General features: G+C 56.7%; 110 protein-coding genes, 1 pseudogene and 1 riboswitch (1 of these 112 running past the window's edge). Of the genes and pseudogenes, 42 read left to right on the top strand and 69 right to left on the bottom strand.

The window, feature by feature from the left end; genetic code table 11:
• Positions 1-1,563 carry the 3' portion of an alpha,alpha-trehalase gene (locus tag FHC52_RS06745; protein WP_126288350.1) on the top strand. It extends 123 nt beyond the left edge of the window, so the window shows 1,563 of its 1,686 coding nt (coding positions 124-1,686); its start codon lies beyond the left edge, outside the window; its stop codon occupies positions 1,561-1,563.
• 64 nt (positions 1,564-1,627) lie between these two features.
• Here the strand turns inward: FHC52_RS06745 and FHC52_RS06740 are convergent, their stop codons facing one another.
• Entirely contained in the window at positions 1,628-3,730 is a 2,103-nt protein-coding gene (locus FHC52_RS06740; protein ID WP_126288348.1) for a TonB-dependent siderophore receptor, read from the bottom strand.
• Between the two features lie 112 nt (positions 3,731-3,842).
• Entirely contained in the window at positions 3,843-4,097 is a 255-nt protein-coding gene (locus tag FHC52_RS06735) for a GlsB/YeaQ/YmgE family stress response membrane protein (RefSeq protein ID WP_008502662.1), read from the bottom strand.
• Between the two features lie 208 nt (positions 4,098-4,305).
• On the opposite strand from FHC52_RS06735, the gene FHC52_RS06730 reads away from it, so the two are divergent.
• Entirely contained in the window at positions 4,306-5,037 is a 732-nt protein-coding gene (locus tag FHC52_RS06730; protein ID WP_048029456.1) for a flagellar brake protein, read from the top strand.
• Between the two features lie 38 nt (positions 5,038-5,075).
• On the opposite strand, the gene emtA is transcribed toward FHC52_RS06730, so the two are convergent.
• Positions 5,076-5,687, bottom strand: a complete 612-nt coding sequence (emtA, locus tag FHC52_RS06725; protein ID WP_024909815.1) for a membrane-bound lytic murein transglycosylase EmtA — start codon at positions 5,685-5,687, stop codon at positions 5,076-5,078.
• Between the two features lie 106 nt (positions 5,688-5,793).
• Between emtA and ldcA the strand changes: the two genes are divergently transcribed.
• Both ldcA and FHC52_RS06715 read left to right on the top strand, forming a co-directional pair.
• Positions 5,794-6,708 carry a muramoyltetrapeptide carboxypeptidase gene (gene ldcA / locus FHC52_RS06720; RefSeq protein ID WP_126288346.1) on the top strand — a complete coding sequence of 305 codons (915 nt, stop codon included), beginning with the start codon at positions 5,794-5,796 and terminating at the stop codon, positions 6,706-6,708.
• Positions 6,709-6,805: 97 nt separating this feature from the next.
• Positions 6,806-8,539, top strand: a complete 1,734-nt coding sequence (locus tag FHC52_RS06715; protein WP_045908249.1) for a potassium/proton antiporter — start codon at positions 6,806-6,808, stop codon at positions 8,537-8,539.
• A 97-nt stretch (positions 8,540-8,636) separates the two neighbouring features.
• Here the strand turns inward: FHC52_RS06715 and dadX are convergent, their stop codons facing one another.
• Positions 8,637-9,707 (bottom strand): catabolic alanine racemase DadX, encoded by a 1,071-nt coding sequence (gene dadX, locus FHC52_RS06710; RefSeq protein ID WP_126288344.1) that lies wholly within the window; start codon positions 9,705-9,707, stop codon positions 8,637-8,639.
• A 9-nt stretch (positions 9,708-9,716) separates the two neighbouring features.
• Positions 9,717-11,015: a D-amino acid dehydrogenase gene (locus tag FHC52_RS06705; RefSeq protein ID WP_220419980.1), complete on the bottom strand. Its 1,299-nt coding sequence runs from the start codon at positions 11,013-11,015 to the stop codon at positions 9,717-9,719.
• A 321-nt stretch (positions 11,016-11,336) separates the two neighbouring features.
• On the opposite strand from FHC52_RS06705, the gene FHC52_RS06700 reads away from it, so the two are divergent.
• A complete protein-coding gene (locus FHC52_RS06700; RefSeq protein ID WP_023293929.1) occupies positions 11,337-12,869 on the top strand; it encodes a SpoVR family protein in 1,533 nt (510 codons plus the stop codon).
• A gap of 116 nt (positions 12,870-12,985) precedes the next feature.
• Here FHC52_RS06700 and fadR read toward each other — a convergent pair whose 3' ends face one another.
• Positions 12,986-13,705, bottom strand: coding sequence for a fatty acid metabolism transcriptional regulator FadR (fadR, locus tag FHC52_RS06695; protein ID WP_008500512.1), 720 nt, complete (start codon positions 13,703-13,705; stop codon positions 12,986-12,988).
• 201 nt (positions 13,706-13,906) lie between these two features.
• Between fadR and nhaB the strand changes: the two genes are divergently transcribed.
• Both nhaB and dsbB read left to right on the top strand, forming a co-directional pair.
• Positions 13,907-15,445, top strand: coding sequence for a Na(+)/H(+) antiporter NhaB (gene nhaB, locus FHC52_RS06690; protein WP_023293930.1), 1,539 nt, complete (start codon positions 13,907-13,909; stop codon positions 15,443-15,445).
• A gap of 143 nt (positions 15,446-15,588) precedes the next feature.
• Positions 15,589-16,119, top strand: a complete 531-nt coding sequence (gene dsbB / locus FHC52_RS06685) for a disulfide bond formation protein DsbB (protein ID WP_028015880.1) — start codon at positions 15,589-15,591, stop codon at positions 16,117-16,119.
• Positions 16,120-16,235: 116 nt separating this feature from the next.
• Here dsbB and FHC52_RS06680 read toward each other — a convergent pair whose 3' ends face one another.
• The 3 genes from FHC52_RS06680 to FHC52_RS06670 form a co-directional block, all read right to left on the bottom strand.
• Positions 16,236-16,676, bottom strand: a complete 441-nt coding sequence (locus tag FHC52_RS06680; protein ID WP_008500509.1) for a YcgN family cysteine cluster protein — start codon at positions 16,674-16,676, stop codon at positions 16,236-16,238.
• Between the two features lie 93 nt (positions 16,677-16,769).
• Positions 16,770-17,429, bottom strand: a complete 660-nt coding sequence (locus tag FHC52_RS06675) for a fumarylacetoacetate hydrolase family protein (protein ID WP_008500508.1) — start codon at positions 17,427-17,429, stop codon at positions 16,770-16,772.
• Positions 17,430-17,476: 47 nt separating this feature from the next.
• The gene (locus FHC52_RS06670; RefSeq protein ID WP_008500507.1) at positions 17,477-17,752 is read right to left on the bottom strand and encodes a YcgL domain-containing protein; all 276 of its coding nucleotides are present in this window, start codon (positions 17,750-17,752) and stop codon (positions 17,477-17,479) included.
• A gap of 123 nt (positions 17,753-17,875) precedes the next feature.
• Between FHC52_RS06670 and minC the strand changes: the two genes are divergently transcribed.
• From minC to minE, 3 genes are read left to right on the top strand one after another with little or no spacing between them, the layout of a single operon-like run.
• A complete protein-coding gene (minC, locus tag FHC52_RS06665; protein WP_008500506.1) occupies positions 17,876-18,583 on the top strand; it encodes a septum site-determining protein MinC in 708 nt (235 codons plus the stop codon).
• A gap of 23 nt (positions 18,584-18,606) precedes the next feature.
• Positions 18,607-19,419: a septum site-determining protein MinD gene (gene minD / locus FHC52_RS06660; protein ID WP_008500505.1), complete on the top strand. Its 813-nt coding sequence runs from the start codon at positions 18,607-18,609 to the stop codon at positions 19,417-19,419.
• Between the two features lie 3 nt (positions 19,420-19,422).
• On the top strand, positions 19,423-19,692 hold the full coding sequence (minE, locus tag FHC52_RS06655) for a cell division topological specificity factor MinE (RefSeq protein WP_008500504.1): 270 nt from the start codon (positions 19,423-19,425) through the stop codon (positions 19,690-19,692).
• A gap of 74 nt (positions 19,693-19,766) precedes the next feature.
• Here the strand turns inward: minE and rnd are convergent, their stop codons facing one another.
• From rnd to FHC52_RS06630, 5 genes are all read right to left on the bottom strand, one after another.
• Entirely contained in the window at positions 19,767-20,882 is a 1,116-nt protein-coding gene (gene rnd, locus FHC52_RS06650) for a ribonuclease D (RefSeq protein WP_126288390.1), read from the bottom strand.
• Positions 20,883-20,965: 83 nt separating this feature from the next.
• The gene (gene fadD, locus FHC52_RS06645) at positions 20,966-22,651 is read right to left on the bottom strand and encodes a long-chain-fatty-acid--CoA ligase FadD (RefSeq protein WP_014884268.1); all 1,686 of its coding nucleotides are present in this window, start codon (positions 22,649-22,651) and stop codon (positions 20,966-20,968) included.
• Between the two features lie 203 nt (positions 22,652-22,854).
• Positions 22,855-23,436, bottom strand: coding sequence for a Slp family lipoprotein (locus FHC52_RS06640; protein WP_023293933.1), 582 nt, complete (start codon positions 23,434-23,436; stop codon positions 22,855-22,857).
• Between the two features lie 37 nt (positions 23,437-23,473).
• Positions 23,474-24,169: a tRNA (adenosine(37)-N6)-threonylcarbamoyltransferase complex dimerization subunit type 1 TsaB gene (gene tsaB / locus FHC52_RS06635; protein WP_126288340.1), complete on the bottom strand. Its 696-nt coding sequence runs from the start codon at positions 24,167-24,169 to the stop codon at positions 23,474-23,476.
• Positions 24,170-24,235: 66 nt separating this feature from the next.
• Entirely contained in the window at positions 24,236-26,146 is a 1,911-nt protein-coding gene (locus tag FHC52_RS06630; protein WP_023325496.1) for an ATP-dependent DNA helicase, read from the bottom strand.
• A gap of 133 nt (positions 26,147-26,279) precedes the next feature.
• Between FHC52_RS06630 and FHC52_RS06625 the strand changes: the two genes are divergently transcribed.
• Complete coding sequence (locus tag FHC52_RS06625; protein ID WP_008500498.1) at positions 26,280-26,624, top strand: RidA family protein; 345 nt, start codon at positions 26,280-26,282, stop codon at positions 26,622-26,624.
• A gap of 6 nt (positions 26,625-26,630) precedes the next feature.
• On the opposite strand, the gene FHC52_RS06620 is transcribed toward FHC52_RS06625, so the two are convergent.
• On the bottom strand, positions 26,631-26,813 hold the full coding sequence (locus tag FHC52_RS06620) for a YoaH family protein (protein ID WP_008500497.1): 183 nt from the start codon (positions 26,811-26,813) through the stop codon (positions 26,631-26,633).
• A 61-nt stretch (positions 26,814-26,874) separates the two neighbouring features.
• On the opposite strand from FHC52_RS06620, the gene pabB reads away from it, so the two are divergent.
• The 4 genes from pabB (at position 26,875) to FHC52_RS06600 (ending at position 32,064) form a co-directional block, all read left to right on the top strand.
• Complete coding sequence (pabB, locus tag FHC52_RS06615) at positions 26,875-28,200, top strand: aminodeoxychorismate synthase component 1 (protein ID WP_126288388.1); 1,326 nt, start codon at positions 26,875-26,877, stop codon at positions 28,198-28,200.
• Positions 28,201-28,206: 6 nt separating this feature from the next.
• Positions 28,207-28,785 (top strand): CoA pyrophosphatase, encoded by a 579-nt coding sequence (locus FHC52_RS06610; protein ID WP_126288338.1) that lies wholly within the window; start codon positions 28,207-28,209, stop codon positions 28,783-28,785.
• A 185-nt stretch (positions 28,786-28,970) separates the two neighbouring features.
• Positions 28,971-30,335, top strand: coding sequence for an L-serine ammonia-lyase (sdaA, locus tag FHC52_RS06605; RefSeq protein ID WP_008500494.1), 1,365 nt, complete (start codon positions 28,971-28,973; stop codon positions 30,333-30,335).
• Positions 30,336-30,465: 130 nt separating this feature from the next.
• Positions 30,466-32,064 (top strand): cyclic diguanylate phosphodiesterase, encoded by a 1,599-nt coding sequence (locus tag FHC52_RS06600; protein ID WP_126288336.1) that lies wholly within the window; start codon positions 30,466-30,468, stop codon positions 32,062-32,064.
• A 6-nt stretch (positions 32,065-32,070) separates the two neighbouring features.
• Here FHC52_RS06600 and yoaE read toward each other — a convergent pair whose 3' ends face one another.
• Both yoaE and FHC52_RS23015 read right to left on the bottom strand, forming a co-directional pair.
• Positions 32,071-33,630 (bottom strand): CNNM family cation transport protein YoaE, encoded by a 1,560-nt coding sequence (gene yoaE, locus FHC52_RS06595; RefSeq protein WP_008500492.1) that lies wholly within the window; start codon positions 33,628-33,630, stop codon positions 32,071-32,073.
• Complete coding sequence (locus FHC52_RS23015; protein WP_374758945.1) at positions 33,618-33,776, bottom strand: protein YoaL; 159 nt, start codon at positions 33,774-33,776, stop codon at positions 33,618-33,620. The genes yoaE and FHC52_RS23015 overlap by 13 nt, the downstream gene beginning before the upstream one ends.
• 315 nt (positions 33,777-34,091) lie before the next feature.
• On the opposite strand from FHC52_RS23015, the gene manX reads away from it, so the two are divergent.
• The 5 genes from manX to mntP all read left to right on the top strand — a co-directional run bounded on the left by manX (position 34,092) and on the right by mntP (position 38,253).
• Positions 34,092-35,057 (top strand): PTS mannose transporter subunit IIAB, encoded by a 966-nt coding sequence (manX, locus tag FHC52_RS06590; RefSeq protein ID WP_008500491.1) that lies wholly within the window; start codon positions 34,092-34,094, stop codon positions 35,055-35,057.
• 46 nt (positions 35,058-35,103) lie between these two features.
• Positions 35,104-35,904: a PTS mannose transporter subunit IIC gene (gene manY / locus FHC52_RS06585; protein ID WP_008500490.1), complete on the top strand. Its 801-nt coding sequence runs from the start codon at positions 35,104-35,106 to the stop codon at positions 35,902-35,904.
• 12 nt (positions 35,905-35,916) lie between these two features.
• Positions 35,917-36,768 (top strand): PTS mannose transporter subunit IID, encoded by an 852-nt coding sequence (locus FHC52_RS06580; protein ID WP_006810994.1) that lies wholly within the window; start codon positions 35,917-35,919, stop codon positions 36,766-36,768.
• Between the two features lie 61 nt (positions 36,769-36,829).
• Positions 36,830-37,288, top strand: coding sequence for a DUF986 family protein (locus tag FHC52_RS06575; RefSeq protein ID WP_063435830.1), 459 nt, complete (start codon positions 36,830-36,832; stop codon positions 37,286-37,288).
• 198 nt (positions 37,289-37,486) lie between these two features.
• Positions 37,487-37,676: riboswitch (yybP-ykoY riboswitch) on the top strand.
• A 10-nt stretch (positions 37,677-37,686) separates the two neighbouring features.
• A complete protein-coding gene (gene mntP / locus FHC52_RS06570) occupies positions 37,687-38,253 on the top strand; it encodes a manganese efflux pump MntP (RefSeq protein ID WP_123922258.1) in 567 nt (188 codons plus the stop codon).
• Here mntP and rlmA read toward each other — a convergent pair.
• The 7 genes and pseudogenes from rlmA to mgrB all read right to left on the bottom strand — a co-directional run bounded on the left by rlmA (position 38,250) and on the right by mgrB (position 43,484).
• Positions 38,250-39,065, bottom strand: a complete 816-nt coding sequence (gene rlmA / locus FHC52_RS06565; RefSeq protein WP_220419979.1) for a 23S rRNA (guanine(745)-N(1))-methyltransferase — start codon at positions 39,063-39,065, stop codon at positions 38,250-38,252. The two genes, mntP and rlmA, sit on opposite strands and share 4 nt — an antisense overlap.
• 65 nt (positions 39,066-39,130) lie before the next feature.
• Positions 39,131-40,849 (bottom strand): peptidoglycan glycosyltransferase FtsI, encoded by a 1,719-nt coding sequence (gene ftsI / locus FHC52_RS06560; protein WP_126288331.1) that lies wholly within the window; start codon positions 40,847-40,849, stop codon positions 39,131-39,133.
• A gap of 219 nt (positions 40,850-41,068) precedes the next feature.
• Entirely contained in the window at positions 41,069-41,278 is a 210-nt protein-coding gene (gene cspE, locus FHC52_RS06555; protein WP_001062678.1) for a transcription antiterminator/RNA stability regulator CspE, read from the bottom strand.
• Between the two features lie 13 nt (positions 41,279-41,291).
• A pseudogene (locus FHC52_RS06550) lies at positions 41,292-41,436 on the bottom strand (DUF2627 domain-containing protein).
• Between the two features lie 525 nt (positions 41,437-41,961).
• Positions 41,962-42,951, bottom strand: coding sequence for an MBL fold metallo-hydrolase (locus FHC52_RS06545; RefSeq protein WP_126288329.1), 990 nt, complete (start codon positions 42,949-42,951; stop codon positions 41,962-41,964).
• Positions 42,952-42,975: 24 nt separating this feature from the next.
• Positions 42,976-43,266: a YebO family protein gene (locus FHC52_RS06540; RefSeq protein ID WP_008500484.1), complete on the bottom strand. Its 291-nt coding sequence runs from the start codon at positions 43,264-43,266 to the stop codon at positions 42,976-42,978.
• Positions 43,267-43,340: 74 nt separating this feature from the next.
• Positions 43,341-43,484, bottom strand: coding sequence for a PhoP/PhoQ regulator MgrB (gene mgrB, locus FHC52_RS06535; RefSeq protein WP_006175995.1), 144 nt, complete (start codon positions 43,482-43,484; stop codon positions 43,341-43,343).
• Between the two features lie 159 nt (positions 43,485-43,643).
• Here mgrB and FHC52_RS06530 point away from each other — a divergent pair, with 159 nt between their 5' ends.
• Positions 43,644-43,883 (top strand): YobH family protein, encoded by a 240-nt coding sequence (locus FHC52_RS06530; protein ID WP_008500483.1) that lies wholly within the window; start codon positions 43,644-43,646, stop codon positions 43,881-43,883.
• Between the two features lie 66 nt (positions 43,884-43,949).
• Here FHC52_RS06530 and kdgR read toward each other — a convergent pair whose 3' ends face one another.
• Positions 43,950-44,741 carry a DNA-binding transcriptional regulator KdgR gene (gene kdgR, locus FHC52_RS06525; RefSeq protein WP_008500482.1) on the bottom strand — a complete coding sequence of 264 codons (792 nt, stop codon included), beginning with the start codon at positions 44,739-44,741 and terminating at the stop codon, positions 43,950-43,952.
• A gap of 178 nt (positions 44,742-44,919) precedes the next feature.
• Between kdgR and FHC52_RS06520 the strand changes: the two genes are divergently transcribed.
• The gene (locus FHC52_RS06520; RefSeq protein WP_126288327.1) at positions 44,920-46,293 is read left to right on the top strand and encodes an MFS transporter; all 1,374 of its coding nucleotides are present in this window, start codon (positions 44,920-44,922) and stop codon (positions 46,291-46,293) included.
• Positions 46,294-46,343: 50 nt separating this feature from the next.
• On the opposite strand, the gene htpX is transcribed toward FHC52_RS06520, so the two are convergent.
• The 4 genes from htpX to FHC52_RS06500 all read right to left on the bottom strand — a co-directional run bounded on the left by htpX (position 46,344) and on the right by FHC52_RS06500 (position 50,767).
• Positions 46,344-47,225: a protease HtpX gene (gene htpX, locus FHC52_RS06515; RefSeq protein ID WP_014884290.1), complete on the bottom strand. Its 882-nt coding sequence runs from the start codon at positions 47,223-47,225 to the stop codon at positions 46,344-46,346.
• A gap of 193 nt (positions 47,226-47,418) precedes the next feature.
• Positions 47,419-49,467 carry a carboxy terminal-processing peptidase gene (gene prc, locus FHC52_RS06510; RefSeq protein WP_008500478.1) on the bottom strand — a complete coding sequence of 683 codons (2,049 nt, stop codon included), beginning with the start codon at positions 49,465-49,467 and terminating at the stop codon, positions 47,419-47,421.
• A gap of 19 nt (positions 49,468-49,486) precedes the next feature.
• The gene (gene proQ, locus FHC52_RS06505; protein WP_014884292.1) at positions 49,487-50,173 is read right to left on the bottom strand and encodes an RNA chaperone ProQ; all 687 of its coding nucleotides are present in this window, start codon (positions 50,171-50,173) and stop codon (positions 49,487-49,489) included.
• Positions 50,174-50,269: 96 nt separating this feature from the next.
• Positions 50,270-50,767: a GAF domain-containing protein gene (locus tag FHC52_RS06500; protein ID WP_008500476.1), complete on the bottom strand. Its 498-nt coding sequence runs from the start codon at positions 50,765-50,767 to the stop codon at positions 50,270-50,272.
• Between the two features lie 132 nt (positions 50,768-50,899).
• Here FHC52_RS06500 and yebS point away from each other — a divergent pair, with 132 nt between their 5' ends.
• From yebS to FHC52_RS06480, 4 genes are all read left to right on the top strand, one after another.
• A complete protein-coding gene (yebS, locus tag FHC52_RS06495; protein WP_021240425.1) occupies positions 50,900-52,183 on the top strand; it encodes a membrane integrity lipid transport subunit YebS in 1,284 nt (427 codons plus the stop codon).
• Positions 52,152-54,785, top strand: coding sequence for a PqiB family protein (locus FHC52_RS06490; protein WP_008500474.1), 2,634 nt, complete (start codon positions 52,152-52,154; stop codon positions 54,783-54,785). Before yebS ends, FHC52_RS06490 begins: the two co-directional genes overlap by 32 nt.
• Before the next feature lie 77 nt (positions 54,786-54,862).
• Complete coding sequence (gene rsmF, locus FHC52_RS06485; RefSeq protein WP_126288325.1) at positions 54,863-56,305, top strand: 16S rRNA (cytosine(1407)-C(5))-methyltransferase RsmF; 1,443 nt, start codon at positions 54,863-54,865, stop codon at positions 56,303-56,305.
• Between the two features lie 105 nt (positions 56,306-56,410).
• Positions 56,411-56,650: a YebV family protein gene (locus FHC52_RS06480; protein ID WP_008500472.1), complete on the top strand. Its 240-nt coding sequence runs from the start codon at positions 56,411-56,413 to the stop codon at positions 56,648-56,650.
• Between the two features lie 34 nt (positions 56,651-56,684).
• On the opposite strand, the gene pphA is transcribed toward FHC52_RS06480, so the two are convergent.
• The gene (gene pphA / locus FHC52_RS06475) at positions 56,685-57,329 is read right to left on the bottom strand and encodes a protein-serine/threonine phosphatase (RefSeq protein WP_039266603.1); all 645 of its coding nucleotides are present in this window, start codon (positions 57,327-57,329) and stop codon (positions 56,685-56,687) included.
• A 166-nt stretch (positions 57,330-57,495) separates the two neighbouring features.
• Between pphA and FHC52_RS06470 the strand changes: the two genes are divergently transcribed.
• On the top strand, positions 57,496-58,437 hold the full coding sequence (locus tag FHC52_RS06470) for a VirK/YbjX family protein (protein ID WP_021240429.1): 942 nt from the start codon (positions 57,496-57,498) through the stop codon (positions 58,435-58,437).
• Positions 58,438-58,842: 405 nt separating this feature from the next.
• Here the strand turns inward: FHC52_RS06470 and FHC52_RS06465 are convergent, their stop codons facing one another.
• From FHC52_RS06465 to yobA, 3 genes are read right to left on the bottom strand one after another with little or no spacing between them, the layout of a single operon-like run.
• Complete coding sequence (locus FHC52_RS06465; protein ID WP_008500468.1) at positions 58,843-59,181, bottom strand: YebY family protein; 339 nt, start codon at positions 59,179-59,181, stop codon at positions 58,843-58,845.
• A gap of 16 nt (positions 59,182-59,197) precedes the next feature.
• Positions 59,198-60,067, bottom strand: a complete 870-nt coding sequence (gene copD / locus FHC52_RS06460) for a copper homeostasis membrane protein CopD (protein ID WP_063435833.1) — start codon at positions 60,065-60,067, stop codon at positions 59,198-59,200.
• A gap of 1 nt (position 60,068) precedes the next feature.
• The gene (yobA, locus tag FHC52_RS06455) at positions 60,069-60,440 is read right to left on the bottom strand and encodes a CopC domain-containing protein YobA (protein ID WP_126288321.1); all 372 of its coding nucleotides are present in this window, start codon (positions 60,438-60,440) and stop codon (positions 60,069-60,071) included.
• A 137-nt stretch (positions 60,441-60,577) separates the two neighbouring features.
• Between yobA and FHC52_RS06450 the strand changes: the two genes are divergently transcribed.
• From FHC52_RS06450 to exoX, 3 genes are all read left to right on the top strand, one after another.
• Positions 60,578-60,808 carry a DNA polymerase III subunit theta gene (locus FHC52_RS06450; RefSeq protein WP_008500465.1) on the top strand — a complete coding sequence of 77 codons (231 nt, stop codon included), beginning with the start codon at positions 60,578-60,580 and terminating at the stop codon, positions 60,806-60,808.
• Positions 60,809-60,918: 110 nt separating this feature from the next.
• A complete protein-coding gene (locus FHC52_RS06445; protein WP_008500464.1) occupies positions 60,919-61,569 on the top strand; it encodes a carbon-nitrogen hydrolase family protein in 651 nt (216 codons plus the stop codon).
• A 24-nt stretch (positions 61,570-61,593) separates the two neighbouring features.
• Complete coding sequence (exoX, locus tag FHC52_RS06440; protein ID WP_008500463.1) at positions 61,594-62,256, top strand: exodeoxyribonuclease X; 663 nt, start codon at positions 61,594-61,596, stop codon at positions 62,254-62,256.
• Here exoX and ptrB read toward each other — a convergent pair.
• Both ptrB and FHC52_RS06430 read right to left on the bottom strand, forming a co-directional pair.
• Positions 62,253-64,313, bottom strand: a complete 2,061-nt coding sequence (gene ptrB, locus FHC52_RS06435) for an oligopeptidase B (protein ID WP_126288317.1) — start codon at positions 64,311-64,313, stop codon at positions 62,253-62,255. The genes exoX and ptrB overlap by 4 nt on opposite strands.
• 85 nt (positions 64,314-64,398) lie before the next feature.
• On the bottom strand, positions 64,399-65,049 hold the full coding sequence (locus tag FHC52_RS06430; RefSeq protein ID WP_021240435.1) for a tellurite resistance TerB family protein: 651 nt from the start codon (positions 65,047-65,049) through the stop codon (positions 64,399-64,401).
• A 171-nt stretch (positions 65,050-65,220) separates the two neighbouring features.
• On the opposite strand from FHC52_RS06430, the gene purT reads away from it, so the two are divergent.
• Positions 65,221-66,399, top strand: a complete 1,179-nt coding sequence (gene purT, locus FHC52_RS06425) for a formate-dependent phosphoribosylglycinamide formyltransferase (protein WP_126288315.1) — start codon at positions 65,221-65,223, stop codon at positions 66,397-66,399.
• Between the two features lie 41 nt (positions 66,400-66,440).
• Here the strand turns inward: purT and kdgA are convergent, their stop codons facing one another.
• The 3 genes from kdgA to zwf form a co-directional block, all read right to left on the bottom strand.
• Positions 66,441-67,082 carry a bifunctional 4-hydroxy-2-oxoglutarate aldolase/2-dehydro-3-deoxy-phosphogluconate aldolase gene (kdgA, locus tag FHC52_RS06420; protein ID WP_008500459.1) on the bottom strand — a complete coding sequence of 214 codons (642 nt, stop codon included), beginning with the start codon at positions 67,080-67,082 and terminating at the stop codon, positions 66,441-66,443.
• A 39-nt stretch (positions 67,083-67,121) separates the two neighbouring features.
• Positions 67,122-68,933, bottom strand: a complete 1,812-nt coding sequence (edd, locus tag FHC52_RS06415; RefSeq protein WP_023325516.1) for a phosphogluconate dehydratase — start codon at positions 68,931-68,933, stop codon at positions 67,122-67,124.
• A gap of 233 nt (positions 68,934-69,166) precedes the next feature.
• Positions 69,167-70,642: a glucose-6-phosphate dehydrogenase gene (zwf, locus tag FHC52_RS06410; RefSeq protein ID WP_008500457.1), complete on the bottom strand. Its 1,476-nt coding sequence runs from the start codon at positions 70,640-70,642 to the stop codon at positions 69,167-69,169.
• A 356-nt stretch (positions 70,643-70,998) separates the two neighbouring features.
• Here zwf and FHC52_RS06405 point away from each other — a divergent pair, with 356 nt between their 5' ends.
• Positions 70,999-71,868: a MurR/RpiR family transcriptional regulator gene (locus FHC52_RS06405; RefSeq protein ID WP_126288313.1), complete on the top strand. Its 870-nt coding sequence runs from the start codon at positions 70,999-71,001 to the stop codon at positions 71,866-71,868.
• 137 nt (positions 71,869-72,005) lie between these two features.
• Positions 72,006-73,448 (top strand): pyruvate kinase, encoded by a 1,443-nt coding sequence (pyk, locus tag FHC52_RS06400; RefSeq protein ID WP_008500455.1) that lies wholly within the window; start codon positions 72,006-72,008, stop codon positions 73,446-73,448.
• A 45-nt stretch (positions 73,449-73,493) separates the two neighbouring features.
• Here the strand turns inward: pyk and lpxM are convergent, their stop codons facing one another.
• The 3 genes from lpxM to znuA form a co-directional block, all read right to left on the bottom strand.
• Positions 73,494-74,465 carry a lauroyl-Kdo(2)-lipid IV(A) myristoyltransferase gene (gene lpxM / locus FHC52_RS06395; RefSeq protein WP_008500454.1) on the bottom strand — a complete coding sequence of 324 codons (972 nt, stop codon included), beginning with the start codon at positions 74,463-74,465 and terminating at the stop codon, positions 73,494-73,496.
• A 120-nt stretch (positions 74,466-74,585) separates the two neighbouring features.
• Complete coding sequence (mepM, locus tag FHC52_RS06390; RefSeq protein ID WP_008500453.1) at positions 74,586-75,905, bottom strand: murein DD-endopeptidase MepM; 1,320 nt, start codon at positions 75,903-75,905, stop codon at positions 74,586-74,588.
• Positions 75,906-75,920: 15 nt separating this feature from the next.
• Entirely contained in the window at positions 75,921-76,865 is a 945-nt protein-coding gene (gene znuA / locus FHC52_RS06385; protein WP_025910050.1) for a zinc ABC transporter substrate-binding protein ZnuA, read from the bottom strand.
• Between the two features lie 77 nt (positions 76,866-76,942).
• Here znuA and znuC point away from each other — a divergent pair, with 77 nt between their 5' ends.
• Together znuC and znuB are read left to right on the top strand one after the other, a co-directional pair.
• The gene (gene znuC / locus FHC52_RS06380; protein WP_128301640.1) at positions 76,943-77,698 is read left to right on the top strand and encodes a zinc ABC transporter ATP-binding protein ZnuC; all 756 of its coding nucleotides are present in this window, start codon (positions 76,943-76,945) and stop codon (positions 77,696-77,698) included.
• Entirely contained in the window at positions 77,695-78,480 is a 786-nt protein-coding gene (gene znuB, locus FHC52_RS06375; protein WP_021240439.1) for a zinc ABC transporter permease subunit ZnuB, read from the top strand. The genes znuC and znuB overlap by 4 nt, the downstream gene beginning before the upstream one ends.
• A gap of 52 nt (positions 78,481-78,532) precedes the next feature.
• Here znuB and ruvB read toward each other — a convergent pair whose 3' ends face one another.
• The 6 genes from ruvB to aspS all read right to left on the bottom strand — a co-directional run bounded on the left by ruvB (position 78,533) and on the right by aspS (position 83,788).
• Complete coding sequence (gene ruvB / locus FHC52_RS06370) at positions 78,533-79,543, bottom strand: Holliday junction branch migration DNA helicase RuvB (protein ID WP_008500449.1); 1,011 nt, start codon at positions 79,541-79,543, stop codon at positions 78,533-78,535.
• An 8-nt stretch (positions 79,544-79,551) separates the two neighbouring features.
• Entirely contained in the window at positions 79,552-80,166 is a 615-nt protein-coding gene (gene ruvA / locus FHC52_RS06365) for a Holliday junction branch migration protein RuvA (RefSeq protein ID WP_008500448.1), read from the bottom strand.
• An 80-nt stretch (positions 80,167-80,246) separates the two neighbouring features.
• Positions 80,247-80,768, bottom strand: a complete 522-nt coding sequence (ruvC, locus tag FHC52_RS06360) for a crossover junction endodeoxyribonuclease RuvC (RefSeq protein ID WP_003859749.1) — start codon at positions 80,766-80,768, stop codon at positions 80,247-80,249.
• A 34-nt stretch (positions 80,769-80,802) separates the two neighbouring features.
• Positions 80,803-81,543 carry a YebC/PmpR family DNA-binding transcriptional regulator gene (locus FHC52_RS06355; protein WP_008500447.1) on the bottom strand — a complete coding sequence of 247 codons (741 nt, stop codon included), beginning with the start codon at positions 81,541-81,543 and terminating at the stop codon, positions 80,803-80,805.
• A gap of 27 nt (positions 81,544-81,570) precedes the next feature.
• Positions 81,571-82,014 carry a dihydroneopterin triphosphate diphosphatase gene (gene nudB, locus FHC52_RS06350; protein ID WP_008500446.1) on the bottom strand — a complete coding sequence of 148 codons (444 nt, stop codon included), beginning with the start codon at positions 82,012-82,014 and terminating at the stop codon, positions 81,571-81,573.
• A 1-nt stretch (position 82,015) separates the two neighbouring features.
• A complete protein-coding gene (gene aspS, locus FHC52_RS06345) occupies positions 82,016-83,788 on the bottom strand; it encodes an aspartate--tRNA ligase (RefSeq protein ID WP_008500445.1) in 1,773 nt (590 codons plus the stop codon).
• A 263-nt stretch (positions 83,789-84,051) separates the two neighbouring features.
• Here aspS and FHC52_RS06340 point away from each other — a divergent pair, with 263 nt between their 5' ends.
• Genes FHC52_RS06340 through cmoB form a run of 5 tightly spaced genes read left to right on the top strand, consistent with a single transcriptional unit; the run spans position 84,052 to position 87,632 of the window.
• A complete protein-coding gene (locus FHC52_RS06340; RefSeq protein ID WP_126288311.1) occupies positions 84,052-84,618 on the top strand; it encodes a hydrolase in 567 nt (188 codons plus the stop codon).
• Positions 84,615-85,433 (top strand): DUF72 domain-containing protein, encoded by an 819-nt coding sequence (locus tag FHC52_RS06335; RefSeq protein ID WP_023293959.1) that lies wholly within the window; start codon positions 84,615-84,617, stop codon positions 85,431-85,433. Before FHC52_RS06340 ends, FHC52_RS06335 begins: the two co-directional genes overlap by 4 nt.
• A gap of 51 nt (positions 85,434-85,484) precedes the next feature.
• Positions 85,485-85,880, top strand: coding sequence for an MAPEG family protein (locus tag FHC52_RS06330; RefSeq protein ID WP_021240443.1), 396 nt, complete (start codon positions 85,485-85,487; stop codon positions 85,878-85,880).
• A 40-nt stretch (positions 85,881-85,920) separates the two neighbouring features.
• Complete coding sequence (cmoA, locus tag FHC52_RS06325) at positions 85,921-86,664, top strand: carboxy-S-adenosyl-L-methionine synthase CmoA (protein ID WP_023325522.1); 744 nt, start codon at positions 85,921-85,923, stop codon at positions 86,662-86,664.
• Positions 86,661-87,632 (top strand): tRNA 5-methoxyuridine(34)/uridine 5-oxyacetic acid(34) synthase CmoB, encoded by a 972-nt coding sequence (cmoB, locus tag FHC52_RS06320; protein ID WP_126288309.1) that lies wholly within the window; start codon positions 86,661-86,663, stop codon positions 87,630-87,632. The genes cmoA and cmoB overlap by 4 nt, the downstream gene beginning before the upstream one ends.
• A 175-nt stretch (positions 87,633-87,807) precedes the next feature.
• Here cmoB and cutC read toward each other — a convergent pair whose 3' ends face one another.
• Both cutC and FHC52_RS06310 read right to left on the bottom strand, forming a co-directional pair.
• Positions 87,808-88,551: a copper homeostasis protein CutC gene (cutC, locus tag FHC52_RS06315; protein WP_126288307.1), complete on the bottom strand. Its 744-nt coding sequence runs from the start codon at positions 88,549-88,551 to the stop codon at positions 87,808-87,810.
• A 69-nt stretch (positions 88,552-88,620) separates the two neighbouring features.
• Complete coding sequence (locus tag FHC52_RS06310; protein WP_126288304.1) at positions 88,621-89,190, bottom strand: VOC family protein; 570 nt, start codon at positions 89,188-89,190, stop codon at positions 88,621-88,623.
• Positions 89,191-89,429: 239 nt separating this feature from the next.
• On the opposite strand from FHC52_RS06310, the gene argS reads away from it, so the two are divergent.
• The gene (argS, locus tag FHC52_RS06305; protein ID WP_008500436.1) at positions 89,430-91,163 is read left to right on the top strand and encodes an arginine--tRNA ligase; all 1,734 of its coding nucleotides are present in this window, start codon (positions 89,430-89,432) and stop codon (positions 91,161-91,163) included.
• Positions 91,164-91,221: 58 nt separating this feature from the next.
• On the opposite strand, the gene FHC52_RS06300 is transcribed toward argS, so the two are convergent.
• The 14 genes from FHC52_RS06300 to FHC52_RS06235 all read right to left on the bottom strand — a co-directional run bounded on the left by FHC52_RS06300 (position 91,222) and on the right by FHC52_RS06235 (position 106,601).
• Entirely contained in the window at positions 91,222-91,614 is a 393-nt protein-coding gene (locus FHC52_RS06300; RefSeq protein WP_044596634.1) for a flagellar protein FlhE, read from the bottom strand.
• The gene (gene flhA, locus FHC52_RS06295; RefSeq protein WP_008500434.1) at positions 91,614-93,692 is read right to left on the bottom strand and encodes a flagellar biosynthesis protein FlhA; all 2,079 of its coding nucleotides are present in this window, start codon (positions 93,690-93,692) and stop codon (positions 91,614-91,616) included. Before flhA ends, FHC52_RS06300 begins: the two co-directional genes overlap by 1 nt.
• A complete protein-coding gene (gene flhB / locus FHC52_RS06290) occupies positions 93,685-94,833 on the bottom strand; it encodes a flagellar biosynthesis protein FlhB (RefSeq protein ID WP_021240449.1) in 1,149 nt (382 codons plus the stop codon). The genes flhA and flhB overlap by 8 nt, the downstream gene beginning before the upstream one ends.
• Before the next feature lie 148 nt (positions 94,834-94,981).
• Positions 94,982-95,626: a protein phosphatase CheZ gene (cheZ, locus tag FHC52_RS06285; protein ID WP_008500432.1), complete on the bottom strand. Its 645-nt coding sequence runs from the start codon at positions 95,624-95,626 to the stop codon at positions 94,982-94,984.
• A gap of 10 nt (positions 95,627-95,636) precedes the next feature.
• Positions 95,637-96,026: a chemotaxis response regulator CheY gene (gene cheY / locus FHC52_RS06280; protein WP_008500431.1), complete on the bottom strand. Its 390-nt coding sequence runs from the start codon at positions 96,024-96,026 to the stop codon at positions 95,637-95,639.
• Between the two features lie 17 nt (positions 96,027-96,043).
• A complete protein-coding gene (locus FHC52_RS06275; RefSeq protein WP_008500430.1) occupies positions 96,044-97,093 on the bottom strand; it encodes a chemotaxis response regulator protein-glutamate methylesterase in 1,050 nt (349 codons plus the stop codon).
• Positions 97,090-97,956 carry a protein-glutamate O-methyltransferase CheR gene (gene cheR, locus FHC52_RS06270; RefSeq protein WP_008500429.1) on the bottom strand — a complete coding sequence of 289 codons (867 nt, stop codon included), beginning with the start codon at positions 97,954-97,956 and terminating at the stop codon, positions 97,090-97,092. Before cheR ends, FHC52_RS06275 begins: the two co-directional genes overlap by 4 nt.
• Before the next feature lie 19 nt (positions 97,957-97,975).
• The gene (gene tap / locus FHC52_RS06265; protein WP_220419978.1) at positions 97,976-99,577 is read right to left on the bottom strand and encodes a methyl-accepting chemotaxis protein IV; all 1,602 of its coding nucleotides are present in this window, start codon (positions 99,575-99,577) and stop codon (positions 97,976-97,978) included.
• Positions 99,578-99,621: 44 nt separating this feature from the next.
• Positions 99,622-101,289: a methyl-accepting chemotaxis protein II gene (gene tar, locus FHC52_RS06260; protein WP_220419977.1), complete on the bottom strand. Its 1,668-nt coding sequence runs from the start codon at positions 101,287-101,289 to the stop codon at positions 99,622-99,624.
• An 84-nt stretch (positions 101,290-101,373) separates the two neighbouring features.
• Positions 101,374-102,336, bottom strand: coding sequence for a spore coat U domain-containing protein (locus FHC52_RS06255; RefSeq protein WP_220419976.1), 963 nt, complete (start codon positions 102,334-102,336; stop codon positions 101,374-101,376).
• Positions 102,333-104,717 carry a fimbria/pilus outer membrane usher protein gene (locus tag FHC52_RS06250; RefSeq protein ID WP_220419975.1) on the bottom strand — a complete coding sequence of 795 codons (2,385 nt, stop codon included), beginning with the start codon at positions 104,715-104,717 and terminating at the stop codon, positions 102,333-102,335. Before FHC52_RS06250 ends, FHC52_RS06255 begins: the two co-directional genes overlap by 4 nt.
• Positions 104,693-105,451 carry a molecular chaperone gene (locus FHC52_RS06245; RefSeq protein ID WP_220419974.1) on the bottom strand — a complete coding sequence of 253 codons (759 nt, stop codon included), beginning with the start codon at positions 105,449-105,451 and terminating at the stop codon, positions 104,693-104,695. The genes FHC52_RS06250 and FHC52_RS06245 overlap by 25 nt, the downstream gene beginning before the upstream one ends.
• 16 nt (positions 105,452-105,467) lie before the next feature.
• Entirely contained in the window at positions 105,468-106,016 is a 549-nt protein-coding gene (locus tag FHC52_RS06240; RefSeq protein WP_032635222.1) for a spore coat U domain-containing protein, read from the bottom strand.
• Positions 106,017-106,028: 12 nt separating this feature from the next.
• Positions 106,029-106,601, bottom strand: coding sequence for a spore coat protein U domain-containing protein (locus tag FHC52_RS06235; protein WP_008500422.1), 573 nt, complete (start codon positions 106,599-106,601; stop codon positions 106,029-106,031).
• A gap of 430 nt (positions 106,602-107,031) precedes the next feature.
• Here FHC52_RS06235 and FHC52_RS06230 point away from each other — a divergent pair, with 430 nt between their 5' ends.
• Entirely contained in the window at positions 107,032-108,297 is a 1,266-nt protein-coding gene (locus tag FHC52_RS06230) for a dicarboxylate/amino acid:cation symporter (RefSeq protein WP_008500421.1), read from the top strand.
• A gap of 284 nt (positions 108,298-108,581) precedes the next feature.
• On the opposite strand, the gene cheW is transcribed toward FHC52_RS06230, so the two are convergent.
• The 6 genes from cheW to flhD all read right to left on the bottom strand — a co-directional run bounded on the left by cheW (position 108,582) and on the right by flhD (position 114,014).
• On the bottom strand, positions 108,582-109,085 hold the full coding sequence (cheW, locus tag FHC52_RS06225; RefSeq protein WP_008500420.1) for a chemotaxis protein CheW: 504 nt from the start codon (positions 109,083-109,085) through the stop codon (positions 108,582-108,584).
• A 19-nt stretch (positions 109,086-109,104) separates the two neighbouring features.
• Positions 109,105-111,141, bottom strand: a complete 2,037-nt coding sequence (gene cheA, locus FHC52_RS06220; protein ID WP_008500419.1) for a chemotaxis protein CheA — start codon at positions 111,139-111,141, stop codon at positions 109,105-109,107.
• Positions 111,142-111,145: 4 nt separating this feature from the next.
• Entirely contained in the window at positions 111,146-112,075 is a 930-nt protein-coding gene (gene motB / locus FHC52_RS06215; RefSeq protein ID WP_008500418.1) for a flagellar motor protein MotB, read from the bottom strand.
• Entirely contained in the window at positions 112,072-112,959 is an 888-nt protein-coding gene (motA, locus tag FHC52_RS06210) for a flagellar motor stator protein MotA (protein WP_008500417.1), read from the bottom strand. The genes motB and motA overlap by 4 nt, the downstream gene beginning before the upstream one ends.
• A gap of 123 nt (positions 112,960-113,082) precedes the next feature.
• The gene (gene flhC / locus FHC52_RS06205; protein WP_008500416.1) at positions 113,083-113,661 is read right to left on the bottom strand and encodes a flagellar transcriptional regulator FlhC; all 579 of its coding nucleotides are present in this window, start codon (positions 113,659-113,661) and stop codon (positions 113,083-113,085) included.
• A gap of 2 nt (positions 113,662-113,663) precedes the next feature.
• On the bottom strand, positions 113,664-114,014 hold the full coding sequence (gene flhD, locus FHC52_RS06200) for a flagellar transcriptional regulator FlhD (RefSeq protein ID WP_008500415.1): 351 nt from the start codon (positions 114,012-114,014) through the stop codon (positions 113,664-113,666).
• Positions 114,015-114,272: the final 258 nt, after the last annotated feature.

Genomic DNA, 114,272 nt, shown 5'->3' with positions numbered 1-114,272 from the left:
ATTTTACTTGGCCCTCTGTTTAACGATGTGCAGAGCGCCAAACTGTTTCCCGATCAGAAAACCTTTGCGGATGCCGTCCCCAAAAGCGACCCGCTGATGATTCTGGCGGACTACCGGATGCAGCATACGCAGTCCAGCTTTGACTTACGCCACTTTGTCGAGATGAACTTTACGCTCCCTGCGGAAGGGGAAAAATATGTTCCGCCTGCTGGACAAAGTTTACGTGAGCACATTGACGATCTCTGGCCCGTACTGACGCGCACTACCGATAAAGCCAGCAACAAATGGGATTCCCTTCTGCCGTTACCGAAGCCTTACGTTGTGCCCGGCGGTCGTTTCCGCGAGGTCTACTACTGGGACAGCTATTTCACCATGCTGGGCCTGGCTGAGAGCGATCATTGGGACAAAATCAGCGACATGGTGGATAACTTTGCGTATGAGATCGACACCTTCGGCCACATTCCCAACGGCAACCGCAGCTATTACCTGAGCCGCTCCCAGCCGCCGTTTTTCTCACTGATGGTTGAACTGCTGGCGACCCATGACAGCGATGCGCTGAAGAAATATCGTCCGCAGATGGAGAAAGAGTATGCCTACTGGATGGACGGCGTCGATGCCCTGCAGCCGGGCCAGGCCAGCAAACGCGTGGTGAAACTGGATGACGGCGCGATCCTCAACCGCTACTGGGACGATCGCGACACCCCGCGCCCGGAGTCCTGGCTTGACGATGTGAATACCGCGAAAAGCAACCCTAACCGACCGGCAACCGAGATCTACCGTGATTTGCGTTCCGCCGCGGCCTCGGGATGGGACTTTAGTTCCCGCTGGATGGACGATCCGCAAAAACTCGGCACCATCCGGACCACCAGCATTGTGCCCGTGGACCTGAATGCCCTGATGTTCAAGATGGAAAAACTGCTGGCCCGGGCAAGCCAGGAAAGCGGCGATGCCGCCAGCGCAAACAAGTATGAGGCGCTGGCCACCGCGCGCCAGAAAGCCATCGAGAGCCACCTGTGGAATGACAAAGAGGGCTGGTACGCCGATTACGATCTGAAGAGTAAGAAGGTACGCAATCAGCTCACGGCTGCGGCCCTGTTCCCGCTTTACGTGAAGGCGGCGGCGCAGGATCGTGCCGATAAAGTCGCTGCGGCAACCTCTTCACGTCTGCTACAGCCGGGCGGAATAGCGACCACCACCGTCAACAGCGGTCAGCAATGGGATGCGCCAAATGGCTGGGCCCCGCTGCAATGGGTCGCGGCGGAAGGGTTGCAGAATTACGGGCAAGAGAAGGTCTCGATGGATGTGACCTGGCGCTTCCTGAAAAACGTTCAGCACACTTATGATCGGGAAAAGAAACTGGTCGAGAAGTATGATGTGTCGTCAACCGGTACGGGGGGCGGCGGCGGCGAGTATCCGCTGCAGGACGGCTTCGGCTGGAGCAACGGCGTGACGCTGAAGATGCTGGATCGGGTCTGCCCGAAAGAGAAACCGTGCGACAGCGTGCCGGAGAATCGGACTGCCGCGAATGATGAGGTGGCGCCGGTGAAGGCGACGGCGCAGTAAGTGAGTATTGCCGGGTGGCGGCTACGCCTTACCCGGCCTACTTTTTAAACTCACAGGGCTTTGCTTAGAAACTGTAACTCGCCCCTAGCTGATACGTTCTGTCGCGCCCAATCCAGCAGTTGGTCGCGTCGTAGCAGGTCAGCGTCTCTTTGTTGGTGATGTTCTGCGCGCTGGCCTTAAGCGTCAGCCCTGCCAGCGAAGGCAGGATTTCGCCCATCCGATAGGATGCCGCCAGATCGTACTGGGTGGTACCGCCCAGCTTACCCGCATCGTTAGCGGGTGAGATTTCCATCGGGCCGGTATAGCGCGCCCCCACCCCCAGCATCAACCCTTTCAGCGGCGTGTTCTCAAAGGTGTAATCCCCCCAGAGATTGAAGGCATTCTCCGGCACCTGCGTTGGACGTTTCCCTTTGTACTTATCATCTTCCGTATTGATCGCGTGGGTGTAGGCATAGTTCGCAATCAGCGTCAGGTTGTCCGTCGGGCGGCTGATGGCAGACAGCTCAGCCCCTTTGGATTCCACCTCCCCGGTCTGACGATAGTTCAGGAAGCCCGGATCGGAGGTGACGACATTTTTCTGACGGATGTTGAACACCGAGGCGGTAAAGGTGGTGGCGTAGTCGGCCAGCAGATATTTCACGCCGCCCTCCACTTGCTTGCTGGTGGTCGGTTTGACGTCTTTCGCCGCGAGCGTTCCCTTCGGCGACACTGGTGCAAAGCCTTCGGAATAGCTGATAAACGGTGACAGACCATTATCAAAAGCGTAAAGCGCGCCCAGGCGTTTGGTGACGCGATCCTGAGAGACCCAGTCCTTATCACCGTTTTGCAGATAATTGGTGGTCACGGAGCGATAATCGTCGTAGCGCAGGCTGCCCAGCAGATTTAAGCCCCCCCACTCCACCTGATCCTGCAGGTAGTAGCCGTTCTGCTGATAGCTCAGACGGTTTTTCTGGGCGGTATACAGGCCCAGCGCGCTTTCGCCGATCTGCGAATAGTCAGGGTTGCGCATATCCATGCCCGGCGTGGCCGACGCGTAACGGTAGTGGAAATGGGAGTTCAGCTTCTGATAGTCAAACCCGGCCAGCAGATGGTGTTGCCAGTCGCCCAGCGCCACGGTTTTCGTCACCTGGTTATCGATGTTGAAGCTCTGCAGATCTTCATCGGTGGTGTAGGCAAAGCGGTTGAGCTGATAGACCTCGCTTCCCATGCCCGTCGCATAGACGCTGCGCTGATGCGTATCGACGTCGAAATAGCGCGCCTTCTGGTTAAAGCCCCAGCCGCTGTCGAACGCATGTTCAAAGCTGTAGCCCAGCATCCACTGGCGCTGCTTAAATCCGTTCCACTCATCACCGGCGTAATCGCGCTTGCCCGCGTATTTCGAGCGCAGGTAGGCGAGCGGCAGCGGGTTCGACGGCGTCAGGCTCGGGGAGTTCTGCGCCAGCGCATCCAGAGTCAGGCGGGTTTTGCTGTCGGGTTGCCAGGTGACGGACGGGGCAACCAGGTAATTTTCATACCGGGTGGTGTGCGGCTGATCGTCATTTTCCGTCGCTTTCCCCAGCAAACGGTAGTTCCAGTCGCTGTTGGCAATCTGACCGGTTGAGTCGAGATAGCCCTCTTTCAGGTTGCGGTTGCCGGTGTTAAATCCGAATTCGGTTCGCGCTTCTCGCTGTGGCTTTTTACTCTGGATATTCACCAGCCCGCCCGGCGAGCCGCCGCCGTAGAGAACCGATGAGGGGCCTTTCAGGATATCAACGCTGTCAATTAACAGCGGATCGATGCGGGCTTTGGTATTGCCGGTGACGTTATAGGGCAGCTGCAGTCCGTTGTAGAACTCCTGGTCGACGGTAAAGCCACGAATTTTATATTCGCTCATGTAGGAGGTATTTCCCCGCACCTCGGTTGAGACCCCTGGCGCATAGCGCAGGATTTCATTCACGGAATTCGCATGGCGCTTATCAATCTCCGGCGCAGAGAGGGTCGTGATGACCTGCGGCGTTTTACTTTCAGCAACGGCAGATTTCGTGGCGCTGTTCGTCCAGGCCGGCAGCGCGCTGCCCTGCTCTGCGCCGGTGACGACGATAGTGGATTCTTCGGCGAATGCCGGAACATGCAGTGCGAGCGAGACGGCGCCTGCCAGGGCGCATAGCGTAAAACGTGAAGGAGTCATAATGTCGTCTTGTTGTTAGATGCGATACGGAACGACAATTATTATCATTTAGATTAACAAATCAATACGCAGGCAAAAAAACGGCCCTCCGCAGAGAGCCGTTTACGTCATGTTATGCTCGTCGCAGTAACCTGAATATGCCCAGCACCACAATGGCGCCCACGACAGCGACCAGAAAACTGTGCAGGTCAAAACCACTTATGTTGCCTCCGAAGCCAAACATCGTCGCCAGCCAGCCGCCCACAACCGCACCAACGACCCCGAGTACACAGGTCAAAATAAAGCCGCCGCCATCGTTTCCCGGCATGATCAATTTCGCGATAGCGCCAGCAATAAGACCAAAGATAATCCAGGCGATGATACCCATAGCGATGCCCTCTTGCAGGTTTAACGCATGCGCAGAAAACCTTCTGCACAGCTAACGTAAGTATAGGTCATCGCCGGAAAATCATTTTCTTCTCACCGACTTATCTTTGTCTAAACAGGCAAAAAAAACTCACCGGTTTGTATTAAGTTTCATCGCAGATTGCCGATAACGCTAAGACAGTCTGTCATCTATCAAGGAGCCATCCGGCGTGAGTCATTACAGTGAGCAGTTCCTCAAGCAAAATCCGCTGGCTGTATTAGGGGTATTACGCGACCTGCAAAAAGGTGAAGTGCCGCTGCGCATCAGCTGGTCGAATAATCAGTTCATCAGCAAGATCCTTGACGCCTCGCAGGAGCGGCTGGTGATTGATTTGGGCAGTCAGGAGTATGAAAACCGCGCGGCGCTGAAGGCGGAGAATATCGCCGTGATGGCCGAAACGCAGGGCGCCAAAGTGGAGTTTGTCCTGTCGCGACTGGAACTGAGCGAATATCAGGGGCTTCCGGCCTTTGTGACCCCCCTTCCTGGCAATCTCTGGTTTGTCCAGCGTCGCGAATATTTCCGCATCAACGCCCCGCTTCATCCCGCTTACTTCTGCAAGGCCAAAATGCCGGACAAAAAAGAGATCCGCTTCCGTCTCTTCGATCTGTCGCTTGGCGGTATGGGCGCGCTGATGGATACGCCGAAGCCTGACGGACTGGTAGAGGGCATGCGGTTCACGCAAATTGAGCTGGATATGGGGGGCTGGGGGCGCTTTTATTTCGATGCACAGCTGATTGCCATCAGCGACCGCACCGTCGTGGACAGCAAAAATGAAACCATCACCACGCCGCGTCTGAGCTTCCGTTTCCTGAATGTCGGGCCCGGCGCAGAGCGCGAGCTGCAGCGCATTATCTACTCCCTGGAGCGCGAGGCGCGGGAACGCGCAAATAAAGTTCTGTAAGGAACATCGGGCAGCGTGACCGCCGCCCGTCTGCGGCATTACATGGCATCCATCGCTTTCTGTACTTTCCAGATATAACGAGGCGCCTGTGGTGCCGGGTGATTTTTCGCCACATGCTCAAAGAATTCGTCTTTGTCCATGCCGTTAATCTCTTCTATCGCCTCTTTGCGGTCAGAGGAGAAGGTTCTCAGCAACGCGCCGGCACCATTAACGTAAGAGACCACCAGCGCGTACTGCATCACCTCCGGATCCTTAATGCCCTTCAGCACGCCGTGCTCCATGATGCTCAGATAGGCCGTGCCCATTGAAATGTTGCGTTCCGGATTCTTCAGCTCGCTAGTCGACGGCTGACCGCTCCAGCCCATATAGCGGTAAACTTCTTTCCCCGCCGTTGACGCTTTAAGCTGCATCAGCCCCACCGCGTTGGATTTGCTGACAAGCGTGGGATTACCGCCGGACTCCACCGCAATGATCGCCGTGATGAGACGCGGACTGACGCCCCAGGCTTTCCCGGCTTGTTCACTGATCGGCATCCACTGCATCGCGCGCTTCACCGGTACTTCCGGGTTCCAGGGCGGGTTTTGATAATCATGTTTTGAACTACAGCCAGCGAGCAACACAATCAAAAAAGCAAACCATCTCAATTTCACGTCATCTATCCTTATAGCCGGTCATCGCGGTGCGCCGCTCTTGAAGCAGGCGGCGTATAAGCGGCATGATATAGACAATTAGTTTCTCATTCAGCAAGGAATTGCCATGTCTCAGTTTCATCTCATCGCGCCGTCGGGCTACTGCATTAACCAGGACGCGGCGCAGCGGGGCGTTCAGCGTTTGCTGGAGTCGGGCCACCGGGTAGAAAATCAGACGATTATCCCCCGCCGCCAGCAGCGTTTTGCCGGTACCGAAGCGCAGCGGCTGAATGATATCAACAGCCTGGTCAGCCTGAAGGGTGAAAATAGCATAGTGCTGGCGGTGCGCGGCGGATATGGCGCGAGCAGGCTGCTGGAGAGCATTGACTGGCAGGGCCTGGCGCAGCGCCAGCAGCAGGATCCGCTGCTGATATGCGGCCACAGCGATTTCACCGTCATCCAGCTTGGGCTGCTGGCGCTGCATAACGTTATCACCTTCAGCGGCCCGATGCTGGCCGGTAATTTCGGCGCCCCGGAGCTGAATGCGTTCACCGTGGAACACTTCTGGCGCGCGCTGCGCAATCCCACCTACAGCGTGGAGTGGCGGGGCTTTGGACCGCACTGGGAATGTGAAGGCCAGCTCTGGGGCGGCAACCTGGCGATGCTGGTTTCGCTTATCGGCACGCCGTGGATGCCGCACATCGAGGACGGCATTCTGGTGCTGGAAGATATCAACGAACATCCGTTCCGCGTCGAGCGCATGCTGTTGCAGCTCTATCATGCCGGTATTCTTGAGCGCCAGTCCGCGATCGTGCTGGGCAGCTTCAGCGGCTCTGCCCCGAATGACTATGACGCGGGTTACTCCCTGGAAACCATGATTGAGTTCATTCGCTCGCGGCTGGATATTCCGGTGATCGCCGGTCTGGATTTCGGCCATGAGCAGCGCACCGTGACCCTGGCACTGGGGGCACACGCCTCCCTGATCCATAATGATTCCGGCTCCCGGCTGACCATCAGCGGCCATCCTGTCATAAAGGCATAAAAAAGCCGTTATACCCCCTTAATAAAACGCTGTTGCCGTCGTTAATATGTTAGGGTTTTAGTAACAGCGTTAACATTGAGGTGGGAGTAAGAGAACATTGGATGCCGCAGCGATAATCAGCCTTTTCATTCTGGGTTCGGTCCTTGTAACCAGCAGTATTTTATTAAGTTCATTTTCATCGCGTCTCGGCATACCTATTCTTGTTATTTTCCTCGCCATCGGCATGCTGGCCGGCATTGATGGCATTGGCGGTATCCCATTCGATAACTATCCTTTCGCCTACATGGTGAGTAACCTGGCGCTGGCGGTGATCCTGCTGGACGGCGGCATGCGCACCCAGGCGAGCTCCTTCCGCGTGGCCTTAGGGCCCGCGCTGTCGCTCGCGACGGTTGGCGTGTTGATAACCTCCGGCCTCACCGGAATGATGGCCGCGTGGCTTTTCCATCTCAATATCATGGAAGGTTTGCTGATTGGCGCGATTGTCGGCTCAACCGATGCGGCAGCTGTGTTTTCTCTGCTTGGTGGAAAAGGGCTCAACGAACGCGTTGGATCCACGCTTGAGATTGAATCCGGCAGTAACGACCCGATGGCGGTGTTTCTCACCATTACGCTTATCGAGATGATTCAGCAGCACGAAAGCGGGCTGAGCTGGACATTTGCGTGGCATATCCTGCAGCAATTTGGCCTGGGGATTGTCATCGGCCTGGCGGGCGGCTATCTGCTTCAGCAGACAATCAACCGCATATCGCTGCCGTTGGGGCTTTACCCTCTGCTGGCGCTGAGCGGCGGCATCCTCATTTTTGCCGTTACCACGGCGCTGGACGGCAGCGGCATTCTCGCCGTCTACCTCTGCGGGTTCCTGATGGGCAACCGCCCTATTCGCAACCGGCATGCCATTTTGCAGAACTTCGACGGTCTGGCCTGGCTGGCGCAGATCGGCATGTTCCTGGTGCTGGGGCTTCTGGTCACCCCCTCAGACCTGCTGCCCATCGCGGTTCCGGCGCTGCTGCTGTCCGCGTGGATGATCTTCTTCGCCCGTCCGCTGTCGGTATTTGCAGGCCTGCTGCCGTTTCGCGGCTTCAACCTGCGCGAGCGGATATTCATCAGTTGGGTGGGCCTGCGCGGCGCGGTGCCGATTATCCTTGCCGTCTTCCCGATGATGGCGGGTCTGGATAACGCCCGGCTGTTCTTTAACGTGGCGTTCTTCGTGGTGCTGATTTCGCTGCTGTTCCAGGGAACGTCCCTCGGGTGGGCGGCGAAAAAAGCCAAAGTGGTGGTGCCTCCCGTGGGCTGGCCGGTTTCCCGCGTGGGGCTCGACATCCATCCGGAAAACCCGTGGGAACAGTTCGTTTATCAGCTAAGCGCCGACAAATGGTGCGTGGGGGCTTCGCTGCGCGATTTGCACATGCCGGCCGAAACGCGCATTGCCGCCCTGTTCCGCGACAATGTTCTGCTGCACCCTACCGGCAGCACCCGCCTGCGCGAAGGGGATATTCTGTGCGTGATTGGCCGCGAGCGCGACCTGCCCGCGCTGGGCAAGCTGTTCAGCCAGTCGCCTCCGGTGGCGCTGGACCAGCGTTTCTTCGGCGATTTCATTCTGGAAGCCAGCGCCAGGTTTGCCGATGTGGCGCTGATTTACGGCCTGGATGAAGGTGCTGAAGACGGAGATAGCCAGCAAACGCTGGGCGAAATCATCCAGCAGCGGCTTGGCGCTGCCCCGGTCGTGGGCGATCAGGTCGAGTTTGCCGGGATGATCTGGACGGTAGCAGAGAAAGAAGATAACGCTGTGAGGAAAGTCGGTTTGAGGCCGATGGAAGAGGAAGCGGAGTAGCGGTTTTTTTGCCGGGTGGCGCTAACGCTTACCCGGCCTACACTCGAGGGTTTTGTAGGTCGGGTAAGGCGAAGCCGCCACCCGACACAAACATTTGTTACACCGTCACAACCGGCACTCTTGGTGCCAAAGCACACATCAGTTCATACCCGACCGTCCCTGCTGCGGCCGCCACGTCATCAATTTTGATTTCGTTACCCCACAGCTCAACCGGCGAACCGATACCCGCCTGCGGACATGGCGTCAGGTCGACGGCCAGCATATCCATTGATACGGTGCCTACCGTTCCCGTGCGAACCCCATCGACCCACACCGGCGTGCCGGTCGGCGCAATGCGCGGGTAGCCGTCGGCATAGCCGCCCGCCACGATACCAATCCGCTGCTCGCCCTGTGCCCGATAGCGGCTGCCGTAGCCCACCGTGTCGCCGGCCTTCAGGGTTTGCACACCAATGATTTCGCTGCGCAGGGTCATTACCGGCTTCAGGCCGCTGTTGGCGATATCCTGCCACTGGCCCGAGGGCGACGCGCCGTACAGAACGATCCCCGGACGCACCCAGTTGTAATGCGCCTCGGGATGCCACAGCGTGGCCGCAGAGTTGGACAGCGAGCGTGGGCAGTCCAGCCCTTCTGCGGCCTGCTCGATGCGGACCATGGCATCGGCGATACCGTCCGGTTTTTCCGCGTCGGCAAAGTGTGCCATCAGCGTCATTTCACCCACGTTCTTCAGGGCGCGCAGCTGCTGCCAGACCGTATGTACCCGCTCAGGCTGGAAGCCCAGGCGGTTCATGCCGCTGTTGACCTTGAGATAGATATCCAGCGGCGCGTGGAGCTTCGCATCCTGAATCGCTTTGATCTGCCAGTTGCTGTGAACGCTGGTGGTCAGCCGGTACTTATCCAGCAGCGGCAGATCGTCGGCGTGGAAGAAGCCCTCCAGCAGCAGTATGGGCCCTTTCCAGCCGCGCTCGCGCAGCAGAATGGCCTCTTCAAGATTGAGTAACGCAAAGCCATCGGTGGCGCTCAGCGCGCTCCAGATACGGTCAATGCCGTGGCCGTAGGCATTCGCTTTCACCACCGACCACACGCGTGCGCCAGGTGCTGCCCGACGAACAATCTGCAGGTTATCCTTCAGGGCCTGCAGGTTCAGCTGAGCGAGAACAGGACGGGACATGACAGCTCCTTAGTTATGCGCGCCGTGCAGGTGCTGTGGACGCGAAGGCGTAAACCCCGATTGATAGCGCGCGACACTGAGATCGTCAAACGGAATGGCCGGCGTGCGTCCGGAAATCAGGTCGCTCAGCAGCTGCCCGGAGCCGCAGGCCATCGTCCAGCCAAGCGTACCGTGTCCGGTATTGGTCCACAGGTTTTTGAACGGCGTGCGCCCGACAATCGGCGTGCCGTCCGGCGTCATCGGACGCAGGCCGGTCCAGAAGGTCGCCTGCTCGACAAAGCCACCGCGCGGGAAGAGGTCCCCCACCACCATCTCCAGCGTTTCACGACGCGGTTTCAGCAGTTCGGTGTTGAAGCCGACAATCTCCGCCATGCCGCCTACGCGGATGCGGTTATCGAAGCGGGTAATGGCGATTTTATAGGTTTCATCCAGAATGGTAGAAACCGGTGCGCCGCTCTCCTCTTTTACCGGAATGGTCAGCGAGTAGCCTTTTAGCGGGTAGACCGGAATATCGAGAATGCCCTTCAGCATCGCGGTGGAGTACGAACCAAACGCCATGACGTAGGCATCCGCTTTGATCACCTCTTCGCCACACTTCACGCCGTAAATTTTTTCCCCTTCCGACAGCAGCTTGTCGACAGAGGTGTTGTACCGGAATTTCACCCCTGCCTGCTCGCACATCTGCGCCAGACGCTGCGTAAAGAGCTGGCAGTCGCCGGTTTCGTCATTCGGCAGGCGCAGGCCGCCCGTCAGCTTATGCGCCACTTCCGCCAGCGCAGGTTCAACCTGACCAAGCTGGGTGGCTTCCAGCAGTTGATACGGTACGCCAGCATCTTCCAGCACGGCGATATCGCGGGTGGCGTTTTCATACTGTTGTTCAGTGCGGAACAGCTGGAGCGTTCCGCCCTGACGGCCTTCGTACTCAATCCCGGTTGAGGCGCGCAGCGCTTTCAGGCAGTCGCGGCTGTATTCCGCCAGGCGCACCATGCGCCCTTTGTTCTCCATGTAGTGGCGGGTGTCGCAGTTGCGCAGCATCTGCCACATCCACTTCAGCTGGAACTGCGTGCCGTCAAGGCTGATGGCCAGCGGCGCGTGGCGCTGGAACATCCATTTAATCGCTTTCAGCGGAACGCCCGGTGCTGCCCACGGTGCCGCATAGCCCGGAGAGATTTGCCCGGCGTTCGCCGCGCTGGTTTCCAGCGCGGGGCCTGACTCACGATCGATAACGGTGACGTCATGTCCCGCCTGACTTAAATACCAGGCGCTGGTTACCCCAACGACACCACTTCCCAGTATGACAACACGCATAGCCACTCCATTATGTGCAAAAGAACAATCTTCTAATTACAGATTGATAACCTAGTTGAAAATATTATTCAACATACGACTTTTTTATGGTGACTTACCTCACACATCCCCCAGCATCAGGGGATAGTGCTAATTTGGGATCTCCTGCTACGCGTTATTTTTAACCAGCATAAAATGCTGAGGGACGCCCTTTTTTTGCCGTATCAAAAACGCGAAATCGCAAAGAAAAAATTTCTGCCCCAGCACGCTTTTTAACACGTTGATCTATGCTTGAAAGGAGGCTCTCCAGACAGAGAGAGCACCCACAACGAGGGCGCGCTAATGGCTACTATTGATTCCCTGAACAAGGACAACACACGTCTGAGCGATGGACCCGACTGGACCTTCGAGCTGCTGGATGTTTACCTCGCCGAAATCGACCGGGTTGCAAAACTGTATCGCCTGGATACCTATCCCCATCAGATTGAAGTCATTACGTCCGAACAGATGATGGACGCCTACTCCAGCGTCGGGATGCCGATCAACTATCCGCACTGGTCGTTTGGTAAGAAATTTATTGAAACGGAGCGGCTGTATAAGCACGGCCAGCAGGGTCTGGCGTATGAAATCGTCATCAACTCCAATCCGTGTATCGCCTATTTAATGGAAGAGAACACCATTACCATGCAGGCGCTGGTGATGGCGCACGCCTGCTACGGGCACAACTCCTTTTTCAAGAATAACTATCTGTTCCGCAGCTGGACGGATGCCAGCTCCATCGTCGATTACCTGATCTTCGCCCGTAAATACATTACCGACTGCGAAGAGCGCTACGGCGTGGACGAAGTGGAAAAACTGCTCGACTCCTGCCACGCGCTGATGAACTACGGCGTAGACCGCTATAAACGTCCGCAGAAAATCTCCCTGCAGGAGGAGAAAGCCCGGCAGAAAAGCCGCGAAGAGTATCTCCAGAGCCAGGTGAACATGCTGTGGCGCACCCTGCCGAAGCGTGAGGAGGAAAAAACGATCGCCGAAGCGCGTCGCTATCCGTCCGAGCCGCAGGAAAACCTGCTCTATTTTATGGAGAAGAACGCCCCGCTGCTGGAGCCATGGCAGCGTGAGATCCTGCGCATCGTGCGCAAGGTCAGCCAGTATTTCTATCCGCAAAAGCAGACGCAGGTGATGAACGAAGGCTGGGCGACATTCTGGCACTACACCATTCTCAACCACCTGTATGACGAGGGGAAAGTTACCGAGCGGTTCATGATGGAGTTCCTCCACAGCCATACCAACGTGGTGTTCCAGCCGCCCTATAACAGCCCGTGGTACAGCGGGATTAACCCGTATGCGCTTGGCTTTGCCATGTTCCAGGACATCAAGCGTATCTGCCAGTCGCCGACGGAAGAAGACAAGTACTGGTTCCCGGATATCGCAGGATCTGACTGGCTGGAAACGCTGCACTTTGCGATGCGCGACTTTAAGGATGAGAGCTTCATCAGCCAGTTTATGTCGCCGAAGATCATGCGTGACTTCCGCTTCTTCACTGTGCTGGACGATGACCGCAACAACTATCTGGAGATCTCCGCAATCCACAACGAGGAGGGTTACCGTGAGATCCGCTCTCGCCTCTCTTCCCAGTACAACCTGAGCAATCTTGAACCCAACATTCAGGTGTGGAACGTGGATTTGCGCGGTGACCGCTCCCTGACGCTGCGCTATATCCCGCACAATCGCGCGCCGCTGGATAAAGGGCGTAAAGAGGTGCTGAAGCACGTGCATCGCCTGTGGGGCTTTGACGTGCAACTGGAGCAGCAGAATGAAGACGGGAGCGTCGAGCTGCTTGAACGCTGCCCGGCGCGGTTGAATACGCTTTAGTCCAGCCTTTTTTGCCCGGTGGCGCTACGCTTACCGGGCCTACAAGACCCGTAGGTCGGGTAAGGCGCAGCCGCCACCCGACGAAAAAAAACCTCTCACACGAGAGGTTTTTTATTTCAGCGGCTCTGAATCGCCAAATCACCCGGCAGCGTTTTCTGCATACGGTGCCAGATTTCACCGGAATCGTGACCGTAGCGGCGCACTGTCTCATACACCTGATCGTGCAGACCTTCGGAGCACAGCTTGCTCAGCTTATGGTAAAAGCCCAGCGCCAGGCTGCGGGCTTCGGGATTGGCAAAGTAGTGACGGCCAATGCGGGTGTAGAGTCCCTTCATACCGTTGAGGATCAGACCGTACACCGGGTTGCCGGAGGCAAACGCCAGGCCACGGAAGACGTTGTAATCGAGGGTGGCGAACGCGTCGGCGTGATCTTCCACCTCGTTGGCACTGGCCAGCACCGCAAGCGCATCTTCCGGATGCTGGCGGAAAGCCGTACGAATAAAGATCGTCGCGATGTTGGTGCGAACGGAGAGCAGATTATCAATGAGCTGCGGCACGCTTTCATGATCGAGACGCGCCAGCGTTTCAAGAATGTTCAGCCCGGAGGTTTCCCAGAAGTTGTTCACTTTTGTTGGCTTGCCGTGCTGGATCGTCAACCAGCCATCGCGCGCCAGTCGCTGAAGCACTTCACGCAGCGTGGTGCGAGTGACGCCAATCAGTTCAGAGAGTTCGCGTTCAGCCGGAAGAATGGACCCCGCAGGGAAACGATTATTCCAGATGCTTTCAATGATGTACTCTTCCGCGAAACCCGCCGGGCTCTGCGCCTTAATGACCATAGTGAGATTTCCATTACACAGCTTTAGCAAATTGGACTCATCATACCAGAGGCGTGCAGTGGCAGGTAGCGCGGCAAAGAGAGAAAAGAGGGATCGCCGTTTCATTTTTATGAAATTTACAATGCGGTCTTATCCGCGTCTGGACCGTAATTTTTGCGTATACTGATGTTTTGTCTTACTTGACGGGGAAGGACGTCTGTCGTGGAAATTTCTTTTGGGCGCGCCCTGTGGCGCAATTTTTTAGGCCAGTCTCCTGACTGGTACAAACTGATACTGCTGGTGTTCCTGGTCGTTAACCCTCTCCTCTTTTACGTGAACCCGTTCGTTGCCGGGTGGCTGCTGGTCGCGGAGTTTATCTTCACCCTGGCGATGGCGCTGAAATGTTATCCCCTGTTGCCGGGCGGATTGCTGGCGTTTGAAGCGGTAGTGATTGGGATGACCTCTGCCGAGCATGTCAAAGCAGAGCTGGCTTCAAATCTTGAAGTGCTTCTGCTGCTGATGTTCATGGTGGCGGGCATCTACTTTATGAAACAGCTGCTGCTGTTTATCTTTACGCGCCTGCTGCTCAGCATTCCGTCGAAAATGGTTCTCTCGCTGGCGTTTTGCCTTGCGGCGGCCTTCCTGTCAGCCTTCCTGGACGCGCTGACGGTCGTCGCGGTGGTGATAAGCGTCGCGGTGGGGTTTTACGGTATTTATCACCGCGTGGCCTCCTCTCGTCCGGGTGAGGATCTGCAGGATGACAGCCATGTCGATGCGCATAACCGTGAGGTACTTGAGCAGTTTCGCGCCTTCCTGCGCAGCCTGATGATGCATGCCGGCGTCGGTACCGCACTGGGGGGCGTGATGACGATGGTGGGCGAGCCGCAAAACCTGATCATTGCGAAAGCGGCGGGCTGGCACTTCGGTGATTTCTTCCTGAGAATGGCCCCGGTGAGCGTGCCGGTGCTGATCTGCGGTCTGGCGACCTGTTTGCTGGTGGAGAAGTTTCGCCTCTTTGGTTACGGGGCACAACTCCCGGAGCCGGTACGTCAGGAACTGCATAAATTCGATCTGCAGAGCCGACGCCAGCGGACGCGCCAGGAGACGCTGCGCCTGATTGCACAGGGGATCATCGGCGTCTGGCTTATCGCCGCGCTGGCGTTCCATCTTGCTGAAGTGGGGCTGATTGGTCTGTCCGTGATTATTCTCGCCACTACCTTTACCGGGGTGACGGATGAGCATGCCATCGGCAAAGCCTTCACCGAAGCGCTGCCGTTTACCGCCCTGCTGGCGGTGTTCTTTGCGGTCGTGGCGGTGATAATCGACCAGCACCTGTTCGCGCCGATTATTGCCTTTGTCTTACGGGCATCACCGGATGCTCAGCTGTCGCTGTTTTACCTGTTTAACGGCCTGCTCTCATCGATCTCAGATAACGTCTTTGTCGGGACGGTTTACATTAACGAGGCTAAGACCGCGATGGAGCAAGGCGTGATCAGCGCCGGACAGTTTGAACTGCTGGCCGTGGCGATCAACACCGGTACCAACCTGCCGTCGGTGGCGACACCCAATGGCCAGGCCGCCTTCCTGTTTCTGCTGACCTCCGCTCTTGCGCCACTCATACGTCTTTCTTATGGAAGAATGGTCTGGATGGCCCTGCCCTATACGCTGGTGCTTACGATCGTGGGATTGCTTTGCGTCAAAATTACCCTTATTCCCTGTACGCAATGGTTGATACAAGCGGGTATACTTGCGGCGCAGTAAACACTGCAACTCGGGCAGTTCGCTGCCCGTTTGCCTTTTCGCACGATAAACATCCAATTACGTTTTATTTCGCCAGGTACAGGTGGCGCGAAAAACGAATTCGTTTACACTGCGCTTTCTAAGCATGTTCCAGGGAAATGATTATGTTGAGATTTTTAAACCAGTGCTCCCGCGGTCGCGGAGCGTGGTTGTTAATGGCCCTGACCGCCTTTGCGCTGGAAATGGTCGCGCTGTGGTTCCAGCACGTAATGGGACTCAAACCTTGCGTGCTCTGTATTTACGAACGCTGCGCGCTGTTCGGCATTATGGGGGCTGGCCTGGTCGGCGCGATTGCGCCGAAGTCGCCGCTTCGCTATGCCGGGATCGCAATCTGGCTGTACAGCGCCTGGAAAGGCATTGAACTCTCCTGGCAGCACACGATGATGCAGCTGCATCCGTCACCGTTTATGACCTGCGATTTTGCCGCCCGCTTCCCGAGCTGGCTGCCGCTGGACAAATGGCTGCCGCAGGTGTTCGTTGCCTCCGGTGACTGCTCCGTTCGCCAGTGGGAATTCCTGACGCTGGAGATGCCGCAGTGGCTGGTGGGCATTTTTGCCGCCTACTTCGTCGTGGCGCTGCTGGTGTTGATCGCTCAGCCGTTCAAACCGAAGAAACGCGATTTGTTCGGACGCTAATTCGCCCGGCGGCGCTTCGCTTGCGCGGGCCTACGGTTTTGTAGGTCGGGTAAGCGCAGCGCCACCCGACACAACAGCGCACAATAAAAAACCCGCTTTGGCGGGTTTTTTTAATCTCAACGGGTCGGGTGGTTCATGATGTGATCTTCCCAGTCCCGCACCTCGGACTCTTTTACCGCAATGTGGCGCACGGAGATACGTTCGCCGTGCATCGCCGCTTTTGAACCGGTCAGCAGGGGGTGCCAGTCAGGCAGACCTTTCCCCTCCGCCAGCAGGCGATACGCGCAGGTATGCGGCAGCCATTCAAAGGTGGGCAGATTCTCACGGGTTAATTTAATGCAGTCTGGCTCGAACTCGAAGCGGCGCTCGTAGTTGCGGCACTGGCAGGTTTTGATGTTCAGCTGCTTGCAGGCCACGTTGGTGAAGTAGATTTCGTCCGTGTCTTCATCCATCAGCTTGTGCAGGCAGCACTGACCACAGCCGTCGCATAAGGATTCCCATTCCGCGTCGGTCATGTCGTCGAGAGTTTTGCTTTGCCAGAAAGGGATGTCGTTCATCAGGATGTCCACACGTCAAAAGAAAGCGCACCTTATAACGAGTCTGGCACGTCGTTGCAAGTTTTGCCGCCCTTTTCAGGCGGCAAGAGGAGGTTACAGCACGCGGGTTTTCAGCGACAGGCCGTTAAAACCAACTTCAAGTTCATCACCGCTCGCGAGCGGACCAACGCCTTCCGGCGTGCCGGTCAGGATCACATCACCCGGCTTCAGGGTAAAGAAGCGGCTCATATAGGCGATCAGCGGCACAATCTTATGGATCATGTCTGCCGTGGTGCCCTGCTGGCGGATTTCACCGTTAACCTTCAGGCTGAGCGGCGTGTCCTGCGGATTACCGGTAAATTCGCTCACCGGCACAAACGCCGAAATCGGGCAGGAATTATCAAACCCTTTGGCTTTTTCCCACGGCTGCCCCGCTTTCTTCATTTTACCCTGCACGTCGCGTAGCGTCAGATCCAGCGCCACGCCATATCCGGCGATCGCTTTTTGCACATGCTCTTCGGAGGCCTGACGCAGCGTTGCGCCGATCAGCACGGCGAGTTCCACTTCGTGGTGCACCGAGCCGAGCCCCTGCGGCAGGGCCAGCGGCTGGCGAATATCGCAAAGCGCCGTTTCAGGCTTAATGAACAGAACCGGCTCTTCTGGCGTCGCACTGCCCATCTCCTGAATATGTTTTGCATAGTTGCTGCCCACGCAAACCACTTTGCTAACGGGATAATCCAGTAATGCACCTTGCCAGTTATGATGTTGATACATGGTCGACCCCTAAACGGTTGATGTGTTGTGCTCAAAAACAGTTGAGACTATTTTTTACCGTTCGCCTCAAGATGCTGTTTTAATAAATTCTCGGGTGGCGGCGGAAGCTGTAAATAATAGCCCTGCTCGGCTAATGCCGTTTTCACTTTCTCCAGATCGGCATTCACCAGTTTCTTGCGACCATCAAGCGGCAGCAGCATCGCCATCTGCGGTCGGCCAAAGCTCTTCATTAATTCTTCAGGCACGCGTGAAAAATCGTCTTTCTTTTCGACATAAAGATAGGTCTGGTCACGGGTTGTACTTCTGTAGATCACACAAAACATGTTTTTACTCTGAATTAATGGGTGGTTGCTTGCCTCAATATACTCCTGACTATAACATGCCTGATACTCTTCGGAATATCGCAGCGAGTGGTTGCGGTTAATAGCAAATTGAGTAAGGCCAGGATGTCAAACACGCCCATCGAGCTTAAAGGCAGTAGCTTCACCTTATCAGTGGTACATTTGCATGATGCAAAACCCGAGGTTATTCGTCAGGCGTTAGAAGACAAAATCGCCCAGGCTCCCGCCTTCCTGAAGCACGCCCCTGTTGTGATCAACGTCAGCGGTCTTGAAGCGCCGGTTAACTGGAAACGTCTCCAGCAGGCCGTCTCCTCGACCGGACTGCGTATTGTCGGCATCAGCGGCTGCAAAGATACTGAACTGAAAGCGGAAATTGACCGTGCGGGGCTGCCGCTTCTGAATGAAGGCAAAGAAAAAGCCCCGCGTGCGGCACCCGTTGCCGTCGAAACGCCCCCTCCTGCGGCGCAAAACGTTACAAACATCACAAAAACGCGAATGATTGATGTGCCGGTTCGTTCCGGTCAGCGCATTTATGCACCAAACTGTGATCTGATTGTTACAAGCCACGTCAGTGCTGGCGCTGAGCTGATTGCAGATGGCAATATTCACGTTTACGGTATGATGCGTGGACGTGCGCTCGCAGGTGCAAGTGGCGATCGGGACGCGCAAATATTTTGTACTCACCTGACGGCGGAACTGGTGTCCATCGCAGGTGAATATTGGCTGAGCGACAAGATCCCAGCCGAATTTTATGGCAAAGCGGCTCGCCTGCTTCTGGCAGACGACGCGTTGACCGTTCAACCGTTGAATTGATCCCTTTTTAACAAGGAATTTCTATGGCACGCATTATTGTTGTTACTTCGGGTAAAGGAGGCGTTGGCAAGACCACCTCCAGCGCGGCCATCGCTACTGGTTTGGCCCAGAAGGGAAAGAAAACCGTCGTTATCGACTTCGATATCGGCCTGCGTAACCTCGACCTCATCATGGGATGTGAGCGTCGCGTCGTGTATGACTTTGTGAACGTCATTCAGGGCGATGCCACGCTGAACCAGGCGCTGATTAAAGACAAGCGCACCGAGAACCTCTACATTCTCCCGGCTTCTCAGACGCGTGACAAAGACGCCCTGACCCGTGAAGGGGTAGAAAAGGTGCTCGACGAGCTGAAAAAAATGGAGTTCGACTTCATCGTCTGTGACTCCCCTGCCGGTATCGAAACCGGTGCCCTGATGGCGCTCTACTTCGCTGATGAAGCGATCATCACCACCAACCCTGAAGTTTCATCCGTGCGTGACTCAGACCGCATTCTCGGGATCCTCGCCTCTAAATCCCGTCGTGCGGAAAATGGCGAAGACCCGATTAAAGAACACCTGCTGCTCACCCGCTACAACCCGGGCCGCGTAAACAAAGGTGACATGCTGAGCATGGAAGACGTGCTGGAGATCCTGCGCATTAAGCTGGTGGGCGTTATCCCGGAAGATCAGTCCGTGTTACGTGCCTCTAACCAGGGCGAGCCAGTGATCCTTGATACAATGGCAGATGCAGGTAAAGCTTACGCCGATACCGTTGACCGTCTGCTGGGAGAAGAACGTCCTTTCCGCTTCATTGAAGAAGAGAAGAAAGGTTTCCTCAAACGCCTGTTCGGAGGATAAGTTATGGCATTACTGGACTTTTTTCTCTCGCGGAAAAAGAACACCGCCAACATCGCAAAAGAACGTCTGCAAATTATCGTTGCGGAGCGTCGTCGTAGCGACGCCGAGCCTCACTACCTGCCGCAGCTGCGCAAGGACATCCTGGAAGTGATCTGTAAGTACGTGCAGATTGACCCGGAGATGGTGACAGTGCAGCTGGAACAAAAAGACGGGGATATTTCGATTCTGGAGCTGAACGTGACGCTCCCGGAAGCGGAAGAGTCACGTCCGTAGGTTTGTGATTTCGTCGCCCCGGTAAGCGCAGCGCCACCGGGGAAATATGCCGGGTTTATCACCCGGCATATTTTTTATCGCGGATAACCTTCCAGCAGCGCATTCAGGCGATCGGCCATCAATTCCCCGCGCCATCCCGCCATCATTTCCGGCAAGCCATTCTGCGGCTTCAGCTTCCAGTGCCAGTTAAGCAGCTGATTAATCTGACGGCGTGAAGCGAGCAGTTCCGCGCTCAGCTTGCTTTCCGTAGCCACCGCCTGCACCAGCGCTTTGATGTCCTTAAACGCTTTGCGATAGCCTGGCATATCCATCAGGTTCAGCAGCGGTTCCGGCAGCGCCTCTTCCGGTAACGCCTGCGCTTTTGCGACCAGCGCCAGCAGGGTTTTGCCGTGGAAACGGATTTCGCTGCCCGAAAGCCCAATGCTGTCCAGCTCGCCGAGGCTGCCCGGCATATAGCGCGCAACCGCCCAGAGATGCTCTTCGCGAACCACAAAGTTAACGGCCAGATCGCGCTCGCGCGCTTTACGCAAGCGCCAGTCTGCCAGCAGCTGCAGGCACGCCAGCTGACGCGTACGCAGCTGCCAGGCGTTGCTGATGTCGCGCCAGGCCTCTTTCGGATCCACCACTTCCTGACGACGCAGCTGGGTCATACGGCACTCGTCCAGCGCGGCGGACAGCCAGCCGGATGCCTCGGCTTCTTGCATCAGCTGTCCGGCGATCGGCAGCAGGTAAAACACGTCAGCCGCCGCATACTCCAGCTGGCGCGCGGTAAGCGGACGGGCCAGCCAGTCGGTACGGGATTCGCTTTTATCCAGCGTCAGGCCCGTATACTCCTCCACCATGGCGGCAAAGCCCCAGGAGAGCGGTCGCCCGCTGAACGCCGCAAGGATCTGCGTATCAATCAGCGGCTGAGGCATGATGCCAAAGGTGTTCAGAAAGACTTCCAGATCTTCACTGCCTGCGTGCAGGTATTTCGTGACGGCGGTATCGAGCAGCAGATCGCGCATCGGCGTCCAGTCGGTAATGCCGAGAGGGTCGATCAGCGACACGTGTTTACCGTCGTACATCTGAATCAACCCCAGTTGCGGATAGTACGTCCGGGTACGGACAAACTCGGTATCCAGGGCAATGGCAGGAAAGTCGCGCGTCACTTCGCACAGCGAAGCCAGCTCGTCGTTGGTCGTGATCATCTGGTAATTCAAATCGGATTCTCTTTTGTTTGCGCCCATAAAAAACGCCGGCTTAACCGGCGTTTGGACGATTAACGTGAAGCTCAGGCCTTATTGTCTACTTTGGCACGGGCTTCGTCACGTAATTCTCGTCGTAATATCTTCCCGACGTTGGATTTCGGCAGCTCGTCGCGGAATTCCACCAGCTTCGGCACTTTATAGCCCGTCAGCTGACGACGACAAAACGTTATCAGCGCTTCCTCGGTGAGAGAAGGATCTTTCTTGACCACAAATATCTTCACCGCTTCACCGCTGCTGCCGGAAGGCACGCCGACCGCTGCCACTTCGAGTACGCCGCTGTGCTGCATGACCACGTCTTCGATCTCATTCGGATAGACGTTGAAGCCGGAGACCAGGATCATATCTTTCTTGCGATCGACAATGCGCAGGAAGCCCTCGTCATCCATCACCGCGATGTCACCGGTATGCAGCCAGCCGTCTTTGATGATTTCGTCGGTCGCGTCGGGACGCTGCCAGTAACCCAGCATGACCTGTGGACCTTTGACACACAGCTCCCCCGGCTCACCCGGCGCGACTTCGTTATCGTTATCATCGACCAGTTTCGCTTCAGTGGAAGGAACGGGCAGTCCAATGCTTCCGCTGTGGTAGTCGATGTCATGCGGGTTAACGCTGACCAGCGGCGCGCACTCCGTCAGGCCATAGCCCTCCAGCAGATACTGGCCGGTAAGCTTCACCCACCGCTCGGCCACCGCCTGCTGAACCGGCATGCCGCCGCCCGCAGAGAGATGGAGCGTGGAGAAGTCCAGCTGCTGGAACTCTTTGTTATTAAGCAGCGCGTTAAACAGGGTATTTACCCCGGTCATAGCGGTGAACGGGTATTTTGCCAGCTCTTTCACCAGCCCCGGGATATCACGCGGGTTGGTAATCAGCACGTTTTGACCGCCGAGCTCAATAAACAGCAGGCAGTTCATGGTCAATGCGAAAATGTGGTACAGCGGCAGCGCCGTAATGACCAGCTCTTTGCCGGGATGCAGCAGCGGCCCGTAGGTTGCATTGACCTGCTCAAGGTTCGCCAGCATGTTGCGGTGGGTCAGCATTGCGCCTTTCGCCACGCCGGTGGTACCGCCGGTATACTGCAGGAACGCGAGATCTTCTGAGACCACTTCCGGCTTAACGTACTGCATACGATAGCCCGCATGCAGCGCGCGGCGGAAGGAGATAGCGTCCGGCAGATGGTATTTTGGCACCAGACGTTTGACGTATTTGACGACAAAGTTAACCAGCGTGCCTTTGGCGGTAGAGAGCTGATCCCCCATGCGCGTCAGGATGACGTGTTTCACCTGGGTTTTGTCGACCACTTTTTCCAGCGTATGGGCAAAGTTGGACACAATGACAATCGCAACCGCGCCGCTGTCGTTCAGCTGATGCTCGAGCTCGCGCGGGGTATACAGCGGGTTGACGTTGACGACGATCATCCCGGCACGCAGGATACCGAACAGCGCCACCGGGTATTGCAGCAGGTTCGGCATCATCAGCGCGACGCGATCCCCTTTTTGCAGCCCCAGCCCTTCCTGCAGATACGCCGCAAACGCCCGGCTGCGCTCCTCCAGCTTACGGAACGTCATCACCTCGCCCATATTCACAAATGCGGGCTGATCCGCGTAGCGCCTTACCGAGTGTTCAAATAATTCCACCAGGGATTGATAACGGTCAGGATTGATCTCAGCAGGAACATCTGCGGGATAACGGTTAAGCCAAACCTTCTTCAATGCATCACCTCTGAAATGAGTGTTCGTCGTCATCACAACCCCGATAATAAACAGTTTGTTAACATTATATTAACTCAGCGTACCAGTTTATTAATTGTTCAGATTTAAGGTTGCGAAGCGCGTCACTCTTTTTTTTCGTTTTATCCGTAAAAAAACAGAGACAGCGGCTGAGCCGCTGTCTCTTTTCTAACAATAACAGTAAGTTACTCAGTAACGATCGTCTGTACCTGTGCAGGTCCCGGGTTATACCAGCCCCAGCCCGGGTAGCCGTAGCGATAAGGATGCGGACCCCACATCCACGGATCGATCGGCTGAGGCGGCATGATCACCTGCTGTGCCAGCCGCCAGCGCTTATAGCCGTTGACCTGCATGGTCATAAATTTATACGGCGTGCTGCCGATTTTGCCCTGTACGGCGCCGGTAATCGGCCCGACGACGGTCACCAGCTGTCCGCGAAAATCAACCGGATCGAGGAACCCGCTGACGTCCGCATAGATGCGCCCGCGGGAGGCCTCGCCCAGCACAGGCCGAGCGCCGCTGTCCAGCGGAACGGTGGCGATCTCCAGGCGGGTTTTCCCCTGCTGGTTCTGCACGTCGATCACTTTCCCACCAAAGCGGGCTTCCTGGCCGACGTACAGCTCAGGTGCATTCATCACCCGAACCAGATCCTGCTGTGGCGTCGGGCTGCTGCCCTTAATCGCATCAGGAACGGAAACGCATCCGCTCAGTGCTATGGCAACCGCGCCTGCCATAATAAGGCGTACTACTTTAGTCTGAACCGCCATGATGCGACTCCTTTTTCTCAGTTCCTGTTACTGAGAGTCACTCGCGGCCCGGAAGTTTCTTCCACGCGACGGTGTTTCGCAAATAAACCGGTTCCGCGAGTTCAACGGCCACGGTTTTTCCTGCTGCGAGCAGTTGGCTGGCAATCGGAAGCATATCTTCCGCAGCCGGCAGAAGCATGTTGCCGTCCACCAGCGTCAACCCGGTGTCGTTCGCCATCTCAGGCCACGCTGGCCAGCCCGTACCGACGGTCGCCCACTCGCCGGACAGCTGCTTCAGCCGTTCCGTCACCGCTTCCGGCTTAAGCACGGCTTCCGTCTCTTCACCGTGCCACACGCCCTGCTCGTCGCGGGTGTATTCGGCCCAGTAGACTTCGCCCATGCGGGCATCAATCGCTGCCAGGACGCGCGTTGCCCCGGTCATACGCCATGCGCCCTGTGCCATGGTGGCGAGGGTAGAGACGCCGATCATCGGCAGTTCGGCGCCCAGCGCTAGCCCCTGCGCAATGCCAATCCCGATGCGTACGCCCGTAAAGCTGCCGGGGCCGCGGCCAAAGGCCAGCGCGTCGAGGTCGGTTAAGGAGGTGTTGCCCTGGGTTAAAATGGCTTTTACCAGGGGGAGAATGCGTTGGGTGTGTTCCCGTGGGCACTCTTCGAAATGGGCAGAAACAGCACCGTTGTTCAACAGAGCAACAGAGCAAGCCTCTGTCGCGGTATCAATAGCCAGAATTCGCATCAGTCGTCGCGCTCTCGCAAGGGTCAGTCACAAAATGGCGCGCATCTTAGCACACTCCGGGGTAAATTACTCCGCCGTTGGGTTTGCCAGGAAACGCACCGCGCGTTTTATGTCCCGCGTCCGCGGTGCGGGCGGCAGGCTTGCAAGGAAGGTTGCCCCGTAAGGACGCATCACCAGCCGGTTATCGCAGATGACCAGCACGCCGCGATCGGTGACGTCACGGATTAAGCGCCCTACCCCTTGCTTAAGCGTAATGACCGCATCCGGCAGCTGAACCTCGTCAAACGGATCGCCGCCGCGCAGGCGGCAGTCTTCCATCCGTGCCTTCAGCAGCGGATCGTCCGGGGAGGTAAACGGCAGCTTATCAATGATCACCAGCGAAAGCGTGTCGCCGCGCACGTCCACCCCTTCCCAGAAGCTGCTGGTTGCGACCAGCAGGGCGTTACCGGCGCTAACGAACTGCTGCAGCAGCTGGCCTTTGCTGGTTTCGCCCTGCAGCAGCACCGGTAGCGTCATGGTGGCGCGGAACTGCTCGGCGAGGTCGCGCATCATGGCGTGGGAGGTGCAGAGCATAAAGCAGCGGCCGTTATTGGCCTCGATCATCGGCTTCAGCATCGCTGCCAGCAGCCGGGCCGCACCCGGCTGGTTGGGAAGCGGCAGATTGCGCGGCACGCAGAGCAGCGCCTGCTTTTCGTAATCGAACGGGCTGGGCAGAAGCAGCGATTCCGCCTGCTCGATGCCGAGGCGCTCGGTGAAGTGGTGCAGGTCGTCATTCACCGACAGGGTTGCCGACGTGAAGATCCAGCTGCCCGGCTTTTGCGCCATCACCTCTTTAAATTTATCCGCCACCGTCAGCGGCGTGAGCGCCAGGGTAAAGTGGCGCGAAGTGCACTCGTACCAGTAGCTGTAACCCGGCTGGTTAATCTCTTTCAGCCGTTTGAGCCGCCCGCGATAGAGCGTGGCGCGTTCGAAGGCCGCGTCCAGCAGCGCGGAACGGCCGAGCGACAGTTTCGCCACGTCATAGCAGAGCTCAAGCGCATCATCAAGCAGCAGCAGCGCGCGCTGGATGTTTTTGTCCGCCAGCAGCTCGCGCAGGTTTCCGCGATAGCCCGGCTCGCCAAGCTGTAAACGAAAATCCTGCGCGCTCTGCGCCAGACGGTCGGCGCACTTCTGCAGCTGCTGGGTATCTTTGAGTTCGGTCCGGTACGCAATGGTGAAATCTTTCGCCAGATCCTGCAGCTGGCGGCTGGAGAGCGACTGCCCAAAATACTGGCTGGCGATGTCCGGAAGCTGGTGGGCTTCGTCGAAGATCATCACGTCCGCTTCCGGGATCAGCTCACCAAAGCCGCTGTCCTTGACGACCATATCCGCGAGGAACAGATGGTGGTTCACCACCACCACATCCGCATCCATCGCCGTTTTGCGCGCTTTCACCACGAAGCAGTCTTTATACAGCGGGCAGTCGCTGCCGAGGCAGTTGTCGTTGGTGCTGGTCACCAGCGGCCAGGCGGGAGAGTCTTCCGGCACGCTCGCGCAGGTGCTGATATCGCCCTCTTCGGTCTGGTTCGCCCAGGCGCGAAGGATAATGACGTCGCTCAGGGTTTGCACCGGCAGGTCACCGCCCGCCAGCGCCTGCTGCTCAAGGCGTTCCAGGCAGAGATAGTTGGAGCGTCCCTTCAGCAGGGCCAGACGGCCTTTATATTTCAGCGCCTTTGCCACCGTGGGCAAATCGCGGCTGTAGAGCTGGTCCTGCAGCGCTTTCGAACCGGTGGAGATAATCACCTTTTTTTTCGCCCGCAGCGCTGGCGCAAGGTAAGCATAGGTTTTACCCGTGCCGGTACCCGCTTCGACCACCAGCGGCTGAGCCTTATCGATGGCGCGTGCAACGGCGTGCGCCATCTGTCGCTGAGGCTCACGGGGTTTGAAGCCGGGGATAGCCTGCGCTAATTGACCTTCAGGGGAAAAATCGTCTGCCACGGTGCTCTCTCACTGTATTTTTGCACAGGGATTATGTCAGCCCATCCTCTCCTGTGCCACCCCAAATAGTGACGACACGAGAACAATATGGCAGTCTTGCCGCCTGACGACGAAAAATAACGAGGAAACGTTTATGACAATTGTGCGCATTGATGCCGAAGCCCGCTGGTCTGATGTGGTGATCCACAACCAGACGCTCTACTACACCGGCGTCCCGGCGAACCTTGACGCGGATGCGTTTGAGCAGACGGCCAATACCCTGGCGCAGATTGACGCGGTGCTGGAAAAACAGGGCAGCGACAAATCCCGCATTCTGGATGCGACGATTTTCCTGGCGAACAAAGATGACTTCGCGGCAATGAACAAAGCCTGGGATGCGTGGGTGGTGGCGGGTCACGCGCCTGTACGCTGCACCGTACAGGCCACGCTGATGAAGCCGGAATACAAGGTAGAGATTAAGATTATCGCGGCGGTTTAAGCCCGATTACTCTTCATCTTCATCCTCGAAACGCGCCACGATCCGCTCGCCGGTATGCGTGGCGCGCAGTTCTTCCGCCACCTGGGAAATCGCCTGTCCGCTGCTCATCCCCTGGGACATCAGTTCCTGAATTCGCTCAACCGCTTTCTGCTGCTGTTCATGGCTCAGAGAAGGTAAACCTGCAAACATCGTCAACTCCTGCTAAATTATTCGCGCTAATTATTTCACGCTGCCCGGTAGTATGCCACACATGAACATGCGCTTCCCCACTGTTATTACCCTGCCCTGGCGGACAGACGCCGCTGAATACTGGTTTGCCCGCCTGAGCCATCTTCCGTTTGCGATGCTGTTGCACTCCGGCCATGCGGACCATCCCTACAGCCGCTTTGATATTCTGGTCGCCGATCCGCTGAAGACGCTGACAACCGATGACCTGTCGCTGACGGACGATCCGCTGGTGCAGCTTCAGCAGGCCATTAACGCGCTGGGCTTATCCGCTACGCCAAACCCGGACCTTCCCTTTCAGGGAGGCGCGCTGGGCCTGTTTGGCTATGATTTGGGCCGCCGTTTTGAAACGCTGCCCGAGCGTGCGCAGGCTGATATTTCCCTGCCAGATATGGCCGTGGGGCTGTATGACTGGGCGTTAATCGTCGATCACCTGAAAAAAACGGTTTCCCTGCTGAGCCATCGTGACGTCCAGGCGCGACGGGCGTGGCTTGAGGCGCAGCAGGCTGCACCCGCAGAGACGTTCACGCTAACCTCCGGCTGGCGCTCCAACATGAGCGCTGCGGAATATGCCGAAAAATTCGCGCGCGTTCAGGCGTATCTGCAAAGCGGCGACTGCTACCAGGTTAACCTCGCTCAGCGCTTCCAGGCGACCTATCGGGGAGATGAGTGGCAGGCGTTTACCCGCCTAAATGCCAGCAACAAGGCACCGTTTAGCGCGTTTGTTCGTCTGGATCAGGGGGCGATCCTCAGCCTGTCGCCCGAGCGCTTTATCCATCTGGCGGAGGGGACCATTCAAACCCGCCCGATTAAGGGCACGCTGCCACGCCTTGCCGATCCCGACGCCGACCGTCAGCAGGCGGAAAAGCTGGCCGCCTCGCCAAAAGACCGCGCCGAAAACCTGATGATTGTCGATCTGATGCGTAACGACATTGGCCGGGTGGCCGTGCCGGGCAGCGTCCGCGTGCCGGAACTGTTTGTCGTCGAGCCTTTCCCGGCGGTGCATCATCTGGTCAGCACCATTACCGCGCAGTTGCCAGACTCGCGCACGGCCTGCGACCTGCTGCGCGCCGCGTTCCCGGGCGGCTCCATCACCGGTGCGCCGAAGGTGCGGGCAATGGAGATCATTGATGAACTGGAGCCCCACCGGCGCAATGCCTGGTGCGGCAGCATCGGCTATATCAGCCTGTGCGGCACGCTGGATACCAGCATTACCATCCGCACGCTGACCGCCTGCAACGGAAACCTTTACTGTTCGGCCGGGGGCGGGATTGTTGCCGATAGTCAGGTCGATGCGGAATATCAGGAAACCTTTGATAAAGTTAACCGTATCCTGAAACTACTGGAGTAATCACGGGTGGAAAAAGAGAATCTGACGCTGGATGACTTTTTATCGCGTTTTCAGCTACTAAGACCGCAGGTGAGCCGCGAGGCGCTGAATCAGCGTCAGGCGGCCGTGCTGATCCCGGTCGTGCGTCGCGCGAAGCCGGGCCTGCTGCTCACCCAGCGTTCCGCCCATTTACGTAAGCATGCCGGTCAGGTCGCTTTTCCGGGGGGCGCGGTAGACAGCTCCGACGCCTCGCTGATTGCCGCCGCGCTGCGCGAAGCGCAGGAAGAGGTGGCCATTCCGCCGGAGGCCGTTGAGGTCATCGGCGTGCTGCCGCCCGTCGACAGCGTTACCGGTTTCCAGGTCACGCCGGTGGTGGGCATTATCCCGCCAGGTCTGCAGTATCACGCCAGCGTCGATGAAGTCTCTGCGGTGTTTGAAATGCCGCTGGATGAAGCCCTTCGACTGAGTCGTTACCACCCGCTGGATATTCAGCGTCGTGGGCATGACCATCGGGTCTGGTTGTCCTGGTATCAGCATTATTTTGTCTGGGGCATGACGGCGGGCATCATTCGTGAACTGGCGCTGCAGATCGGCCTGAAACCTTGACTATACTTTACATTCCGCCCTCTTCTGCCAGGTTTGCGATCTGCGTCGCGCTATTAGCAAAACCCATCGTTAACCATTAGTTTAATTCATGTGAATAGTTAAGCCGAGGTCGGTGTTCCCTCTTACACTATGCGCAGTTATAACATCGTTACTGGAACCCCGGTAACCCTGTCAGGAGTGTGAAAGTGATTAGTATATTCGACATGTTCAAAGTGGGAATTGGCCCTTCGTCTTCCCATACTGTTGGCCCGATGAAGGCCGGTAAACAGTTCGTCGATGATCTGGTCGAAAAAGGATTACTGGAAAGCGTTACCCGTGTCGCCGTGGATGTTTACGGCTCGCTGTCATTAACGGGTAAAGGCCACCACACCGATATCGCCATTATTATGGGTCTGGCAGGCAATATGCCGGATACCGTTGATATTGATGCCATTCCGGCATTCATCCGCGACGTGGAAACACGCGGCCGCCTGCTGCTGGCAAACGGCCAGCAGGAAGTCGATTTCCCGCAGGATGACGGCATGCGTTTTCGCAGCGACAACCTGCCGCTGCATGAAAACGGCATGACCATTCACGCTTATAGCGGTGAAAAAGAGATCTACAGCAAAACGTACTACTCCATCGGCGGTGGTTTCATCGTGGATGAAGAGCATTTTGGCAAAGACAGCGTCGGCGACGTCAGCGTGCCGTACCCGTTCAAATCGGCGACCGAGATGCTGGGCTACTGCAAACAGACCGGTCTTTCCCTCTCCGGCATGGTGATGCAGAACGAACTGGCCCTGCACAGCAAACAAGAGATTGAAGACTATTTTGCCAACGTCTGGCAAACCATGCGCGCCTGTATCGATCGCGGGATGAACACCGAAGGCGTGCTGCCGGGTCCACTGCGCGTGCCGCGTCGTGCCTCTGCTCTGCGCCGTATGCTGGTAACCACGGACAAATTCTCCAACGACCCGATGAACGTGGTCGACTGGGTGAATATGTTTGCGCTTGCGGTTAACGAAGAGAACGCCGCCGGGGGCCGCGTCGTGACGGCGCCAACCAACGGCGCGTGCGGCATTGTTCCTGCGGTGCTGGCGTATTACGACCACTTTATTGAGCCCGTGACGCCGGACATCTATATCCGTTACTTCCTGGCGGCAGGTGCCATCGGCGCGCTGTACAAGATGAATGCCTCCATCTCCGGTGCGGAAGTGGGCTGTCAGGGTGAAGTCGGCGTGGCCTGCTCCATGGCGGCGGCGGGTCTGGCAGAGCTGTTGGGTGCAAGCCCTGAGCAGGTCTGCGTGGCGGCTGAAATCGGTATGGAACATAACCTCGGTCTGACCTGCGACCCGGTCGCGGGCCAGGTGCAGGTGCCGTGCATTGAGCGTAACGCGATTGCCTCGGTGAAAGCCATCAACGCCTCTCGTATGGCGATGCGCCGTACCAGCGAACCTCGCGTATCGCTGGATAAGGTGATTGAAACCATGTACGAAACGGGCAAAGACATGAACGCGAAATACCGCGAGACGTCCCGCGGTGGCCTGGCCATTAAGGTGCAGTGCGACTAATACTGCCTTTCGCCCATCTGCAACGGATGGGCGAATTTCTCTCTTCTTCCTCGTCTCCTTCTGCTTTCCCCACTACACTTTGACTGTTGCGTCCGGCTTTTGTGGCTGGTGGCTTACCAGGCGACCGTTCATGCAAACTGCACAAACGATCATTAAAAATTATCGCCGAAAACGCGTTATCGTCTGTGTGACGGTTGCGCTCCTCACGCTCATCCTGACGCTAGGCATTCGATTTATCTCCCAGCGCAACGTTAACCAACAGCGGATCCTCGATTTTACCAGCCATACCGTTCGCGCCCTTGATAACGTTCTGCTTTCCCTGGAAAACCACCGCAACGTGCTGCAGCCGCTGGTGGGGCAGCCCTGCCTGCAGGTGCAACTGGCGCTGCGGCAGCAGGCAGCCATTTTGCAGACGGTACGCTCCATTGCCCTGATCGAAGACGGTATCCTGTATTGTTCGAGTATTTTCGGCAGCCGCAGCGAGCCTGTGCGTGACGTCCTTCAGGAGCTCCCTGCCAGCACGGCGAAGCTGATTTTATCGACCGACCCGTGGCTGCTTAAGGGCAGCCCTGTTTTGATCCAGTGGTATCCCGTCTCTCAGGACGGTGAAGATGGCGTCGTCGAGATTATCAATATCGACCTGATCGCCAGAATGATCCTTGAGCCCCAGCGTCCGCTCATCAATGACGTGGTGCTGACAGTCGGCGATCGGTTTTTACGCTACGGTCAACGCGTCACCGACAGCCTGACGTTTGATGAGGAGAGCGCCCTTTTCCAGCAGTCTTCAACCCAAAATCCTTTCACCATTACGGTCAGCGGACCTGGCCCCGGTGAGTTAGCCTTAAAAAGCCTGCCCGCCCAGCTGCCGCTGGGGCTTATGCTCAGCCTGCTGCTGGGCTATCTCGCCTGGCTGGCGACGGCAAACCGGATGAGCTTTACGTGGGAGATCGATATGGGCATTGCGGCGCGGGAATTTGAGCTTTTCTGCCAGCCGCTGGTGAATGCCCGCACCCAGGCGTGCACTGGCGTGGAGATCCTGCTGCGCTGGAATAATCCCCGTCAGGGTTGGATCACCCCGGAGGTGTTTATCCCTCTGGCAGAAGAACATAACCAGATTGTCCCCCTGACCCGCTACGTCATCGCCGAAACGGTGCGCCAGATAGGCTACTTCCCGTCCAGCCCCGGTTTTCACATCGGCATTAACGTCGCCGCCAGCCATTTCCGCCACGCAGTATTGATACAGGATCTGAACCGTCTCTGGTTCAGCGCCTGTCCGCGCCAACAGCTGGTAATTGAACTCACGGAACGGGATGCGCTGCTGGACGCGGATTATCGCATCGTGCGCGAACTGCATCGCAAGGGCGTGAAGCTTGCTATCGACGATTTCGGCACCGGGAACAGCTCCCTCTCCTGGCTTGAAAAGCTGCACCCGGACGTCCTGAAGATTGACCAGTCTTTTACGACCGCCATCGGCACCGATGCCGTGAATTCAACGGTGACGGATATGATTATTGCGCTGGGCCAGCGGCTGAATATCGAGCTGGTGGCGGAAGGGGTTGAGACAGAGGAGCAGGCGCGCTATTTACGCCGTCACGGCGTACCTGTGCTGCAGGGATTTTTCTATGCGCGGCCGATGCCGCTGCGGGACTTTCCAGACTGGCTGGCGGGAAGTGCTCCCCCGCCAGCGCGTCATAATGGGCACATCGTGCCCTTAATGCCGCTGCGTTAAGCAGACTTACTCATCTTCATCGTGGGCAGATTGTTCTTTAACAATGCGGACCATATCAACGCGATAGTCGTTGGCTTCGACAATGGTAATGTGCAGCGGCGGCAGCTCAATCACATCGCCGACGCGCGGGATCTGCCCGTTCACGGCGATAACCAGACCGGCAACGGTCGCGATGTCTTCTTCATCGTTGACCACGTTTTCCAGCCCCAGCGTGTGCGAGAGCGCGTGCAGGTCGGTCGTACCTTTAACCAGCCAGCCTTCGCCGTCGGCAACAATTTCCGGCGTTTCGTCTTCATCCGGGAATTCACCGGCAATCGCTTCCAGCACGTCCAGCGGCGTCACCAGCCCCTGCACCACGCCAAACTCGTTGGTGACGATAACAAAGCTACCGCGCGCGCGGCGCAGCACACCGAGCAGGTTGATCGGATCCAGCGTTTCCGGCACCACAATCGCAGGCGATGCGGCAGCAACGGCTTCGACGTTAACGCCTTCTTCCAGAGCGACCAGCATCTCTTTTGCCCTGACCACGCCGATGATCTCATCCAGCTCGCCGCGACACACCGGGAACAGGCTGTGCGGTGAAGAGAGCAGCTGCTGGCGAATTTCATCCACGCTCAGGTTAGCATCGACCCAGCTGATCTCCCCGCGCGGCGTCATGATGCCGCGCAGCGAACGGGAGGCCAGAGAGAGCACGCCGTTAATCATGTAGCGTTCCTGTTCCACAAACGCCCCTTCCGGCACCGGAACCGGGTTGTGGTTTTCGGAATCAGACTGAACGTTCACCTGACGACGGCCGCCCATCAGACGCAGAATGGCATCCGCGGTACGGGCGCGCAGCGGCTGATTTGACTGCTGCTTAATAAAGTTACGACGCGCAATCTGGTTGAACAGCTCGATCAGGATCGAGAAGCCAATCGCAGCGTACAGGTAACCTTTCGGAATATGGAAGCCAAAGCCTTCCGCCACCAGGCTCAGACCAATCATCAGCAGGAAGCTCAGACACAGCACCACCACCGTCGGATGCTGGTTCACGAAACGCGTCAGCGGTTTCGACGCCAGCAGCATGACCGCCATCGCAATAACCACCGCCGCCATCATGACCGGCAGATGGTTCACCATGCCGACCGCCGTGATCACCGCATCCAGCGAGAAGACCGCATCCAGCACCACGATCTGCAGCACCACCACCCAGAAGCTGGCATACCCTTTACCGTGACCATCATCGTGCTGCCGGTTTTCCAGCCGCTCATGGAGCTCTGTCGTCGCTTTGAAGAGCAGGAATATCCCCCCGATCAGCATGATCAAATCACGGCCGGAGAAGGTGTAATCCATGACGGAGAACAACGGTTTGGTCAGCGTGACCATCCACGAGATAACGGAGAGCAGACCCAGTCGCATGACCAGCGCCAGCGAGAGACCAATCAGACGCGCTTTATCACGCTGTTTTGGCGGCAACTTATCCGCAAGGATGGCGATAAACACCAGGTTATCGATGCCGAGAACAATCTCCAGCACCACCAGCGTGAGCAATCCTACCCAGATTGACGGGTCCATTAAGAATTCCATGACAAGCTCCTGCTAAAGGAATGACGAAACGGTGCCCCACTCAACGTGGGCAAAACAGAGGCAGACAGAGTCGATACGTGGCGAGGATCGCCGGTGAAAAAGGCGCGAAATGGCCTTAAAGATGACTGACGTCGGTGACGGTCCATATAGTGGGCTGTAGCCCTATACTCCTGAACAATTAAACGGAGGCTAAACATATCAGACACAATGCATTTTTAGCAAAGATTTACGTTCCTTTGCAAAGATCTGTAACACAGTGGCTGTACCCTTAAGATAAATCTGTCGCGCGTGGCTAAATTACGGATCTTCATCACATAAATTATTTTTTCACTATCTAAAATAATTCGCGGAAGTCTTAGTTTTTGAACTCTAACCCTTATCTGAATCGATTCGGTTCGCCAATACGATTCTCAGTACGACTGCCCGGCAGGCGTATTAATGATAATAAAAGGAGGTAGCAAGTGACCATTGCTATTGTCATAGGCACACATGGTTGGGCTGCTGAGCAGCTACTCAAAACGGCAGAGATGCTGTTGGGCGAGCAGGAAAACGTCGGCTGGATCGATTTCGTTCCCGGTGAAAACGCCGAGACGCTGATTGAGAAGTACAACGCTCAACTCGCGAAGCTGGATACCAGCAAGGGCGTGCTGTTTCTCGTTGATACATGGGGCGGCAGCCCGTTCAATGCTGCCAGCCGCATTGTCGTCGATAAAGAGCACTATGAAGTTGTCGCCGGGGTCAATATCCCCATGCTGGTGGAAACCTTCATGGCGCGCGACGACAATCCGTCTTTCGACGAGCTGGTGGCCCTGGCCGTTGAAACGGGCCGTGAAGGGGTGAAAGCCCTGAAAGCACAGCCGGTGGAAAAACCTGCCCCTGCGCCCGCAGCGGCACCGAAAGCGGCAGCGCCTGCAAAACCGATGGGTCCGAATGATTACATGGTGATTGGCCTTGCGCGTATTGATGACCGCCTCATCCACGGTCAGGTTGCCACGCGCTGGACCAAAGAGACCAACGTTCAACGTATTATCGTAGTCAGCGACGAAGTGGCCGCCGACACCGTTCGTAAAACCCTTCTGACTCAGGTTGCTCCGCCTGGCGTTACCGCGCACGTCGTGGATGTCGCCAAGATGATCCGCGTTTACAACAACCCGAAATATGCGGGCGAACGCGTAATGCTCCTGTTCACTAACCCGACAGACGTTGAGCGCATTGTTGAAGGCGGCGTGAAAATCACCTCCGTTAACATTGGTGGTATGGCCTTCCGTCAGGGCAAAACGCAGGTCAACAACGCCATTTCAGTCGATGCGAAAGATATCGAGGCATTCAACAAGCTGAATGCGCGCGGTATTGAGCTGGAAGCCCGTAAGGTTTCCACGGATCAAAAACTGAAAATGATGGATTTGATCGGCAAAGTTGGGAAATAAGCCCGCGCCGGTTCTCACATAAAGTTTATGTAATAGGAGAAGTGCAATGGAGATTACCACTCTTCAGATTGTACTGGTGTTCGTCGTCGCATGTATTGCGGGTATGGAATCCGTACTTGATGAATTTCAGTTCCACCGCCCTCTGGTGGCCTGTACGCTGATTGGGGCCGTTCTGGGTGACATGAAAACCGGTATCATCATCGGTGGTACCCTGGAAATGATCGCCCTGGGCTGGATGAACATCGGTGCGGCAGTTGCGCCTGATGCCGCGCTGGCCTCTATCATTTCGACCGTTCTGGTTATTGCCGGTCACCAGAGTATTGGTGCAGGTATCGCCCTGGCGATCCCACTGGCAGCCGCAGGCCAGGTTCTGACCATCATTGTTCGTACTATCACCGTAGCCTTCCAGCACGCAGCGGATAAGGCCGCCGAAAACGGCAACCTCACGGCACTGTCGTGGATCCACGTTTCTTCCCTGTTCCTGCAGGCGATGCGTATCGCGATCCCGGCGGTTATCGTTGCGATCTCCGTCGGTACCAGTGAAGTCCAGAGCATGCTGAACGCCATTCCTGAAGTGGTCACCGGCGGTCTGAACATCGCGGGCGGCATGATCGTGGTCGTTGGTTATGCGATGGTCATCAACATGATGCGCGCAGGCTACCTGATGCCGTTCTTCTACCTCGGCTTCGTGACCGCGGCATTCACCAACTTCAACCTGGTTGCACTGGGTGTGATTGGTGCGGTAATGGCGATTCTCTACATCCAGCTCAGCCCGAAATATAACCGCGTCGCGGGTGCCCCAGCGCAGGCTGCTGGTAACAACGATCTCGATAACGAACTGGACTAACAGGTGAGCGACATGGTTGATATGACAAAAACTACCACCGAGAAAAAACTCACTCCGGGTGATATTCGTGGCGTGTTCATCCGTTCTAACCTGTTTCAGGGTTCATGGAACTTCGAACGTATGCAGGCGCTGGGTTTCTGCTTCTCCATGGTTCCGGCGATCAAACGCCTGTATCCGGAAAACAACGAAGCGCGCCGTCAGGCCATCAAGCGTCACCTGGAATTCTTTAACACCCATCCTTACGTTGCGGCCCCCGTTCTGGGCGTAACGCTGGCGATGGAAGAGCAGCGTGCGAACGGCGCAGAGATTGACGACGGTGCCATCAACGGTATCAAAGTCGGCCTGATGGGCCCGTTGGCCGGCGTCGGTGACCCGATCTTCTGGGGTACCGTGCGTCCGGTGTTCGCGGCGCTGGGTGCCGGTATCGCGATGAGCGGCAGCCTGCTTGGCCCTCTGCTGTTCTTCATCCTGTTCAACGCCGTGCGTCTGCTGACCCGTTACTACGGCGTGGCCTACGGCTACCGTAAAGGGGTGGACATCGTTAAGGACATGGGCGGTGGCTTCCTGCAGAAACTGACTGAGGGGGCGTCAATCCTCGGCCTGTTTGTCATGGGGGCACTGGTTAACAAGTGGACGCACGTGAACATCCCGCTGGTGGTATCGACCATCACCGGACAGGATGGTCAGACCCGCGTCACCACCGTGCAGACGATTCTGGACCAGCTGATGCCGGGCCTGGTCCCGCTGCTGTTGACCTTCGCCTGTATGTGGCTGCTGCGTAAGAAAGTGAACCCGCTGTGGATTATCGTTGGCTTCTTCGTCATCGGTATCGCGGGTTACGCCGTCGGCCTGCTGGGTCTGTAATGCAATAACGTTAGACGCCGGGGGCTTGCCCCCGGTTTTTTATTGGTTATCTGGAGGAAGAATGACTGTCACGGACATCGTACTGGTTTTATTTATTATTGCCCTTCTGGCTTATGCGATCTATGACGAGTTCATCATGCCGCGCCGTCACGGCGAGACGCTGCTCTCCCTTCCCCTGCTACGACGCGGGCGCGTGGATGCCTTTATCTTCGTGGGCCTCATCGCCATTCTTATTTACAATAACGTCACCAGCCATGGTGCATTATTAACCACATGGTTATTATGTGCGCTGGCATTAATGGCGATTTATCTGTTCTGGATCCGCACGCCGAAAATCATTTTTAAATCCCACGGATTCTTCTTCGCCAATGTATGGATAGAATATAACCGTATTAAAGAGATGAATTTATCCGAGGACGGCGTACTGGTGATGCAATTAGAACAACGCCGCCTGCTTATTCGGGTGAAGAATATTGATGACCTGGAAAAGATATACAAGTTACTTGTTAAAACTCAATGACTTAGCTATATAGCAATGGCTATATCCTGTGTTTATTTTGCGCAAGCAATATAGCCAAAGCTATATCCCCACCGCTAATTTGAACGCTATTTGTTAACGATATTTTCACGATTAAAGACAAATGAAAATCGTTATCAACAAACGATTTAAATAATGCCTTTTCATTGTTGTTTTATATTCTCAAAATATGTTAAGGTTGCGCCCGTCGTTGGGGAGTAGCCGATTTCCTGTTCGCAGGAAATGTACGTGTCAACATACTCGTTGAAAAACGTGGCACGTACGGATCGCTTACCGCATGTCTTATGTGCGTTGCGATCAGGCGAGACCATAGATACATCAACTGCTGTTTACTGGGGGCAGTGATGTGTCATATGGATATCCCCGGTCTGGACGCTGTTATGAATATCTCCGCTACGATCCTTCTCGCTTTTGGCATGTCCATGGACGCGTTTGCTGCTTCCATCGGAAAAGGCGCCACGCTCCACAAACCTAAATTCTCAGAAGCTCTGCGTACCGGCCTGATTTTTGGCGCTATCGAAACGCTGACCCCGCTTCTCGGCTGGGGACTTGGCATGCTCGCCAGCCAGTTCGTGCTGGAGTGGAACCACTGGATTGCCTTCGTCCTTCTGGTGTTTCTCGGTGGCCGAATGGTCATTGAAGGTTTTCGCGGCGCCGATGATGAAGACGAGGAGCCGCAGCACCGCCACGGCTTCTGGCTGCTGGTCACCACGGCCATTGCCACCAGCCTTGATGCGATGGCCGTCGGCGTCGGTCTGGCATTTTTGCAGGTCAATATTATCGCCACCGCGCTGGCTATTGGCTGTGCAACCCTGATTATGTCCACGCTGGGCATGATGGTCGGACGGTTTATCGGCCCGCTGCTGGGTAAACGCGCCGAGATCCTCGGGGGGATTGTGCTGATTGGCATTGGTGCCCAGATCCTCTGGGCACACTTCGCCGGTTAATCTTCGCGCTGCCAGATGTGGATGCTGAAGTCCGTCTGGCAGCGAAATGTTGAGTGTGCCGCTAACGTTTCCCATACCTCAGGTTTTGCCCGCCACGCGAACGGCGTCATCTGCAATAACGCGACGGCCTCTTCCCCTTTCAGCGTCATTTCGTACGCCACCGATTCCGCCTGCTTTAGGGTAAAACCGGCCAGCTGTTCAGAATGAGGGGCATGGAGACGCACTTCGTCGTAGATCAGCCCTTTCAGCTCCATCAGATGACGCGGACCTGGCGTCACGGTGACCACCCATCCGCCCGGTTTAACGACGCGCGCCAGCTCCTCCGCCTTACACGGCGCGTAGATGCGGATAACCGCGTCCATGCTGGCATCGTCAAACGGCAGCCGGTGGCTGGACGCCACGCAGAACGTCACGTTGGTATAACGTTTTGCCGCCGCGCGAATGGCCACTTTCGACACGTCCAGACCGAATGTCTGTGCGCCCTTCTCACGAGCAACCTCCGCAAACCGTGCGGTGTAGTACCCTTCCCCACAGCCGATATCGAGCATGGCGGTGGCGGAAGCCGGCAGAATGTCATTCAGCCTCTGCGCGACGGTCTCCCGCAGCGGCAGATAGTGCCCGGCATCGAGAAACGCGCGGCGCGCCCGCATCATCTCTGCACTGTCGCCAGGATCGCGCGAGCGCTTATGCTGCACCGGCAGAAGATTCACGTAGCCTTCTTTTGCCTGGTCAAACTGATGCCCCTGCGGACAGGTATAACGTTTATCTGAGTAGGTCAGGGGGGCGTGACAAAGGGGACAGCTGAAGGACATGGCTACTCCGGAGCATAATCAAAGGGCGAAGTGTACCGCTATTCGCCCCTGTTATAAACGCCCGGTTAGCGCATGACGATAAGGTGATCGGACCCCGCCGGTAATCCGTCAGGTTTGATATTCTCCAGACGCAGCACGTTACCCATAATCTCGCTGAAGACAGGCGCGGAGACGGCACCGCCGTAGTAGGCCCCGTTTTGCGGATCGTTAATCACCACCACCAGAGCAAAACGCGGATTGCTGGCAGGCGCAACGCCCGCGGTGTAGGCGACGTATTTATCGACATACTTCCCGCTATCGTCAATTTTCTTCGCCGTGCCGGTTTTCACCGCCACCCGGTAATCACGCACGGCAGCCTTAACGCCACCGCCGCCCGGCAGCGCAACGCTCTCCATCATGTGCTCCACTTCGTGCGCAATCTCTTCCGGCATGACGCGGTGCCCGATAACGGGGGGATCGATGCGGGTGATGGAGAGAGGACGCTCAAGCCCGAACCCGCCAATCGTGGCGTAGACGTGGGCCAGCTGGAGCGGCGTGACCATCAGCCCGTAGCCGAAGGCAAAGGTCGCGCGATCGAGCTGGCTCCAGTATTTACGCTGTGGCAACAGCCCCGAGCTTTCCCCTGTTAAGCCAAGCCCCGTATTGGTGCCAAAACCAAAGTTTCGATAGGTATCAATAAGGTGCTGAACGGGCATCGCCAGAGAAAGCCGGGAAACGCCGGTGTCGCTCGATTTTTGCAGGATCCCGGTCATCGTCAGCTCAGGGTAATAGCCCACGTCGCGAATGCGATGCCCGTCAAGGGTATACGGATGGGTGTCAATCACGCTGTCCGGCTGGACCAGGCCCTGCTGCAGGGCCGTCATCAGCACCAGCGGCTTGACGGTCGAACCGGGTTCGAACGTATCGCTGATCGCGCGGTTGCGGAAATCATTTATCGTCGCGCCTTCCCGATTATTGGGATTGAAATCCGGATAGCTCGCCATCGCGAGTATTTCCCCGGTTGGGATATTAATTAATACCGATGCCCCCGACTCGGCCTTGTTCCAGGCCACGGCATTGTCGAGCGCATCTTCGGTGATGGTTTGCAGCCGCTCGTCAATACTTAACTGAATGTTATGCGCCGGTGAGGGCGCGATTTCTGTCAGGTTTTCAACCACGCGCCCGTAGCGATCTTCCCTTACCTGACGCACGCCCGGCTTGCCGGTGAGTTGGGCGTTGAAGCTCTTTTCCACTCCTTCAATGCCCTGCCCGTCAATATTGGTGAAACCAATCAGGTTCGCAGCCACATGGCCAGCAGGATAAAAACGGCGGGACTCGTCGCGTAAATTGATGCCGGGCAGATTCAGTTTATCGATCCACTTTGCCTGTGCCGGATCGACCTGGCGGGCAAGGTAAATAAAACGCCCCTGCGGGTTGGCGTTGATGCGTGCCGAGAGCGTGCCGAGGGAGAGATGCAGCGCGCTGGCCAGCGCCTGCCAGCGCTCATCAAGGTTGACGCCCCCTTTTGCCAGCACCGTCTTAGGATCGGCCCAGACGGCCTGGACAGGCACGCTCACCGCCAGAGGGCGGCCCTCGCGATCCATTATCATGCCGCGCGGCGCATCAATCGCCAGCTGGCGGAGGGATCGCATATCTTCCTGCTTCACCAGATTGTCAGGCTTAATGATTTGCAGCCAGGCAACGCGACCCAGCAGAAAAGCCAGACTACAAAAAATAGCTAAACAGAGCAGCACAAAACGCGCCGGTGTGAAATTTCCGACGGTCGCTATCGATATCTTCTTCACCTGAACCCCAGGACTGTAAAACAACGCACTGATTTAACGGGAAAAGATGGGTTTAGGGTGGCAAAACAGTGCTACTAACCTCGCAGCTTTGCAACAAGTTACTAACAAGACCGTGGATGGTAATATTTTGAAAGATAAGGGACATAAAAAAGCCCCGCGACAGGCGAGGCTTTATGTCTGAGAGTGAAGTGCCGGGCACTTCAGTCAGCAGCGGTTCGATCAGATAGCAGTTACGTTAACTGCAGCTGGGCCTTTCTGGCCGTCCTGAATTTCGAACTCAACGTTCTGGCCTTCAGCCAGAGTTTTGAAGCCGTTACCCTGGATTGCAGAGAAGTGTACGAACACGTCTTTGCTGCCGTCAGCAGGAGTAATGAAACCAAAACCTTTAGACTCGTTGAACCACTTAACTTGACCTTTAATCTTTGCCATTTTGCAAAATTCCTTAGAGTGTTTTCTTAGCCCGCAGGCATTAACTGAGATAAAACTGAGACATTACTGCATGAGGCACTAATATAAGGTTCGGCAGAGAAGCGGTATTCAACGACAACGTGTTTACTCAGGACTTCTTTACTGAAAATGCCACACATAAACAGAACTGTACCTCGTTTGACCCAAAACGTGTTATCACACACTATGTTTAATATGGCAAGCCATTTTTAAACATGTCTCGATCCGCCGCACAAATTCGAACAGTGCCTGTCAGGTTTTGCACAATTATGCGCATCGCGTACAGACAGCCCTGCTGCATAACAAAGACCCAGCATTGCTTGCACAACCGCTGTAATCTAAGACTTTTTTAACATAGCTCATTCATTACGAACCGTCCAGCAACCAGGAAAAGAAATCTTTCGTCCTGATTGAGTTAGAACAATTTGTGAAAAGTTATGCTTAAATCATTGTAACGCGACCAAATTGTTTCAGAGAAAAAACACTGTTAAAAACCCGCTTCCATCTGTATTAAAATGCACCAGCGAATAAACAGCGTTATGCACCAAAATAATGAAATTTTTATGACTCTGCATCAAAAGAAGGCAAGCAAAACGTTTCGATAAAAATAAAACATTCCCAGGCGCGTTTACATCAAGAATATATGCAACAATTTATCGCTTCGTTTAGAAGGATAAATATTCACCAATTTTCAGTATCCTGAAAGAATGATTAACTGGTGCTAAATTATCGAGCACGTCAGTTAACTCCTGCACAGGTTCATCTAAAGCTTCATCTGCCAGTTCAAACACGCCCCAGTGAATGGGAAACGCCAGAGGGCAACCCAACTGCTGCCACAATGCCACCGCTGATTGCGGATCCATATGATGAACAGCCATGAACCATCGTGGGGCATAGGCACCAATCGGCAACGCGGCGGCATCTATCTGGCCCAGGCGTTCAGGAATCAACAACAGCTCAGGCGAATAGCCGGTATCACCGCTGAACCAGAAACGGTGATGCCGTCCTTCCATCACCCAGCCGCACCATAAGGAACGATTGCGGTTCCATGGCGTGCGCATGCTCCAGTGCTGTGCCGGCACGGCGGTCAGCGTCATCCCCTGCCAGGTGAAACTCTGCCACCAGTCGAGTTCGACCACGCGTTTTGCTCCCCGGCGACGAAACCAGTCGGCCAGGCCCAACGGAACGAAACAACAGACGTCGGGAAAGCGCTTGAGGATTCTGCGAATGGTTGCGTCATCAAGATGATCGTAATGATTATGGGAGATGACAACCGCATCAAGCTGATGAAGTTGCTCGACAGACAGTACGGGAGGCGTTTTGCGCTGGGGTCCCAGGAAAGGCAGCGGAGAAGCACGTCGTGAAAACACCGGATCGGTAAGAATGATATTGCCGTCCAGCTGCAGCAACACGCTCGCGTGTCCGAGCCACCACACCCCATCTTCATGAGATTGCGCCAGCTCAACGGGTTGCCACCACTGGCGGATGAAATCGTCATAACCCAGCGCGGGCGGCTTCGGTAAACCGGCCTCTTTGCGCGCTTTACGCCAACGGTCAAGGTCACCGGGTTGATGTCCGACAGGAAGGGTATTACGAAAACCGTTCGGGGTATGATGTTTCAGGGAGGGGTCATACCAGGGATTTTTCCAGACCACAGCCACCTCCCAGGACAAAAAAGATTAACGCTCAGCCACCAGGCGGATAAAGTCGTCTTCGTCTTTGTTATCTTCAGCGACCGCGTCTTTCGGCGCGTCTTTCTCTTCCGGTTCGTTAGCCTCGCAAAGACGGCGTAGCAATGCATTCTGGCGTTTTTGCTGATCGAGCAGCGCTTCCAGCAGTTCGATCTGCTCATTTGTACGCGAACTGGCCCGATTCACGAAAAACCAGATGACCAGCCCCACAAGCAGAACCACCAAAGAAATCATCAGGGATGCCATATTCAGCAACCCTGAATTCAGTAACTCACCCATTTCACCACCTCAATAAAAACGTCTATTTTACCACTGGCGTGAAGGAAGGAAATCACGTTGAGAAAAAATGTGTATTACCACGGAATAAATTTGTTGATTGCGCAAACGCCGCTAAAAAACTGTACATCCTGATCGCACATCACATTGATCGTCTGCGTCCATAACACCACGCACGCTATCAGTACGATAATCAGAATTACCCAGCGTATTTTTTTCACTCCACACTCCGTCTAAGGACCTGATGTAACGAGATTATCACGCTTATCTTAAACAAGGGCTAACTGCGCCACCATCGCGGTTTTTAAGAATGCTGCACTTGTTTCATTGCGTAAACACGTTACGCTAGCATTACGATAACAACGATAAAAGAGGTAATAATGCGATTCATCATTCGAACAATTATTGCACTGGCCCTTGTCTGGATTGGCCTTCTGTTAACGGGCTATGGTGTGCTTGTGGGGAGCACAGAAAACGCAGCCGGGTTAGGCATTCAGTGTAAATACCTAACCGCACAAGGAATGAGCACCGCCCAGTATCTGCATACTGACAGTGGGATCATTGGCTTAACCCAATGTCCTGTACTGCGTAAAACATCCGTCGTGATTGATAACGGCTAATCAGCCAGGTTCATGAGGCATAAAAAACGCCGCATCAGATGCGGCGTTTTTTCATTTCAGCAGGGATTAAAACGGGTAGTCGTGATAGCCCATCTGTTCAGAAATTTTACGTGCGGCAGTGTGCAGAATAGTCACATACTCATGCAGACGCTCTTCGGAGAAGCGTAAGGTTGGGAAAGAGATACTTAAGCCCGCAATCACCACCCCAAAGCGGTCAAATACCGGGACGCCGATACAGCGCAGCCCCTCTTCCTGCTCTTCGTTATCTTCGCCATACCCTTGCTCGCGCACGCGGTCGAGCACCGTCAGCAACGCTTCCGTACTGGTAATGGTTCGTTCCGTGCTGCGCTTGTATTCCACGCCTTCGAGGATCTGCTCCACTTCCTCGCGATCGCGCCACGCCAGCAGAACCTTACCAATCGCGGTACTGTAGAGCGGGTTGCGGCGCCCAATGCGCGAATACATGCGCAGATTGTACATGGAGTCGATTTTATGGATGTAAACAATGCTGTCTTCATCCAGCGCACCGAGATGAATGGTCTCTTTGGTCAGGCGAGAGATTTCACGCATCTGAATGTCCGCGCTGCGGATCAGGTCAACGTTTTGTAGCGCACGCGCCCCCAGTTCAAACAGCTTCAGCGTCAGAGAATATTTTTCAGACTCGCCTTCCTGCGCAACGTAACCCAGTGACTTCATGGTTTGTAAAAAGCGATAAACGGTGCTTTTTGACATCATCACGCGCTGCGACAGCTCTGTAATACCTATTTCACGCTCTTCTCCAAGCGCCTGTAAGATGCCAAACACCTTCAGCACGGAAGAAACAGAATCTGGTTGTTTATCCAAATCCGCAATAGCCATTTACCACCTCATAGCGAGTGTTTTATAAAAATCAGAACTGGTTTTTATTATAAGTTCCCGTCATGTCAGCTGCAATCAATCCGCGTTTACTTCGTTACAAATCTGCGACATATCGCGGCTGTAACAATGCTAAAATAGTTACCCTGAGAATAATTTCACGCTGAGCTTTTTACTCCTGATGGACAAGAATCTTTCCGATGGCCTGCCATTACCCCAGCGGTATGGCGCAATAGCGACCATCATTATCGGTATCTCCATGGCCGTCCTTGACGGCGCGATTGCCAACGTTGCCCTGCCAACCATCGCCAGCGACCTGCATGCCTCACCCGCCAGTTCGATTTGGATTGTTAACGCCTACCAGATTGCGATTGTGGTTTCACTGCTCTCGTTCTCTTTCCTGGGCGATATGTTCGGTTACCGCCGGGTGTATCAGTGTGGCCTGGTGGTTTTCACGTTTACCTCCCTGTTCTGCGCCCTTTCAGATTCACTGCATACCCTGACGCTAGCGCGTATTGCGCAGGGTTTTGGCGGCGCGGCGCTCATGAGCGTAAACACGGCGCTGATCCGCTTGATTTATCCCCAGCGCCATCTGGGGCGCGGGATGGGGATAAACTCGTTTATTGTGGCCGTCTCTTCTGCCGCCGGGCCAACCATTGCGGCAGCGATCCTTTCCGTCGCGTCATGGCAATGGCTGTTCGCCATTAACGTGCCGCTGGGTATCGTCGCCATCTTCTTTGCCCTGCGCTTTCTTCCCGCTAACGGCCCCAAAAGCAGCATGCCGCGCTTCGACGTGGCGAGCGCGGTGATGAATGCCCTGACCTTCGGCCTGCTGATTACGGCGCTGAGCGGCTTTGCGCAGGGACAATCGCTGATGCTTACCGGCGCTGAGCTCATCGCCCTGCTGGCGATCGGCTTCTTCTTTGTTCGCCGCCAGCTCACCCTCCCCGCGCCTTTGCTGCCCGTTGATCTGCTGCGTATTCCTCTCTTTTCACTCTCCATTTGCACGTCCGTCTGCTCGTTTTGCGCCCAGATGCTGGCTCTGGTTTCTCTGCCCTTCTTTCTGCAGAGCGTGGTAGGCCGGTCAGAAGTGGAGACCGGACTGCTGCTCACCCCCTGGCCGCTGGCGACCATGGTGATGGCCCCGCTGGCAGGTTACTTAATTGAACGCGTTCATGCCGGTTTACTCGGGGCGCTGGGGCTGGCGGTGATGGCGACAGGCCTTTTCGCACTGGCATTTCTGCCCTCGTCGCCTTCCGATCTGGACATTATCTGGCGCATGATCCTCTGCGGCGCGGGGTTTGGGCTGTTCCAGTCCCCCAATAACCACACCATTATCACCTCAGCGCCGCGACATCGCAGCGGAGGGGCCAGCGGCATGTTGGGAACCGCGCGTCTCCTTGGGCAAAGCACCGGTGCGGCGCTGGTCGCCCTGATGTTTAACCTCGCAGGCCAGAACGGCAACCATGTTGCCCTCCTCACCGCCGGTATACTTGCCACCCTCGCGGCTATCGTCAGCGGCCTGCGGGTGACCCAGCCCAGGGTTCAGGCATAAAAAAAGCCGGGCGGAGTGTTCTCCTGCCCGGCTTATTGTGTTTTGTTGCGTTACTTCAGGTATTCCCCACTGCGCAGCGCTTCAATACGTTTATCCAGCGGCGGGTGAGACATAAACAGCTCGCTCAGCGATTTGGATTTACCGTTAATGCAGAAGGCCATCATGCTGTTCGCTTCCTGCGGCTCGTAGGAGGTTTTCAGACGCTGCAGCGCGGCAATCATCTTCTCGCGACCAACAAGCTTCGCAGAACCGGCATCCGCGTGGAATTCACGGTGGCGGGAGAACCACATCGTGATGATGCTCGCCAGAATACCGAATACCAGTTCCAGCACCATCGACACGGCAAAATAGATCAGCGGGTTGCCGTTGCTCTCTTCGCCTTCGTCACGGTTGCCGCCCATGAAGCCAGCGGCAATCTGCGCCAGAATGCGGGAGATAAAGATCACGAAGGTGTTTACCACGCCCTGAATCAGGGTCATGGTCACCATGTCACCGTTTGCGATATGGCTGATTTCGTGGGCGATAACCGCTTCGGCTTCGTCACGGCTCATGTTCTGCAGCAGTCCGGTGCTAACAGCGACCAGTGACGCATCGCGGCGGGCACCCGTGGCGAACGCGTTGATGTCCGGAGCATGGTAAATGGCCACCTGCGGCATGGCGATCCCGGCCTGACGGGACTGCTGAGCCACCGTATTCATCAGCCACTGTTCCATATCGTTACGCGGCTGTTCAATAACCTCACCCCCTACCGATTTCAGTGCCATCCACTTCGACATCAGCAGGGAGATGAACGAGCCACCAAAACCAAACAGCAGCGCCATAATCAACAGACCCTGAACGCTGCTCGACTGAATTCCCGTCAGGCTTAGCACGAGCCCGAAAACCACCATCACCGCCAGGTTGGTGAGCAGGAAGAGCGCGATTCGCATCATAATTTTCTTTTTACCTCAGTTTAACAAAACGCACTATGCGATTACCCACATCGTATGGGTATTGCGGCTATTTTCAAGCATCCGGTGGGCGTAAGTCACCAGAAAGACACAACTTTACACAATTGAAAATCTGGCTGACGGAAGGATGAAGAACAAAAAGAAACAGGCACAATCTCTTGTGCCTGTTGGGAGGTTATTTTGCCGGAGCGGGCTGTACGGCAGGTTTCTCTTTTTCCTGATTCGCCAGGTCGAGCGCGATATGCACCGTCTCGTCGAGATACGGATCCGGCTCCTGGTAATCTTTTGGCAGATCGTCCAGTTTCTTGAGCAGAGGTTTACCTTCACGCTTGAAGCGATCGTTGATACGCGCCAGGCGGGTTGCATCGTCTTCGTTGTTCTCTTTTTCACGCTGAGCGTAGTTCAGAGAAACGATATTCCGCTTATCTTTCAGGGCATTGAATCGGGCAATATCCTTCAGGATGTACTGGAACTCCGGATCTTTCGCGATGCGGTCGTTATGCGCCTTCAGCAGCTCAGGGCCAAATTGCGTCATATCACCCGCTTTCACGTAGGTCGCGGCATTGATGCTGTCCCACGGCAACGCGTTATCTTCAAACTTCTCGCCGGTTTCCGTCTCCTGGGTGCCTGTCGGCATGATGATGTCCGGCGTGACACCCTTACGCTGCGTACTGCCGCCGTTTACGCGGTAGAATTTCTGAATGGTGTACTGAACCGAGCCCAGTGCAGGCCATTCCGGACGCAGCATTTGATCGTAAATCCGATTCAGAGAGCGGTACTGCTGAACGGTGCCTTTACCGAAGGTTGGCTCACCGACGATCAGCGCGCGGCCATAGTCCTGCATGGCTGCGGCAAAGATCTCAGACGCGGAAGCGCTGAAGCGGTCAACGAGAACAACCAGCGGGCCTTTGTAGTAGACCACACCGTCATTGTCCGCATCTTCGCGCACTTTACCGTTGTTATCGCGCACCTGAACCACCGGGCCAGATGGGATGAACAGGCCAGAGAGTGAAACCGCTTCCGTCAGCGCCCCGCCGCCGTTACTGCGCAGGTCGATGATGATGCTGCTGACGTTCTGCTTTTCAAGTTTCTGCAGCTGAACTTTCACATCGTCTGTCAACCCGACGTAGAAGCCAGGAATATCCAGGACACCCACCTTCTCTTTACCCACGGTTTTCACCGACATTTTCACCGCGCGATCTTCCAGACGGATACGCTCACGGGTCAGGGTAACGATACGGGTTTTGGTGCCTTTTCCGGCTGGCAGAATCTCCAGACGAACCTTGCTGCCCTTCGGACCTTTGATCAGCGCAACCACGTCATCAAGACGCCAGCCGATCACATCGACCATGTTCTGGCCGGTTTGTCCCACACCCACAATGCGATCGCCTACGCTAATGGCTTTGCTTTTGGATGCCGGACCACCCGCGACCATCGAATTGATCACCGTATAATCATCGTCCATCTGCAGCACCGCGCCGATACCTTCCAGAGACAGGCTCATTTCGGTATTAAACTGCTCGGTGTTGCGAGGTGAGAGATAGTTTGTGTGCGGATCGATTTCGTGCGCAAAGGCCGTCATGGCCAGTGAGAAAACATCCTCACTGTTGGTCTGTGCCAGGCGACGAATGGCAAATTTGTAACGACGCGTCAGCGTGTCACGGATCTCTTTTTCGTCTTTGCCGGTGAGCTTAAGGCTCAGCTCGTCGTATTTCACTTTGCCGTCCCACAGCGCATTCAGCTCGGCTTCATCTTTTGGCCAGGGCGCTTTGCTGCGGTCCAGATTGAAGGTGTCGTTGCCGGTGAAGTCCATCGGACGTTCCAGCACTTTCAGCGCGTACTGATAGCGTTCGAAGCGGCGCTTTTGCGACAGGTTGTAGAGATCGTAGAAGAGATCCAGCTTGCCTGAACGCAACTCGTCACCCACCTCGGATTTCCGCTTAGCGAACTGCTCGACATCGCTGGCGAGCAAAACGTTATGGCTGTAATCCAGCAAGTTCAGATAGCGGTCAAAGATTTTGGCCGAAAAGGCCTGATCGAGATCGAACTGACGATAGTGCGAACGGGTGAAACGTGAGGTCACGCGCTCGCTCACCGTCGCGTGCTGCGTCTCTTCCTTGAGTACCGGAATTTGATCAACACGCGTGATATCGTCCACTGCAAAGGCGTGACCTGTTATAGCAAACAGGCCCGCCAACGCGGTGAGCTTAAAAAAAGTGTTCATGCCAGGCTTGGCCTCCGTTTCAGAACAACAAGTGTTCTGCGCGTACAATCATTGACATACCAGAAGTCAGCTGTACACGAACGCCATCTTTGGTGATTTCCAGTACGGTGGCGTCCATAGCATTGTTACCCGCTTTTACCTTCAGTGCCTGACCCACGCTCAGGGCGTTGATGTCAGAAACCGGCGTATGGCGCGGCTCTTCACGAGGCGCACGCGGGGCTTTTGCTGCTGGTTTGTCTGCACGCGGTTTGCGATCGTTATTATCGTGACGACGCGGCGCAGGGCGTGGTTTACGCTCACGACGAGGCGCTTCTTCCTGGCCGTTTGCCGCGGCGGCTTCGCGTTTTTTCGCTTGCTGTTCTGCACGTTGTGCCTGAACGCGTGCTTTGGCTTCTTCCAGCTGCTTGCGCGCGTGCTCAACGTGCTGCTCGTCCAGCTCACCGCAAGGGTTGCCGTCGAGATCCACGCGGGTCGCGCCAGGTTTGATACCGTACAGGTAACGCCAGCTCGAAGTATAAAGACGTAAGGCGGAACGCAGCTGAGTTTTGCTGAGGTTCATTTCCCCTTCAACACGCGCCACCAGATCCTGAAAAATACCGACTTTCAGGGGACGAGCTTCGCCTTCCGCGCTGAAGCACTGCGGGAAACGCTCGGCCAGAAATGCGATAACTTCTTTACTGCTATTCAACTTAGGTTGATTTTCCATGAAATTTCCTGATTACAACGGACGTTGCCAACAAGCGCAGGCATGAACAGGCGTCATTATAATGACGCTATCAGTAAATGCTACGTTATCCGTTGATTATCCTGCGACGCTCGCAAAGAATTTTTGATAATCGGTTGCTGCGAGTACGTTTTCCAGATTCGCCACCAGCTCGCGCAGCCCCTGTTCGTCCTCGGTTGTAAAGCGACTGAAGACCGTACTGTCGATGTCCAGAACGCCAATAATCTGATTTTTGACCACCAGCGGCAGAACGATTTCAGAATTACTGGCAGCATCACAGGCGATGTGCCCGTCAAACGCATGAACGTCTTCCACACGCTGGACCTGATTCTCGGCCACCGCCGTGCCGCATACGCCACGCCCTACCGGAATACGCACGCAGGCCAGTTTGCCCTGGAACGGACCGAGCACCAGCGTTTCACCTTCCAGAAGGTAAAAGCCCGCCCAGTTCACGTCAGAGAGACGTTCAAACAGCAATGCGCTAGTATTTGCCAGAGTGGCTAAGAAGCTGGTCTCACCCGCCATCAATGCCTTAAAATCGCGGTTCAGATCCGCGTAGAATTCTGTTTTGTTCATTATTCAATCACTTAGTTGTCTTACAAAATTACCGCATAGCCTATTAAAATAAGCATTAAATGCGCTCATGCTCAAGATGAATCCGTTCATGAGTTATTATAACTTTCAACAATACTTATTTGTGCGCAGCTGATGGCCTTAAAAACAACCAAAATTACGCCGACGAGAAAGATAACTGTCCATACGGTAAGCGAAGCTTTGCCTCGTGCACATTATCAGCGTTGCCCCCAGTGCGATACGCTTTTTATGTTGCCGAAGATGAAATCGCACCAAAGTGCCTTCTGTCCCCGCTGTGACGCCAAAATTCGCGATGGCCGCGACTGGTCGTTGACCCGCCTCGCCGCCATGGCCGTTACCATGCTGCTGCTGATGCCCTTCGCCTGGAGTGAGCCGCTGCTAAAACTCTACCTGCTCGGCGTGCGCATTGACGCCAACGTGCTGCAGGGTATCTGGCAGATGACCCGTCAGGGCGATCCCATCACCGCCGCGATGGTGCTGTTCTGCACCGTCGGCGCCCCCCTGGTGCTGGTTGCCGCCATTGCCTATCTCTGGTTTGGCAATATTCTTGGCATGAACCTTCGCCCGGTGCTGCTGATGCTGGACAAGCTCAAAGAGTGGGTGATGCTAGATATTTATCTGGTCGGCGTGGGGGTTGCGTCAATAAAGGTGCAGGACTACGCCTTTTTGCAGCCCGGCGTCGGACTCTTTGCCTTCATCTGTCTGGTATTGCTGAGCATCCTGACGCTGATCCACCTGAACGTTGAGCAGCTCTGGGAGCGATTCTACCCTCAGCGCCCCGCCACGCGTCCCGATGAAAATCTGCGCGTCTGTCTGGGTTGCCACTATACCGGGTTACCCGACACGCGCGGACGCTGCCCGCGGTGCCACATTCCGTTGAGACTGCGGCGCAATAACAGCCTGCAAAAATGCTGGGCGGCGCTGATCGCCTCCCTGGTGTTCCTGATCCCCGCCAATATGCTGCCGATTTCCATCATTTACGTGAATGGTGGACGTCAGGAGGATACTATCCTCTCCGGGATTATCTCCCTTGCGCACAGCAATGTCGGGGTGGCGGCAATCGTCTTTATTGCCAGTATCCTGGTTCCCTTTACCAAAGTGGTGGTGATGATTACCCTGCTCATCAGCATTCACTTAAAGTGTGAACAAGGTTTACGGACCCGCATTTTGCTTCTGCGATTCGTCACCTGGATTGGCCGCTGGTCAATGTTAGATCTGTTCGTGATTTCGCTGATGATGTCGCTCATCAATCGCGATCAGTTACTTGCTTTTACAATGGGACCCGCGGCTTTTTATTTCGGCTCTGCGGTGATATTGACTATTCTTGCTGTGGAATGGCTGGATAGCCGCTTACTTTGGGATGCACATGAGTCAGGAAACCCCCGCTTCGCCGACTGAAGCGAGAATTAAAACAAAACGCCGCATTTCGCCATTCTGGTTGCTGCCCGTCATCGCCCTGATGATTGCAGGCTGGCTTATCTGGACAAGCTATGAGGATCGCGGCAGTACCGTCACCATTGATTTCCAGACCGCCGACGGCATCGTCGCCGGGCGAACCCCCGTTCGCTTCCAGGGGGTTGAAGTGGGTACGGTTCAGGATATCTCCCTTGGAAAAGGGCTGAACAAGATTCAGGTGCGGGTCAGCATTAAATCTGACATGCAGGATGCCCTGCGCAGCGAAACGCAGTTCTGGCTGGTGACGCCAAAAGCCTCGCTGGCCGGTGTTTCCGGTCTGGATGCGCTCGTCGGCGGTAACTATATCGGCATGATGCCCGGCAAAGGCGAACCGCAGGATCACTTTGTGGCTCTGGATACGCAGCCCAAATACCGCCTCAATAACGGCGATTTGATGATTCATCTCCAGGCGCCGGACCTCGGTTCCCTGAACAGCGGCTCCCTGGTCTATTTTCGTAAGATCCCGGTTGGCCGCGTGTACGACTACGCGATTAACCCGAATAAACAGGGCGTCACCATTGATGTGCTGATCGAGCGCCGCTTCACCAATCTGGTGAAAAAGGGCAGCCGCTTCTGGAACGTGTCCGGCGTGGATGCCGACCTCAGCCTGAGCGGTGCAAAAGTGAAGCTGGAGAGTCTGGCCGCACTGGTGAACGGCGCCATCGCCTTTGACTCCCCGGAAAACTCAAGCCCTGCCACGGCTGATGACACGTTCGGATTGTACGCCGATCTGGCGCACAGCCAGCGCGGCGTGATTGTTAAACTCGCCCTTCCCGATGCTAAAGGACTAAAAGCGGGTTCAACGCCGCTGATGTATCAGGGTCTGCAGGTCGGCCAGCTCACCAAAATGACGCTCAACCCGGGCGGATCGGTCACTGGCGAAATGACGGTCGATCCGAGCGTGGTCGATCTCCTGCGCGAGAAAACGCGCATCGAAATGCGCAGTCCAAAGATCTCCCTGAACGATACCAGCCTCAGCACGCTGCTGACCGGCAATACCTTTGAGCTGATCCCCGGGGAAGGTCAGCCCAGCAATAGCTTCGTGATTGCCCCGGCGGATAAAGCCCTGCTGCAAAAGCCGGGCGTCGTGACGGTTACGCTCAATGCGCCAGAAAGCTATGGCATTGAAGCCGGTCAGCCGTTGATTTTACACGGCGTGCAGGTGGGACAGGTGCTGGAGCGCAAGCTCTCCGCGGATGGGGTGCAATTCTCCGTTGCCATCGACCCGCAATACAGAGACCTGGTACATGGCGACAGTAAATTCGTGGTGAACAGTCGCGTCGACGTGAAGGTAGGTCTGGACGGCGTGGAGTTTCTCGGCGCCAGCGCCAGCGAATGGGTGAACGGCGGCATCCGTATTTTGCCGGGGGATAAAGGCCCCGTGCGCGACAGCTACCCGCTGTATGCCAACCTTGAGAAAGCGATTGAAAACAGCCTGAGCGATCTTCCTACCACCACGCTGACGTTAAGCGCCGAGACCCTGCCGGACGTTCAGGCGGGCTCCGTGGTGCTGTATCGCAAGTTTGAAGTCGGGGAAGTGATCGCCGTTCGCCCGCGTGCCGACGCCTTTGATATCGAACTGCACATCAAGCCGGAGTACCGCAAGCTGCTGACGCCGAATAGCGTCTTCTGGGCCGAAGGTGGCGCGAAAGTGCAGCTGAACGGTAACGGACTGACCGTACAGGCCTCTCCGCTGTCACGCGCGCTGCGCGGGGCGATTAGCTTCGATAACCTCAGCGGAGCGGGCGCGAACCTGCGTAAAGGCGATAAGCGAATTCTCTTCCCGTCCGAGACCGCCGCACGCGCCGTGGGCGGGCAGATTACCCTGCACGCGTTTGATGCCGGTAAGCTGGCGGAAGGCATGCCCATCCGCTACCTGGGCATTGATATCGGGCAGATCCAGAAGCTGACGCTGATCACCTCGCGTAACGAGGTGCAGGCTACCGCCGTGCTCTACCCGGAATATGTGCAGACGTTTGCGCGCGCGGGTTCGCGCTTCTCGGTGGTGACACCGCAGATCTCGGCCGCAGGCGTTGAGCATCTCGACACCATTTTGCAGCCGTACATCAACGTGGAGCCAGGCCAGGGCAATGCCCGTCGTGATTTCGAACTGCAGGAAGCCACGATCACCGACTCGCGCTACCTTGGTGGCCTGAGCATCGTGGTGGAAGTGCCGGAAGCCGGCTCGCTGAGCATCGGCACGCCGGTCCTGTTCCGCGGCATAGAGGTCGGTACGGTCACGGGCCTGACGCTCGGGACGCTCTCCGACCGCGTGATGGTGGCGCTACGCATCAGCGAACGCTACCAGCACCTGGTGCGTAATAACTCGGTGTTCTGGCTGGCATCCGGCTACTCGCTGGACTTCGGCCTGACGGGAGGCGTGGTGAAAACCGGGACCTTCAACCAGTTCATTCGCGGTGGTATTGCGTTTGCCACACCGCCGGGGACGCCGCTGGCGCCGAAAGCGCAGCCGGGTAAACATTTCCTGCTGCTCGAAAGCGAACCAAAAGAGTGGCGCGAATGGGGAACCGCCCTGCCGCGTTAATCTGCAAGGCTCCGGTGTCAACGCACCGGGGCCTTTATGTTACACTGCGCACCTGAACTTTTCCCTGTGGTGTGCCCGTGGCTCAAAACTCCGTATTTCTTCCTGAACAATTCCTGGCGCAGATGCGCGAGGCGCTTCCTTCTCACCTGTCGTTAGACGATTTTATCGCCGCCTGCCAGCGTCCGTTACGCCGCAGTATTCGCGTTAACACGCTGAAAATCAGCGTCGAGGATTTTCTGGCGCTGGTCGCGCCCTACAGCTGGCAGCTTACGCCGGTACCGTGGTGCGCTGAGGGATTTTGGATCGAGCGCGATGACGAAGACGCCGTGCCGTTGGGAAGCACCGCTGAACATCTGAGCGGCCTGTTCTATATCCAGGAAGCCAGCTCGATGCTGCCGGTGGCAGCCCTGTTCGCCGATGGCAATGCGCCCGAGCGCGTGATGGATGTGGCCGCGGCGCCCGGCTCAAAAACCACGCAGATTGCCGCCCGTATGGGTAACCGCGGCGCGATCCTCGCCAACGAGTTTTCCGCCAGCCGCGTGAAGGTATTGCATGCCAACATCAGCCGCTGCGGTATTCATAACGTTGCCCTGACGCACTTCGACGGCCGCGTGTTTGGCGCCGCCCTGCCGGAAGCCTTCGACGCCATTCTGCTGGACGCCCCCTGCTCCGGCGAAGGGGTGGTGCGTAAAGATCCCGATGCGTTAAAGAACTGGTCCGTGGAAAGCAACATTGAGATCGCCGCCACGCAGCGGGAGCTGATCGAGAGCGCATTCCATGCCCTTCGCCCAGGCGGCACGCTGGTCTATTCAACGTGCACCTTAAACCGCGATGAAAACGAAGACGTCTGCCTGTGGCTGAAAGCGCAATACCCGGATGCGGTCGAATTCCTGCCGCTTAACGATCTGTTCGCCTCGGCACAGGAGGCGATTACGCCGGAGGGTTTCCTCCACGTATTCCCGCAGATTTACGACTGCGAAGGCTTCTTTGTGGCACGTCTGCGTAAAACGCAGGCGGTTGCTCCCCTGCCCACCCCCAAATTCAAGGTCGGCAACTTCCCGTTTGCCCCCCTCAAAGGTCGCGATGCAGCACAGCTTGTCGCCGCCGCCGAAAAAATTGGCCTGGTCTGGGATGAGAGCCTGCACCTCTGGATGCGTGATAAAGAGGTATGGCTGTTCCCGGCTGAGATCGAACCGCTCATCGGAAAGGTCCGTTTTTCCCGAATCGGGATCCGCCTGGCGGAAGTGCATAATAAAGGCTATCGCTGGCAGCATGAGGCCGTCATCGCCCTTGCCGGGCATGAGAATGCCTTTGCCCTGACGCATCAGGAAGCCGAAGAGTGGTACCGTGGTCGCGATGTCTATCCTGACAGCACGCCATCAGGCGATGAAGTGATCGTGACGTATCAGGGATACCCGCTCGGGCTGGCAAAAAAAGTCGGTTCACGACTGAAAAACAGCTATCCGCGCGAGCTGGTCCGGGATGGACGACTGTTTACCGGTAACGATCGCACGGCCTGAAAAAAGCGCATTTTTTTACTGGCGATTTTGCTCTCCTTGTCTACGATCAAAAATGGGTGGCCGTACTGGTCATACCAGATTTTGACAACCGACCCGGAGAGCACTATGACGAAAACCAGCGTGCGTATTGGCGCTTTTGAGATCGACGACGCAGAACTGCGCGGCGAAGCGCAAGGCGATCGAACGTTAAGTATTCCCTGCAAATCCGACCCGGATTTGTGCATGCAGCTCGATGCATGGGATGCAGACACCAGCGTCCCGGCAATACTTGATGGCGAACATTCTGTCCTTTACCGTGAGCATTACGATAGTAAAACCGATGCCTGGGTCATGCGTCTTGCCTGACCTAAAGAGAACCCGCCCGAAGGCGGGTTATTTATTACTGCAGCTGCGCCAGCGTAAAGTAACCGTCAAATACGGCGCCCGTATCAATGTAGTGGAGATTGTCAAAATCATACCTTCTGTCGACGGGCGTATGTCCGAACCAGAAATGATCCGCACCGCTGATGCCCTGCCCTTTACCCACCATAAACCCCGTCAACCGATCGCGATCCCATAAAACGCGCTGGGCGCTCACCGGTTTTTGCCAGCGGTATTCCGCTGCCGGATAATCCGCATGGGCAATCACGTTCAGACCGTTCGCACAGGTTATCTCGATGATATGCGGTAAATCGTGACAGGCCTCGAGCAACGATAGCGCAAGCTGTTGCTGGTCCCGTTCAAGTTGCCTGAACCATATTCCGCCATTCATTGTCCAGAGTGAAAAATCGTTATTATCCAGACTGTCGAGCGCCATTTGCTCATGGTTGCCCCGGACGGCACGAAACCATTTTTCATTGATAAGCTGTAATGATTTAACGCTGTCCGGACCGCGATCGATCATATCCCCAACGGAAATAAGCAAATCCTCATACGGATTAAAATGACGGCGTTTAAGCTCATCCATAAGCCGCTGATAACAGCCATGTATATCGCTGACCACCCAGACGTGACGCCACATTCCACCTTCAATTCGCTGATACATAGCCCCTCCTGTTAACAGTATAGCCGCCACAGAAAGGGCAACAGCCGGGCGTGGTCCTCACGAAATGAAACAAACGGTAAACCAAACAGAAATAAAGATCCTCGCGCTATTAATCCCTTTTTCCTGGCTCTTTAGAATAAGGGTATAAAAAAAGAGGGGTCTTCACGTGTCTAATACGCACCTGCATAACGATGTTTTCTATCCGCATCGCACAAATATTATTTCTGAGCTGGTGAACGGCAAACGCGTGCCGGGGCCGATCTGGCGCAAGCGCGAATATCGCCTGAAGTTCCTGTTACGTTCGCTGGTGTTCTGGTCTTCTACCCATCGCATGCTGGAGGCGCTTTCTGGTCGCGACGATTTCGACAGACTTCTGGCCTCTCAAATTACATTGCCGAGCAAAACCCACCGGCAGTACCTGATGCGCGGTTTGACGGCTAACGATCGCGCCGACGCGATCGTTAGCCATTATTACTGGATTGATAGCCTGAAAGAGAGCGGCCTCGCCCTGGCACTGACCAGCCCACAGGAGAAGCCCGTTGCGCAGTTCCATGCAAAAGACGGAGTTATCTATACGGTTAATGCGTCCTCTGCGGGGAAAGCCGAGCGTGAAGGCGAAAGCACGCTTTGGCTTCGCGACAACGAGGATACGCTGCTGGCCAGCCTGACCTTTAGCGTCGCGCGCAGCAATGGGCAACAGGTCATGGTCATCGGTGGGCTTCAGGGCCCCCGCCGCAGCGTAACGCGTGACGTGATTAAACAGGCCACCCGCGCCTGCCACGGTTTGTTCCCTAAGCGCGTGTTGATGGAGGTGCTTTTCCAGCTGGCTGCACAGTCCTCCGTCCGGGCGATTTTTGCCGTCAGCGATGAGGGCCACGTATTCCGTGCGCTGCGCTATCGCCTCAGCAAAGGCCGCCATTTCCACGCCAGCTATGATGAATTTTGGGCCTCTCTGGACGGTAAAAAGCTCTCAGCCTTCTGCTGGCAGCTGCCGCTACAGATGGCGCGTAAATCGCTTGAAGAGATTGCCAGTAAAAAACGCGCTGAATACCGCCGTCGCTTTGAGCTGCTTGATGAAATTGAGGCGTCGGTTAAATCGCACTTTTAGACCCCGCACGCGCTTTCTTGAATTGCACACGAAAATTTAACAAAACAGGCAAAAAGGGCTGGACTACAGCATGCCGTAGTGTGTTATGTTTTAACCAGACGTACAGGACGTGCGCTGCAGAAGTGAGACAACGAAAGGATTAGTCTTTTACTTTCATGCAGATAAAAAGAGACCGAATACGATTCCTGTATTCGGTCCAGGGAAATGGCTCTTGGGAGAGAGCCGTGCGCTAAAAGTTGGCATTAATGCAGGCTAAGTCGCCTTGCCTTTTAAGAATAGATGACGACGCCAGGTTTTCCAGTCCACAGCTAAAGCGGTCGGAAAAAAAGCGCCAGAGCATCATAAAATGTGAAAAACCGCAGTGCTTTCGCAAGCATCTGCGGTTTTTTATTGGAAACCTGAACGTTAGCAGAGCTTGTCGGCGCGCTCGATAAACGGGGCCAGGCTCATTTTCTGTCCCGGATTCGCCGGGTCATCGATCTGAATGATGCTAATCGGCTGGCCGCTGCTCTTTCCGCTGGCCACCTGCTGCTCGGCGGTTTCATTTAACGGGTATTGCACCAGCGTGCTCGGGTTGATGGCATACAGCGCATGGCCCGGACGGCAGGTCAGCATCACCTCTTCGCGGTTGAACGCCCATTTATCCTTACCCACTTCAAAACGGCTGACGGTGATAACCTGCGGTGCGGCAAACGCGCTCCCCGTGCAGGCCAGCAATATGAGAGAAAGTACTGTCTTTTTCATATGATATTTAACCTTGTCAGAAGGGTTCCCAGGTGGCGAACAGACTGACCGTTGCCAGTACCAGCGCCCCCAGCACCACTTCTGCCTGTGTCATCCTGATAAAAATCTGTTGTGCTCGCCCGGTCTCCGGACGAAACCGTGGCACCAGAAAATACCGATTTGCCAGCGCAATTACCACCATCAACGCCACCAGCGCACATTTGAACAACAAAAACTGCACGTAGTCAGCCTGCCAGGGAATATGGACGCCCAGTATCATGAGCGCATTGATCGCTCCGCTGAGCAGCACGCCCGCGACCGCATAATGGCCCACGCGCGAGAAGCGCATCATGGTATAGATGGCGGCATTCTGCCAGCGCCCTTTCGCCAGACGCATGCAGAACAGCAGGGGCAGTAATCCGCCAAGCCAGGTAGCAGCACAGATCAGGTGAAAAGCGTGATTAAGGCGCTGCAACGCCCCCATCGGACCGTCGTTCATCGCCGCGTGCCCTACCCCCGCCAGCAGGATAAGCTGCCCCATGGCGAGCAGCAACAGCCGCGAACCTTTCAGCGGCGCGAGCCATGCTGCGGCGACCGTCATCGCAGCGAGAATCATTTGCCACAGCCAAACGCCGCCAAACTGTGTCCTCATTACGCCGGACCAGACCTGTGGGGCAAATACATCGCCCCAGCCGTTACCCATCTGCCCGCCCTGAAGCATAAACATCAGGAGTGCAGCCGCCAGGCTCACAAAAGCCGCCACTTTCTGCTGCAGCTGGAAACGTCGGCACATCAGCCGCTGGAGAGAGGAAGGCGCAAACCAGACGCTGTAAAGCGCGTTGCCAAAAATCAGCATCAGCGCCCCGAAATGGATAAAGCGCAACCCGATATAACACAGCGCCAGCATGCTATTTCACGCTAAAGTGATAGCTACCTTTGGTTTTATGACCGTCTACCGAGACGACATGCCACTCTACCTGGTACGTCCCTGGCGTCAGCGTTTGGTCCAGCGGAACGGTGAGCTGCGCCTTGTTCTTTTCGTCGTGCGTGGCGGTTCCCGTTTTGATGACCTGCTTTTGCGCATCCGTCACCACCACACCGCTAAATCCCGGTTCGATGCCTTCTGAAAAATTCAGCGTAAGTGCCTGCGGAGCGCTCACCACGCTGTCCGCTGCCGGGATCGGCTGCTTAAGGTGCGCATGCGCCAGCACGGAGGGGGTCATCATTGTAGAGGCCAGAAAAACCAGTGCGCATACCGCGCGGGAAGCGGAGAAACCCATCGCAATCATTCCTTTTTGTTATGTCTGTATGCTAAAGAATAACGCTGTATAATAAACGAGTCGAGGATCATCCTGCCTCCGCTTGTCATCATCGTGCAATCGCGGTAACGTTGCCGCCGCATAAAAAGGAGAAGGTAATGAAGATCAATCTGGCCGCCCTTCCACAGGACGAGATGGATAAAGTGAATGTCGATCTCGCTGCCGCTGGCGTCGCGTTTAAAGAGCGTTACAACATGCCTGTCGTGGCTGAAGTCGTTGAACGGGAACAGCCCGCCCATCTGCGCGACTGGTTTCGCGAAAGACTCATCGCCCACCGTCTCGCCTCGGTCAACCTCTCCCGTTTACCGTACGAACCTAAAGTTAAATAAGCTTAACGAGCCGTTACACTTCCTTACGCTGAATCTGGCAGGATAAGAAAACCCTGATAAATTTAGGTGTATTCTTAAATCCCTGCGACTCAGTGTATAAGGAAGTCACGATGTCACATTGGAATATAGCGGCGGCCCAGTATAGCGGGCAGCATCAGAGTGTCGATGACCATATCACGCACCACCTGCGCTTCATTGCCGAAGCAGCACGGCAGGGGTGCGATCTGCTGGTGTTTCCTGAACTGTCATTAACAGGCTCGGGAACGACGACGTTACCTCTCCCACCCGGCGACGCCCAGCTGGAACCGCTGCTCGACGCGGCGCATCGTTACCGGATAACCGTGATTGCCGGGCTCCCCGTGGAGCGGGATGGTCAGCGCCAGAAAGGTCTCGCGCTCTTCACCCCCGCTCGTCAACGCATCCTTCGCTACCCGCAAGGTGGCGGAGCCAGCCTGGTGCCGGGAGAGAAACAGCTCAGCATTATTGATGCGCATGCCGATTCCCCCAATCTCGATCCCAGAGCGTCGCTGTTTACCAGCTGTCAGTCAGTGGAGGATAACCGCTGGCGGCAGTCCATCAGTACCCTGCAGCGCTTCGCGCATAAATATGCCATAGCGGTGCTGATGGCGAACGCCTGCGGCGGTAGCGCGCTGTGGGATGAAAAAGGCCAGCTGATCGTTCGCGCGGATAAGGGCGAGCTGCTGTTGACCGGCACGCTCGGCGGAGAGGGTTGGCAAGGCGATATCATTCCTTTAGGCTAGGCGTTTTAAGCTCAGGAGTGTTCAATGCTGCGCGTCATCGATACCGAAACTTGCGATCTTCAGGGCGGAATTGTGGAAGTGGCCTCTGTCGACGTGGTTGATGGTAAAATCGTCAACCCAATGAGCCATCTGGTGCGTCCTGACCGCCCCATCAGCCCTCAGGCGATGGCTATCCATCGCATTACCGAATCGATGGTGGCGGACAAGCCGTGGATCGAAGAGATCATTCCCCACTATTACGGTAGCCCCTGGTACGTCGCGCATAACGCCAGTTTTGACCGCCGGGTGCTCCCTGAAATGCCCGGGGAATGGATTTGTACCATGAAGCTGGCGCGTCGCCTCTGGCCGGGCATTAAATACAGCAACATGGCGCTGTACAAGTCCCGCAAGCTCAGCGTCCGCACGCCTGAGGGGCTTCATCATCACCGGGCCCTGTATGACTGCTATATCACCGCCGCGCTACTGATTGATATCATGAATACCTCTGGCTGGACGCCGGACGATATGGCGACCATCACCGGCCGTCCCGCACTGCTGACCACGTTTACCTTTGGTAAATACCGGGGCAGAGCGGTGTCGGATATTGCTGATAAAGACCCGGGCTATTTGCGCTGGCTGTATAACAACCTTGACAAAATGAGCCCGGAACTGCGCCTGACGCTAAAGCACTATCTGGGCGAAGCTTAACGCTCTGCACGGCCTGGCAGCGTCTCCTGCGCCAGGCCAATCAGGAAGGCATACTCCAGCGCCACCCCTTCATACGATTTAAATCGTCCCGATTTCCCGCCGTGTCCGGAATCCATGTCGGTACACAGCAGCAGCAGGTTGTCGTCGGTTTTCAGCTCCCGCAGTTTCGCCACCCATTTTGCCGGCTCCCAGTACTGCACCTGAGAGTCATGCAGACCGGTGGTGACCAGCATGTGGGGATAGGCTTTCGCCTCGACGTTATCGTAAGGGCTGTACGTTTTCATATAGCGGTAGTAAATCTCATCCTGCGGATTCCCCCACTCTTCAAACTCCCCGGTCGTCAGCGGAATGGATTCATCGAGCATGGTCGTCACCACATCGACAAACGGCACCTGCGCGACAATCCCCTTAAAGCGTTCAGGACGCTGGTTGATAACCGCCCCCATTAGCATACCGCCCGCGCTGCCGCCCATGCCAAAGCAGAGTTTCGGATCGCCATAGCCCTGATCAATCAGCGCATCGCAGACGTCGAGGTAGTCATTGAAGGTGTTTTTCTTTTTCAGGAATTTCCCGTCCTCATACCAGTGCTGCCCCAGCTCACCGCCGCCGCGAATATGGGCGATGGCGAAAACAAAGCCGCGGTCGAGCAGGCTTAAACGGCTGCTGCTGAAATCAGCATCCATGCTGGAGCCGTAGGAGCCGTAGCCGTACACCAGGATCGGGTTTTTGCCTTTCTGGAAATGGGCTTTGTGATAGACAAGCGAGACGGGGACCTCGACGCCATCCCGGGCGGTGACCCACAGGTGCTCGCTGCGGTAGTTTTCGGACTCAAACCCTTTAACCTCGGTCTGCTTAATTACCTGACGCTGCCCGGTATCCATGTCCAGCTCAAACAGGGTGTCCGGTGTGGTCATGGAAGAATAGCCGTAGCGCAGCCGCGATGATTCGGGTTCAGGATTGAACCCAATCCACGTCACATAGGCCGGGTCGTCGAACGCGATCCCCACCACTTCCCGCGTTTTGCGGTTGATTTGCCGGATGCTGGTCAGCCCGCGCTGGCGCTCCTCCACCACCAGCCAGTCGGTGAACAGGGTAAACCCTTCCAGCATCACCTGATCCCGCGCGGGGATAAGCACCTCCCACTTGCGCTCATCGCGCACTTTGGTTTTATAGAGGCCAAAGTTTTTACCCTCGCGATTCGAGCGCAGATAAAAGCTGTGCTGGAAGTGATCCAGGCTGTATTCATGATCCTTTCGGCGCGGCAGGAAACAGAGCGGCTGGGCGTCCGGCAGTTCGGCATCCAGCAGCAGGACTTCCGATGTCGTGGCGCTGGCCAGGAAGATAATCACATAATGGCGCGAAGAGGTTTTATGCAGGCTGACATAAAACGTTTCGTCTTTCTCTTCATAGACCAGCTCGTCGTCTGCGGAGTCCGTTCCGATGGTATGCCGCCATACCTGATAGGGCAGCAGCGTACAGGCGTGCTTTTTGACGTAGTACACCGTCTCGGAATCATTCGCCCAGACAAAATCCGGGGAGACGTTTTCCAGCATTTCCGGATACCAGTTGCCGGTGTCCAGATTGCGAAAACGCAGGCCGTACTGGCGACGGGAGAGATAATCCTCCGCCAGCGCCATCACCGCGTTATCCGGCGAAATGGACATGCCGCCCAAAGTATAAAACTCGCTGTGGGCCGCGCGCTGATTGGCATCCAGCAGAATATCCCACGCATCCCATTCGGCGCTCAGGACCGACTGACGCTGGTAGATGGGATACTCGTTGCCGGGCTCATAAATATGGCGATAGCGATAGCCATTTTTGGTCCAGGGCGCGGAGATATCGCGCTGGGGAATACGCTGCACCATTTCATTCAGCAGCTGGTCCTGAAGCGTCTGCTGGCTGGACATGACCTTGCGGCCATAGTCGTTTTCCTCGTGCAGGTAGTCGAGCACCTCTGGCCGGGAGCGTGAATCGTCCCGTAGCCAGTAATAGTTGTCTATACGCGTATCGCCATGCGTGGTGATCGCATAAGGTATACGTCGGGCTTTCGGTGGCATGTCGTCATTCTTTTTTGTTTTACACCCTATAAGGTTGGCAAAACCCACGCATGATGCAAGCGAAACAGGGTCGCAACGGCGAGAACTATCCCTGTAACGCCTGTTTTTGTTCCCGAATATCCCGCTCAATGCCCTCACGCACGTCCTGCGGGATCTTCAGCGCGTCGCCAAGCGCATTCAGGTAGCTGCGCTCCATAAAATGATCGATATCGATGGCAGCACAGCTGAGGAAATAGAGTTCAAGCGCCTCTTCCTCATTTTTCACGCTTTGCGCCAGACGCTGCGGATCCAGGGGCTGTTCGATGGCCTGCGCCACCAGCGCTCTGCCCTTCTCTTCGACGCCGGCTTCGCGCAGCTGCTGTTCGATCGCCAGCCGTTCCTTATCGTCGATATGTCCGTCACTTTTCGCGGCAAAAACCAGCGCAAGAATGAGCCTTTCGGTGCGCAGATCCAGCGGCGAGGTGTGCTCGCCGTAGTGCGGTTCATCGCTATGCGCGGTCCGGACCCTGTCCTTGTATTTATTCCACAGGACGGTGCCCGCAATGGCGCCCCCACCGGCGAGCAGCGCGCCTGTCCCGTACTTTGCCAGCAGCTTGCGCGAGGATTTATTCGCGACCAGCAGGCCTGCCAGCCCGCCGAGCGCCCCGGGCACCAGTAGTTTGCTGAGATCCCGCTCGCCGGAAGACGACGTTTTCTGCCCTAACAGTGATTGCAATTGATTTAGCCAGCCAGACATGGTTTCCCTCACTTAACGGTGAACATGTTCCACAGCGTAAGCGAGCAGGCGTCAGGAAATGTCTGGACGGGCTAAAGAAGCGCAAATTTCTTCTCCCCTCACCTGGCCGTGCACAAGACAGACGCAAACGTTTTCGTTTATACTGCCCGCAACTTTTTCAGGGGGATTGTTATGATTCGTTTAGGAACCGCGCTGCGACCTGCGGCGACGCGAGTGATGCTGTTGGGATCGGGCGAGCTGGGAAAAGAGGTCGCCATTGAGTGCCAGCGTTTAGGCGTGGAAGTCATTGCCGTAGACCGCTACGCCGATGCACCCGCCATGCACGTCGCCCATCGTTCTTATGTGATTAACATGCTGGACGGCGATGCCCTTCGTGAGCTGATTTCACGCGAGAAGCCTGATTTCGTTGTACCGGAAATTGAAGCCATCGCCACCGACACGCTGATTGCGCTTGAGCAGGAAGGCCAGCGCGTGGTGCCCTGCGCGAAAGCCGCAAAGCTGACCATGAACCGCGAAGGCATTCGTCGTCTGGCGGCAGAAGAGCTCGGGTTGCCCACGTCGAGCTATCGTTTTGCTGGCGATAAGGCCGCATTCCTGCAGGCCGTAGAGGAGATTGGTTACCCGTGCATCGTTAAGCCGGTGATGAGCTCCTCCGGTAAAGGACAGAGCTTTATCCGCGACAGCAGCACGCTGGACAAGGCGTGGGAGTACGCCCAGCAGGGTGGCCGCGCAGGCGCCGGTCGCGTGATCGTTGAAGGGGTGGTGAAGTTTGATTTCGAGATCACCCTGCTGACCGTCAGCGCCGTCGACGGCGTCCATTTCTGCGACCCGATTGGCCACCGCCAGGAAGATGGCGATTACCGCGAATCCTGGCAGCCGCAGCAGATGAGCGCCCTGGCGCTTGAGCGTGCGCAGGCGATCGCCCGTAAAACCGTTCTGGCGCTGGGCGGCTATGGCCTGTTTGGCGTGGAGCTGTTTGTGTGCGGCGAAGAGGTGATCTTCAGCGAAGTCTCCCCTCGCCCGCATGACACCGGCATGGTCACGCTGATTTCGCAGGATCTCTCCGAGTTCGCCCTGCACGTGCGCGCCTTCCTCGGCCTGCCCGTCGGCGGTATCCGTCAGTACGGCCCGGCCGCCTCGGCGGTGATCCTGCCGCAGTTAACCAGCCAGAACGTTACGTTTGATAACGTCGACGCGGCGGTGGGTGCCGGGTTGCAGGTCCGTTTGTTCGGTAAGCCGGAGATCGACGGTACCCGTCGTCTTGGCGTGGCGTTAGCCACCGGAGATAACGTTGACGACGCCGTGGCGAGAGCGAAAGCGGCCGCAGCAAGCGTTAAGGTAACGGGATAAAAAAACGGGCCGAAAGGCCCGTTTTTCATGCGGCGAATGACTTACTGCTTCGCGCCTTCTACCGCTTCGCGAGCCAGTTTGGTGATGCGATCCCAGTCGCCCGCTTCCAGCGCATCCGCCGGAACCAGCCATGAGCCACCGATGCACAGCACGCTTTTCAGCGCCAGGTAGTCACGGTAGTTGGCAGGAGAGATACCGCCCGTCGGGCAGAAGCGTACCTGAGAGAATGGACCGGCAATGGCCTGCAGCGCTTTGGTGCCGCCGTTCGCTTCCGCCGGGAAGAATTTAAACTCTTTCAGACCGTAGTCCATGCCCAGCATCAGTTCAGAAACGGTGCTGATGCCCGGGATCAGCGGAATAGTGCCTTCGGTCGCGGCTTTCAGCAGCGACTCGGTCAGGCCCGGGCTGATGGCAAACTGTGCGCCCGCTTCGGTCACTTCAGCCAGCTGTTTTGCGTTCGTTACGGTACCCGCACCGATAATGGCATCCGGCACTTCTTTGGCAATCGCGCGAATGGCATCCATCGCGCAGGCGGTACGCAGGGTCACTTCCAGAACGCGAACGCCGCCCGCAACCAGCGCTTTCGCCATCGGTACAGCGTGCTCCAGCTTGTTTACCACGATAACCGGCACGACAGGGCCAGTGGTCAGGATTGCTTCTGCACTTGTTTTCCAGTTTTTCATCAGAGTCTTCTCTCGCCAGATCGTTAAAATCAAGTCGTCTTAAAACGTAATACAGGTTGCGCCCTGCTCAGCACCGGAGAGGTTCTCACGCAGTGCGCCAAACATTTCGCGTCCTGTTCCCACGCGCGACGCGCTCAGGTCAGGAATATGGGGCTGACGTGCCGCCAGCTCGGCGTCATCCACCAGCAGGGTTAACTCGCCTGTCTGACCGTTAACGCGGATCATGTCACCGTCACGCACTTTCGCCAGCAGGCCGCCGTCGTACGCTTCCGGCGTCACGTGGATAGCTGATGGCACTTTACCTGAGGCGCCAGAGAGGCGTCCATCGGTCACCAGTGCAATTTTGAAACGGCGGTCCAATAATACACCAAGTGGTGGCATAAGTTTATGTAATTCTGGCATCCCGTTGGCTTTAGGCCCCTGATGACGCACCACTACCACGCAGTCTTTGTCGAGCAGACCGGCGTCAAAGGCAGGTAATACGTCGTGCTGGCTTTCAAATACCACCGCTGGCGCTTCGATAATCTGGTTCTCTTCCGGTACGGCAGAGGTCTTCATTACCGCGCGACCGAGGTTACCGCTCAGCACCTTTGTGCCACCGTGAGGTGAGAACGGTTTGTCGATGGTGGCGATAACCTGCGCATCAAGAGATGCGGTCGCCCCTTCGCGCCAGTCCAGCTCGCCGTTGTTCAGCCATGGCTCCTGGGTGTAGCGCTGCAGGCCAAAGCCCGCTACGGTGTTAACATCTTCATGCAGCAGACCGCCCTTCAGCAGCTCGCGCATGAGCAGCGGTACGCCGCCTGCGGCCTGGAAGTGGTTGATGTCCGCCGGACCGTTTGGATACAGGCGCGCCATCAACGGCACCACGGAAGAGATCTCGGAGAAGTCATCCCAGTTAATCAGAATGCCCGCCGCACGCGCCATGGCCACCAGGTGCATGGTGTGGTTGGTCGAACCGCCGGTGGCCAGCAGCGCAACAATCCCGTTGACGATAACTTTTTCGTCGACCATTTTGCCCATCGGCATCCATTCGTTGCCGTTTCCGGTCAGACGCGTGACCTGACGGGCCGCGGCCTCGGTCAGCGCCTTGCGCAGCGGTGCATCCGGCTGGATAAAGGACGAGCCCGGAAGCTGCATCCCCATAAACTCCACCACCATCTGGTTCGTGTTCGCGGTACCGTAGAACGTACAGGTGCCCGGCGCGTGGTAGGATGCAGCTTCCGCTTCCAGCAGCGCCTGACGATCTGCTTTTCCTTCCGCGTACAGCTGGCGAATGCGCACTTTTTCTTTGTTCGGCAGGCCGCTTGCCATTGGGCCCGACGGCACGAAGATCGCAGGCAGATGACCAAACGACAGCGCGGCCATCACCAGGCCCGGAACAATCTTGTCGCACACGCCGAGATAGAGCGCGCCATCAAACATGTTGTGTGACAGGCCCACCGCCGCGGACATGGCAATGACTTCACGGCTCAGCAGGGAGAGTTCCATACCGTCCTGACCCTGCGTCACGCCGTCGCACATGGCGGGTACCCCACCCGCCACCTGGCCGACCGCATTCACGCTGTGCAGCGCTTTACGGATGATATCCGGGTAAACCTCATAGGGCTGGTGCGCGGAAAGCATATCGTTATAAGCGGTAATGATGGCGATATTGTTACGCAACATGCTTTTCAGCGACGCTTTATCGTCAGGCTGGCAGGCGGCGAAGCCGTGCGCCAGGTTACCGCAGGCCAGCTGGGAACGGTGAACGGTGTTGCTCTTCGCCTGTTCAATCCGGGCGAGGTAGGCCGAACGGGTCTCTTTCGAGCGCTCAATAATGCGCTGTGTTACGCGTAACAATGTCGGATTCATAAAAGCTCCTCTCATTTATCTGTCCGGGCTCGGGAGTTTACAAAGTCGCTGGCAGTTGTTAACAACGCTGAAACGCTTGCTGTCCGGAGCTCAGGGGCAAAATCACTTCCGGCAGTGTAATAAAAAAAGCTCCGCGGGTGAATCCACGCGGAGCTTAAAAGTTGAAAATTGTGCCACGAGCTGTGTTAGATCATGTTACCGGTAAAATAACACTTTCGGGCTAGCGTATTATCTTACTCAAACTCGTTCCAGGAGCGGCCATCACGGGTGATCATTGCCACCGACGCGACAGGTCCCCATGTGCCCGCCTGATACGGTTTTGGCGCATCCTGATCGGCAGCCCAGGCTTCGGTGATGGAGTCGACCCATTTCCACGCCTCTTCCACCTCATCGCGACGCACGAACAGCGCCTGGATACCGCGCATGGTTTCCAGCAGCAGACGCTCGTAAGCATCGGCCAGGTGCGTCTGGTTGAAGGTTTCGGAGTAGCTCAGATCCAGCTTGGTGGTCTGCAGGTTGTGTTTATGATCCAGGCCCGGCACTTTGTTGAGGATCTGGATGTCCACGCCCTCGTCCGGCTGCAGACGAATGGTCAGCTTGTTCTGCGGCAGCTCCTGCCAGGACTCTTTGAACAGGTTCAGTTCCGGGTTCTTAAAGTAGACTACCACTTCGGAACATTTCGCAGGCAGACGCTTACCGGTGCGCAGGTAGAACGGAACCCCCGCCCAGCGCCAGTCGTCGATGTCCACGCGGATGGCCACGAACGTCTCGGTGTTACTGGACTTGTTCGCGCCCTCTTCTTCCAGGTAGCCAGGCACCTTTTTGCCTTGCGCAAACCCGGCGGTGTACTGGCCGCGAACGGTCTTCTCGCGCACGTTGGAGCGGTCGATGCGGCGCAGCGACTTCAGCACTTTCACTTTGGCGTCACGGATGCTGTCCGCCGTCAGATCAGACGGAGGAGACATGGCAATCATGCACAAAATCTGCAGCAGGTGGTTCTGGATCATGTCGCGCATCTGACCGGCCTGGTCAAAGTAACCCCAGCGACCTTCAATCCCCACCTCTTCCGCCACGGTGATTTCCACGTGGTCGATGGTGCGGTTGTCCCAGTTGTTCACAAACAGGGAGTTAGCAAAACGCAGCGCCAGCAGGTTCAGCACCGTCTCTTTACCGAGATAGTGGTCAATACGGTAGACCTGGCACTCTTCAAAGAACTCGCCCACCTGGTCGTTGATTTCACGCGAGGTTGCCAGGGACGTACCCAACGGCTTCTCCATCACGACGCGCGCCGGTTTGGCGTTCAGTTTGGCTTCGCCCAGGCCCTTGCAGATGGCGCCGAAGGTGCTTGGCGGCATGGCGAAATAGTTAATGGTGACACGGTTTTTCTGATCCAGCATCGCGCCCAAGCGAGCGAATGCGCTGACGTCATTCACGTCAAGGTTGCAGAAATCGAGACGACCGCTCAGGGTATCCCACAAACTTTCATCAATTTTTTCCTTCATGAAAGTTTCGAGCGCCTCGCGGACGACTTTGGTATAAGCGTCCTTGTCCCAGTCGGCGCGCCCAACACCCAGGATACGCGTATCCGGATGAATTTGGCCCGCTTTCTCCAGTTGATACAGGGAAGGCAGCAATTTTCGGCGTGCAAGATCGCCTTTCGCGCCGAAAATGACCAGGTCACATGCCTGGGCTGTTTGCGTTACCGCCATGTCATTCTCCTCAGTTGGATCACCTGGTACTTCTGCCAGGTATCGTTGTAATTTTATTACAATGCACTGTACTGCTTTTACGTCATTCCCGAAACCATTAGCGCTTATCGTCGCGTGCGATACCGCGATTTTTCACCCATCGGATGATTTCGACGGCTTAATGACGCAACAACCGTCGTTTCTTTGCGCAACAGGGTCATAGCAAAACCCGACATCGATCAAGTAATGAAAAAAAACAACAACATTATCTCGTCGATTGTTACCCTTAATGGAAGCCACAAGGGTAATATCGGCTAAATCGAATCACGATTTCATCAATTAATGAAATCGTTTACACCCATGAGCGTCCTGTTAACATGAACATGCTGGAAAAAATCCAGTTTCAACTGGAACACCTTAGCAAATCCGAGCGAAAAGTGGCCGAGGTCATTCTCACCTCTCCCGCTCAGGCGATTCATTCAAGCATCGCCGCTCTGGCACAGGAAGCGGGTGTTAGCGAACCCACGGTCAATCGCTTCTGCCGCAGCCTGGAAACGCGCGGCTTTCCTGATTTTAAACTGCATCTGGCACAAAGTCTGGCTAACGGCACCCCTTATGTTAATCGTAATGTGGATGAAGACGACAGCGTTGATGCCTACACCGCGAAAATTTTTGAGTCGGCCATGGCTTCGCTTGACCACGTCCGTCAGTCTCTGGACATGAGTTCCGTGAATCGCGCAGTGGATTTACTCACCCAGGCCAAGCGAATTGCCTTCTTTGGGCTCGGGTCGTCGGCGGCCGTCGCGCATGACGCCATGAACAAATTTTTCCGCTTTAACGTCCCGGTGATTTATTCCGATGACATTGTCCTGCAACGCATGAGCTGTATGAATTGCAGTGAAGATGACGTCGTGGTACTGATTTCGCATACTGGCCGCACTAAGAGTCAGGTAGAACTGGCGCAGTTGGCCCGTGAAAACGATGCCATGGTGATTGCGCTGACCACGGCGGGCACACCGCTGGCCCGTGAGGCGACGCTGGCGATCACTCTCGACGTGCCGGAAGACACCGACATTTATATGCCAATGGTCTCCCGACTGGCCCAGCTCACCGTGATTGACGTGCTGGCGACCGGTTTTACCTTACGCCGGGGGGCAAAATTCCGGGATAACTTGAAGCGGGTCAAGGAAGCGCTGAAGGAATCGCGTTTTGATAAAGAATTGCTTATAAAGAGCGATGTTCGATAGTTGATAACGAAGACGTCACGAATAATGACGAAGTAACGATTTACGGCATTCGGTCCCCTCTCCACTGCCTTGCAGCAGATGAAGGCCGATTCAATGTTCACGCAACACCAAAGTTGTTTCAGTCAACGGAGTATTACATGTCCAGAAGGCTTCGCAGAACCAAGATCGTAACCACCTTAGGCCCGGCCACCGATCGCGATAATAATCTCGAGAAAATTATCGCCGCTGGCGCCAACGTGGTGCGTATGAACTTCTCTCACGGTACGCCAGAAGACCATAAATTACGTGCCGATAAAGTGCGTGAAATCGCAGCTAAACTGGGCCGTCACGTTGCGATCCTCGGCGATTTGCAGGGTCCTAAAATCCGTGTTTCGACCTTTAAAGAGGGTAAAGTTTTCCTCAATATCGGCGACAAATTCCTGCTGGATGCCAACCTGGGCAAAGGCGAAGGCGATAAAGAGAAAGTCGGTATCGACTATAAAGGCCTCCCGGCTGACGTCGTACCTGGCGATATCCTGCTGCTTGACGACGGTCGCGTACAGCTGAAAGTGCTGGAAGTTCAGGGCATGAAAGTGTTCACCGAAGTCACCGTCGGCGGCCCACTCTCCAACAATAAAGGCATCAACAAGCTGGGCGGCGGCCTCTCTGCGGAAGCGCTTACTGATAAAGATAAAGCGGATATTGTGACTGCTGCGCTGATCGGTGTTGACTACCTGGCCGTCTCCTTCCCGCGCTGCGGCGAAGATCTGAACTATGCGCGTCGTCTGGCGCGTGATGCAGGCTGCGATGCCAAAATCGTCGCCAAAGTTGAGCGTGCGGAAGCCGTTTGCGATCAGGATGCTATGGACGACGTGATCCTTGCCTCTGACGTGGTGATGGTTGCGCGTGGCGACCTGGGTGTGGAAATCGGCGACCCTGAGCTGGTGGGTATTCAGAAAGCCCTGATTCGTCGCGCACGTCAGCTGAACCGCGCGGTGATCACCGCCACTCAGATGATGGAATCGATGATCACCAACCCGATGCCAACCCGTGCAGAAGTGATGGACGTGGCCAACGCCGTGCTGGACGGTACCGATGCGGTAATGCTCTCTGCGGAAACCGCTGCGGGCCAGTATCCGGCAGAAACCGTGGCCGCCATGGCACGTGTTTGCCTGGGTGCTGAAAAGATCCCAAGCATCAACGTCTCTAAACACCGTCTGGACGTGCAGTTCGACAATGTTGAAGAAGCGATTGCGATGTCTGCAATGTATGCGGCAAACCATCTGAAGGGCGTTACCGCGATCATCACTATGACCGAATCTGGCCGCACCGCGCTAATGACCTCTCGTATCAGCTCGGGTCTGCCGATCTTCGCCATGTCCCGTCACGAACGTACGCTGAACCTGACGGCGCTGTACCGCGGCGTGACGCCGGTACACTTCGACAGCACCAATGACGGCGTGGCCGCGGCGCACGATGCCGTAAACCTGCTGCGCGACAAAGGCTATCTGGTCTCTGGTGATATCGTCATTGTGACCCAGGGCGATGTGATGAGCACCATCGGCTCAACCAACACCACGCGCGTTATGACCGTCGAGTAATAACGTCTCTGTTAAAAAGCCCTCTCCAGATGGAGAGGGCTTTTTTTATTTCGTTGGATAAAGCTCTTTGCGTTTATACGGCTCTTTTTCACCCGGCTTACGCGTTTTAAGCAGCTTCAGGATCCACGTGTATTGCTCGGCATGCGGCCCTACCAGGATCTCCACCTCTTCGTTCATCCGACGGGCAATGGTGTGGTCGTCAGCGGTCAGCAGATCGTCCATCGGCGGACGAACCTCAATGCTCAGGCGATGCGTTTTGCCGTCATAGACCGGGAACAGCGGGATCACGCGGGCACGACACACTTTCATCAGGCGGCCAATCGCAGGCAGCGTCGCTTTATAGGTCGCAAAGAAATCGACAAACTCGCTGTGCTCGGGGCCGTGGTCCTGATCCGGCAAATAGTAGCCCCAGTACCCCTGGCGTACCGACTGAATGAACGGCTTAATGCCATCGTTGCGCGCATGCAGGCGTCCGCCAAAACGACGACGCACCGTATTCCAGACAAAGTCGAAGATTTTATTGCCCTGGTTATGGAACATTGCCGCCATCTTCTGGCCCTGAGAGGCCATCAGCATCGCCGGAATATCAACGCCCCAGCCGTGTGGGACAAGGAAAATGACTTTTTCGTCATTGCGGCGCATCTCCTCAATGATATCCAGCCCTTTCCAGTCTACGCGATCGACAATTTTCTCCGGCCCTTTCAGCGCCAGCTCCGCCATCATCGCCATGGCCTGCGGTGCGGTGGTATACATCTCATCAATGATTGCCTCGCGCTCGGCGTCGCTCTTTTCAGGAAAACAGTAATAGAGATTGATCTGCGCGCGACGGCGGGCACTCTTGCCTAAGCGCCCGGCAAGACGGCCAATTTTACCCAGGACAGGATCGCGGACGGAAGCCGGCAGCAACGCTATCCCCGCAAAGGCGTAGACACCGAGCCAGGCGCCCCAGTTGCGCGGATGGCGGAAGGATTTTTCAAACTCAGGAATGTATTCAATATTGTTTTTTTGGGTTTCCATGCTGGATCCAGGGTCTGATGACGCAAAATTAATTCAGATAGTGTAGCGAGGCAGTCGTCCGCGCACAAAAGAAAAAGCCGGCGTCAGGGTGCGCCGGCTTTTTTAACAAAAACAGAGGGCTTAGTCTAAGCTCAGCTGCGGCAACACCTCTTTCACCTGCGCCAGGTAATCCGTACGATCTTTACCCGTCAGGCCTTCGGTGCGCGGCAGTTTCGCCGTCAGCGGGTTCACGGCTTGCTGGTTGATCCACACTTCGTAGTGCAGGTGCGGGCCGGTAGAGCGACCGGTATTACCGGAGATCGCAATACGGTCACCACGCTTCACCTTCTGTCCTGGTTTAACCAGCAGCTTACGCAGGTGCATATAGCGGGTCGTATACGTGCGACCATGACGTACCGCAACATAATATCCGGCTGCGCCGCTACGTTTGGCCACCACCACTTCGCCATCCCCAACCGCGAGTACCGGTGTACCCTGCGGCATAGCAAAGTCAACGCCACGGTGCGGTGCGACGCGTCCGGTGACAGGGTTCAGACGACGCGGGTTAAAGTTGGAGGAGACGCGGAACTGTTTCGCCGTCGGGAAGCGCAGGAAGCCCTTTGCAAGGCCCGTACCGGTGCGGTCGTAGAACTTGCCGTCTTCGGCACGGATCGCGTAGTAATCTTTGCCCTCGGAGCGCAGACGCACGCCCAGCAGCTGGCTTTGCTCGCGCTTGCCGTCCAGCATTTCGCGGGACATCAGGACGGAAAACTCATCGCCTTTTTTCAGCTTGCGGAAATCCATCTGCCACTGCATGGCTTTGATCACCGAACTGATTTCAGCGCTGGTCAACCCTGCGTCGCGCGCGCTGGAAACAAAGCTTGCACCCACGGTGCCTTTGAGAACGCTGTTGACCCAGTCGCCCTTCTGCATTTCGCTGGTCATTTTGAAACCGGTTGCCGTGCGATCGTAGGTGCGGGTTTCACGGCGGGACATTTCCCAGGTCAGACGCTGGAGATCGCCATCGGCCGTTAACGTCCAGGAGAGCTGTTGCCCAATTTTCAGGTTGCGAAGATCTTTATCTGCCGCCGCCAGCTGGCTGATATTGCCCATGTCGATGCCGTACTGGTTCAGCACGCTGCTCAGCGTGTCCCCGGTAGAAACTACATATTCGTGGATACCCGCTTCGTTCTCGGTTTTATCGTCCAGTTCATCCTGTGGAATGGCTTCATCTTCCTGAGCCGACTGGTCGATAGGCTCACTGGCTTCAGGCAGCAAAGAGCGGATTTCGCTCTTTTCAAGCTCGATGGTTTTGATGATAGGGGCAGAACTCGGGTGGTAAACATAGGGCCGCCAGACGGCGACCGCTAAGGTGAGTACTGTAAGCGACCCCAGCATGACGCGGTGGGGTCGAGGCAGATTGTTAAATGCCAGGGCGACAGAGCGGGCTATCTGTTGCACGTATTCACTTCCTCGTTAATCTCCTTTCAGGCAGCTCGCATACTGGTTCGCCAGTTGGCTGAGGAACTGCGAATAGCTCGCTTTGCTCAACTGGATATTCGTTCCTAGCGGGTCAAGGGTCCCCATGCGCACGGATGTCCCCCTGGCCACGGCTTCTACGACCGCTGGCCTGAACTGTGGCTCAGCAAAAACGCATGTCGCTTTTTGCTCAACCAGCTGTGTTCTGATTTCATGTAAACGCTGCGCACCAGGTTGAATTTCAGGGTTGACGGTAAAGTGCCCCAGCGGGGTCAAACCGTAGTGTTTTTCGTAATAGCCGTAGGCGTCATGAAAAACGAAATACCCTTTTCCTTTCAACGGTGCGAGCTCATTACCTACCTGCTTATCGGTTGCGGCTAATTGTGCCTCAAAATCTTTCAGGTTGGCGTCTAGTTTGGCTCGACTTTGCGGCATAAGTTCCACTAATTTGTCATGGATTGCAACCGCTGAAAGCCGCGCTATCTCTGGGGATAACCAAAGATGCATGTTGTACTCGCCGTGATGGTGATCTCCATCACCTTTTTCACCGTCGGCAGCATGATGGTCATGTTCATCGCCGTCGTCATCCGTCCCTTTCATGAGTAACGGTTTCACGCCTGGGAGGGCGGCAATCGCGACCTGTTTTTCGCCCGCCACCTGTTTTGCTGACTTCTGCATAAACGCTTCCATTTCCGGACCAATCCAGACAACTAAGTCCGCGTTTTGTAAGCGTTTTACATCGGAAGGGCGCAGGGAATAATCATGCTCCGATGCACCATCCGGGAGCAGAACCTGGGTTTCTGTTACCCCGTCAGCAATGGCTGACGCGATGAACCCGAGTGGTTTAAGCGAAGCGACAACCGCAGCGTTAACATCTTGTGCGGTTGTGCCCCAAAGGGCAGCGGATAATGCTGCGAAAAGAAGCGTATTTTTATGTAACATAATGCGACTAATCATCGTAGTGAATGCGTGGAATGTGATATTATAACATTCGTTGACTTCTTCAAGCTTAAAATGACATGACGACATTGGTTTCTCTTGAAAATATTTCGGTCTCATTTGGCCAGCGCCGCGTCCTTTCTGACGTGTCGCTCGATCTGAAGCCCGGCAAAATTCTGACGCTGCTCGGCCCCAATGGCGCAGGCAAATCCACCCTGGTTCGCGTGGTGCTGGGTCTGGTCGCACCCGATGAAGGCGTGATCACGCGCGAGGAAAAATTGCGCATCGGCTATGTGCCGCAAAAACTGCACCTCGACGCCACGCTGCCGCTGACGGTGAGCCGTTTCCTGCGCCTGCGTCCCGGCACGCGTAAAGCCGATATTCTCCCGGCGCTGAAGCGCGTGCAGGCAGGCCATCTTGTCGATGCGCCGCTGCAAAAACTGTCCGGCGGTGAAACGCAGCGCGTATTACTTGCCCGTGCGTTGCTCAGCAGCCCGCAGCTGCTGGTGCTGGATGAGCCGACGCAGGGGGTCGACGTCAACGGCCAGGTCGCGCTATACGATCTTATTGACCAGCTGCGTCAGGAACTGAACTGCGCGGTACTGATGGTATCCCACGACCTGCATCTGGTGATGGCAAAGACTGACGAAGTGCTGTGTCTTAACCACCACATCTGCTGCTCCGGCACGCCAGAAGTGGTCTCCATGCACCCGGAATTTATCTCCATGTTCGGCCCTCGCGGCGCTGAACAGCTCGGCATCTATCGCCATCATCATAATCACCGCCATGATTTGCAGGGACGAATCGTTCTGCGTCGGGGAAATGGACACTCATGATTGAACTGTTACTGCCCGGCTGGCTGGCCGGGATTATGCTTGCCTGCGCCGCGGGTCCACTCGGCTCGTTTGTGGTGTGGCGCAGAATGTCTTACTTCGGCGATACCCTGGCGCACGCGTCCCTGCTGGGCGTGGCTTTTGGCCTGCTGCTGAACGTCAACCCGTTCTACGCGGTGATTGTGGTCACGCTGCTGCTGGCGGCCGGTCTGGTCTGGCTGGAAAAACGCCCTCACCTCGCCATCGATACCCTGCTTGGCATCATGGCGCACAGCGCCCTGTCGCTGGGTCTGGTGGTGGTCAGCCTGATGTCCAATATCCGCGTGGATCTGATGGCCTACCTGTTCGGTGACCTGCTGGCCGTCACGCCTGACGATCTCATCGCTATCGCCATTGGCGTTGTGGTGGTGCTCGGGATTCTGCTCTGGCAGTGGCGTAACCTGCTGGCGATGACCGTCAGCCCCGATCTGGCGTTCGTCGATGGCGTGAAGCTGCAGCGCGTTAAGCTGCTGCTGATGCTGGTAACGGCGTTAACCATTGGCGTGGCGATGAAGTTTGTCGGCGCGCTGATTATTACGTCGCTGCTGATCATCCCTGCGGCTACGGCGCGTCGTTTTGCCCGTACGCCGGAGCAGATGGCCGGTGTCGCCGTAATTATCGGGATGATTGCGGTAACGGGTGGGCTAACCTTCTCGGCGTTCTATGACACGCCTGCGGGGCCGTCCGTGGTGCTGAGTGCGGCGGTTTTGTTTATCTTCAGTATGATGAAGAAGACCGCGCAGTAGCGGGTATGTCCCCGGTGGCGCTTCGCTTACCGGGGCTATAAATTATCGCTGCTTACGGCATTGCCGGTGGCGTAATGCCGAAATGATTCCACGCCCGCACCGTGGCCATACGTCCACGCGGGGTGCGCTGCAGGAAGCCCTGCTGGATCAGATACGGTTCAAGCACATCCTCAATGGTTTCACGCTCTTCCCCGATTGCCGCCGCCAGGTTATCCAGCCCGACCGGGCCACCAAAGAACTTGTCCAGCACCGCCAGCAGCAGCTTGCGGTCCATGTAGTCAAAACCTTCGGCATCGACGTTCAGCATATCCAGCGCCTGCGCGGCGATCTCAGCGGAGATCGAACCGTTGTGCTTCACCTCAGCAAAGTCACGCACGCGGCGCAGCAGGCGGTTGGCGATACGCGGCGTACCGCGGGAACGCTTCGCCACTTCAAACGCCCCCTCTTCGCTCATCTCCAGCCCCATATAGCGGGCGCTGCGGCCAACGATGTGCTGGAGATCGGCCACCTGGTAAAACTCCAGACGCTGCACGATACCGAAGCGGTCGCGCAGTGGAGAGGTCAGCGACCCGGCTCGCGTCGTGGCGCCTATCAGGGTAAACGGCGGCAGATCGATTTTGATGGAGCGTGCAGCCGGACCTTCACCGATCATGATATCCAGCTGATAATCTTCCATCGCCGGATAGAGCACCTCTTCCACCACCGGTGACAGGCGGTGGATCTCATCGATAAACAGCACGTCATGCGGTTCGAGGTTGGTCAGCATGGCCGCCAAATCGCCCGCCTTCTCCAGCACCGGGCCGGAGGTGGTGCGCAGGTTCACGCCCATTTCATTAGCAACGATGTTCGCCAGCGTGGTTTTGCCCAACCCCGGAGGGCCAAAAATCAGCAGGTGATCGAGCGCATCGCCGCGCAGTTTTGCCGCCTGGATAAAAATCTCCATCTGGGAACGAACCTGCGGCTGGCCAATGTACTCATCAAGCAGTTTTGGGCGAATCGCGCGATCCACCACATCCTCTGCCTGAACAGTGCCTGCCGAAACCAGGCGGTCTGCTTCAATCATCCTTTACCTCACAATGCAGCGCGCAGCGCTTCACGAATCAGGGTTTCACTGCTGGCGTCCGGTTTGGCAATTTTACTTACCATGCGGCTGGCCTCCTGAGGTTTATAGCCCAGTGCCACCAGCGCGGCAACCGCTTCCTGCTCCGCGTCATCATCCGCCGCAGGCGCACCTGGCGAGGTCAGTACCAGATCGGCCGCCGGCGTGAAGAGATCGCCATGCAGGCCTTTGAAGCGGTCTTTCATCTCGACAATCAGGCGTTCTGCCGTTTTCTTACCGATGCCAGGAAGCTTAATTAGCGCCGCAGGATCTTCACGCTCAACGGCATTCACAAACTGTGGTGCAGACATGCCGGATAAGATCGCCAGCGCCAGCTTCGGCCCGACGCCGTTGGTTTTAATCAGCTCGCGGAACAGGGTGCGTTCCTGTTTGTTGTTGAAGCCGTACAGCAGCTGAGCATCTTCACGCACCACAAACTGGGTAAAGACAATCGCCTCTTTGCCCGCGTCCGGCAGCTCGTAGAAGCAGGTCATCGGCATATGGACTTCATAGCCCACGCCACCCACTTCCAGCAGCACTAACGGGGGTTGTTTTTCAATGATGATGCCTCTGAGTCTGCCTATCACGTGACGCTCCTGCGTTCTGGAAGAAATTAACTGCCGACATAATAAAAAAAGGCTGGATAAACATCCAGCCTGATTTGTCATTATCGTAACCTGCCTCGCGCCAGATTGAGCCGCGATTCGCTCATTTGCATCGCGTTCTGGCTGACGTGACAATGGGTAATCGCAATCGCCAGCGCATCGGCGGCGTCGGCCTGCGGGTTCGCAGGGAGCTTCAGCAAAGTCCGCACCATGTGCTGCACCTGACTTTTCTCCGCGCTACCGATGCCCACCACCGTCTGCTTAACCTGCCTTGCCGCGTATTCGAATACCGGCAAATCCTGGTTCACCGCAGCGACAATGGCCACCCCGCGCGCCTGACCGAGCTTTAGCGCCGAATCGGCGTTTTTCGCCATAAAGACCTGCTCGATGGCGAAATAGTCCGGCTGAAACTGGGTGATGATCTCCGACACGCCCGCGTAGATGAGCTTCAGGCGCGACGGCAGATCGTCCACTTTGGTGCGAATACAGCCACTGCCCAGGTAGGTTAACTGGCGTCCCACCTGACGGATAACGCCATAACCGGTGACGCGTGAGCCTGGGTCAATCCCGAGAATAATCGACATCACGCGTCTCCTGTAACGGGTTTACACGCTCTCATCAGAGAGTCGCTGCAACCTCATCAGAGATTTCACCGTTGTGATACACTTCCTGCACGTCGTCGCAGTCTTCGAGCATGTCGATCAGACGCAGCAGTTTTGGTGCCGTTTCTGCATCCATGTCCGCTTTGGTGGACGGGATCATGGAGACTTCAGCGTTGTCCGCTTTCAGGCCCGCCGCTTCCAGCGCATCGCGCACGGCACCCATCTCTTCCCAGGCGGTATAAACGTCGATAGCGCCGTCGTCGAAGGTCACTACGTCTTCCGCACCGGCTTCCAGCGCCGCTTCCATGATCGCATCTTCGTCGCCTTTCTCGAAGGAGATGACGCCTTTTTTGCTGAACAGGTAAGCAACAGAACCGTCAGTGCCCAGGTTGCCACCGGTTTTGGTGAACGCGTGGCGCACTTCCGCAACGGTACGGTTACGGTTGTCGGACAGGCACTCAACCATCACCGCCGTACCGCCAGGACCGTAACCTTCATAAATGATGGTTTCCATGTTCGCGTCTTCATCACCGCCGACGCCACGTGCGATAGCACGGTTCAGGGTGTCACGCGTCATGTTGTTAGACAGCGCTTTATCCACCGCCGCACGCAGACGTGGGTTAGAGGCCGGATCGCCGCCGCCCAGACGCGCTGCCGTCACCAGCTCGCGAATGATTTTGGTAAAGATCTTACCGCGCTTGGCATCCTGTGCCGCTTTGCGGTGTTTGGTGTTGGCCCACTTACTATGACCTGCCATAAAAATATCCTCAAAGAGCGCGCCTTTTCAGGCAGCGTTAATTACAAATTCTTCAATCGCCTGCCGGTTGCTCCACGACTTGGTCAGTGCGGCGGCATCCGCCGCATTCACCCAGCGGTAGGTCAGGTGTTCGGTAAACACGATCTCCCGTTCATGGGGGAGCGCGAGACAGAACCACGATTCCGTATTGCGCTCGGTACCCGGCGCGTAGCGATGACGTAAATGGCTAAAAATTTCGAACTCCACCGTGCGCTGACAGTCCTTCAGGGTCAGTTGCTCGCGGGCAACGTCAATGGCGACCTCTTCCTTTACTTCACGCGCGGCGGCCTGCGGCGCGGTTTCCCCCTCTTCCAGACTGCCGGTAACCGACTGCCAGAATTCAGGGTCATCGCGCCGCTGCAACATCAGCACCCGCTTCGTGTCTTCTGCATAAATGACCACCAGGACCGAAACGGGGAGCTTATATGTCATATCAGTTTTTCTCTTCCTTCTTCACCACCTCAATACCCAGCTCAGCCAGTGCGGCCGGGTTGGCAAAGCTTGGCGCTTCGGTCATCAGACACGCTGCAGCAGTGGTTTTCGGGAAAGCGATAACATCACGGATGTTATCGGTGCCGGTCAGCAGCATGGTCAGACGGTCAAGACCGAAGGCCAGACCCGCGTGCGGAGGCGTACCGTATTTCAGCGCGTCCAGCAGGAAGCCGAATTTCTCGCGCTGCTCCTGCTCGTTGATGCCCAGGATGCCGAACACGGTCTGCTGCATTTCACCGCTGTGAATACGCACGGAACCACCGCCCACTTCGTAGCCGTTGATGACCATATCGTAGGCGTTGGCGACGGCCTCTTCCGGTGCCGCTTTCAGCTCGGCAGCCGTCATGTCTTTCGGCGAGGTGAACGGGTGGTGCATCGCGGTCAGGCCGCCTTCACCGTCGTCTTCAAACATTGGGAAGTCGATAACCCACAGCGGCGCCCATTTGCTCTCGTCGGTCAGATTCAGGTCTTTACCGAGCTTCAGACGCAGCGCGCCCATCGCATCCGCAACGACTTTCTTGTTATCTGCACCGAAGAAGATCATGTCGCCGTCCTGCGCGCCGGTGCGCTCCAGGATCGCTTCCACGATGTCCGCGTTCAGGAATTTCGCAACCGGGCTGGTGATACCTTCCAGACCTTTCGCACGCTCGGTCACTTTAATATAGGCCAGACCTTTCGCGCCGTAGATCTTGATGAAGTTGCCGTAGTCGTCGATCTGCTTACGGCTCAGAGCCGCGCCGCCCGGTACACGCAGCGCGGCCACGCGGCCTTTGGCGTCGTTAGCCGGACCCGCGAAGACCGCGAACTCCACGTTTTTAACCAGATCAGCTACGTCCACCAGCTCCATCGGGTTACGCAGGTCGGGTTTGTCAGAGCCATAGCGACGCTCGGCTTCCGCGAAGGTCATGATTGGGAAATCGCCCAGCTCAACGCCTTTCACGTCATTCCACAGGCTACGCACCAGGGCTTCCATCACTTCACGCACCTGCTCGGCGGTCATGAAGGAGGTTTCCACATCGATCTGGGTAAATTCAGGCTGGCGGTCAGCACGCAGGTCTTCGTCGCGGAAGCATTTCACGATCTGATAGTAGCGATCGAAGCCGGACATCATCAGCAGCTGTTTGAACAGCTGTGGAGACTGTGGCAGCGCGTAGAATTTGCCTTTATGAACGCGGGATGGCACCAGGTAATCGCGCGCGCCTTCCGGCGTGGCTTTGGTCAGCATCGGGGTTTCGATATCGAGGAAACCGTGGTCATCCATAAAGCGACGCACCAGGCTGGTGATTTTCGCACGGGTTTTCAGGCGCTGAGCCATCTCCGGACGACGCAGATCCAGGTAGCGGTATTTCAGACGCGCTTCTTCAGTGTTGACGTGGTTGGAGTCCAGCGGCAGCGCTTCAGCACGGTTGATGATCGTCAGATCGGACGCCAGCACTTCAATGGCACCCGTCGCCATGTCGGCGTTAACGTTTTTCTCGTCACGCGCACGCACGGTGCCGGTGACCTGAATGCAGAACTCATTACGCAGCTCAGAGGCCAGCTTCAACGCATCTGCGCGATCCGGATCGAAGAACACCTGAACGATACCTTCGCGGTCGCGCATATCGATGAAGATAAGGCTACCAAGATCACGACGACGATTGACCCAACCACACAGGGTGACCTGCTGTCCGACGTGGGACTGACGCAGCTGCCCGCAATATTCTGTACGCATGAGATATCCCTTAATTAGCCGCAGGCTAAATGTCGCCTGGTATGCAGGCTACTATGTCGCAGCTTTCTGTATGTCACAACTGGATGAAAAAAGGCGGCTATTATACTGGATATTCCGCCGGACGATAAGAGCGAACCACGGCCAGGCGGTCGTTTGCTGCACTCTTATTGCGCATTCTCACAAAAATTAACAAAATTATGCGACCAATAACAGGCCATCGCGTCGTATGGTGTGTGGAAGTGATTCATTTAACGGGAGTAACGATGTTAACCCTTGATGCCAGCAAAACCGCGCTTGTGGTGATTGATTTACAGGAAGGCATTTTGCCCTTCGCCGGTGGCCCGCATACCGCGGACGATGTGGTCAGCCGCGCCGCCCGCCTGGCGGAAAAATGCCGTGCCAGCGGTGCCCCGGTTGTCATGGTGCGCGTCGGCTGGTCTGCGGATTACGCAGAAGCGTTAAAACAGCCCGTTGATGCGCAGACTCCCGCCCGCGCCCTGCCGGAAAACTGGTGGACGTACCCGGTCTCGCTCGGCAAACGCGACGGCGACATCGTAGTGATCAAACGTCAGTGGGGCGCCTTCTACGGGACCGATCTCGAGCTGCAGCTCCGCCGTCGCGGCATTGACACCATTATCCTGTGCGGCATTTCCACCAACATCGGCGTGGAGTCGACTGCCCGCAACGCGTGGGAGCTGGGCTTTAATCTGGTGATTGCCGAAGATGCGTGTAGCGCGGCCTCGGCGGAACAGCACCAGGGCAGCATGACGCACATCTTCCCGCGCATCGGTCGCGTGCGCAGCACGGACGAGATCCTTAGCGCGTTATGATGTATGTGGGCCTGCCCCAGTGGTCGCACCCGAAATGGGTGCGGCTGGGCATCACCAGCCTTGAGGAGTATGCCCGACACTTCAACTGCGTCGAGGGTAATACCACCCTGTATGCGCTCCCTAAAGCCGAGATTGTTGCGCGCTGGCGGGAGCAAACAACCGACGACTTTCGCTTCTGCTTTAAGTTTCCGGCGACCATTTCTCACCAGGCCGCGCTGCGAAACTGCGGTGAGTTGACCGACGAATTCTTTGGCCGGATGGCGCCTCTGGCAAACCGCATCGGCCAGTACTGGCTGCAGCTTCCGGCCACGTTTGCTCCGCGCGACCTGCCTGCGCTCTGGCAGTTCCTGGATGCCCTGCCCCGGGAATTTACCTACGGCGTGGAGGTTCGACACCAGGACTTCTTTGCGAAAGGCGAAGCGGAAAAAGCGCTCAACCGCGGCCTGCTTGAGCGTTCCGTTAACCGGGTGATCCTCGATAGCCGTCCGGTGCACAGCGCGATACCGCATAACGAGGCCATCGTTGAAGCTCAGCGTAAAAAACCGAAAGTGCCGGTCCACGCCATCGTGACCGCGCAAAACCCAATGGTCAGGTTTATCGGCAGCGATAACATGCCGCAAAACCAGGCGATGTTCGCCGTCTGGCTGGAAAAACTGGCCTCGTGGGAACACACCACCACGCCGTATCTCTTTTTGCACACGCCGGATATTGCCCAGGCCCCCGAACTGGTCGATGCTCTGTGGCAGGCCTTGCAGGCTGCGGTGCCATCCGTGGGCAGCGCCCCTTCCATCCCACAACAATCTTCTCTTTTCTGATATCACCCCCTATCATAGGGAAGTGCCATCTGCCAAAAACAGGGAGTTTGTATGGTCAGCGCGCTGTACGCGGTGTTAGGTGCATTACTGCTGATTAAGTTTTCATTTGACGTTGTGCGCCTCAGAACGCTTTACCGCGTTTCTTACGGTGACGGCGGCTTTTCCGAGCTGCAAAGCGCTATCCGCATTCACGGCAATGCGGTCGAATACATCCCCGCGGCCCTCATCCTGCTGCTGTTTATGGAGATGAATGGCGCAGAAACCTGGATGGTGCACATCTGTGGCCTGCTGCTTATCGCTGGCCGCCTGATGCATTATTACGGCTTTCACCACCGCTTAATCCGCTGGCGTCGTTCCGGCATGAGTGCAACCTGGTGTTCGCTTTTGCTGATGGTGCTGGCTAACCTGTGGTATATGCCGTGGGAGTTGGTTTTCTCCCTCCATTAGCGCACAATACGCCACTTTATTTTTCCCGGATTTTTACGTTATGTCAGATCGCGACACGCTTTTTTCCGCGCCTATCGCCAGCCTGGGCGACTGGACCTTCGATGAACGGGTAGCCGAAGTCTTCCCGGATATGATCCAGCGCTCTGTTCCCGGTTATTCCAATATTATCTCTATGATCGGCATGCTGGCTGAGCGCTTCGTTCAACCCGGCACGCAGGTCTATGACCTGGGCTGCTCGCTCGGCGCGGCAACGCTGTCGGTACGACGTAACGTTCATCATGAAGGCTGCCGAATCATTGCCGTGGATAATTCTCCGGCCATGGTGGAACGCTGCCGTCGCCATATTGACGCCTACAAAGCCCCTGTTCCGGTTGACGTGGTGGAAGGCGATATCCGTGAGATCGAGATCCAAAACGCCTCGATGGTGGTGCTGAATTTCACCCTGCAGTTCCTGGTGCCGGAAGACCGCCAGCTGCTGCTGGACAAAATCTATCAGGGGCTGAATCCTGGCGGCGCGCTGGTGCTCTCGGAGAAATTCAGCTTCGAAGATGCCGAGGTTGGCGAGCTGCTGTTTAATATGCACCACGATTTCAAACGGGCGAACGGCTACAGCGAGCTGGAGATCAGCCAGAAGCGCAGCATGCTCGAAAACGTGATGCTGACGGACTCCGTAGAAACCCATAAGGCGCGCCTGCGTCAGGCCGGATTTGAGCATAGCGAACTGTGGTTCCAGTGCTTCAACTTTGGGTCTCTGGTGGCGCTGAAAGCGGGGAAACCCGCATGATCGAATTCAGCAACTTCTATCAGCTGATTGCCAAAAATCACCTCTCCCACTGGCTGGAGACGCTGCCTGCGCAGATTGCCGCCTGGCAGCGGGATCAGCAGCACGGTCTGTTAAAGCAGTGGTCAAATGCGGTGGAGTTTCTGCCGGAACTGACCCCGCATCGTCTGGATCTCCTGCACAGCGTCACCGCAGAGAGTGAAGAGCCGCTTCCACCAGGGCAGATCAACCGTATCGAAACGCTGATGCGCAACCTGATGCCGTGGCGTAAAGGGCCGTTCTCGCTGTACGGCGTGAACATCAATACCGAATGGCGCTCAGACTGGAAATGGGATCGCGTTCTGCCGCACCTTTCCGACCTGACCGGGCGCACCATTCTGGACGTGGGCTGCGGTAGCGGCTATCACATGTGGCGCATGATTGGCGCGGGCGCGCATCTGGTGGTTGGTATCGACCCGATGCAGCTGTTCCTGTGTCAGTTTGAAGCGGTACGTAAGCTGCTGGGTAACGACCAGCGCGCGCACCTGCTGCCGCTGGGTATTGAGCAACTGCCCGCTCTGAAAGCCTTTGATACGGTGTTCTCCATGGGCGTGCTGTACCACCGTCGTTCCCCGCTGGAGCACCTGTGGCAACTGAAAGATCAGCTGGTCAGCGGCGGCGAGCTGGTGCTGGAAACGCTGGTCATCGAAGGGGATGAACATGCCGTTCTGGTGCCGGGCGATCGCTACGCGCAGATGCGCAACGTTTACTTCATCCCTTCCGCGCTGGCGCTGAAGAACTGGCTGGAGAAATGCGGGTTTGTGGACGTGCGGATTGCCGATGTCAGCGTGACCTCAATCGAAGAGCAGCGCCGCACCGACTGGATGATCACCGAATCGCTGGAGCAGTTCCTCGACCCGGCCGACCACAGCAAAACCATCGAAGGCTATCCGGCCCCGATGCGAGCGGTGTTGATTGCGACGAAGCCGTAGCCTGTTAGCCGGGTGGCGGCTGCGCCTTACCCGGCCTACTCCCGATTTTCCAGGTCCGGTAAGCGAAGCGCTACCGGGCGCAGGAGAAAAAAAGGCCCCTGTGTAATTTGCAGGGGCCTGGTACAAGCAAGCATCATATTGGGCGACATGATGCGCGGTAAAAATCGGTACGTTGCTACACGTGATGGCGCTCAATCAGCGACTTCATTTCCGCAACCGACTCTCCCTCGACACCGTAGCGTGAATACTCATCCGCTTCAGCATCCGTCGACATTGACAATCCTGTATTGCGATAACGCATGGGTGATGGCATCCATTTGCCTGCCGAGCTGTGCAGCTCTTCTACCCCGGCGTTTAAAAACCGGTCCAGATTGCTGGCACGGACTCCCGCACCCGCCATTATTATTGGAACACCGGAATGTGCTTTTAGTTCCGTAATTAATTGCAGTCCTTTTTCAGCGGACGGCTGTTGACCCGATGTCAGAATGCGCGCCACGCCAAGTTCTCCAAGCGTTTCAAAGGCCTGAAGCGGATCTCTACACATATCAAATGCGCGATGAAAAGTGACGGCGAGCCCCTGCGCGGCGCTCATGACCTGACGCATGCGCGGGAGGTCGATATTGCCGTCTTCATCCAGCAGGCCGGTGACCAGCCCGGGGAACCCCAGGTCGCGCACGAGGGCGATATCATCAAGCATGGCACCGAACTCGCCCGCCGTGTAACAAAAATCACCGCCGCGTGGACGAATAATCGGGTGAACGGGAATCGTGACGGCCTGACGGGCAGCCTTCAGCACGCCGTAAGAAGGCGTCAGCCCGCCCTCTTTGGGTGCCGCACACAGTTCAATGCGGTCAGCTCCGTAATTTTGCGCGGTGACGGCACACTCCACGCTGTAACAGCAAATCTCCAGCAGCGCCATGTAATCCTCCTTAAATTCCACCAAACGAACCATCACGACATGCCGTCTGTTTTCAGTCCCGGCGGGAACTCACATCTCTTGCGCCTCACTGGCAACGATTTGCTCAATGGTCCAGGGATGAAACTTCACCGTGACCTTCCCGTCCGTGACGGCCAGCGTCGGATTCGGTAATCGCTCGCGCTCACCTTTGGGTGAACTGGTCTTCACAAAAATCCCTGGCTGGCTTAAGCCTTCGTCAGCTAACAGGGCCAGCGCACGCGCGTTTAATGTCTCCGGCTCGCCCGGCAGGACAATCTCAATGTGCTCCCACCCTTCGTGCGGATAGCGCTTCTCGCCCGGCCACGGCAACTCAACCACGGTGAATTGCCAGTGGGCCACGTTCACCGGCTCACGCAGCCTGAACAGGCAGATGGGGCGACCGTTAATGATATTCTCGGACAGTAACTCGCCGCACTGTTCAAATCCGCGACGCCAGCGTTCTGCGGTGGCATTCTGATGGCAGCGCAAAGAGATGTGATCGGCCTCGAGCGGCGTAATATCCAGGCCGAGACGGGTGGCAAGTTCTGTGAACGCCTGGGTGAAGCGCGGTAAATCTGCGGAAATATCATGCAGTTCGTCAATGGATTGCCAGTTCGCCATAAGTCACTCTCTTTTCGTGTCGCAAAGCCGCTAATTTACTCTGTTGATCTGTTTTGACCAACCGCAGAATCCGGCTTTTTACGACTGCATGTTTATGCACACCTTCTTAGCCTGGATTCTGAGCAATCTTCAGGCCCCGCGATGCTGACGGCAGAAGGCATTTGCAGTATACTCCCGCCCTAAATTCTCTAACTGGCGCGGGTGGTTGTGAGCCCGCATCAAAAAAGTAAGGTATCCAGGTGAATATTCAGGCTCTTCTCTCCGAAAAAGTCAGTCAGGCACTGATTGCCGCAGGCGCGCCTGCGGATTGCGAACCGCAGGTTCGTCAGTCAGCAAAAGTACAGTTTGGCGACTATCAGGCTAATGGCGTGATGGCAGTGGCTAAAAAACTGGGTATGCCGCCGCGACAGCTCGCTGAGCAGGTACTGACGCATCTGGATCTCGCCGGCATTGCCAGCAAAACCGAAATCGCCGGCCCAGGCTTTATCAACATCTTCCTTGAGCCTGCCTTCCTGGCAAGCCACGTTGACGCGGCGCTGAAATCCGATCGTCTGGGTGTTTCCCAGCCGGAAGCGCAGACCGTCGTGATCGACTACTCTGCCCCGAACGTGGCGAAAGAGATGCACGTTGGCCACCTGCGCTCCACCATCATCGGTGATGCCGCGGTGCGTACGCTCGAGTTCCTCGGTCACAAGGTGATCCGCGCGAACCACGTGGGCGACTGGGGTACCCAGTTCGGGATGCTGATTGCTTACCTGGAAAAACAGCAGCAGGAAAACGCGGGCGAAATGGCGCTGGCGGACCTGGAAGGGTTTTATCGCGAAGCCAAAAAGCACTATGACGAAGATGAAGCCTTTGCCGAGCGCGCGCGCAGCTACGTGGTAAAACTGCAGGGCGGCGATCAATACTTCCTCGAGATGTGGCGCAAGCTGGTTGACATCACCATGTCGCAGAACCAGCTTACCTATAACCGTCTGAACGTCACCCTGACCCGTGACGACGTGATGGGTGAAAGCCTGTATAACCCAATGCTGCCCGGCATTGTGGCGGACCTGAAAGCGAAAAACCTGGCGGTGGAGAGCGAAGGCGCAACGGTGGTGTTCCTTGATGAGTACAAAAACAAGGAAGGTGAACCGATGGGCGTGATCATCCAGAAAAAGGATGGCGGCTATCTCTACACCACGACCGACATTGCCTGCGCGAAATACCGTTACGAAACGCTGCACGCCGACCGCGTGCTGTACTACATCGACTCCCGTCAGCACCAGCACCTGATGCAGGCGTGGACCATCGTGCGTAAAGCCGGGTACGTACCGGACAGCGTTCCGCTGGAACACCACATGTTCGGCATGATGCTGGGTAAAGACGGCAAGCCGTTCAAAACCCGTGCGGGCGGGACCGTGAAGCTCTCCGACCTGCTGGACGAAGCGCTGGAACGCGCCCGTCGTCTGGTGGCCGAGAAGAATCCGGACATGCCGGCCGACGAGCTGGAAAAACTGGCGAACGCCGTGGGTATCGGTGCGGTGAAATACGCGGATCTCTCCAAGAACCGTACCACCGACTACATCTTCGACTGGGATAACATGCTGGCGTTTGAGGGCAACACCGCGCCATACATGCAGTACGCTTATACCCGCGTGCTGTCGGTCTTCCGCAAAGCCAATATCGACGAAAGCGTGCTGGCGAATGCCACCGTGACCATCACGGAAGATCGTGAAGCGCAGCTGGCGGCGCGTCTGCTGCAGTTCGAAGAGACGCTAACCGTGGTCGCGCGTGACGGCACGCCGCACGTGATGTGTGCTTACCTGTACGATCTGGCGGGTCTGTTCTCTGGCTTCTACGAGCACTGCCCAATTCTCTCTGCGGAGAATGAATCGGTCCGCAACAGCCGCCTGAAGCTGGCGCAGCTGACGGCGAAGACCCTGAAGCTGGGTCTGGATACTCTGGGTATCGAAACCGTAGAACGTATGTAATACCAAAAACCCGGCAATCGCCGGGTTTTGTTTTTTTGCAGTCCTGACAATTCAACCGTCAGCGGTAGTTCACGATGACAGAATTACTCTGCACCTTCAGCGCCGGGATCAAACGTCCCCCGCCCGGCACTTCCCAGATGAAACGCAAAGGTTCAATAGCCGGCACGCCGTTGAACGCCTGCGTTGTTCCATTTTCGCCGTCGATTTCCGTGCAGCGCGTCTGAGAGCAGAGGCGCACCCGCAGGCCCGCTGGCGTTGGGCCAATCAGCCGGTAGTTCCAGACCACCAGACCCATCAGACCGGAAACCTCTTCAGCAGGCGCCAGCGGGTTAGACGACATGGCAACACCGCGGTTGCTGAGGGTCACCCCCATGCTGCTCGCCTGCCAGGCGCCTCCCCCGGCAGCCTGCGCCGCCAGCGGGAAGAGCAACATCCAAAGCCATTTACGCATTATTTTCCTCCAATCGTCGCGGTCATGCGGATATGACGGTTATCCGACAGCTCCAGATTCGACAGCACGACCAGCTGGCTCAGGCTGCGGCGCAGGAAGCGGGACAGCAGCGGACGCAGCGCGTGGTTCACCAGCAGCACCGGCGGCGCGCCGAGCATCTCCTGACGCGCCAGCGCCTCCTGGGTTTGCGCCAGCAGGCGATCCGCCAGGCCCGGCTCCAGGCCGCCGCCGCCCTGCAGGGCCTGCAGCAGCAGACGCTCAAGCGGCGTATCGAGGCCGATCACCTGCACTTCCCCGGTTCCCGGGAACCACTGCTGGGTAATGGCGCGTCCCAGCGCCACGCGCACCACCGCCGTCAGCTCGTGCGGATCGCTCTGGATTGGCGCGTGCTCTGCCAGCGTTTCCAGAATGGTGCGCATATCGCGGATCGGCACCTTCTCGTCGAGCAGGTTTTGCAGCACCTTATGCAGCGTGGTTAAGGTCAGCACGCCCGGAACCAGATCTTCCGTCAGCTTCGGCATCTCCTGCGTGACGCGGTCCAGAAGCTGCTGCGCTTCCTGACGGCCAAACAGCTCCGCCGAGAATTGCCCAATCAGGTGGTTAAGGTGGGTTGCCACCACGGTACTGGCTTCAACAACCGTGTAACCCTGGATCTGCGCCTGCTCTTTCAGCGCGCTTTCAATCCAGATCGCGGCCAGACCAAAGGCCGGATCGATGGTTTGCTCGCCCGGCAGCGTGCCTGCGGCGGTGCCGGGGTTAATCGCCAGCCAGCGGCCCGGATAGGCATCACCGCTGCCAATTTCAACGCCTTTCATCAGGATGCGATAGCGCGCGGGCGGCAGGTCCATATTGTCGCGGATGTGTACCACCGGCGGCAGGAAGCCCATGTCCTGGGCGAATTTTTTACGGATACTGCGGATACGGCCGAGCAGCTCGCCGTCCTGCTGGAAATCGACCATCGGGATCAGGCGATACCCGACTTCCATTCCCAGAGAATCCTCCAGCTGAACGTCGTTCCAGGTCGCTTCGACGGCCTGATTATTCTCCGGCATTTTGACCGGAACAGGTTCCGCTGCCGGTTTGGTTTCACGGCCACGCATCCACCAGGCAAGGCCCAGCAGCGCCGCCGTAAACAGCAGGAAGACGAGGTTTGGCATACCCGGCACCAGGCCGAGCAACCCGAGCACCGCCGCGGCCAGCAGCATCACGCGCGGGTTACTGAACAGCTGTCCCACCATCTGCTCGCCAACGTCCTGATCGGTGCTCACGCGGGTCACGATGACACCCGCCGCAGTGGAGATCACCAGCGCCGGGATCTGCGCGACCAGACCGTCACCGATGGTCAGCAGCGTATAGCTTTCCGCCGCGTGGCCCATGTCCATCCCGTGCTGCAATACGCCCACCAGCAGGCCGCCGACCACGTTAATCACCATGATCAGAATGCCCGCGATGGCGTCACCACGCACAAACTTACTCGCACCGTCCATGGAGCCGTAGAAGTCCGCCTCCTGCGTCACTTCCGCACGGCGCTTTTTGGCTTCATCTTCGGCGATTAGCCCGGCGTTCAGGTCGGCGTCGATCGCCATCTGCTTGCCCGGCATCCCGTCCAGCACAAAGCGCGCGCCCACTTCCGCAATACGCCCTGCACCCTTGGTGATGACCATAAAGTTGATGATTACGAGGATGACGAACACCACGATACCGATAGCGAAATTACCGCCCACCAGGAAGTGGCCGAACGCTTCCACCACCTTACCTGCCGCTGCCGCCCCGGTGTGGCCTTCCATCAGGATGATACGCGTGGACGCCACGTTCAGCGCCAGTCGCAGCAGGGTGGTAAACAGCAGAATGGTCGGGAACGCGGCGAACTCCAGGGTACGCTGGGTGAACATCGCCACCAGCAGCACCATAATGGACAGCGCGATATTGAAAGTGAAAAGCAGGTCGAGGATGAACGCCGGGAGCGGCAGTACCATCATCGACAGAATTAGCAGGATCAGAATCGGCCCGGCCAGGATCTGCCATTGGGTCGATTTCAGGTTGCCGGGCAGGCGCAACATTGCCACCAGATTAGCCATCAGTGTCCTTCTCGTTCATAAAATCCAGCGCGGCAGGCACCGGAAGGTTCTCAGGTTTCACAGGCCGTTGACCGCCGGCCAGACGCCAGCGCTTCAACTGCCATACCCAGGCCAGCACTTCCGCCACGGCGGCGTAAAGTTGTCCCGGGATCTGTTGTCCAATATCCGCATGGCGGTACAGGGCACGCGCCAGCGGAGGGGCTTCGAGGATCGGCACGCGGTGTTCGGTGCCAATTTCACGGATACGCAGCGCGATCAGCCCCGCCCCTTTCGCCACCACTTTCGGCGCGCTCATTTTGTTTTCGTCATAGCGCAGCGCAACGGAATAGTGTGTCGGGTTGGTAACGATGACGTCGGCCTTTGGCACATCGTCCATCATGCGGCGACGGGCGGCGGCACGCTGCATCTGGCGGATGCGCCCCTTCACGTGCGGGTCACCTTCCATCTGCTTATATTCGTCACGGATATCCTGACGCGACATCCGCAGCTTCTTGAAGTGGGTATAGAGCTGGAAGATCACGTCAAAACCCACCATCGGGATAATGCTGAGCACCACCAGCAGCGCGCAGAGCCCGACCAGATTCAGCGCGTTGCTCATCGCGGTGAGCGGCGACTCGCTGATAAGACGCATCATTTCCGGCCAGTGGTACCAGAGGTAAAACCCCGCGGAGCTGCCCATCAGCACCGATTTGAGAATGGCTTTGAGCAGCTCGGCCCCGGTCTGGGCAGAGAACATTTTCGCAATACCCGGCAGCGGGTTGAGTTTGGAAAATTTCGGCTGCAGCGATTTGGCGCTGAAGACCAGACCGCCGAGCATCACCGGCGAGACCAGCGCGACCAGCACAACCCCGGTAATGAGGGGCAGCAGCGCAACCATGGCCCCTTTAATCAGCTGAATAATCTGGCTGAGGATCAGATTCGGATCGTTGACCATACTGTGGTCAAAACGGAGGCCGGTTGAGAGCATGCCCGCCAGCTTGCGGGCGAGCGACTCCCCGCCCCACCAGATAATGCACACCCCTACGATAAGGATCAGCAGGGAGGTCAATTCTCGGGATCGGGGGATCTGCCCTTCCTCACGCGCCTTTTCTAGTCGGTGGGGTGTGGGGGCTTCCGTTTTGTCGTCGTTCTCTTCTGCCACTGTGCACGCTCAGCCCATTACGTCACGGGTATCATGCCAGCGCAGCGGAAATCCAATGGCGGGAAAAGCCCGTTTATTCGGGCTCTTTTCGGTGATTTTGTCGCAAACCGCCTCAGGGGGCATCCATCCCCTGAGGCGGAATGGACCATCAGAAGCCGAGGCTGTCCAGCAGGTCGTCCACCTGATCCTGGCTTGCCACCACGCCCGCCTTGCTGGCGTCGAGCTGTGGACCATTGAGCAGGCTTTCGTTCTCGCGTTTTGGACGGGCTGCCGGTTCCGGGATGTTCTCCAGCAGCACCATCAGCAGCTGGCGCTCAATCTCCTGGATCACATCCATCATGCGCTTGATCACCTGACCGGTCAGGTCCTGGAAATCCTGCGCCATCATGATGTCCAGCAGCTGGGCATTGGTGAAGCTGGTGTGACCCGGCACATCCCCCAGGAACTGACGGGTATCGGTCACCAGCTCGCGGGCATCCGCCAGCTCGATAGGGTTCTCAAACCACTCGTCCCAGCGTTTGGTCAGCGCTTTCGCACCCTTTTCCATCGCATCCTGGTGCGGTTGTGACGCTTCAACGCTGTTCAGCGCACGTTCCGCGGCCTGAGCGGTCATCTGCACGACGTAGTCCAGGCGATCGCGCGCATCAGGAATCGCTTCCGCCGCTTCGGCAATTGCCTGATCCAGACCCAGCTCACGCAGGCTGTCACGCAACATGCGCGTCAGGCTGCCGATGCGGACGATAATGTCGCTCGGCGAGTGTTCTTCAACGGGTTTCATAGCAGGTTGCATCATAACCAACACCTCACATGCCGAGTTTCTCGAAGATCTTACCGAGCTTCTCTTCCAGGGTCGCCGCCGTGAATGGCTTCACCACGTAGCCGCTTGCGCCCGCCTGTGCAGCGGCAATGATGTTCTCTTTCTTCGCTTCTGCCGTGACCATCAGCACCGGCATGGACGCCATTCCCGCATCAGCACGAATGGTTTTCAGCAGTTCCAGACCGTCCATGTTTGGCATGTTCCAGTCGGAGATCACAAAACCAAACCCGCCCGCCTGCAGTTTGTTCAGCGCATCCACGCCGTCTTCTGCTTCTTCAACGTTATTGAAGCCCAGCTCTTTCAGCAGGTTGCGCACAATGCGACGCATGGTGGAAAAGTCATCCACAACCAAAAACTTAAGCTCTTTATCCGCCATAAAATAATACTCCTGAGTCAAATACGTATTGCCTGTCCGGCACTGATTTTCGCCAGCATCTGCTGGCTTACCTGGCTAAGATCGACCACTTCGCTCACGCCACCCATATTGATGGCCTCGCGCGGCATGCCGAACACCACACAACTTGCTTCATTCTGCGCAATCGTCCAGGCGCCAGCCTGGTGCATTGCAAGCATTCCGGCGGCCCCGTCGTTGCCCATCCCCGTCAGGATCACCCCAACGGCGTTGCGCCCCGCATGTTTCGCCACCGAATGAAACAGCACATCCACCGACGGACGGTGCCGGTTGACCGGCGGTCCGTCATGAATTTTGATTTGATAGTTAGCGCCGCTGCGCGCCAGTTCCATATGCTTGTCGCCCGGCGCGATATAGGCATGTCCCGGGAGCACGCGCTCGCCGTCTTCCGCCTCTTTCACGCTGATCTGGCACAGCTTGTTCAGGCGTTCGGCGAACGAACGGGTAAAGCCTGGCGGCATATGCTGCGTGATCAGAATACCCGGACTTGAGAGCGGCAATGGCTGGAGTACATGACGAATTGCCTCTGTTCCTCCGGTTGACGCCCCAATGACCAGCAGTTTTTCCGAGCTGAGTAAGGGACCGGCCTTAAGGGTCGCAGGCGCGGCCATCGGCGTGTGGGCGGCAAGCTTCGCCCGCGACGCGGTGCGGATCTTCTCGGCGATCATCTCGCTGTACGCCAGCATCCCCTCGCGAATGCCGAGCTGCGGCTTGGTGACAAAATCCACCGCCCCCAGCTCCAGCGCGCGCAGGGTGATTTCCGATCCTTTCCCGGTCAGGGAGGAGACCATCACCACCGGCATGGGCCGCAGCCGCATTAATTTTTCGAGGAAATCTATGCCATCCATGCGCGGCATCTCGACATCCAGCGTTAGCACGTCGGGGTTATATTTTTTAATTAAATCCCGCGCTACGAGCGGATCGGGGGCGGTTGCCACCATCTCCATGTCGCTGTGGCTATTGATAATTTCAGTCATGATCTGACGCATCAGCGCTGAATCATCGACGGACAATACCCTGATTTTACTCATGCTTTTTCCTTACTCAGCGCATATACCGTTTGCCCACGCAGGCTAAACTCACGCACGAGGTTGCTGAAGTTTTCCGAGTGCCCGGCAAACAGTAAACCGTCAGGCTTGAGCAACGGAACAAACCGACGCAAAATGTCCTGTTGCGTCGTTTTATCAAAATAGATCATGACGTTACGGCAAAAAATGGCGTCGAACGGCCCCGGCACGTTGTACTGCTTATCCAGCAGGTTAACGGGCGCGAATTCGACGCAGTTCGCCAGCTCCTGGCGTACGCGTACCAGGCCTTCATGCGGGCCCGTGCCGCGCATGAAATAACGCTGCAGCTGCTGAGGCGACAGCGTTTTCAGTTCATCCTGGCGATAAACGCCGTTACGCGCCTTCTCCAGCACTTCGGTATCGATATCGCTGGCGTAGACCTTCCAGCGTCCCGGCGCCATCCCCAGCGTATCGGCAAGGGTGATCGCCAGCGAGTACGGCTCTTCACCCGTCGAGGCGGCCGCACTCCAGACGCGATACTCCCCGGTGCGACGGCGCGCATGCTCGGCCAGGACCGGGAAGTGATGAGCCTCCCGGAAAAACGCCGTCAGGTTGGTGGTTAACGAGTTAATAAAAGCCTGCCACTCGGCGCTGTTCTGGTTCGCCTCGAGCATGCTCAGATAGCGACCAAAATCATCCAGCCCCAGCGTACGCAAGCGCCGCACCAGACGGTTGTAGACCATGTCCCGCTTATGATCCGCAAGCACGATCCCCGCACGCTGGTAGATTAACTGACATATCCGACGAAAATGCGCGTCGGACAGCGCGAGGCGCTGTGTCATCTGCAACAATAATGACGTTTGCCCAGGGGGCATTGGTGATGTCATAGCGCCTTCTTAATTACATTCAGGATACAACTGGCACGGCCTGCGACCGCCCGACTTCTGTTACTGCTTCAACGTGCTCATTCACATTAAATACCGCGACCAGCCCGGTCAGACGATCCGCCTGGCTGGCCAGCTGATCGGTTGCCGCTGCCGCTTCCTCAACTAACGAGGCGTTCTGTTGCGTCACCTGATCCATCTGGGTGACCGCCTGAGCAACCTGCTCAATCCCGCGACGCTGTTCATCCGACGCCGAGGCAATCTCGCCCATGATGTCGTTCACCCGCGTCACCGAGGTGACGATTTCGTGCATGGTTTGTGCCGCCGTATCCACCAGGGCAGAGCCTTGCTGAACCCGTGACACCGATTCTTCAATAAGCACCTTAATTTCTTTCGCCGCGTTGGCGCTGCGGCTCGCCAGGTTACGCACCTCACCCGCCACCACCGCAAATCCGCGCCCCTGCTCCCCGGCACGCGCCGCTTCAACGGCAGCATTCAGCGCCAGAATGTTGGTCTGGAACGCGATACCGTCAATCACGCTGATGATGTCACCAATTTTCTGTGAACTGGTGGCGATCTCCTGCATGGTGCTGGCGACATGGGACGCCTGGTCGCCGCCCTTCTTCGCCGTCATCGCCGCCTGTTTTGACAGGTCAGATGCCTGACGCGCGTTATCGGCGTTCTGGCAAACCGTCGCGGTCAGCTGCTCCATGCTGGCTGCCGTCTGCGCCAGCGAGGCCGCCTGCTGCTCGGTGCGGGATGAGAGATCGTTGTTACCTGCCGCAATCTCTGAGATCCCGGTGTGCATGGCATAACTGCCCTGACGCACGTCGGATACCGTTTCCCGCAGCGATCCCTGCATCGCCTTCAGGCTGGCAAAGATCGCCGAAATTTCGTTCTTGCCGAACACCGCCACCGGACGCGCCAGGTCGCCTTTCGCAATGCTGTCGAAGTGGCTGCTGATAATCGCCAGCGGCTGCACAATCATTTTGCGTGACCAGAGCAGCGCGGCGCCGGTCAGCAAGCCCGCCAGAATCACCATCACGCCGAAGATGACGCCCGACATGTGATAGCTGGTGCGGCTTGCTTCACCGGCGCGCAGAACAGACTGATTGATATCCTGCTGCCATGCGTCAAAGCTGCCGTCAAACGCCGCCTGCGAGGCCTGAACCGGCGCGGTCATAAAGTCCGACAGCTGGTTGTTCTCAAGCCACGTCGCCTGATGGTCGAGATCGCTGTACCACTGTTCAAAATGGGTCTTCATGGCGGCCTTCAGCGCTTTCTCTTTCTCGCTGCCGGTGGCCTGTGCCGCAAAGGCCTTAAACTGTGCGTCAGCCTGTTTCAGGCTGTCGCGCGCGGTGGCCATCAGCGCCTTAATGTCATCCGGCGGATAACTTAGCGCGGTTAAGGTTCCCGCCTTGTTCAGCGCAGTGCTTGCCTGCAACAGCACGGCACGGGTTTGTGCCAGTGCGGAGCGCTGCTGATTACTCGCCTCAACGTCCTGCAAATTCTGATAGCCATCGCGAAACGCCCAAAAAGACAACCCGTTACTGCCAACCTGCAACACACCGCAAAGGATCAGAATCAAAAACAGTGTGGTCGAGATACGAATACGATTTAACATCCACGCTCCCATCAAGCGGCAAGCAGCCGCGGTTTAATTGTCAGTCAAAATGTTTCCCAGTTTTCATCTTGTCCGGTCGTCGCGGTACGCGTACGGTTGGCAGCCGTTTCAGCGGCTGGCGCGCGGTACGTCGCCTGCGGGGTGACCGTGTTTCCAGCGAGTGAAGCGAGACGAAACGCCGAGACGGCCATCTTCAGACGGCTCGCCTGGTCTTCCAGCGCAGCGGCCGCCGCAGCGGAGTCCTGCACCAGGGCGGCGTTTTGCTGTGTCACGCGATCCATTTCCGATACCGCCAGGGCAACCTGGTCGATACCACGACTCTGCTCATCAGACGCAGAGGCGATTTCACCCATGATGTCCGTCACGCGGGTGACGGCATTCACGATGTCATTCATGGTCTCCCCGGCGCTTTCCACCAGCACGGAGCCGGTATCGACGCGGGAGACGGAATCTTCAATCAGCGATTTGATCTCTTTTGCCGCGTTGGCGCTGCGGCTGGCCAGGTTGCGCACTTCGCCGGCCACCACGGCAAACCCGCGTCCCTGTTCGCCCGCGCGCGCCGCTTCCACGGCGGCGTTCAGCGCCAGAATGTTGGTCTGGAAGGCAATGCCGTCGATGACGCTGATGATGTCGGCGATTTTCTTCGAGCTCTCGGCGATGTCGTGCATGGTTTTCACCACGCCATCCACCACGCGGCCGCCGCGCTGCGCCGTCTCGGAGGCGCTTTCCGCCAGCTGAGACGCCTGGCGGGCGTTATCGGCGTTCTGCTTCACGGTCGCGGTGAGCTGCTCCATGCTGGCCGCCGTCTCTTCCAGGGCGGACGCCTGCTGTTCAGTGCGCGATGAGAGGTCGTTATTGCCCATCGCAATTTCGCTGGTGCCGGTATAGATGGCATCCGTGCCGCTACGCACGTTGGCGACGGTATCGATAAGCGAACGCTGCATATGGTCAACGCTGTTTGCCAGCTCGGTGATCTCATTGCGCCCGGACACGGTCAGCGTTTTGGTCAGGTCACCGCCGGCAATGTCACGAATATGGGCGATGACGCGACCGAGAGGGTTCAGCAGGATATGGCGAATGCCGTACCAGACCGCGATCAGCACAATGACCAGCGCCAGCGCCAGCACCGCCATCTGCCATTTCGCAAAGCGGTAGTCATTCTGGCTTTCAGCAAACGCGGAGTGATACAGATCGCCACTGACCTTTGCATATTCCCCCAGCGCCGCGCCGAGGGCGTTTTGCATCCCCTGCGTCGGCTGCGCGAAATAGGCGTCCATGTTGCCGCTCTCCAGGAACTGAATCAGCTCTGCCAGACCGGCATGGTAGGCGTTGTATTTTTCGTCGATATTCTGGCTCACCTGCTCCATCGCAGGCTGCGGGGTGATTTTCTTAAAGGCCTCGTAATGCTTTGCGGCATCCGCAAGTGTCGCCCGGGCATTTTTCAGCAGATCGGTTTTCGCGCTGCTCTGCTGATTGTTGGGATCCATCATCATGCGCGCGGACGAGCGGCTCAGGTTGATACGCGTTTGCAGCATCAGATCCCACGTTGAGGTGAGTTCACTCTGCTGCAGGCGGAGATCGTTCGAGGCCGCAAAGCTGTCCTGGTTCTGTTTTAATGACGAGAAAAAAAGCCCGCCGGAGATAAGCTGAAGTAGTGCGAAAATGACCAGCACCATCATAAGCATTGTGACAACGCGGATACGGTTCAACATACAACACCTTCTCATAGATTTATTAACGGTGTTATCGGCACAGCCAACAGGAACTTTACATTTGAGAAAGGGAAAAGCGCGGGGTTAGAAAGCCACGTCGACAATCAGCGTATCGGTGTAGGTTCCGGCGGGTGGCGTGGCCTGATTAGTCAGCACTTTCGCGGTGTAGTTGTAGGTACGCAGGAGACCGTCGGTACTGACCTGCGACGACGTCGCGCTGGTCCAGCGTTCGCTGCCGCTGCCGCCCCAGCGGTTACCCGTGGCTTCTTTATAGATGTCATAACTGAGGTAGTTACTGCCGCTTACCATCCGGCGCACGTTATTCAGCGCGTTAGCACCGTTGTTAATGCCGATGGTATAGGTACTGCCTTTGGTACAGGTGACGGCAATCGCCTGTGAGACGGTGGGGAAACTTTGTACCAGCGGCGCGCTGTTGAAGTTGACGTCCGGCGTGGTCATGGCGCTACAGTCGTTGGTGACGGTCATATCCAACAGGATGGTGGTTGTTGAGGTTCCCGTCTTGGCATTCGTACAAAGGCTTCCAACACCGAAGGCACAGACGCTGTAGCTGATACTGAAGGTCAACTGCACCTGGTAGGGACCGGCAGTGACGTTTTGTCCGGCGACGGTGCGAAAATAGAGCGGAATGTTATACTGCCTTGTCCCCAGCAGCCCCAGCAAGGTATTCCCGCTCCAGGTATACGTTTTACTTATCTGCACCTCGCTGCTGCTCGCACAAGCCGATAATCCGCACAGCCGGGTGGGGATTACGTCCGTAATGGCGGCATTATCCGTACGTTTCATGGTCGCGCGACTGTTGCCCGAGACTGACGCCGCGGTGTAGCTCAGGGTCACCGAATCGTTGGTCAGAACGTTGAGCACGGTATCACACGCCACAACAAGCCTGCCGGTGGTTTCCACCTCCCCGGTTCCGCTGAGCGCGAACGAGGTGACGCTGCCAAACGACGCATTAACCGTACTGACGGTACACGCCGCCCAGCCGCCGCCGGAGAACAGCAACAGCATCAACAGCAGCAGACGCTTCATGGCGCCTCCCGACACACCAGCGGACCGTAGGTTTGCAGCTTGTGCTCCGGGTTGGCTCCCACGGTCAGGGTGACCTTGCAGCGTTTTCCGTCAGGCGCGATCACCTCCAGCGGATTCACATCGCTAAGGTTTTCCAGCCAGGCAATACCGTCATACCCCACCACCGCATTGCTGCGCGAGGCACGCCGGACCTGGCTTCCCACCGGCAGCGCTTGGCCGCGCGCATCGTGGAGGATGACGCTTGCCACTCTCTCCTGCTCCATCGGGAAATCGACCAGATAGCCGCTGTGACGCCGAATCGCAATTCGCCGCTCGGTCTCTTTCAGCCGGGTGTCCGCTGGCAGGTTCAGGGTATCAATCCGGTAGCTTGCCGGGTAATACGCCGACACCCCGCTGACCAGCAGGTAACCGTTGTTATTCGTTTTGCCAACGGGCTGGTTCTCATAGCTGACGGGCACGTCCGGATGACCGTCGGTACTGATGACCACAAACGCATCGTTGATCTTATTCGCCGCGAACAGCTCGCCGTCCATCAGAACAATCGCGCCCATCGCCTCGCCCCACCAGGTCATCATGTCCCTTTCGCCGTAGCCGCCGCCCTGCAGTTCAATATTGTTATTACGCCAGCCCAGCGTGCCCTGCTGATAGTCACTGGATTTTGACTGGTTGGCCCAGGCCATGTTCCAGCTAAAGCCGCCGTCAGACGGCATGGAATGGTTGTAGTTAATGCGCTGGGTATTGCCCGCATCCGGGGTGTTTTCGACGGTGAACGCGGCGCTGTCGCGTGCCCCCAGCGCCACCTGTAGCGACAGCGCGACCGTCCAGTCTCCCCGCTGCTGGTCCCGGCTCCCGGCAAGGTAAATACTGCTCGCGCCCCACAAATTACGGCTCCATGAGAGATTAAGCAGCTCGGTTTTTTGACTGTCAAAACTCTCCACGCCAATCCAGGCTGCGCCGATGTTGCCGTACTGTCCCAGGTTGAAGGTCAGAGAATACTGGTCCGTATTGCGGCTGAAGCTGGCGATGGGTTTATCGTTCTCGTCATACACCGTAGGCTGGTCGTACAGGGCCAGATTGCCAAAGCCGCGGTCCCGACGCGTGTGCTGGGTGGCCACGCTGAACTCGCTGGTGCTGTACTGGTAACCCCAGTTGATTTGCCCGCCCGCCTCCCCGCGCATGCGGCTTTGCGAGTAAGAGGTATTCACCACGCCAAACTGGCCGAGTTTAATCACCGTCCCAGCCCCGCCCAGCGCCAGCTCCTGCGCCCCTTCCGCATGCCCTTCCAGGGTCAGCCAGTCCGTCACCCCGTAGCGATACGAACCGCTGCCTGCCGCCGGGCCGTAGTCAAAATTCTTGATACCGTAATTACGCCGCAGGCTGCCCAGCGTCACGGCGCCGTCGCTCAGCCCTTTTTTAAGCAGGTCGCTGGAGACGTAAAACGGCAGCGTGGTGCTGACCTGGCGCCCTAATGCATCCGTCGTGACCAGTACCGCATCCCCGGCGCCGTTGATATAGGGCAGATTGGTCAGGGTGAAGGGGCCCGGCTGAAGCTGGGTTGAGCCGGACCGATAGCCGTTGATAAAGAGATCCACCGAGGTGGGTACCGCCGCTTCCCCCGCGAATTCGGGCAGCGGCCACGTCACCAGGTCAGGGCGCAGGGAGAAATCTCGCCCGACGCTGATCCCTCCCATCCGCACGCTGGAGCTCCAGCTCAGGGCATCGCTGATCACGTCCCCGACGCTCCAGCTCATTGCGTCATCCTCATTCGTGAACAGCAGGGTCGTGTCATAGCGGACATACCCTTCCTGCTGACCGTCGTTACCGGTGAAATTTTCCCGGGCATAGCCGGTGGAGGAAAACGAGCCGTTCTCATTGAAATAGCGGAATTCATGCCAGAGGGACGCCTGTCCGCCGATATGCTCCGTGTGGTTGGTGTAGAGATCGTAATTGAGCAGCGCTCCGCGCCCGAAGTGCGGTTTGGCCTGCGCCGTTTGCGCGCCGAACGGCGTCACGCGGGATGCAACCCAGTCCCGGGGAACGGTCAGCAGCAGACGTTGCCCGGCGCTGTCGTACTCCACCCGAACCTGAGAAAGCGATGAGAGATTCACTTCTCCGGCAGGAACATGTTCCGGGGGCAGTCCCGCGCGCAGCAGGTCAGCGCTGGAGATAAAGAAAGCGCCTTTGCGCTGCGTCACGGGCACGACCAGACCGGTATCGTAGTGGTTGAGCACGAGGGCAAGCTGGAAGACCGCTTCATCATGTATCGCCTGTGCCTGGGGCGGCGGCGGAAGGCTGTCATCGCCGGACTCAGCCCAGGTCGCGGAACTGACGCAAAGCAGTATCATCATCGCCGGCTTCAGTTGACGGGCGTCGACTGCCATTGTGCGTCCCTGGCATTAATCTGCGCGCTCATCCGCTCTGGCTGACGAACGCCTGCGGGTATCGGCCAGCTGCGGGTGCTGCCGGGAAGTACGTAACCCAGCAATCCCTCCGCGACCGTGCGTTTCTGCCCTCCCTGCTCCAGCGCCACCTGGCTCAGCCTGACATGGACATCCCCCCGATTCCGAACCTCCAGTACCGGCTGCCCATCCGCTCGCGTCACCCGCCAGCTCAGGTTCCGGGTCTCCACCAGCGCGTGATGCGCCCCCTCTTTTATGGTCGGGATCCCCTGGCCATACACAAACAGCGGAATGGAGTAACGCATCTGCAACTTGAGGCCGATGGCGGGTTCTGCTTTGGCATCAGGCTGAGGAATTTCATCCACGATAATGCGGTAGGCCTGTTCGACGCCTGCGGGAACGGGGGCCTGCTTAATAAGACGAATAAGCTGCTTGCTGCCCGTGCCAATCGTGACGATGGGCGGGCTGGCGACCACATCCTGCTGCGCGGCGTAGCGCTCGTGTCCGTCCTCCTGCTTCCAGCGCACAATACGCACCTGCATCGTGGTGGCGCTGTTTCCCTGGTTCTGGATCCACAGCTCCGTGGCGTTGGCGTCTGCCGCAAGCCACGGGTCGATCGGCCAGAGCAGAATGGTGGCTGCCGCCTGCGCCTGACCGATTGCCACAGCCATTCCCAACGCGCCCGCCAGACAAACAGGTCTGAAAACTGGCTTCATCAACACTCTCCCTTTATTACCATGACAAGGTCACGGTGAGCTGATCGGAATACGTTCCTGCCGGACTAAATCCGGTCAGTAGCGCCACGCCAAAAAGCGGCAGCGCGATGTTATTGCTGTTGCTATAGGTCACCGGTATCGCCTGGTTGACGCCAATTTCGCTGTTCGCGGCCAGCGAACTGCTGCTGTAAAGCCGGTATCCCACCACGTCGGCGCCGTTCGAGCGCTTCATGCGGCGAACGGTTGAATAATTCTGTCCGCCATTAATGCTCATGCTCAGCGCCACGCCCGGCGTGCAGGCGATAGACAACGCCCCGTTTGGCACAAAGCTGGTGCTTACCGGTGCGCTCTCGACGCCGTTATGGGTGCCAAAATCCAGCGTCCCGAGAACCCCTCCGCTGCCGGTGGCCACCGCGCATCCCGGAACAATCGTCGCGCTGACCTTAAAGGACTGTGACGTCACCGCCTCCGCCGCGGGCGCCATCAGCAATCCGACGATCAGCGCGAAAAAAGGCTGCACGTGTCCCTCTGCGCATATGCGCAGACCAGTAAGAGTTGCCTTCATGGCGGTGCAGGACTAATAGGTGACGCTGACGTTAATCGTGTCGGTGTAGGTGCCCGGGACGACCGTCACGCTGTTACCGCCGCCGGTAATACGTCCGTAGAGGGTGTAACTGTCCACCCCTCCGGCCGTAGAGGCGATCGGCAACGCGGTGTTATTGGCAATCACGCTGTTAAACCCGCTGTCGCTGTACAGGCTGTATGCCACGCCCTGTGCCGCGTTGGCGGTGTTAACCAGATAGCGCGCAGGGGTTCCCGGGGTGCCGACAACGGTGCCGGGTGCGGTGGAGTTGGTGTTGCCGGTGATCGCCACCGTATAGCTGGCGGTCGTACATTGAATAGTGAAGGTGTTTCCGCCGCTGGCGCCGGTGAGCTGCGTGGTCAGAGTGGAAAACGTTGCGGGATGGGTGCCGAAATCCAGTGTCCCGAAGTTAATGCCGTTTTGCGTGGGCGATCCGTTTATCAGACAACCGTTCGTGAGCGTCAGCGTCGCGCCGATGGTGCCGCTACTGGTGACGGCCAGCGCCTGATGGACCGTTGTCGCAGTCAGTAAGGTGCCTGCGCAGATCAAAAGGAGTTTTCTTTTCATTTACCACCCTCCAGAAGACGTCTCCGTTCCCTTGCCACGTTTTATTTTTGTCGTTCAAGATGTTAGCCCCGCTTAATGTTCCTCTGAGGGGGGTTATTGAGAATTTAGTTTACGGATATCGCTTCGACCACCTGCCCCTTAACGCATAAGCACTTTGTCTTATTGACTTCTTATTGCCTTAAATAACAGAGAGTTAAATTATTTTTTTCAGCATTTTCATGCTATCAGGAGAGAATATATCCATTAAAGTGTGATGCAGATCACAATATATCGTCAGGGCAATAACAACAAAATTAATAAAACTTAAAAAGGAGTTGTATCCCCCTACGCTTTGCGTCAATTTATGTGCCGAATAATTTCCCGCGTCGTAATAAAAAATTTATATGTATCGGTGCGGGCTACATCTGAAGCGCATAGAGGGTCTTTTTTCGTGGCAAGTGCAAACAAACTCACACTCTTCATCGTGATATTCATGCTGGCGGGTATTCTTTCAGGGGCAGCAATTCATGAATATGCATCTGCGGATGCCATCAAAGCCTGGTCGGATAATATTACCCTTCTGACCGATATTTTCCTGCGACTGATCAAAATGGTCATTGCGCCGCTGGTCTTCAGTACGCTCACCGTCGGCATTATGAAGCTGGGCGAAACCTCCACCATTGGCCGCGTGGGCGGCAAAGCGATGGTATGGTTTATCAGCTCATCCGTGCTCTCAATTCTGGTCGGCCTGTTTATCGTCACGCTGGAGCATCCGGGCAGCGGACTGAACCTGACCGTCCCGACCGAGGCGGTGGATACCGGTCTGGCCGTTGGGGGCATGACGCTGAAAGCGTTCCTGTCTCACACCATTCCGACCAGCATCGCGGGGGCGATGTCGAACAATGAGATCCTGCAGATTGTGGTGTTCTCAATGTTCTTCGGCATTGGCGGCGCGTCGCTGGGGCAGAAGTTCAACGCCCCGCTGGTGGCCGCGCTGGACGTGGTTTCTCATATTATGCTGAAGGTCACAGGCTACGTAATGTACGTTGCGCCGCTGGCCATTTTCGCGGCAATCTCCTCCGTCATCGCCACGCAGGGCCTGGGCATTCTGTTGAACTATGCCTCCTTTATTGGCGGCTACTATGTTGCCATTCTTCTCACCTGCATGGTGCTGCTGGCCGTGGGTTACATGGTGCTGAAAAAAGAGGTGTTCCGCCTGGTCAGCATGCTGAAAGATCCGGTTCTGGTGGCGTTTACCACCAGCAGTTCTGAAGCGGCCTACCCTAAAACGCTGGAGCAGCTGGAGCGTTTTGGCTGCTCGCGCAACATCGCCTCTTTCGTACTGCCGATTGGCTACTCCTTCAATCTGGTGGGGTCGATGGTGTACTGCTCTTTCGCCTCGATGTTTATTGCGCAGGCGTACAACATTCATCTGAGCTTCTCTGAGGTGACGGTGCTGATGCTGACCCTGATGCTGGCCTCAAAAGGGATTGCGGGCGTACCGCGCTCCTCGCTGGTGGTGCTGGCCGCGACGATCCCAAGCTTTAACATTCCGGTCGCCGGTATTCTGCTGTTGATGGGGATCGACCACTTCCTGGATATGGGCCGTTCCGCAATTAACGTTCTGGGTAATGGCATTGCGACCGCCATGCTGTCGCAGAATGAAGGCGCTCGGGACGCGGAAGCTGAAGCTGAACTGGTAAAGCAGGAAGCGTAATGGCATGAAAAAGCCGGGTGGCGGCTTCGCCTTACCCGGCCTACAAATGGCCCGAACGCGTAGGCCGGGTAAGCGTCAGCGCCACCCGGCTTTGTTTTTATGCCACGTGACTCGCCGCGATATCCAGCTGCAAAGACAGCCCCGAGCATTAACGTATGGGTGGCCACGGAAGCTAAGCTGGTGGAGCAGGATGTAAAAAAGCCGGGGGGCGGCTTCGCCTTACCCGGCCTACAAATGGCCCGAACGCGTAGGCCGGGTAAGCGTCAGCGCCACCCGGCTTTGTTTTAGGCTACGTGACTCGCGGCGATATCCAGCAGCGCCATCTCATCGCTGTTTAGCAGCTTCTCAATGTTCACCAGAATCAGCATACGCTCGCCGAGCGCGCCCAGACCGGTCAGGTATTCGGTCGACAGCGTGACCGCAAACTCTGGCGCAGGACGAATCTGATCAGAGGTCAGGGAAAGCACGTCAGACACGCCATCCACCACGATCCCCACCACGCGCTGCCCCAGATTCAGGACGATCACCACGGTGTTGTCGTTGTAGTCAACGTCGCCCTGGCTGAACTTCACGCGCAGATCCACGATGGGCACAATGACGCCACGCAGGTTAGTGACACCTTTAATAAACGCAGGCGTGTTAGCGATGCGGGTAACCTGGTCGTAACCACGGATTTCCTGCACTTTCAGGATATCGATGCCGTACTCTTCATCGCCTAAAGTGAATACCAGAAATTCCTGTCCTGATGGCTCGCCCGCCAGTTTCGTTACATTACTCATACCGGTCATGTTATTACCTTCTACTTAATCAGGCGGCTGTGTACGCCACACGTTGTTCACGATTTAATCCCTGAAGCGCCGACACGTCGACGATCAGCGCCACGCTACCATCACCCAGAATGGTGGCGGCAGAAATACCCGGCACTTTGCGGTAGTTGCTTTCGAGGTTCTTCACCACCACCTGGTGCTGACCGATCAGCTGATCGACCAGCAATGCGTAGCGGCGGCCCGCGCTTTGCAGGATCACCACGATACCCTGCGTGGCCTCGGTCTTCGCCCCGTCCACTTCGAACACTTTCCACAGTTCCACCAGCGGCAGGTACTCACCGCGAACCTCGAGCACGCGCTCCCCGCCCGCCAGCGGATGCAGATCTTCCTCACGCGGCTGGAGGGATTCCATCACGGCGTTCAGCGGGAGGATAAAGACTTCGTCCGCCACTTTGACGGACATGCCGTCGAGGATCGCCAGCGTCAGCGGCAGCAGGATGCGAATGGTCGTGCCGGAACCCTGTTTGGACTGGATCTCAACGTGGCCGCCCATCTCCTGGATGTTACGTTTCACCACGTCCATGCCCACGCCGCGCCCGGAGACGTCGGTCACCTGCTCTGCGGTAGAGAAGCCCGGTGCGAAGATCAGCATGCCCACTTCTTCGTCGGTCATGTTTTCATTGACCGCCATTCCCTGCGAAATCGCTTTTGCCAGGATGCGCTCGCGGTTCAGACCTGCGCCGTCATCGGTCACTTCAATGCAGATGTTTCCGCCCTGATGTTCCGCAGACAGGATCAGATTCCCGACCGGGGATTTCCCGGCGGCAATGCGGTTTTCCGGCAGTTCAATACCGTGGTCGAGGCTGTTACGCACCAGGTGCGTTAACGGGTCAATGATGCGCTCGATCAGGCTTTTATCCAGTTCGGTTGAGCTGCCCATCAGGGTCAGTTCAATCTGCTTGTTCAGCTTGCTGGCGAGATCGCGAACCAGACGCGGGAAGCGGCTGAAGACATATTCCATCGGCATCATACGGATGGACATCACCGATTCCTGCAGATCGCGGGCGTTACGCTGCAGCTGGCCCATGCTGGTAATCAAATCCCCGTGGGTGACCGGGTCGAGTTCGTTTGAACGTTGCGCCAGCATCGACTGGGTGATCACCAGTTCGCCCACCAGGTTAATCAGCTGATCAACCTTCTCAACGGCGACACGGATGCTGGTCGACTCGCTGGAGCGCGCGGCAGGTTTTTCACCACGGCCCGGTGCAGCAGCCTCTTTTGGCACCGCCTTCAGCGCCGGAGCCGCAGGCGCCACAGCCGGTGCGGCAGCCTGAGCGACAACAGCCGCCTCTTCCACAGCCGCAGGGGCATCAACCGCGACCGTTTCGGTTTCGAAGGCGATTTGATCGGCTTCAATCACAAAGCACAGCACCGCCACGATATCGTCCTGGCCAATACCGTCATCAAGCGTCGCGGCCAGGCTGTCTTTGCCTTTAACCACGTTGCTTAATTTCGCCAGGTTACCCAGCTCTTCTTCCAGCAGGTTAACTTCATTCTCTTTCAGGCGAGACAGCACCACGCGCAGTTTGCCCGCCGGTGCGTCGGCAGGGGCAGACGCCTGCGCGGCAACCGTATCCACAACGCTCAGTTTTGCGGCAGGAACCACGGCTGCGGCAACCTCACCTTTGGCTTCCAGCGCGAGCTGGCGCAGCGCATTGCAGATGTATTCAAAGCTGGCGGCATCAGGCTCTGCCGAACTTTTATAGGCGTCGAGCTGTTCCTGCATAATATCTTTGGTTTCCAAAAACAGGTTGATAATGTCGGTATTGAGCTGCATCTCACCGCGTCGTGCTTCATCAAGCAGGTTTTCCATTAAATGGGTCGTTTCCTGCAGGATGGTAAATCCAAACGTTCCGGCTCCGCCTTTAATGGAATGCGCCGCACGGAAGATGGCATTGAGCTGCTCGGAATCCGGTGCTTCGGGCACCAAATCGAGCAAGTGTTGCTCCATATCGGCCAACAATTCGTCGGCTTCATCAAAGAATGTCTGGTAAAAATCGCTAATATCCATGCTCACGCTATCACCTCGGATTGGCTGGTGGCGATGTTGGAACGGCAGCCGAAGGAACGGCCCCAGGCTGTTTTAAATCGTCCAGTGACTCATTCTGACTTTCGGCGTTTTCATGCAGGATGGCCTGCTCCGCCTGCTGGTTCAGCACTAAAAGACTGATACGACGGTTGATGGCATCATCCGGCCCGCGGTCGGAAACGCGCATGGTTGCGGCCATGCCGACTACGCGCAGTACCTTGCCATCATCAAGCCCACCTGCCACCAGCTCGCGGCGCGAGGCGTTGGCACGGTCGGCAGAAAGTTCCCAGTTGCTGTATCCCTTCTCCCCACTGGCGTACGGGAAATCATCCGTGTGGCCTGACAGGCTGATTCGGTTAGGAATGCCGTTCAGCACCGGTGCAATGGCACGCAGAATATCGCGCATGTACGGTTCGACTTCCGCACTCCCGGTTTTAAACATCGGGCGGTTCTGGCTGTCGATAATCTGGATACGCAGCCCTTCCTGCACCAGGTCAATCTTCAGATGCGGTCGCAGCGCGCGCAGCTTCGGATCCGCTTCAATCAGCTGATCGAGATCGCCACGCAGTTTTTTCAGGCGCGCCTGTTCCATCTTTCGTTTCAGCTCGTCGATGTTCGGCTCTTTTTTCACCTCACCCTTCTGCTGGGTGTAATCATCGCCGCCGCCCGGGATCGGGCTTTCGCTGTTAGAGATACGCGGCCCGCCGGCCACCGCCGTTGCCAGCGGCGTGCGGAAATATTCGGCAATCTGGATCAGTTCTTTTGGGCTGGAGATGGAGATCAGCCACATCACCAGAAAGAACGCCATCATTGCGGTCATAAAATCGGCGTACGCGATTTTCCACGAGCCGTGCGCACCATGCCCACCGCCCTTGTGCTTGCGTTTTTTTACGATGACGATCGGATGGGACTGGTTTTTCATGCGTCCTCAGTTGTCGTCTGTTGGTTTGGGTTTTTCACCGCACGCACGTGTTCTTCAAGCTCGATAAACGACGGACGCTCGCTGGAGTAAAGCGTTTTACGGCCAAACTCAACCGCGATCGGTGGCGCATAACCGTTGAGGTTAGAGAGCAGCGTGATCTTCACGCACTGCATCATTTTGGTGGTTTCCGCGCTCTTCTGGCGCAGCACGCTGGCCAGCGGAGAGATAAAGCCATACGCCAGCAAAATACCGAGGAAGGTACCCACCATCGCATGGGCAATCAGCGCGCCGAGCTCAGCTGCCGGACGGTCTGCCGAGGCCAGGGCGTGCACCACCCCCATGACCGCAGCAACGATACCAAATGCCGGAAGCGAGTCGCCGACCAGCGCCAGGCTGTTGGCCGGCACTTCCGATTCGCTTTCATGGGTTTCAATCTCTTCATCCATCAGCGCTTCGATTTCGAAGGTATTCATGTTGCCGCTGATGATCAGTCGCAGATAGTCGACGATGAAATCCAGCATCATGGCATCAGCAAGAATGCGCGGATAGCTGGCAAAAATTTCGCTCTCTTTCGGGTTTTCAATATCCCGCTCAAGCGAGAACATGCCCTGCTGACGCGACTTCGCCATCAGGCGATAGAGCAGTGCCAGCAGATCCATATACATGCTTTTGGTGTATTTTGAGCGACGGAACAGCAATGGAATTGCTTTCAGCGTGCCCTTGATCGATTTACCGTTGTTGCCAACGATAAAAGCCCCTACCCCTGCGCCGCCGATGATAATAAGTTCAGCCGGTTGATAGAGTGCTCCAAGGTGCCCGCCGGTCATCATGTAACCGCCGAAAACTGTACCGAGAACTACCAGGTAACCTAATAAGATAAGCACGACATCATCCTTCCGCTAGTGACTATGGCAAGGACGTCCAGCTCGCAGCGTTGACCGTTCGCGGGGTAAAAAAAAGCAGCGGTAATCGCTTACCGCTGCTGGAATCTTTCCCACACGTTCGGGTTAAACAGCTTGTTCGATCTGTTCATCCAGCAGTTGTGGAATAATATCGGCAGCATCCCGGGAAAGTTTACGTCTTTTTACTGCACGGGAAGGAGGCTGACATAAACTACAGGCGAAGCTGCCTGCAGGTTGGTGAGCATGGGTAATGAAATTGCCGTTGCAGCAGTTGCAGCGCGACAGCTCAAGCATTCCGCTCTCAACAAAACGCACCAGCGTCCATGCGCGGGTCAGCGCCAGCAGAGGACCTTCTTCCTGCTGTGGGCATTGTTCAAGGTAAAGTTTGTAGGCTTTGATCACGGCGTCAACGCCGCTACACAAACCGGTTTTGAGAAGATACTGCCAGGCGTTACAGAACATGGAAGCGTGAATATTCTGCTCCCACGTCATAAACCAGTCGGTAGAAAACGGCAGCATGCCTTTCGGCGGGGGACTACCACGTAACTCTTTGTACAGTTTGATGAGACGACCACGGCTCAACTGCGTCTCGCTTTCCAGCATTTGTAAACGAGCACCCAGCGTAATCAGCTCCATGGCCAACTGTATGTCACGCGCTTCCTGAACAATGCTTTTCTCGCTCATTGCTAGGCCCTTTTCTTACGGGCTACGTCATCAGGCTGGCTGATTTCGTTAAGCAAGCGAGTAGAGAGAAGAATACCGGTATGGATCTGTTGAAGATCGTCTACACGGGACTCCTGCGTCAGACGCGTTATAGTCTGAGAGTCATCGAAACGGAACTGGCAAACCAGTTGATTCGTTTCAGCCAGTTTAACCATCTGCGGGAGGGTTAAACCACCCAGCATGGTTGCCATCTCTTCGTTAATACCCAGACGAAACATCGCGGACGCCTTGTCCTGACTAATCAAACGCTGCGCGAGCAGTAAATACGACAAATTGATGTCATAGATATGTTTTAGCAACTCGGATGTATGCATTGTTCCCATCCCGAATAACCAACTATTATTTTTATGCGGAAAGACCGCACCCCGTGATGTCGCCGGGAAATCACCCGGTATAAAAAAGAAAAGGCTAAATGCATAGTTGAATTTAGGTTTGTATTCATCGAAACGCGTAAGAGTGATCTTGACCCGCCATTTCCGGACAGCTTTTGTATCTTAAGTTAACGATGCCCGCTGCCGCCGGTATTCTCTCGGAGAGTGATATCCCAGCGCACTATGCGGGTGATTTTCATT

The sequence above is a fragment of the Enterobacter sp. EC_64 genome (assembly GCF_019584165.1).
In the GTDB taxonomy this organism is placed as follows: domain Bacteria; phylum Pseudomonadota; class Gammaproteobacteria; order Enterobacterales; family Enterobacteriaceae; genus Enterobacter; species Enterobacter roggenkampii.
This window is presented reverse-complemented; position numbering and strand designations above follow the sequence as displayed.

What these genes read in the sequence shown, in the direction of transcription:
- FHC52_RS06740 (WP_126288348.1), bottom strand. Translation starts at nt 3,730, where the DNA reads ATGACTCCTTCACGTTTTACGCTATGCGCCCTGGCAGGCGCCGTCTCG.
- FHC52_RS06735 (WP_008502662.1), bottom strand. Translation starts at nt 4,097, where the DNA reads ATGGGTATCATCGCCTGGATTATCTTTGGTCTTATTGCTGGCGCTATC.
- ldcA (WP_126288346.1), top strand. Translation starts at nt 5,794, where the DNA reads ATGTCTCAGTTTCATCTCATCGCGCCGTCGGGCTACTGCATTAACCAG.
- dadX (WP_126288344.1), bottom strand. Translation starts at nt 9,707, where the DNA reads ATGTCCCGTCCTGTTCTCGCTCAGCTGAACCTGCAGGCCCTGAAGGAT.
- FHC52_RS06705 (WP_220419980.1), bottom strand. Translation starts at nt 11,015, where the DNA reads ATGCGTGTTGTCATACTGGGAAGTGGTGTCGTTGGGGTAACCAGCGCC.
- FHC52_RS06700 (WP_023293929.1), top strand. Translation starts at nt 11,337, where the DNA reads ATGGCTACTATTGATTCCCTGAACAAGGACAACACACGTCTGAGCGAT.
- fadR (WP_008500512.1), bottom strand. Translation starts at nt 13,705, where the DNA reads ATGGTCATTAAGGCGCAGAGCCCGGCGGGTTTCGCGGAAGAGTACATC.
- dsbB (WP_028015880.1), top strand. Translation starts at nt 15,589, where the DNA reads ATGTTGAGATTTTTAAACCAGTGCTCCCGCGGTCGCGGAGCGTGGTTG.
- FHC52_RS06680 (WP_008500509.1), bottom strand. Translation starts at nt 16,676, where the DNA reads ATGAACGACATCCCTTTCTGGCAAAGCAAAACTCTCGACGACATGACC.
- FHC52_RS06675 (WP_008500508.1), bottom strand. Translation starts at nt 17,429, where the DNA reads ATGTATCAACATCATAACTGGCAAGGTGCATTACTGGATTATCCCGTT.
- FHC52_RS06670 (WP_008500507.1), bottom strand. Translation starts at nt 17,752, where the DNA reads ATGTTTTGTGTGATCTACAGAAGTACAACCCGTGACCAGACCTATCTT.
- minC (WP_008500506.1), top strand. Translation starts at nt 17,876, where the DNA reads ATGTCAAACACGCCCATCGAGCTTAAAGGCAGTAGCTTCACCTTATCA.
- minD (WP_008500505.1), top strand. Translation starts at nt 18,607, where the DNA reads ATGGCACGCATTATTGTTGTTACTTCGGGTAAAGGAGGCGTTGGCAAG.
- minE (WP_008500504.1), top strand. Translation starts at nt 19,423, where the DNA reads ATGGCATTACTGGACTTTTTTCTCTCGCGGAAAAAGAACACCGCCAAC.
- rnd (WP_126288390.1), bottom strand. Translation starts at nt 20,882, where the DNA reads ATGATCACGACCAACGACGAGCTGGCTTCGCTGTGCGAAGTGACGCGC.
- FHC52_RS06640 (WP_023293933.1), bottom strand. Translation starts at nt 23,436, where the DNA reads ATGGCGGTTCAGACTAAAGTAGTACGCCTTATTATGGCAGGCGCGGTT.
- tsaB (WP_126288340.1), bottom strand. Translation starts at nt 24,169, where the DNA reads ATGCGAATTCTGGCTATTGATACCGCGACAGAGGCTTGCTCTGTTGCT.
- FHC52_RS06625 (WP_008500498.1), top strand. Translation starts at nt 26,280, where the DNA reads ATGACAATTGTGCGCATTGATGCCGAAGCCCGCTGGTCTGATGTGGTG.
- FHC52_RS06620 (WP_008500497.1), bottom strand. Translation starts at nt 26,813, where the DNA reads ATGTTTGCAGGTTTACCTTCTCTGAGCCATGAACAGCAGCAGAAAGCG.
- pabB (WP_126288388.1), top strand. Translation starts at nt 26,875, where the DNA reads ATGAACATGCGCTTCCCCACTGTTATTACCCTGCCCTGGCGGACAGAC.
- FHC52_RS06600 (WP_126288336.1), top strand. Translation starts at nt 30,466, where the DNA reads ATGCAAACTGCACAAACGATCATTAAAAATTATCGCCGAAAACGCGTT.
- yoaE (WP_008500492.1), bottom strand. Translation starts at nt 33,630, where the DNA reads ATGGAATTCTTAATGGACCCGTCAATCTGGGTAGGATTGCTCACGCTG.
- FHC52_RS23015 (WP_374758945.1), bottom strand. Translation starts at nt 33,776, where the DNA reads ATGGACCGTCACCGACGTCAGTCATCTTTAAGGCCATTTCGCGCCTTT.
- manY (WP_008500490.1), top strand. Translation starts at nt 35,104, where the DNA reads ATGGAGATTACCACTCTTCAGATTGTACTGGTGTTCGTCGTCGCATGT.
- FHC52_RS06580 (WP_006810994.1), top strand. Translation starts at nt 35,917, where the DNA reads ATGGTTGATATGACAAAAACTACCACCGAGAAAAAACTCACTCCGGGT.
- FHC52_RS06575 (WP_063435830.1), top strand. Translation starts at nt 36,830, where the DNA reads ATGACTGTCACGGACATCGTACTGGTTTTATTTATTATTGCCCTTCTG.
- mntP (WP_123922258.1), top strand. Translation starts at nt 37,687, where the DNA reads ATGAATATCTCCGCTACGATCCTTCTCGCTTTTGGCATGTCCATGGAC.
- rlmA (WP_220419979.1), bottom strand. Translation starts at nt 39,065, where the DNA reads ATGTCCTTCAGCTGTCCCCTTTGTCACGCCCCCCTGACCTACTCAGAT.
- cspE (WP_001062678.1), bottom strand. Translation starts at nt 41,278, where the DNA reads ATGGCAAAGATTAAAGGTCAAGTTAAGTGGTTCAACGAGTCTAAAGGT.
- FHC52_RS06540 (WP_008500484.1), bottom strand. Translation starts at nt 43,266, where the DNA reads ATGGGTGAGTTACTGAATTCAGGGTTGCTGAATATGGCATCCCTGATG.
- FHC52_RS06530 (WP_008500483.1), top strand. Translation starts at nt 43,644, where the DNA reads ATGCGATTCATCATTCGAACAATTATTGCACTGGCCCTTGTCTGGATT.
- kdgR (WP_008500482.1), bottom strand. Translation starts at nt 44,741, where the DNA reads ATGGCTATTGCGGATTTGGATAAACAACCAGATTCTGTTTCTTCCGTG.
- FHC52_RS06520 (WP_126288327.1), top strand. Translation starts at nt 44,920, where the DNA reads ATGGACAAGAATCTTTCCGATGGCCTGCCATTACCCCAGCGGTATGGC.
- htpX (WP_014884290.1), bottom strand. Translation starts at nt 47,225, where the DNA reads ATGATGCGAATCGCGCTCTTCCTGCTCACCAACCTGGCGGTGATGGTG.
- prc (WP_008500478.1), bottom strand. Translation starts at nt 49,467, where the DNA reads ATGAACACTTTTTTTAAGCTCACCGCGTTGGCGGGCCTGTTTGCTATA.
- proQ (WP_014884292.1), bottom strand. Translation starts at nt 50,173, where the DNA reads ATGGAAAATCAACCTAAGTTGAATAGCAGTAAAGAAGTTATCGCATTT.
- FHC52_RS06500 (WP_008500476.1), bottom strand. Translation starts at nt 50,767, where the DNA reads ATGAACAAAACAGAATTCTACGCGGATCTGAACCGCGATTTTAAGGCA.
- yebS (WP_021240425.1), top strand. Translation starts at nt 50,900, where the DNA reads ATGGCCTTAAAAACAACCAAAATTACGCCGACGAGAAAGATAACTGTC.
- FHC52_RS06490 (WP_008500474.1), top strand. Translation starts at nt 52,152, where the DNA reads ATGAGTCAGGAAACCCCCGCTTCGCCGACTGAAGCGAGAATTAAAACA.
- FHC52_RS06480 (WP_008500472.1), top strand. Translation starts at nt 56,411, where the DNA reads ATGACGAAAACCAGCGTGCGTATTGGCGCTTTTGAGATCGACGACGCA.
- pphA (WP_039266603.1), bottom strand. Translation starts at nt 57,329, where the DNA reads ATGTATCAGCGAATTGAAGGTGGAATGTGGCGTCACGTCTGGGTGGTC.
- FHC52_RS06465 (WP_008500468.1), bottom strand. Translation starts at nt 59,181, where the DNA reads ATGAAAAAGACAGTACTTTCTCTCATATTGCTGGCCTGCACGGGGAGC.
- copD (WP_063435833.1), bottom strand. Translation starts at nt 60,067, where the DNA reads ATGCTGGCGCTGTGTTATATCGGGTTGCGCTTTATCCATTTCGGGGCG.
- yobA (WP_126288321.1), bottom strand. Translation starts at nt 60,440, where the DNA reads ATGGGTTTCTCCGCTTCCCGCGCGGTATGCGCACTGGTTTTTCTGGCC.
- FHC52_RS06450 (WP_008500465.1), top strand. Translation starts at nt 60,578, where the DNA reads ATGAAGATCAATCTGGCCGCCCTTCCACAGGACGAGATGGATAAAGTG.
- FHC52_RS06445 (WP_008500464.1), top strand. Translation starts at nt 60,919, where the DNA reads ATGTCACATTGGAATATAGCGGCGGCCCAGTATAGCGGGCAGCATCAG.
- exoX (WP_008500463.1), top strand. Translation starts at nt 61,594, where the DNA reads ATGCTGCGCGTCATCGATACCGAAACTTGCGATCTTCAGGGCGGAATT.
- ptrB (WP_126288317.1), bottom strand. Translation starts at nt 64,313, where the DNA reads ATGCCACCGAAAGCCCGACGTATACCTTATGCGATCACCACGCATGGC.
- FHC52_RS06430 (WP_021240435.1), bottom strand. Translation starts at nt 65,049, where the DNA reads ATGTCTGGCTGGCTAAATCAATTGCAATCACTGTTAGGGCAGAAAACG.
- purT (WP_126288315.1), top strand. Translation starts at nt 65,221, where the DNA reads ATGATTCGTTTAGGAACCGCGCTGCGACCTGCGGCGACGCGAGTGATG.
- kdgA (WP_008500459.1), bottom strand. Translation starts at nt 67,082, where the DNA reads ATGAAAAACTGGAAAACAAGTGCAGAAGCAATCCTGACCACTGGCCCT.
- edd (WP_023325516.1), bottom strand. Translation starts at nt 68,933, where the DNA reads ATGAATCCGACATTGTTACGCGTAACACAGCGCATTATTGAGCGCTCG.
- zwf (WP_008500457.1), bottom strand. Translation starts at nt 70,642, where the DNA reads ATGGCGGTAACGCAAACAGCCCAGGCATGTGACCTGGTCATTTTCGGC.
- FHC52_RS06405 (WP_126288313.1), top strand. Translation starts at nt 70,999, where the DNA reads ATGAACATGCTGGAAAAAATCCAGTTTCAACTGGAACACCTTAGCAAA.
- pyk (WP_008500455.1), top strand. Translation starts at nt 72,006, where the DNA reads ATGTCCAGAAGGCTTCGCAGAACCAAGATCGTAACCACCTTAGGCCCG.
- lpxM (WP_008500454.1), bottom strand. Translation starts at nt 74,465, where the DNA reads ATGGAAACCCAAAAAAACAATATTGAATACATTCCTGAGTTTGAAAAA.
- znuA (WP_025910050.1), bottom strand. Translation starts at nt 76,865, where the DNA reads ATGTTACATAAAAATACGCTTCTTTTCGCAGCATTATCCGCTGCCCTT.
- znuC (WP_128301640.1), top strand. Translation starts at nt 76,943, where the DNA reads ATGACGACATTGGTTTCTCTTGAAAATATTTCGGTCTCATTTGGCCAG.
- znuB (WP_021240439.1), top strand. Translation starts at nt 77,695, where the DNA reads ATGATTGAACTGTTACTGCCCGGCTGGCTGGCCGGGATTATGCTTGCC.
- ruvB (WP_008500449.1), bottom strand. Translation starts at nt 79,543, where the DNA reads ATGATTGAAGCAGACCGCCTGGTTTCGGCAGGCACTGTTCAGGCAGAG.
- ruvC (WP_003859749.1), bottom strand. Translation starts at nt 80,768, where the DNA reads ATGTCGATTATTCTCGGGATTGACCCAGGCTCACGCGTCACCGGTTAT.
- FHC52_RS06355 (WP_008500447.1), bottom strand. Translation starts at nt 81,543, where the DNA reads ATGGCAGGTCATAGTAAGTGGGCCAACACCAAACACCGCAAAGCGGCA.
- nudB (WP_008500446.1), bottom strand. Translation starts at nt 82,014, where the DNA reads ATGACATATAAGCTCCCCGTTTCGGTCCTGGTGGTCATTTATGCAGAA.
- aspS (WP_008500445.1), bottom strand. Translation starts at nt 83,788, where the DNA reads ATGCGTACAGAATATTGCGGGCAGCTGCGTCAGTCCCACGTCGGACAG.
- FHC52_RS06340 (WP_126288311.1), top strand. Translation starts at nt 84,052, where the DNA reads ATGTTAACCCTTGATGCCAGCAAAACCGCGCTTGTGGTGATTGATTTA.
- FHC52_RS06335 (WP_023293959.1), top strand. Translation starts at nt 84,615, where the DNA reads ATGATGTATGTGGGCCTGCCCCAGTGGTCGCACCCGAAATGGGTGCGG.
- FHC52_RS06330 (WP_021240443.1), top strand. Translation starts at nt 85,485, where the DNA reads ATGGTCAGCGCGCTGTACGCGGTGTTAGGTGCATTACTGCTGATTAAG.
- cmoA (WP_023325522.1), top strand. Translation starts at nt 85,921, where the DNA reads ATGTCAGATCGCGACACGCTTTTTTCCGCGCCTATCGCCAGCCTGGGC.
- cmoB (WP_126288309.1), top strand. Translation starts at nt 86,661, where the DNA reads ATGATCGAATTCAGCAACTTCTATCAGCTGATTGCCAAAAATCACCTC.
- cutC (WP_126288307.1), bottom strand. Translation starts at nt 88,551, where the DNA reads ATGGCGCTGCTGGAGATTTGCTGTTACAGCGTGGAGTGTGCCGTCACC.
- FHC52_RS06310 (WP_126288304.1), bottom strand. Translation starts at nt 89,190, where the DNA reads ATGGCGAACTGGCAATCCATTGACGAACTGCATGATATTTCCGCAGAT.
- FHC52_RS06300 (WP_044596634.1), bottom strand. Translation starts at nt 91,614, where the DNA reads ATGCGTAAATGGCTTTGGATGTTGCTCTTCCCGCTGGCGGCGCAGGCT.
- flhA (WP_008500434.1), bottom strand. Translation starts at nt 93,692, where the DNA reads ATGGCTAATCTGGTGGCAATGTTGCGCCTGCCCGGCAACCTGAAATCG.
- cheZ (WP_008500432.1), bottom strand. Translation starts at nt 95,626, where the DNA reads ATGATGCAACCTGCTATGAAACCCGTTGAAGAACACTCGCCGAGCGAC.
- cheY (WP_008500431.1), bottom strand. Translation starts at nt 96,026, where the DNA reads ATGGCGGATAAAGAGCTTAAGTTTTTGGTTGTGGATGACTTTTCCACC.
- FHC52_RS06275 (WP_008500430.1), bottom strand. Translation starts at nt 97,093, where the DNA reads ATGAGTAAAATCAGGGTATTGTCCGTCGATGATTCAGCGCTGATGCGT.
- cheR (WP_008500429.1), bottom strand. Translation starts at nt 97,956, where the DNA reads ATGACATCACCAATGCCCCCTGGGCAAACGTCATTATTGTTGCAGATG.
- tap (WP_220419978.1), bottom strand. Translation starts at nt 99,577, where the DNA reads ATGTTAAATCGTATTCGTATCTCGACCACACTGTTTTTGATTCTGATC.
- tar (WP_220419977.1), bottom strand. Translation starts at nt 101,289, where the DNA reads ATGTTGAACCGTATCCGCGTTGTCACAATGCTTATGATGGTGCTGGTC.
- FHC52_RS06255 (WP_220419976.1), bottom strand. Translation starts at nt 102,336, where the DNA reads ATGAAGCGTCTGCTGCTGTTGATGCTGTTGCTGTTCTCCGGCGGCGGC.
- FHC52_RS06250 (WP_220419975.1), bottom strand. Translation starts at nt 104,717, where the DNA reads ATGGCAGTCGACGCCCGTCAACTGAAGCCGGCGATGATGATACTGCTT.
- FHC52_RS06245 (WP_220419974.1), bottom strand. Translation starts at nt 105,451, where the DNA reads ATGAAGCCAGTTTTCAGACCTGTTTGTCTGGCGGGCGCGTTGGGAATG.
- FHC52_RS06240 (WP_032635222.1), bottom strand. Translation starts at nt 106,016, where the DNA reads ATGAAGGCAACTCTTACTGGTCTGCGCATATGCGCAGAGGGACACGTG.
- FHC52_RS06235 (WP_008500422.1), bottom strand. Translation starts at nt 106,601, where the DNA reads ATGAAAAGAAAACTCCTTTTGATCTGCGCAGGCACCTTACTGACTGCG.
- cheW (WP_008500420.1), bottom strand. Translation starts at nt 109,085, where the DNA reads ATGACCGGTATGAGTAATGTAACGAAACTGGCGGGCGAGCCATCAGGA.
- motB (WP_008500418.1), bottom strand. Translation starts at nt 112,075, where the DNA reads ATGAAAAACCAGTCCCATCCGATCGTCATCGTAAAAAAACGCAAGCAC.
- flhC (WP_008500416.1), bottom strand. Translation starts at nt 113,661, where the DNA reads ATGAGCGAGAAAAGCATTGTTCAGGAAGCGCGTGACATACAGTTGGCC.
- flhD (WP_008500415.1), bottom strand. Translation starts at nt 114,014, where the DNA reads ATGCATACATCCGAGTTGCTAAAACATATCTATGACATCAATTTGTCG.